At 64.9% G+C, this 87,269-nt stretch carries 70 protein-coding genes and 2 pseudogenes; 45 read left to right on the top strand and 27 right to left on the bottom strand.

Annotated elements, in window-relative coordinates; genetic code table 11:
- From OXK16_13525 to OXK16_13495, 7 genes and pseudogenes are all read left to right on the top strand, one after another.
- The coding region (locus OXK16_13525; protein ID MDE0376964.1) for an AAA family ATPase at positions 1-1,200 on the top strand (1,200 nt) is incomplete at its 5' end.
- A gap of 347 nt (positions 1,201-1,547) precedes the next feature.
- Positions 1,548-2,933 carry a sugar ABC transporter substrate-binding protein gene (locus OXK16_13520; protein ID MDE0376963.1) on the top strand — a complete coding sequence of 462 codons (1,386 nt, stop codon included), beginning with the start codon at positions 1,548-1,550 and terminating at the stop codon, positions 2,931-2,933.
- Positions 2,934-2,963: 30 nt separating this feature from the next.
- A complete protein-coding gene (locus OXK16_13515) occupies positions 2,964-3,914 on the top strand; it encodes a sugar ABC transporter permease (protein ID MDE0376962.1) in 951 nt (316 codons plus the stop codon).
- Positions 3,915-3,942: 28 nt separating this feature from the next.
- Positions 3,943-4,797 carry a carbohydrate ABC transporter permease gene (locus tag OXK16_13510; protein MDE0376961.1) on the top strand — a complete coding sequence of 285 codons (855 nt, stop codon included), beginning with the start codon at positions 3,943-3,945 and terminating at the stop codon, positions 4,795-4,797.
- Positions 4,798-4,829: 32 nt separating this feature from the next.
- Positions 4,830-5,534: pseudogene (locus OXK16_13505) on the top strand (ABC transporter ATP-binding protein).
- Positions 5,529-5,927 carry a TOBE domain-containing protein gene (locus tag OXK16_13500; protein MDE0376960.1) on the top strand — a complete coding sequence of 133 codons (399 nt, stop codon included), beginning with the start codon at positions 5,529-5,531 and terminating at the stop codon, positions 5,925-5,927. Before OXK16_13505 ends, OXK16_13500 begins: the two are co-directional and overlap by 6 nt.
- Before the next feature lie 123 nt (positions 5,928-6,050).
- A complete protein-coding gene (locus tag OXK16_13495; GenBank protein MDE0376959.1) occupies positions 6,051-7,721 on the top strand; it encodes a CocE/NonD family hydrolase in 1,671 nt (556 codons plus the stop codon).
- Positions 7,722-7,763: 42 nt separating this feature from the next.
- Here OXK16_13495 and OXK16_13490 read toward each other — a convergent pair whose 3' ends face one another.
- Together OXK16_13490 and OXK16_13485 are read right to left on the bottom strand one after the other, a co-directional pair.
- On the bottom strand, positions 7,764-10,019 hold the full coding sequence (locus OXK16_13490; GenBank protein ID MDE0376958.1) for a hypothetical protein: 2,256 nt from the start codon (positions 10,017-10,019) through the stop codon (positions 7,764-7,766).
- A gap of 2 nt (positions 10,020-10,021) precedes the next feature.
- Entirely contained in the window at positions 10,022-11,080 is a 1,059-nt protein-coding gene (locus OXK16_13485; protein MDE0376957.1) for an alanine racemase, read from the bottom strand.
- Between the two features lie 190 nt (positions 11,081-11,270).
- Between OXK16_13485 and OXK16_13480 the strand changes: the two genes are divergently transcribed.
- The 8 genes from OXK16_13480 to OXK16_13445 all read left to right on the top strand — a co-directional run bounded on the left by OXK16_13480 (position 11,271) and on the right by OXK16_13445 (position 21,612).
- The gene (locus OXK16_13480) at positions 11,271-11,666 is read left to right on the top strand and encodes a RidA family protein (protein MDE0376956.1); all 396 of its coding nucleotides are present in this window, start codon (positions 11,271-11,273) and stop codon (positions 11,664-11,666) included.
- Positions 11,644-13,707: a hydantoinase/oxoprolinase family protein gene (locus OXK16_13475; GenBank protein MDE0376955.1), complete on the top strand. Its 2,064-nt coding sequence runs from the start codon at positions 11,644-11,646 to the stop codon at positions 13,705-13,707. The genes OXK16_13480 and OXK16_13475 overlap by 23 nt, the downstream gene beginning before the upstream one ends.
- 2 nt (positions 13,708-13,709) lie before the next feature.
- The gene (locus OXK16_13470; protein ID MDE0376954.1) at positions 13,710-15,446 is read left to right on the top strand and encodes a hydantoinase B/oxoprolinase family protein; all 1,737 of its coding nucleotides are present in this window, start codon (positions 13,710-13,712) and stop codon (positions 15,444-15,446) included.
- Positions 15,447-15,672: 226 nt separating this feature from the next.
- Positions 15,673-16,566, top strand: coding sequence for an acetamidase/formamidase family protein (locus OXK16_13465; protein MDE0376953.1), 894 nt, complete (start codon positions 15,673-15,675; stop codon positions 16,564-16,566).
- A 136-nt stretch (positions 16,567-16,702) separates the two neighbouring features.
- Positions 16,703-17,506, top strand: coding sequence for a hypothetical protein (locus OXK16_13460; protein MDE0376952.1), 804 nt, complete (start codon positions 16,703-16,705; stop codon positions 17,504-17,506).
- Between the two features lie 339 nt (positions 17,507-17,845).
- Positions 17,846-18,898: an Ldh family oxidoreductase gene (locus OXK16_13455; protein ID MDE0376951.1), complete on the top strand. Its 1,053-nt coding sequence runs from the start codon at positions 17,846-17,848 to the stop codon at positions 18,896-18,898.
- A gap of 2 nt (positions 18,899-18,900) precedes the next feature.
- Positions 18,901-19,704, top strand: coding sequence for an aldo/keto reductase (locus tag OXK16_13450; GenBank protein MDE0376950.1), 804 nt, complete (start codon positions 18,901-18,903; stop codon positions 19,702-19,704).
- Between the two features lie 282 nt (positions 19,705-19,986).
- Positions 19,987-21,612 carry an acyltransferase family protein gene (locus tag OXK16_13445; GenBank protein ID MDE0376949.1) on the top strand — a complete coding sequence of 542 codons (1,626 nt, stop codon included), beginning with the start codon at positions 19,987-19,989 and terminating at the stop codon, positions 21,610-21,612.
- A gap of 46 nt (positions 21,613-21,658) precedes the next feature.
- Here OXK16_13445 and OXK16_13440 read toward each other — a convergent pair whose 3' ends face one another.
- The 8 genes from OXK16_13440 to hutU form a co-directional block, all read right to left on the bottom strand.
- A complete protein-coding gene (locus tag OXK16_13440; protein ID MDE0376948.1) occupies positions 21,659-22,474 on the bottom strand; it encodes a PhnD/SsuA/transferrin family substrate-binding protein in 816 nt (271 codons plus the stop codon).
- Between the two features lie 85 nt (positions 22,475-22,559).
- On the bottom strand, positions 22,560-24,017 hold the full coding sequence (locus OXK16_13435) for an FAD-binding oxidoreductase (GenBank protein MDE0376947.1): 1,458 nt from the start codon (positions 24,015-24,017) through the stop codon (positions 22,560-22,562).
- Positions 24,014-25,213 (bottom strand): imidazolonepropionase, encoded by a 1,200-nt coding sequence (gene hutI / locus OXK16_13430; GenBank protein MDE0376946.1) that lies wholly within the window; start codon positions 25,211-25,213, stop codon positions 24,014-24,016. Before hutI ends, OXK16_13435 begins: the two co-directional genes overlap by 4 nt.
- Positions 25,210-26,577, bottom strand: coding sequence for a formimidoylglutamate deiminase (locus OXK16_13425; GenBank protein MDE0376945.1), 1,368 nt, complete (start codon positions 26,575-26,577; stop codon positions 25,210-25,212). The genes hutI and OXK16_13425 overlap by 4 nt, the downstream gene beginning before the upstream one ends.
- A complete protein-coding gene (locus tag OXK16_13420) occupies positions 26,574-27,143 on the bottom strand; it encodes a peptide deformylase (protein MDE0376944.1) in 570 nt (189 codons plus the stop codon). The genes OXK16_13425 and OXK16_13420 overlap by 4 nt, the downstream gene beginning before the upstream one ends.
- Positions 27,140-27,817 (bottom strand): hypothetical protein, encoded by a 678-nt coding sequence (locus tag OXK16_13415; GenBank protein ID MDE0376943.1) that lies wholly within the window; start codon positions 27,815-27,817, stop codon positions 27,140-27,142. Before OXK16_13415 ends, OXK16_13420 begins: the two co-directional genes overlap by 4 nt.
- Before the next feature lie 10 nt (positions 27,818-27,827).
- On the bottom strand, positions 27,828-29,369 hold the full coding sequence (locus OXK16_13410; protein ID MDE0376942.1) for a trimethylamine methyltransferase family protein: 1,542 nt from the start codon (positions 29,367-29,369) through the stop codon (positions 27,828-27,830).
- A complete protein-coding gene (gene hutU, locus OXK16_13405; protein ID MDE0376941.1) occupies positions 29,369-31,060 on the bottom strand; it encodes a urocanate hydratase in 1,692 nt (563 codons plus the stop codon). The genes OXK16_13410 and hutU overlap by 1 nt, the downstream gene beginning before the upstream one ends.
- A gap of 152 nt (positions 31,061-31,212) precedes the next feature.
- Between hutU and OXK16_13400 the strand changes: the two genes are divergently transcribed.
- Both OXK16_13400 and hutH read left to right on the top strand, forming a co-directional pair.
- Positions 31,213-31,920, top strand: coding sequence for a helix-turn-helix domain-containing protein (locus OXK16_13400; protein ID MDE0376940.1), 708 nt, complete (start codon positions 31,213-31,215; stop codon positions 31,918-31,920).
- A gap of 10 nt (positions 31,921-31,930) precedes the next feature.
- A complete protein-coding gene (hutH, locus tag OXK16_13395; GenBank protein MDE0376939.1) occupies positions 31,931-33,457 on the top strand; it encodes a histidine ammonia-lyase in 1,527 nt (508 codons plus the stop codon).
- Positions 33,458-33,533: 76 nt separating this feature from the next.
- Here the strand turns inward: hutH and OXK16_13390 are convergent, their stop codons facing one another.
- Positions 33,534-33,893: a PaREP1 family protein gene (locus OXK16_13390; protein ID MDE0376938.1), complete on the bottom strand. Its 360-nt coding sequence runs from the start codon at positions 33,891-33,893 to the stop codon at positions 33,534-33,536.
- A 292-nt stretch (positions 33,894-34,185) separates the two neighbouring features.
- Here OXK16_13390 and OXK16_13385 point away from each other — a divergent pair, with 292 nt between their 5' ends.
- The 5 genes from OXK16_13385 to OXK16_13365 all read left to right on the top strand — a co-directional run bounded on the left by OXK16_13385 (position 34,186) and on the right by OXK16_13365 (position 40,206).
- Entirely contained in the window at positions 34,186-34,560 is a 375-nt protein-coding gene (locus tag OXK16_13385) for a Rid family detoxifying hydrolase (protein MDE0376937.1), read from the top strand.
- A gap of 128 nt (positions 34,561-34,688) precedes the next feature.
- On the top strand, positions 34,689-35,972 hold the full coding sequence (locus tag OXK16_13380; protein ID MDE0376936.1) for a DUF4143 domain-containing protein: 1,284 nt from the start codon (positions 34,689-34,691) through the stop codon (positions 35,970-35,972).
- 113 nt (positions 35,973-36,085) lie between these two features.
- On the top strand, positions 36,086-37,774 hold the full coding sequence (locus OXK16_13375) for an AAA family ATPase (GenBank protein MDE0376935.1): 1,689 nt from the start codon (positions 36,086-36,088) through the stop codon (positions 37,772-37,774).
- On the top strand, positions 37,767-38,978 hold the full coding sequence (locus tag OXK16_13370) for a hypothetical protein (GenBank protein ID MDE0376934.1): 1,212 nt from the start codon (positions 37,767-37,769) through the stop codon (positions 38,976-38,978). The genes OXK16_13375 and OXK16_13370 overlap by 8 nt, the downstream gene beginning before the upstream one ends.
- Before the next feature lie 22 nt (positions 38,979-39,000).
- The gene (locus tag OXK16_13365) at positions 39,001-40,206 is read left to right on the top strand and encodes an adenosylhomocysteinase (GenBank protein ID MDE0376933.1); all 1,206 of its coding nucleotides are present in this window, start codon (positions 39,001-39,003) and stop codon (positions 40,204-40,206) included.
- A gap of 26 nt (positions 40,207-40,232) precedes the next feature.
- Here OXK16_13365 and OXK16_13360 read toward each other — a convergent pair whose 3' ends face one another.
- Positions 40,233-41,288 carry an alcohol dehydrogenase catalytic domain-containing protein gene (locus OXK16_13360; protein MDE0376932.1) on the bottom strand — a complete coding sequence of 352 codons (1,056 nt, stop codon included), beginning with the start codon at positions 41,286-41,288 and terminating at the stop codon, positions 40,233-40,235.
- Between the two features lie 275 nt (positions 41,289-41,563).
- Between OXK16_13360 and OXK16_13355 the strand changes: the two genes are divergently transcribed.
- Genes OXK16_13355 through OXK16_13335 form a run of 5 tightly spaced genes read left to right on the top strand, consistent with a single transcriptional unit; the run spans position 41,564 to position 46,845 of the window.
- A complete protein-coding gene (locus OXK16_13355) occupies positions 41,564-42,259 on the top strand; it encodes an ABC transporter ATP-binding protein (protein MDE0376931.1) in 696 nt (231 codons plus the stop codon).
- Between the two features lie 18 nt (positions 42,260-42,277).
- Positions 42,278-43,123, top strand: coding sequence for an ABC transporter permease (locus OXK16_13350; GenBank protein ID MDE0376930.1), 846 nt, complete (start codon positions 42,278-42,280; stop codon positions 43,121-43,123).
- A 55-nt stretch (positions 43,124-43,178) separates the two neighbouring features.
- The gene (locus OXK16_13345; protein MDE0376929.1) at positions 43,179-44,252 is read left to right on the top strand and encodes an ABC transporter substrate-binding protein; all 1,074 of its coding nucleotides are present in this window, start codon (positions 43,179-43,181) and stop codon (positions 44,250-44,252) included.
- Complete coding sequence (locus OXK16_13340; GenBank protein ID MDE0376928.1) at positions 44,253-45,854, top strand: amidohydrolase; 1,602 nt, start codon at positions 44,253-44,255, stop codon at positions 45,852-45,854.
- Entirely contained in the window at positions 45,838-46,845 is a 1,008-nt protein-coding gene (locus OXK16_13335; protein MDE0376927.1) for an amidohydrolase family protein, read from the top strand. The genes OXK16_13340 and OXK16_13335 overlap by 17 nt, the downstream gene beginning before the upstream one ends.
- Before the next feature lie 186 nt (positions 46,846-47,031).
- Here the strand turns inward: OXK16_13335 and OXK16_13330 are convergent, their stop codons facing one another.
- The 3 genes from OXK16_13330 to OXK16_13320 all read right to left on the bottom strand — a co-directional run bounded on the left by OXK16_13330 (position 47,032) and on the right by OXK16_13320 (position 50,851).
- Positions 47,032-48,141: an ATP-binding protein gene (locus tag OXK16_13330; protein MDE0376926.1), complete on the bottom strand. Its 1,110-nt coding sequence runs from the start codon at positions 48,139-48,141 to the stop codon at positions 47,032-47,034.
- On the bottom strand, positions 48,096-48,287 hold the full coding sequence (locus OXK16_13325; GenBank protein MDE0376925.1) for a hypothetical protein: 192 nt from the start codon (positions 48,285-48,287) through the stop codon (positions 48,096-48,098). The genes OXK16_13330 and OXK16_13325 overlap by 46 nt, the downstream gene beginning before the upstream one ends.
- 152 nt (positions 48,288-48,439) lie before the next feature.
- Positions 48,440-50,851 carry a xanthine dehydrogenase family protein molybdopterin-binding subunit gene (locus tag OXK16_13320; protein MDE0376924.1) on the bottom strand — a complete coding sequence of 804 codons (2,412 nt, stop codon included), beginning with the start codon at positions 50,849-50,851 and terminating at the stop codon, positions 48,440-48,442.
- Positions 50,852-51,013: 162 nt separating this feature from the next.
- Here OXK16_13320 and OXK16_13315 point away from each other — a divergent pair, with 162 nt between their 5' ends.
- Genes OXK16_13315 through OXK16_13300 form a run of 4 tightly spaced genes read left to right on the top strand, consistent with a single transcriptional unit; the run spans position 51,014 to position 56,953 of the window.
- Positions 51,014-51,871, top strand: coding sequence for a xanthine dehydrogenase family protein subunit M (locus tag OXK16_13315; GenBank protein MDE0376923.1), 858 nt, complete (start codon positions 51,014-51,016; stop codon positions 51,869-51,871).
- Positions 51,868-54,192 carry a xanthine dehydrogenase family protein molybdopterin-binding subunit gene (locus OXK16_13310; protein ID MDE0376922.1) on the top strand — a complete coding sequence of 775 codons (2,325 nt, stop codon included), beginning with the start codon at positions 51,868-51,870 and terminating at the stop codon, positions 54,190-54,192. Before OXK16_13315 ends, OXK16_13310 begins: the two co-directional genes overlap by 4 nt.
- Positions 54,193-54,203: 11 nt before the next feature.
- Positions 54,204-54,671 carry a (2Fe-2S)-binding protein gene (locus OXK16_13305; protein ID MDE0376921.1) on the top strand — a complete coding sequence of 156 codons (468 nt, stop codon included), beginning with the start codon at positions 54,204-54,206 and terminating at the stop codon, positions 54,669-54,671.
- Entirely contained in the window at positions 54,668-56,953 is a 2,286-nt protein-coding gene (locus OXK16_13300; GenBank protein ID MDE0376920.1) for a xanthine dehydrogenase family protein molybdopterin-binding subunit, read from the top strand. The genes OXK16_13305 and OXK16_13300 overlap by 4 nt, the downstream gene beginning before the upstream one ends.
- A gap of 435 nt (positions 56,954-57,388) precedes the next feature.
- Here the strand turns inward: OXK16_13300 and ltrA are convergent.
- The 4 genes and pseudogenes from ltrA to OXK16_13280 form a co-directional block, all read right to left on the bottom strand.
- A pseudogene (gene ltrA / locus OXK16_13295) lies at positions 57,389-58,830 on the bottom strand (group II intron reverse transcriptase/maturase).
- Positions 58,831-59,543: 713 nt separating this feature from the next.
- Complete coding sequence (locus OXK16_13290) at positions 59,544-60,374, bottom strand: cyclase family protein (GenBank protein MDE0376919.1); 831 nt, start codon at positions 60,372-60,374, stop codon at positions 59,544-59,546.
- 67 nt (positions 60,375-60,441) lie between these two features.
- Positions 60,442-61,296: a hydratase gene (locus tag OXK16_13285; protein MDE0376918.1), complete on the bottom strand. Its 855-nt coding sequence runs from the start codon at positions 61,294-61,296 to the stop codon at positions 60,442-60,444.
- 5 nt (positions 61,297-61,301) lie between these two features.
- A complete protein-coding gene (locus OXK16_13280; protein ID MDE0376917.1) occupies positions 61,302-62,126 on the bottom strand; it encodes a cupin domain-containing protein in 825 nt (274 codons plus the stop codon).
- Positions 62,127-62,257: 131 nt separating this feature from the next.
- On the opposite strand from OXK16_13280, the gene OXK16_13275 reads away from it, so the two are divergent.
- Positions 62,258-62,782 (top strand): carboxymuconolactone decarboxylase family protein, encoded by a 525-nt coding sequence (locus OXK16_13275; GenBank protein MDE0376916.1) that lies wholly within the window; start codon positions 62,258-62,260, stop codon positions 62,780-62,782.
- Positions 62,783-62,816: 34 nt separating this feature from the next.
- On the opposite strand, the gene OXK16_13270 is transcribed toward OXK16_13275, so the two are convergent.
- The 3 genes from OXK16_13270 to OXK16_13260 form a co-directional block, all read right to left on the bottom strand.
- A complete protein-coding gene (locus tag OXK16_13270) occupies positions 62,817-62,981 on the bottom strand; it encodes a hypothetical protein (protein ID MDE0376915.1) in 165 nt (54 codons plus the stop codon).
- Between the two features lie 101 nt (positions 62,982-63,082).
- Complete coding sequence (locus tag OXK16_13265; GenBank protein ID MDE0376914.1) at positions 63,083-64,006, bottom strand: hypothetical protein; 924 nt, start codon at positions 64,004-64,006, stop codon at positions 63,083-63,085.
- An 89-nt stretch (positions 64,007-64,095) separates the two neighbouring features.
- The gene (locus OXK16_13260; GenBank protein MDE0376913.1) at positions 64,096-64,491 is read right to left on the bottom strand and encodes a hypothetical protein; all 396 of its coding nucleotides are present in this window, start codon (positions 64,489-64,491) and stop codon (positions 64,096-64,098) included.
- On the opposite strand from OXK16_13260, the gene OXK16_13255 reads away from it, so the two are divergent.
- Positions 64,457-65,545 carry a glucose 1-dehydrogenase gene (locus OXK16_13255; protein ID MDE0376912.1) on the top strand — a complete coding sequence of 363 codons (1,089 nt, stop codon included), beginning with the start codon at positions 64,457-64,459 and terminating at the stop codon, positions 65,543-65,545. The two genes, OXK16_13260 and OXK16_13255, sit on opposite strands and share 35 nt — an antisense overlap.
- 48 nt (positions 65,546-65,593) lie before the next feature.
- On the opposite strand, the gene OXK16_13250 is transcribed toward OXK16_13255, so the two are convergent.
- From OXK16_13250 to OXK16_13230, 5 genes are all read right to left on the bottom strand, one after another.
- Positions 65,594-66,952 carry an aspartate aminotransferase family protein gene (locus OXK16_13250; protein ID MDE0376911.1) on the bottom strand — a complete coding sequence of 453 codons (1,359 nt, stop codon included), beginning with the start codon at positions 66,950-66,952 and terminating at the stop codon, positions 65,594-65,596.
- A gap of 52 nt (positions 66,953-67,004) precedes the next feature.
- On the bottom strand, positions 67,005-68,606 hold the full coding sequence (locus OXK16_13245) for a thiamine pyrophosphate-binding protein (protein MDE0376910.1): 1,602 nt from the start codon (positions 68,604-68,606) through the stop codon (positions 67,005-67,007).
- Positions 68,606-69,520, bottom strand: coding sequence for a phosphotriesterase (locus OXK16_13240; GenBank protein ID MDE0376909.1), 915 nt, complete (start codon positions 69,518-69,520; stop codon positions 68,606-68,608). The genes OXK16_13245 and OXK16_13240 overlap by 1 nt, the downstream gene beginning before the upstream one ends.
- 496 nt (positions 69,521-70,016) lie before the next feature.
- Complete coding sequence (locus OXK16_13235) at positions 70,017-70,982, bottom strand: hypothetical protein (GenBank protein MDE0376908.1); 966 nt, start codon at positions 70,980-70,982, stop codon at positions 70,017-70,019.
- A 47-nt stretch (positions 70,983-71,029) separates the two neighbouring features.
- Positions 71,030-72,775, bottom strand: coding sequence for a thiamine pyrophosphate-binding protein (locus OXK16_13230; protein MDE0376907.1), 1,746 nt, complete (start codon positions 72,773-72,775; stop codon positions 71,030-71,032).
- Between the two features lie 71 nt (positions 72,776-72,846).
- Between OXK16_13230 and OXK16_13225 the strand changes: the two genes are divergently transcribed.
- The 12 genes from OXK16_13225 to OXK16_13170 all read left to right on the top strand — a co-directional run bounded on the left by OXK16_13225 (position 72,847) and on the right by OXK16_13170 (position 86,814).
- Positions 72,847-73,074 (top strand): hypothetical protein, encoded by a 228-nt coding sequence (locus OXK16_13225; protein MDE0376906.1) that lies wholly within the window; start codon positions 72,847-72,849, stop codon positions 73,072-73,074.
- A 359-nt stretch (positions 73,075-73,433) separates the two neighbouring features.
- Positions 73,434-75,146 (top strand): trypsin-like peptidase domain-containing protein, encoded by a 1,713-nt coding sequence (locus OXK16_13220; GenBank protein MDE0376905.1) that lies wholly within the window; start codon positions 73,434-73,436, stop codon positions 75,144-75,146.
- Between the two features lie 300 nt (positions 75,147-75,446).
- Positions 75,447-76,460: an ABC transporter ATP-binding protein gene (locus OXK16_13215; protein MDE0376904.1), complete on the top strand. Its 1,014-nt coding sequence runs from the start codon at positions 75,447-75,449 to the stop codon at positions 76,458-76,460.
- A complete protein-coding gene (locus OXK16_13210; GenBank protein MDE0376903.1) occupies positions 76,457-77,392 on the top strand; it encodes a hypothetical protein in 936 nt (311 codons plus the stop codon). Before OXK16_13215 ends, OXK16_13210 begins: the two co-directional genes overlap by 4 nt.
- An 8-nt stretch (positions 77,393-77,400) precedes the next feature.
- A complete protein-coding gene (locus OXK16_13205) occupies positions 77,401-78,225 on the top strand; it encodes an SMP-30/gluconolactonase/LRE family protein (GenBank protein MDE0376902.1) in 825 nt (274 codons plus the stop codon).
- A 101-nt stretch (positions 78,226-78,326) separates the two neighbouring features.
- Positions 78,327-79,484: a M24 family metallopeptidase gene (locus tag OXK16_13200; protein MDE0376901.1), complete on the top strand. Its 1,158-nt coding sequence runs from the start codon at positions 78,327-78,329 to the stop codon at positions 79,482-79,484.
- Between the two features lie 47 nt (positions 79,485-79,531).
- On the top strand, positions 79,532-80,464 hold the full coding sequence (locus OXK16_13195; protein ID MDE0376900.1) for an NAD(P)-dependent oxidoreductase: 933 nt from the start codon (positions 79,532-79,534) through the stop codon (positions 80,462-80,464).
- A gap of 66 nt (positions 80,465-80,530) precedes the next feature.
- Positions 80,531-81,727 carry a pyridoxal phosphate-dependent aminotransferase gene (locus OXK16_13190; protein ID MDE0376899.1) on the top strand — a complete coding sequence of 399 codons (1,197 nt, stop codon included), beginning with the start codon at positions 80,531-80,533 and terminating at the stop codon, positions 81,725-81,727.
- The gene (locus OXK16_13185) at positions 81,724-82,695 is read left to right on the top strand and encodes a hydroxyacid dehydrogenase (GenBank protein MDE0376898.1); all 972 of its coding nucleotides are present in this window, start codon (positions 81,724-81,726) and stop codon (positions 82,693-82,695) included. Before OXK16_13190 ends, OXK16_13185 begins: the two co-directional genes overlap by 4 nt.
- Position 82,696: 1 nt before the next feature.
- A complete protein-coding gene (locus OXK16_13180; GenBank protein ID MDE0376897.1) occupies positions 82,697-84,079 on the top strand; it encodes a hypothetical protein in 1,383 nt (460 codons plus the stop codon).
- Between the two features lie 25 nt (positions 84,080-84,104).
- Complete coding sequence (locus tag OXK16_13175; protein MDE0376896.1) at positions 84,105-85,349, top strand: amidohydrolase family protein; 1,245 nt, start codon at positions 84,105-84,107, stop codon at positions 85,347-85,349.
- A 58-nt stretch (positions 85,350-85,407) separates the two neighbouring features.
- A complete protein-coding gene (locus OXK16_13170) occupies positions 85,408-86,814 on the top strand; it encodes a dihydroorotase family protein (GenBank protein MDE0376895.1) in 1,407 nt (468 codons plus the stop codon).
- Positions 86,815-87,269: the final 455 nt, after the last annotated feature.

Genomic DNA, 87,269 nt, shown 5'->3' with positions numbered 1-87,269 from the left:
CCCCCCCCCCCCCGGCCCCCCCCCCCCCCCCCCCCCCCCCCCCCCCCCCCGGCCCGGCTCAAGGAGGTGGTCGAGGAGCACGCCGACCGGACGGACAGCAGGATCGTGCGGGAACGGCTCGATTCGGTGGAGAACAGTACGATTCACCGCCTGCTCGGCTTCTCGCGGGAGAGGGGCCGGTTCGCCCATCACGAGCGGAACCCGCTTCCACACGATCTGGTCGTAGTGGACGAGATGTCGATGGTCTCCCTACCCCTGGCCGCCAAGTTGATGTCGGCCGTCCGGGCAGACGCCTCCCTGGTGCTGGCCGGCGACCCGTACCAGCTGGAATCGATCGAGGCCGGCACGGTCCTCTCGGACATCGTCGGTCCCGCCGGCGACCCATCCGCGGCCGAGGAGAGCGTCGCTCCGGCGTCCATCGCCGGCCGGGTCGTGGTTCTGGAACGGGTCCACCGGTTCGAAGAGCAAGGCTCTATAGCCGACTTCGCCGGGGCGGTGCGGGACGGTGTTCCCGACCGGGCCGTCGTCCTTCTCGACCGGGATCCGGATGCTCTGCATTGGGTAAGGAACCGGTCGGGCGGCTCTTTCCGGGGGTTGGCTGAGCGAGTGTTCGACCATCGAGTCCGGTTGGTGGAGAAGGCTTCGCAACCCGGAAACGAGGAGGCTGCGCTCGCCGAACTCGGTTCCCTAGCGGTGCTCTGTGCCCATCGAGAGGGCCCGGGCAGCGTCGAGCAGTGGCGCCGGGACATCGAGGGGGCCCTGGACGGGCGCTTTCCCGGCCTCAGGTACGGGGGGGAGTGGTACCCGGGACGTCCGCTGATGATCACGGCCAATGACTACAACCTGGGGCTGTACAACGGAGACATAGGCGTCGTGGCCCAGACCGACGACGGCCTGCGGGTGGTCTTCGAACGGGGTGGCCTGCGAATGTTCCCGCCTGGCTACCTGGGTGATCACGCCACGGTCCATGCCCTGACCATCCACAAGAGCCAGGGCTCCCAGTTCGGCGAGGTGGTGGTCTCGTTGCCCTCCGAGAGTTCCCGGCTGCTGACCCGGGAACTTCTATACACCGCCGTCACCAGGGCTTCCCGCCGGGTGACGGTCGTCGGCGAGGAGCCGGTGATCCGCATGGCGGTGGAGCGGTCGGTCCAGCGTGCCTCCGGGCTGAGCTCGAGACTGTGGACTCGAGTAACGAGTTGAGAGCAACCATCGGTCAGCGTCAGCGATGGGGATGAAGTCACCGGCTGCCGCTGAAGAGGGAAGCAAGGCGGTCGTGGCCCCGATCCATCCGGGCGCGACCTCGCAGGGATCGAGAGCGAATCGGGAGTAACCCGGTACCGTCCGGCAACCACCGCCGACGGTTGCGGTCGCCGGACCGGTCCCGGCCGCGACTCGGCGCCCTGTGTTCCGAGGCGCCATCTCGGGTTCCCCCGGCGCTGCGAGCCCGCGGGTACCGCCTTGGTGGATGGTGCGTCAAAACGATTGACAGATCTTCAAGACCGTGGGTAGCCTTCGATATGGGGTCGTTCGGCACAAGGGAGGGCAGCATGGCCAATCCACGTATTCCTGGCAAGGTCGCGAAACGGGTGGGATGGCGTTTCGTCCGACATCCATTGCGACGATCAAGGCTGGTAGCGCTTCTTGCAATCGCCGGCCTCATTGTGTCAATTGCGGCATGTGGTGAGGAAGAACCGGAACCTGCACCTACGACGGCCGCGCCGGCCGAGACGACCGCCGCGCCTGCTGCGGCACCGAGCGCGGGCCTCTCGGGAACTGTCACGATGATGCGCGGACCGTTCAGTGCGGACGATTCGCCTTGGGAGGATCCGCTCGTCGCTAGATTCAACGCGAAGTTCCCAGACGTAGAGGTAATCAATACCACCTATGACTGGGCTGCTGCCGACGCGGAGATCGCAGCTGCATTTGCCGGCGGCTCACCTCCGGACGTGATCTACCTACCTGACCAATGGTACGGGCAATACGCGGTGGCCGGTCAGCTGGAACCGATCACGGACCTCGTCAACGACCCCGCATTCGCGGACGACTTCGCTGCCATCCCACAGGCTTTCTGGGACGTCGCGACTATCGACGGCGAGATTTACGGTGTTCCAGCGCTGGGAGTGGTCTTCCCGATCTTCCTCAACCTTGACCTCTTGGAGGCAGCTGGCGTGGAGGACACCTGGGATGACTCCTATGAAGCACTTGCTGATGCTGCACGCAAACTGACTACGGATGATGTATGGGGCTTCTCGTTCAGGTCTGAGTTCATTGACGCCGGATACTGGGATTGGTTTCCGTACATCCAGAATGCAGGCGGCAACGTACTCAACGACGACTGGACCGCTTGTGGCTTCGACTCCCCCGAAGTAGTCGAAAGCGTACAATTCCTGCTTGACACCCTTGAGGAGGGGATAGCGCTCCCGCCTGGCGAATACGACTGGGCTGGTCAAAAGGCACTGTTTGCGGCAGGTAAGATTGCCATCAACCACAACGAGGGTTCGTTCATCAACGAGCTCCAAACGAACGATCCGGGCTTCCGATGGGATGTAGTTCCGGCACCGCCCGGACCAGTGACACAAACAATGATGGGTAATTTCGGCTTCCTCTTCATCTCTTCGGCGAGTGAAAACAAGGAAGCTGCCTGGGAATTCATAAAACACTGGACATCAGCCAACGAGGCTGCGGCATACACTGAGGCGAACAGTCTCTTCTCTATACGATCTGATCTCGTCAATCCCTATGCCGACAACCCGCTGATGGCACGAGTACTGACTGAGTACGTCCCGATGGTGAAAGGGATTCAGGCCCACCCGAGGATGCGTGAGATCCTGAATACCCTCTGGCCCACCTTCAGCGCTGCATATCGTGGCCAATACACTGCTCAGGAGGCGGTGGACAAGGCGTGCGCGGACATAGCTACGCTACTGGGTTAGATGAGTTCAACACCCGACCGGAGCGTACAGTTGAGTAGAACAGAGACCCCGCCGGTTCACCCCGGTGGGGTCTCTCTTCAATTGACGCCCCAACAACATGGGCGCCTCGCATGGAAGTACCGGGCGCGACGCTGGATGGTGGGCTATGCCTTCATCGCGCCGATCCTGTTCTTCTTCGCGGTCTTCATGATCATTCCGATCCTATGGGTCGTGTTCGGGAGTTTCCAACAGGGTGGGATCATCACCCCAAGTGAGTACGTCGGTATGGACAACTGGCGATCGGTATTCGGTGATGAACTGGTCAGGACGACCGTGCGGAACACAGGACTCTTCGCGTTGCTGGCTATTCCCGGGGTTATCGTCGCCGGCCTGGTCCTGGCGCTTGCCCTCTTGCGGGTTCAGAAGGGAGAAGCCGTCTTCCGAGCCGGCATCTTCTTTCCCGTGTTGGCTCCCCCGGTGATCGGCGCCCTGATGTTCCTGTTCGTGCTGCATCCGGACTTCGGTGCGGTCACGCTGGCGATGCGAACGGTCGGTCTTTCGTCGCCGTCATGGCTGGGGGATCCGACATACGCTCTGCCGACCGTCGCCGCTTTCGAGATCTGGCGTGGCGCCGGGTTCTATGCGCTGGTGTTCCTGGCGGGTCTGCTGGTGCTACCCAAGGAACTCTACCAAGCAGCCGCTCTCGACGGCGCCAATACCCTACGCCGGTTCTGGCACGTGACACTACCTCTACTGAAGCCCACTGCTCAATTCGTTCTGGTTATGGCGACCATCTGGAACCTGCAGCTTTTCGACTCCGTCTTCGTCCTGACAGATGGTGGGCCGGTGAACAGGACTGTCACGGTCGTCATGTACGTATACCGGAGCCTCTTCGCCTTTGGCAATGTCGGATTCGGCTACGCGCTGTCGATGGTGCTGCTCGTGGTGATCCTCGCAGTGTCGCTCGTCCAGTTCCGTCTCCTACGGTCACGGCGTCAATGATCCGGGTCGACGCCCTCGAGATGCTGCGATGACAGCCCGACGGCTTTCGTTCAAGAAGGGACGCCTGGCGTCGGGTACGACGGCCTACGTGATACTGATAGTTGCGTCGATATTAATGGTGGGTCCGCTCTTCTACATAGTGTCGACTTCGATCAAAGAGACAACGCAGTTGTTTGCATATCCGCCGGACTGGATCCCCAGGATTCCATTCTGGGGCAATTTCTCCTTTCTTCTCGGCTCGGAGAGCCTCTTCTTAAGGTGGACCCTCAACACGATGATCGTGGCTGGAGTCGTTACAGTCCTCAAAGTGATCATCGATTCAATGGCCGGTTATGCGTTCGCCAAGATAGACTTTCCAGGAAGAAGAGTCCTGTTTATCCTCATTCTGGCAGTCGTGATGGTGCCGACATCGGCTGTCATAATACCGCTGTTCCTGCTGGTTCGGGGAATGGGACTTCTCGACACGTACTGGGCTTTGATCCTGCCACCATTGGCTAACCCCGTAGGCGTCTTCTTGATGAGAAACTATATCCAATCGTTACCACGTGATCTTGAAAACTCAGCCCGTCTGGATGGTTGCTCAGAATTCAGTGTCTACTTCCGGATTATTCTACCCTTGGTGAAGCCGGGCCTAGTAGTACTGGGGATTCTCACCTTCCTTGCACAGTACACGGCATTCCTGTGGCCTCTGCTGGCGGTACAGGATGAGAAACTTCAAGTGTTGACCACAGGAGTAGCGGAGATGAAGGCAAGTATCTTTACCATCGATTGGGGGCTCGTGTCTGCGGCAAGCGTACTCTCGATGGTTCCGATCACGATCATGTTCTTCATGTTCCAGAGATACTTCAGTGGCGGATCTATTGCAGGAGCGTTGAAGCAATGAAAGAACGCACGGTTGCCGACAGCGCGATCAGTATGGTGCATGTCTCCAAGATGTATGGTGACAATCTCGCGGTTGACGACTTCACCGCTGCTATGGCTCCGGGCGACTTTGTCGTCCTTTTGGGACCATCTGGATGTGGGAAGTCAACCGTGCTCAAGATGATTGCCGGTCTTGAGGATGTGACGGAGGGCGAAGTCTACATCGCTGGGGAATTGGCAAACTACATCCTGCCCAAGAACCGAGATGTCGCGATGGTGTTCCAGAACTACGCTCTATATCCACATATGCCAGTTTCCCGGAATCTGGCCTTCCCGCTCAAGATGCGCGGCGTGGACCGGGACAGTGTCCGAAGTAGGGTGGAAGAGGTTGCGTCGCTCCTAGAGTTGTCCTCTCTGCTTGAGCGCTTTCCCGATGAACTCTCCGGCGGCGAGAGGCAGAGAGTCGCCCTGGGCCGTGCGATCATCCGGGATCCGGTGGCGTTTCTGATGGATGAACCGCTCTCGAACCTGGATGCGCTACTGCGCTTCCAGATGCGGGATGAGCTACTGAAACTTCACAAACGGGTGGGGAAGACGACGATCTACGTCACCCATGACCAGATCGAGGCCATGGCCATGGCGGATTCGGTGATCGTTCTGAAGGACGGTCGAATCCAGCAGGTCGGTAGTCCCCAGGATGTGTACGACAGGCCGGCCAACACGTTCGTCGCGACGTTCATAGGTAGCCCACCGATGAACCTGCTGCACGGCCGCACGGAGACTGGCGGAGACGGGTTGATGTTCACCTGGAAGGATCATCGCATCCCGCTGGACCACGAGGGGGCGGCCGTTGCAACCGAGTCTATCCTCGGAGTGCGGGCGGAGGACGCAGAGCTCACGCAGGATTCGGGCGACGGAGTGTTGAGAGGCGTCGTCGGCTTGGTGGAGCCTGTGGGGGCCGATAAGTTCGTGCGGGTCGAGATAGACGACGATGTGTACTGGTACGTCCGAGTGTCGTCGGTGACCCGAGTCAGGGAGGGTGAGGCGATAGGGGTGCGTATTCCGGCGGACCGGCACCACCTCTACGACCGCGAGGGCAGTCTTTACAGACCCGAGCAGGGCGCCGACCGAACGACACCGGGCGATGGTTGATGGTTGATGGGTGAGAAGCCACCTGGGGGAACCGGTCTGCTCGGTGCGCCGGGTGGGCGACCGCGAAGCCGTGCCGGCGGTTGGACCGCATCCGCGGGTCTCGACGTGGAGTATGACGTCGAGATGGCGACCCGAGACGGAACGGTCCTGCGGGCGGATGTCTACCGGTCCACGGCGAGCGATCAGCCCCGACCGGTCCTGCTGGTGCGGACGCCCTACGACAAGACGCACACCCACATGGCGACCTACCTGCACCCCGCCTGGTACGCGAGACAGGGATTCATCGTCGTCGTTCAGGATGTCCGAGGCCGCTTCGCATCACAAGGAAGCTTCGATCCGTTCTTGAACGAGGGGACGGACGGATTCGATGCGGTCGAATGGGCAGCGGCACTCGATGGATCGAATGGGCGCGTGGGGATGTACGGCGCCTCCTACAACGGGGCTGTGCAATTGCTTGCCGCGGCCGAGAACCCCCCTCACCTCCGCGCCATAGCTCCCGCGGTCACGAACGCTGATTTCCGCAGCTGGATGTACGAAGCCGGTGCCCTCAACCTGGGGTTTGCAGCCACTTGGAGCCTGTTCCTGTCCCACAACGGCGCCAACCGCCAACGTGACTCGGCTGAGGCCAGGCGACTCGTCCGGCTCGCGGGTAGCTCTCCGGACTGGCTGATGCATGGTCCGCCCTCGGAACTGGCCGAGATTCTCGGACCGTACACCTCATTCTTCAAAGAGTGGATCAACGAGTCGGAACAGGATCCGATCTGGGACCGGCTGGACGGTGAATCCGACCTCACCACGACGCGCATCCCGACACTCCACATTGCGGGGTGGTACGACATCTTCCTGTCAGGCGCGCTACACACCTACCGGCGCAGTACCCGTGAGGACGATGCATCTTCCCAACACCTGGTGATCGGGCCTTGGGCACACTACCCGTGGGGCGATCAGTTCGGACCGGATGCGAACGGAACGGGGCGAATCGATGTGATGCAGGTTGACTTCTTCCGTCGGTACCTGTCGGACGGCGTAACGGACCAGCCCTCGTCCGTTGATTACTACGTCCTGTTCGAGGGGTGGCGTGAAAGCGATGGTTGGCCACCAGAAGGGTCAAGAACCGCTCGTCTATTCCTGCGAAGTGAGGGTTCCGCAAATACCCGCTGGGGAGACGGCCGGCTCGACCCGGCCCCACCGATCGGCGCTGAACCGTGTGACGTCTATCAGTATTACCCTGCGGCGCCCGTTCCGTCCGTTGGAGGGAACTCATGTTGTGACCCGGGGATCGTACCCATGGGCTGCCTGAACCAGTCTTCCGTGGAGCAACTTCCGGACGTACTGGTCTATACGACGGAGCCCGTCTCATATGACATGACTGTGGCGGGACCGATCGATCTTCAGCTTCACGTTGCAACCGACGCGGAGTCAGCCGACTACTTCGCCAGGCTATGCCTGGTCAACAAAGAGGGGTCCTGGAACATCACGGAAGGAATACGGCGGTTCGACACCAAGGAACTCCAAGAAGCGCGAGCCGCCGATGGCGTCGTAGCAGTACAGATCACCCTTCGGGACACCGCCGTACGGGTTAGGAAAGGCGAGCGGCTCCGGCTCCAGATCACGAGTGGGTCGTTCCCGATCTATGACGTCAATCCACAGACTGGTGAGTCTTCTCTCACAACTCCGCGATGGGAAGGCCGCGGTGCTCTGCACGCGGTCCTGCACGAACCGAACCATCCGTCGGTGCTGCGCTTCCGTGAGACGTGCGAAACCGGTACGGAGTCCGATCGGGGAGAACCTTGAGCCCGACGATCGCCGGGACGAGCAACTGCGGTCACGAGTGAGTCAGGAGTCAGACTCGGATCTACTGGAGAATCGTCGCAGTACGTTGTCGGTGATACGCGATACGTCTCCCATGTAGTTCCCGACCTCCAAGGCCCCCAGCCAACACATCGAACTCACGCTGAAGACAGCACCACCCTTCGGATACTCCAGGTAGACGACGTCCGCATGGATCGATAGGCCCGTATCGTCTGATTGGGCCCAGTCAGAAGACTGTACGTCCTCGAGGCTCGTGTAGTAGAAATCACCGAAGCCGTCTGCTCTGGCGAGCACTATCGCGTTTGGGGGAGTTCCGATACCACAACCGGCGCGATCGATCTCCCAACCTGCCGCACCTCCCAGGAACCGGCCCGAGTCACCGAACGTCGCCGACTCGACTCCATCGAAGATCCAAGCCACGGTCGGTTGGTAGCTTGCGGCCGTACGACGATAGGGTCTGGCGGGACCGGCGCCGAAGGCGGTAAAACCACTACCGACGATGCTGGAGGGGTTGTTTCCGTGGTACCTCCAGATGCCGCCGGGCTCTCCGGTTGTACTGTGTCCCGACTCACCCGGATCCGCCGCCCAGGGACTCGATCCGAACTGGCCTCGCCGTACTTCCGTCAGGGTCGGATCGAACTCAGGGATGGATGTGATCCAATAGAATCCATTCCCTCCGAGGTACATGAGCCGCCCCCCGTCAAATAGGTAGTCCTGGAGGCCGATCATCATCCGCCTGGTCCAGTACTCCGGATGGCTCCCGGTCAGCACGGCACGGTAGGGAGCCAGCGCGTCGGCGCCTCGACGGTGGAGGTCCTCGTCGGTGACGATCTCGTAGGAGTACTGCTTCTCTTCGAGCCATCGCAGCGCGCAGAGGTCTGAGCTGAAGCCGTGGTAGGACTGTGTCAGAGGGAACTCGTAACCGGGGCGCATGCTGAGAAGCGGGCGTCGCCGAGACGCGTAGCAGACGCCGCTCCCATCGCTGTGCAGGTCGTACTGGCTGAGCAACCCGAGTTGCAGCATCGCATAGTCGCCAGGTGAAAAAAACTGTCGAATATCATCGATACCGGCGAAGGTCTTCGCCAGTGATGGATTCTTGACGGCCTCGTGCGAGTTGCCATACGCGATGTCGGTGAGAGTGCTTGCCAGGAAGGCCACGTCGGCGCGTTCGCTGCCCGGTGTGGGCGAAACCCAGAAGGGAACGAAGTCCTCCTCCGACTCGCTACGGAGATGCGCTGCGTAAGCACCACTTTCGAGGTTGTTCGGAACCCTGTACGTAAACGTCGGCGACCACTTCGCATCAGCAAGATCGTCGTCGTGGAAGTGGATCGCACCGTATTCCTCAGGTCTGGTAGGCCAATGGGTAACCTCACCCGACCAATTCCGGCCCGTCATGGCTCGAGTCGGCATGTTTACGACCACCCCTGTATTCTCATCGCCAGAGCGATCAACGACGTGGCGAGAGGATATGGCCTTGGAGAAGTCCCACGCCCCTACAGTGCCGGTTTTCCAGCGACGCCAGCCCTCTCGTTGCCGCAATTCCAGAAGATCGGATCTGTCCAACGCATGATCGAGGAGTCGGGGCTCTTCGAGCTTCCCGTTGAACGACCACCGGGCCTGCCCTTTTCCGTCGTCGGTACCGGCGATACTGAAGAGACCGGAGCCGACCGAATGGTCACCGATTCCGATGCTGTAGCTGCCACGCTGACCGGGCTCGCCCAAGGGAACTGCCAGCATAGGGTGGCTCACCACGTTGGCATTGCCGGTGACGTGGTCGTAGGAGCCGGCGACGAAACACCAGTCTCGCTCGCGTGGTGCGGCAAGTGGACGTGTCTCGGCTAATTCTCCTGTGCGGCCAACGCGCAGCGAGATACCGGAGGAACTCACGAACAGACCGAACCCGCGCTCGTTTCCCCAGCAGCCGAGAATCAACTGCGGTTCCGTACCGAGCTTTGTCGGATAGATCCATGCGGAGACAGAGAACGATCGAGGACATAGCGATCCGTTCCGGTCAGGTATCTGGATCCTTGAGCCAAGGTTGAGCGTTTGCTCGTTCGCCTCGCAGGAACCCAGGCTCGCGATCACGGCCGTGGAGAACCCTCGGGGTTCATGGCCAGTAGGTTCGTGTCTAAGACGTACGATCGAAGCATCGAACGGATCTCGAGAACTCACCATGAAGTCAACCGCGGCCCCTGGCACGACGGCGAGTTCGCCGGCATAGCCTATGAGGCCCTTAGCGGGTACCGGCATCCCGTGATCTGTTCCGCTTGTCGGTGTCATCTCTACTCGAGTGCTCCTCGTGCCGCTATTGGCGAGATTGCCTGAATCAACTTCGAACGATGGAGTACAACGGTGTTGAACATGTTCACCGCCGCGTTCGCGTTGTTCGGAATAACAGTGATCGCCTCACCAAGTGAGGGCTTCGAGGCGCACTTCGATACATCGATGTGTCCGTGCTCCTCCTCTAGGAGGAAGATGTCCGCATCCGGATACTCAACGACATATCCGAAGCGGTCGTCGGAGCTTCCCTCCGGTGGTTCCGTTGTCAGTGCCTTCGTACCGGCATCCACGATCACACGGTCCTCGGTCGGTGCGCTGACAACCGTCGTTCTCATCCGGAGCGCGCAGGACTCGAGGGAACCGGTGCCGTTATTGATCGTCGAGCGATCTCCGTATACGTAGGTCCCGGCTCGAAACTCATCGATCTCAGCGACACTGTGAGTTTCGAAGACACCGGGTGTCCCTCCGCCGCATGCGATACCCCTGGGAAGACCCAAGCGCTCCAGCCCGTTGAACACCTCCCTGAACCACGGTCCGGCCGCCGGACTCGTGGGGTATGTCATGAGCCCGGCGAACGAGAGCGCGGGTAGGCGGTGAACAGCGTCTGCCAGCGCGATCGCAGCTGCCGGCGTTTGGACTCCTGTCCGCTTCCAACCCGTGTCGCAATCGACATAGAAGTCGATGTGAGTACCGTGACTTCCTGCAGCCTCAGAAAGGCCCTTGGCGACTTCCGGGGAATCGGCTGCAATGGAAAGCCTCACCAGCCCTGCCAGTGAGGCGGCTCGCCGGGCTTTTTGACGGCCGATCACGGGATACACGATCTGGATGTCTCTGATCCCGCCCGCCGCCATGATCTCAGCCTCGGAGAGCTTCTGGCATGCGATACCAACCGCACCAGCTCGCATCTGCATGTGTGCGATGAGCGGAAGTTTGTGCGTCTTGACATGAGGGCGATTCCTGAGCCCATGCCGGTCGGCGTATGACTGCATACGGCCGATGTTCGCTTCGACGACATCCAGGTCAACGGTCAACAGCGGTGTCTCGAGGTCATCGATCGTCAACTGGATGTCCTTTCTGAACCGTCACCGGGTAGGTGGAACCAGGTGTGCTGTGGATTCAGCGAGGGGACCAAGTCTTGCTGACTGTAGCAGTCGGGGTGGATGTCTCGGGTGGTACCGGACCCTGTTGAAGCGTCATGCTGCGCCACATTTGAGTATCATCTGCTGCACGCTGTTCGAGAACGGTGTGGGAATGAAGCCCGAGTACCTGAATCCCGATACTCTGGCGCCCCCGGCGGCGCCCTTCACCTATGTGGTCAAGTGTGGGAGCACAGCTTATCTGGCCGGCCATGTGGCCTTCGACGAGGACAACAAGGTGGTCGGAGCCGGAGATGCACGACTTCAAGCAGAACAGTGCTGGGACAACATCGAACTAGCAGTGGAAGGCGCCGGCGGCACGCTCGCTAACGTCGTGAAGATCCAGGTGTTCCTCAAAGACATTCGATTTGCGGAAGCCGAACAAGCCGTGCGGGTCGAGAGGTTCCAGAGAATCCGGACCCCCCTCCCTGCATGCACCCTCGTGGAAGTGTCGAATCTCGGGACGCCTGAGCTACTCATGGAGATCGATGCTGTCGCCGTCATCGACTGAGTCCGCCACAAGCCGCCGGTTCACCGGTGTCGACTCCGGCGGTACGTTCACCGATATGGTCGCAATCGACATCGGGTCCGGGACGATTCAGGTTGCAAAGGTCCCCTCGACTCCGTCGAGGCCGGTCGTCGCCGTGGCCGAGTCCCTCGAACGTCTCGAGTCACGTCGAATCGCCCGCCTTGTCCACGGCACCACCGTCGCCACCAACGCAGTTCTGCAGCGCAGCGGCGCACGGCTATGTCTCCTGACGACCGAAGGCTTCGAAGACATCGCCTACATACAACGTATCAACAGACCTCGCGCATACGACTTGCTGTGGCAGAAGCCCGATCCGCTCGTCGCGAAGCGTCGATGTTACGGAGTTCGCGAGCGTATCGGATCCGAGGGCGAAGTCGTGCTACCGCTCGCAGAGGAGACCGTGTCGTCGGTGGTCGCACGCATGGAAGACCTGGTGTCGGCCGGCGAGATCGACGCGATAGCCATCTGCCTTCTCTTCAGCTACGCGAACGATGCACACGAGCAACTTCTGGGCCGTCGCCTTCGTCGAGCCCTTCCCGACACACCGGTCTCCATCTCGAGCGAGGTGAGCCCCGTGTGGAGAGAGTACGAGCGGACGAGCACGGTTCTCACCGACGCATACATCAAGCCGCTGATGTCTCGCTACTTCGACGATCTGGCCACCGAGACGAGCCGGTTTCTGGATGGCTCGCCGCTCACCATCCTCAAGTCGAACGGTGGCACCGGCGACGTCTCCACCGTTGCGCCGAAGCCGGTAACAACGATCCTCTCGGGTCTCGCCGGTGGAGTGGTCGGGGGAGCGTATTTTGCCGCGGCCGAGAGTGAGCCACTCGCGATCACGTTCGACATGGGTGGCACGAGTACGGATATCGGGCTCGTAAGCGATGGTCAAGTGGGGCACATAAACGAATACGAAGTCGAGTGGGGTCTGCCGGTGGTCACTCCCGTCGTCGATGTGCACACGATCGGTGCAGGTGGCGGATCGATAGCGGCGGTAGACACCGGCGGCCTTCTCCAGGTCGGCCCTCGCAGCGCGGGAGCAAGGCCGGGTCCGGCATGCTATGGGCTTGGCGGATCGAAGCCCACCGTAACCGATGCAAACCTGGTCCTGGGCCGGCTGAATCCGAACTACTTCCTCGGCGGTAAGGTCGAGCTCGAACCGCAAGCGGCTTTCGATACGGTCGCAGAACTTGCTGGGCGGCTGCAAGTCTCGACCGTCGAGGCTGCCACCGCCGTGGTGGCCGTTGCCGACGAGAATATGGCGAACGCCATTCGCCTCGTCACGATCGAGCGCGGCGTCGACCCTCGGGACTTCGCGCTCATAGCGTTCGGGGGCGCCGGGCCCCTTCATGCGTGTGGAGTAGCCGATGCGGTCGGAATCCGGCGGATAGTGGTTCCGCCCAATCCAGGTCTCTGCTCCGCGTTCGGCGCCGCGATCGCACGCTTGCGCACCGATCGGGTCTGGAGCATCGGCAAGCGACTCGACGACATCAGCGAAACGGTTCTGCGGGCTGACTTGGAGGAGTCTGTGGTCGATGTCACCAACCAGTTGTACAGGGATGGCGCAACGGGCTCGGAGCGGGTGTCACTGTTCGGATCGTGCCGCTACTACCTTCAGAACCACGAGCATGAGATACATCTCGGCGCCGACTTGGCACCCGGGTTTCTGGCGCGGCTGCGGGTTGAGTTCGACCGGGCACATGAAGCAGCCTACGGCTATTCGTTTCCATCCGATCCGGTCGAGTTGGTTCATTGCCGGGTTACCGCTCTGGAACCCTACGATGCAGCGCTGGGTATCGACTTCGCCTATCAAGATGGCTCCGGCTCGCACGGTTCGAGGTCCGAGCGAGCCATCACTTTCGGAGGGAGTACGGAGTTGGGGGTTCCGGTCTATGGGCGCGCGAGTGTCACCGAAGTCGTGGGGCCGGCTGTCATCGACGAGCCGGACTCGACAATCCTTGTGAGTCCAGGCTGGGCGGCGCGTCTGACGGGGCGCGGCAGCATCCTCATGGAAAGGGGGTAACCATGACCGAACGAGTGGACACGGTGACCATGACGGTCGTGAGCAACTATCTCCGCAACGTCTGTCAAGAGATGGGCGTAGCCATGATGAGAACCTCTTTCTCCACGATCTTCAATGAAGGACTCGACTTTTCCTGCGTCGTCTTCGATGCCGAGGGGCGAGCAATAGGAACCGGGGAGTTCTGCCCGGCACAGATCGGCGCCATCAACTTCGTCGTGTCCAGTTGCATCGAAGAATTGGGCATCGTGGCCTTCAGCGAGGGAGACGTGGTGATCCACAACGATCCCTATCGTGGGGGCTGCCACATACCTGAGCACATGGTGATGAAGCCTGTCTTCTTCAAAGGCGAACTCGTCGCATTTGCAGCGACCATCGCGCACATGGCCGAAGTCGGCGGGAAAGCACCTGGAGGGTTCGCAGCCGATGCAATGGACGTGTACCAGGAAGGCCTACGGCTGCCGCCCGTCAAGTTGATGGAGCGCGGCGAGCGGAATGAGGACGTGTGGAAGCTGATCCTCATGAACCACCGGACGCCGCGGAGCACGTGGGGCGATCTGCATGCGATGGTCGGTGCTCTGAATGTCGGTGAGCAACGACTCCAGTCCCTATTCGAGCGCTACGGAACCGAGCGTATCGCCTCGATCAATGATGCTCTGTTCGATTATTCGGAAAGGCGGATGCGAGAGGAGATCGGGGCGATTCCCGACGGCGAGTATCTGTGGGAAGACGTGGTTGAGGACGACGGCGTGGTGCCGGACAAGCCCTATTGGATCCGTGTCAGGGCCTTCGTCGACGGAAGCGACATCATCTTCGACTTTCGAGAGAGCGACGATCAGGCTCAGGGACCGTGCAACATGACCTTCGGTTCCACGATGTCAGCAGCCTACAACGCGATGCTCCAAGTGACCGATCCCACGATTCCCAAGAACGCCGGCTGCTACCGGCCGATCCACGTCCTCACCCGTCCCGGCAGCATCGTCAACGTCCAGCCTCCGGGGCCGTCGGTCGGTGGCAACTCCGAGATACATCCCCGCGTGGTCGATCTGATCCTCGCGGCTCTGGCGCCCGCTATACCTGACCGCGTGGCGGCGAGTTCCGGCGGCAACAGCTGTAGCTTCCTCTTCGGCGGCTGGCATCCCAAGACGGGCGAGTACTTCACCAACTACCACATCGAAGGGATCGGCTGGGGTGGGACCGCAGTGGGAAACGGCAACAACTCGCAGAACGTGATCAACGGCAATTGCCGCAACACACCGATCGAGATCTTCGAGACACGGTTTCCAATTCGAATTGGATGGCTCCGGCTCATCCCTGACTCCGGAGGCGCCGGCCAGACGCGGGGCGGCCTCGCGTGTGAGCGCATGTTCGAGGTTCTATCCCCCGAACTGACCGTAGCCGAATTCACCGATCGGATGACGACGCAGGCATGGGGTCTCTTTGGAGGATCACCCGGCTCGAGCACCGCCACCTTCATGCGACTGCGCGGAACTGATGAGTGGGCAACGGTGCAAGACCTGTTCGGTACGGTCTCGAACAGCAAGTACTCCGGAATCAAGCTCAAGGAAGGTGATTGCGTCTTGCTGCGGACTGCGGGTGGGGGAGGATACGGTCCGCCGATGAGTCGAAGTCCCGCGCTTGTCGAAGCGGACGTTGCCGACGGATTCGTAACTCCTGAGGCGGCCCTCCGTTACTACGGCGTCCGGATTGCCCCCGATCACCAGTCGGTACCAGCACCGTGAGTGGAAACTGGGTCACCCTCGGTCGGCCTCTTTACGAGACAGAGATACTGGCTTGCTCGGCGTGCGGTGCGATGGTGGCCGGGCGCGGTTGGAGGACTGGCGCACCGGAGGAGCGCCTCTTGTGCGGACCGGAGTGCGAGCAACTCGAGGCTCGTGTGGCTGAGTTACGGGATAGCTATCGAAGTGACGAAAGGCAGTTTGCCTCCCTGAGTCCGGAGCCCTGAGCGTGGCCGAGCACGTCATACGCCTGGGCCCGCTGATCTATGAGATAAGCCGACTCCGGGAGCCTGTCGTGACTATCGATCCGGGGGACAGCGTGGTGGTGGAGACCGAAGACGCGTTCTCCGGGCAGGTTCGGGTACCCGGCGACGTCCGGGACCGTGTGGCGTTGCCGCTCAGTGATCCCGTGGCCGGGCCGATCGCTGTGAACGGGGCTGAACCGGGGGACTCGCTACGCGTGCGGATCGTCGATATCGAGCCGCTTATCGGCCAGTGCGCTACTTATGTACTTCCCGCTCCGCCTGTTGTGACCTCACTCCCGTCGCCAATCCCGGATATGACGCGAATCTGCCAGATCGTGGATGGCGTGATCCGCTGGAGCAAGGACTTGACCATCCCGTACCGCCCGATGATCGGACTGATCGCCTGTGCTCCGGCGATGGGGGCCCCGACGACAGTTCAAGCAGGCGACTACGGGGGCAACATGGACATCCGCGAGGTAGCACCGGGGGCGACCGTCATGCTGCCTGTGTTCGTTCCCGGTGGATTCCTATACCTGGGGGATTGTCACGCCGCACAGGGTGCCGGCGAGGTGAGCGGTATCGCACTGGAGATGCCCGCACGAAGCCGGATCGTCATCGATCTGGAGAAGGCCATCGAACTGCGGTGGCCGCGGATCGAGACGGATCGCGAGTTGATGGCTATAGCATGTGGGAGACCGCTCGATGAAGCGGTGGGCCTAGCGTTCAGCCGGCTCGCCGTGTGGCTGGAGAAAAGCTACGGCTGGGTGAGCTGGGAGGCATTGAGCCTGCTCTCCCAGGTGGGCGAGGTCAGCGTCGGCTACTACTGGGGAGGAGGTGTCGCCGCGAAGGTTTCCAAGTCGTTTGTTCAAGGAACCTAGCTAGTGGCTTGTGGCTGGTGGCTGGTGGCTTGTATCCGTCAACGGTCAACGAGTCCTATGAGGAGTAGCATGTCGACAACGCCCGCCCTGGATGGTCGGTCCACGAACGGCCCCTATCCCCGCACAGATTGATGACATGAGGGATTTACGCGAAGTTTCATTCGAGTTCCCGTCGATTGAACATCCCGCGTTGCTTCAAGAACTTCTCGAAGAGGCGAAACGACGGACTGTTCCTATCCACCGCGTATCGATGGGTGGTGGAACCCGTATGCTGACGGATAGTGAACGCAATGAGATGCTAGGCCAAGCGCATGGGCACGGCATTGACGTCTACTCGTTCATATCGTCGCGCAATTCGTTCGAGACTCTTGTTGACCAGGGTGCCGGTGAGCAGTTGCGAGGTGAAGTAGCGTTCCACGATGCTATAGAAGAACTCCATCGATGCTCTGAATGGGGAGTTGATGGAGTTCTCCTAGCTGATCTAGGTCTTCTCGATGCTGCGAACACATTGCGTACGAGCGGCGATCTGTGCGGACTCGCCTTCAAGACATCCGTAGCCATAGCTCCAATGAATGCTGCCGCGGCCGCGCTATATGAGAGACTTGGGGCTACAAGTATCAATGTGTCCGGTTCGTCGACCATCGATGATCTGGCGGCGATGCGCTCCCTGCTCTCAAGCTCAACTACTCTCGACATTTACATGGAGATCTCTTCTGACTTATCGGGAGGACTCCGCTATCGAGATGCTGCTGCTCTCGTGGAGGCGGCTGCTCCTGTGCATCTCAAGTTCGGACTACTAAACGCTCCGAACTTGTATCCATACGGAGCCCATCTCGAGCCTATCGCCCGGAGGGTAACCCGCGAGAAAGTCCGGCGTGCAGCGTTGGTATGTGAAGCTCTCTTGAGAGCAGGATTGTACGTGAATGAGTACGGAGGATGAGCCCGACAAGAGTTGGTTATCTTGACATACTAGCTGACCATGTCCCTCGGCGCGGCCCGGGTGAACGTCTCCTAGCTCCAACCACCACAGATGAGGATAGTGTCAAGTATAGGCCATCCGGCAGGGGCGATAAACGTTCTTCAATCGCTCGGATACAGATTTCGATCAACGCAGTTGGAATCCCCTGCCTGAAGCTGTGTATCCCGTCACGTCATCGCGTGAGTCACAGACAGGGGCTCGGCGGGAATCCTACGAGAAGGTGGGTATCCCCGGAGTTCGTTCCGCGGACTGCCTGTGGCCGTCGGCGGAACAATTCAGAGGCGACAGAAGCTGTTCTCGATGACTGAGGTTCGACGGCTTCCACCGTCGGTGTTGCACAGATGGGCGAATGAGGTCTTACGCTCTGCGGGAGCCTCCCTTCCGGCAGCAGAGGCAACGGCAACCGCGCTGGTTGACGCCAACCTACGCGGCCTGGATACGCACGGTCTAGTCCTGCTCAGGTTGTATCTGCCCCGGCTGAGAAGCGGGGCAATCGATGGGCAGGCGAAACCCGAGATCATCGAGAACCTTCCGGGTGCGTTGGTAGTCAACGCTCGAAACGCACTCGGACCATACGCGGCCACGATCGCAACCGACCTTTGCTGTGAGAAGGCAGAGAGCAGCGGTGCCGCCGTCGTCCTGGTTCGACGATCGAACCACTTCGGCGCCGCGTCCGTGTATTCGGAGCAGGCCGTTCGTCGAGGCTGCGCGGCCATCGTGTTCTCGAACAGCGACCCCGGTCTGGCGCCACGGGGAGCTCTAGGCCCGATTCTCGGTACCAATCCATTGGCGATCGCCGTCCCGGCGGGCCCTGAAGATGTCGCCCCCTCACTCGATATCGCCACGAGTGTGGTCGCGCTCGGTCGGGTTCGAGCCGCTGGCAGAGCAGGAAACCGCCTCCCGCTGGGATGGGCGATAGGACCCGATGGAGAGCCGACCGATGATCCCGAACGCGCTCTTGCCGGCAGTCTGCTGCCCTTCGCAGAACACAAGGGATTCGGGCTTGCCTTCATGATCGACACGTTGGCCGGATGTTTAGCAGGGGCACGAACAAGCCCATCGATAAGTGCCGATCCATCCGGCCGGGAGCCCCAGCATCTTGGTCAGTTCATCCTGGCGATCAGCGTCGGGGCAGTGGCAAGCACGGCGGGTTTCGTTTCTCGTGTCGAGGAACTGACGGATACGGTGCATACAGCGGCGAGAGCGGAGAACGTGTCGCCGTTTCTGGTCCCCGGAGAACGTGAGGCACGGGTGGCCTCCCGGCGTCGCATGGAAATCCCGATCGCATCTGGCGACCTCGCCCTGCTCGAGGCCCTCGGGCGTGAGTTCAACGTGGCCTTCCCCGGTTGCTAGCCATGGAGATACGAGCCTTCGGTTCCACCGGCCTGGAGGTCCCCGTCGTAGGTCTGGGTACATGGTCAACCTTCGATCTTCCGGCCTCTCGCCAGGCCACTGCCTCCGACGTCGTGGCGGAGACCTTCGGCGGAGGAACCCGCCTCTTCGACACCTCTCCGATGTACGGGCGCTCGGAAGCGGTCCTGTCGAGAGCGCTGGCCGACTACCGGAGCGAGAGCATCGTCGCCACCAAGATATGGACACCATCCCAGACCGAGGGACGCCGGCAGTTCGCTCGCCAGGTCGAACTGTTCGGGCGGATCGACTTGGAGCAGGTGCACAACCTCGTCGCGTGGAGAGCCCACCTCTCGTTTCTCGAGGAGGAACGAGACCGGGGTCGGATCGGGCTGATAGGAGCGACCCATCTGGATCAGGGAGCATTCGATGAACTCGAGGTGGTCATGAATACCGGCCGCATCGACGCTATCCAGATCCCATACAATCCATGGGAGCGGGTTGTTGAACAGAGAGTCCTCCCGCTCGCAGAAGAACTCGGCCTCGGCGTCATCGTCATGCGGCCCTTCGCGGAAGGGGCGCTTCTCCACCCACCCGATCCATCCGAGATCGAACGGCTGGGAGTCCGTTCCTGGTCGGAGGCGCTACTCAAATGGGTGCTGTCCGACAGCCGCGTCCATGTAGTCATACCCGCCACAACCAAGCGAGACCACGCCCGCCTCAACACAATTGCGGGGAGCCCTCCGTACCTGGATGGCGACCAGCGAGCCGTTGTCGAGCGCCTGGCGGGCGATGAGGGGATCGTCTGAGGAAGAGGTTCGCGCGACTCTTCGACTCTTCCGGTGATCGTGGCTCTCGGATGCTGCAGCCGTTACATGCCTTTTGTCCAGACACACAGGGCGTCGGCCGGACAGACCGATTACGTTCCGTTCCCCAGTGCCGACGAGCAGGATCCACCGACGAGAACCATCGGGACCCGATGGGGCGATTGGTAGCGGCGTTTACCATGATCCGGGGGAGGAACTCACGGGGAGTTCCACTACCGCCTATCCTCGGGCGCCCCGACCCTTCGGGTTGACTCTTTGACCCCAGTGGAACGTCCTTCGTCGCCATTGCCTTCCGGGGAGCGTCGCCGGTACGACCTCGACGCGCTGCGGGGTTTCGCCATGCTGCTGGGCATCTGCCTCCACGCTTCGCTGGCCTTCTTCCCCGCGCCGTGGTGGGTCCAGGACCGCAGGTCGGCGTTCGACGGGCTGTTCGACGAGTTCCTGTGGGCCGTCCATGGGTTCCGGATGCCCGTGTTCTTCCTGATGAGCGGGTTCTTCACCGCCCTGCTGTGGCAGCGCCGGGGGCTCGGCGCCCTCCTGAACCACCGGCTTCGTCGGGTGGCGCTCCCGCTCTTGCTCGGCCTGTTGACGATCGTCCCGCTGACCACGTTCGTCGGTGACTGGGCGGCCGGGTCCGCACCCGCGGCGCTGGTGGAGGACGATGACATCTGGGGCAAGGTCTTCGCCGGTGATGTTTCCGGGGTGGAGCAACTGCTGGACAGAGGCTTCGATGTCGACCTCCGGGGGGAGCCGGGTGGGTGGACACTTCTCCACGCCGCTGCCTTCGGTGGCGATACCGAGATGCTGGACCTGCTCCTGTCTCGCGGAGCGGAGCCAGCGCCCGTCGCCACCGCCTCGGAGGGGGAGACACCCCTCGGGGTTGCCTTCCACTTCGGCCACGCGGAGGCGGCCGACCTGCTGGTTTCCTACGGAGGCGGGGATCCGCTGCCCGATGGGATGGAGTGGTCGGAGATCCCGGGTTGGGAAGCAGGCGCTGCCGAGCAGGACGACGGCAACGGCTCGGCCGACGGGCTGGACCTATCCTCCATCCAACGTTTCTATCACCTGTGGTTCCTCTGGTTCCTCCTCTGGCTGGTGGCAGGGTTTGCGATCATCGCCTGGGCGCTGGACCGCCGGGACCGCCAAAGCGCTCGGCAAGAAAACTGGCCCCGGTGGGTCATGTGGTCGATGATCCCCCTCACTATTGTGCCGCAGCTGTCCATGGGCGGGGGTGGCGCCTATCCCGTCTTCGGGCCCGACACCTCGGACGGCTTCGTTCCGCTTCCCCACGTCCTGGCCTACTACGCCACCTTCTTCACCTTCGGGGCGCTGATGTACCGGCGCCGGGGACGTAGGGGCAGGTTGCTGGTCGACACGATCGGGGGACGATGGTGGCTTTATCTGCCGATCTCGTTCCTGGTCGCGTTCCCTGCCGGACTGGTTTTCACCTTCGGCGAGGTGGCACTCCACTTCGCGTGGGAAGGCCAGGCAGCGGGCGTGAACGCCGGACTGTTTGTCACCTTCGGCGAGGTGGCGTTCTCCTGGCTGGTGGCGTCGGTGCTGCAGGTTGCCTACGCGTGGGGGGTGTGCTTCGGCCTGATCGGGCTATTTCGAGCGTTGCTGCCAAGGGAACGCCGGGGAGTCCGTTACCTCTCCGACTCCTCGTACTGGCTGTACCTCGCCCACCTTCCGGTGGTGGTGGTCGCCCAAGCGGTCGTACGCGACTGGGACCTTCCGGCAGAGGTCAAGTTCCTGATGATCTCGGCGCTGGTTACAGCGGTCCTTCTGTTGAGCTATCAGTTCCTGGTCAGATACACCCCGATCGGAACGATGTTGAACGGCAAGAAGGTCCGCCCTTCCGCCCGCATCGAGCCGGCGGTGGACCCGTAGCGAACCTGGGCCGTCGGCGCCGGTACCGACCCGCCCCGGAGTTGCTTCAGTTGCGATCACTTCCGTTATGGGTCTCGCGCTTCGAGGATCGACGAACCGGAATCCCAGGTGGCCGGACAGGCATCACGTCCCGGTAGAGACAGGAGTTGGCCGGGGCGACGCCGTCCAAGGAGGCAATGTCCGAGGGTCTGATCGCGAGTAGAGCCGCAGTCACGATGTCGCGCTGTTCGAGTTCCAGGTTGGCCGTCAAGCTGAACGGTGGGGCCGGCCAGTCCACAGTGCGGTCGATGGTGCGGAGGTCGGCGGCCGCTTCGGGTTCGGTGGCGACGACGTGGTCCCAGATCGTGACGTCGATGCTTGCCACGTCACATTCCCGTTCAGCCACCGCCCGGATCGAGGCCCGATGCGACCCGGTGACCGTCTGATCGGTGAACCAGGAACCGGGACGGCAGTGCTCGACATGGGCCTTGAGTCCTAGGAAGCCGGACCACGACTCGATCTCGTTCACGGCCAGCCTGGTGTCCAGTGCAGCAAGCAGCGTCCGGGGGCCGTCTGGCCGGGTGACGATCACCGAGTGGTAGACCGGTCCTCCGTGTCCGGCGAAGACCGGCACGGCCACGATGGTATGGGACATCCGACCCGCCGAGATGAGCGACTCGGTCATGTACCCGCACATCCACACTAGGTCCAGATTGGGAGCTTCTTGACGCGCCGCCGCGGTACTTCGCCCAACCGTGCGATCGATCACTACCTCGATGCCTGTCGCCTCCGACAGGTACCGGACCAGATCGGCCATGATCGCGACCGTGTTGTCGCCCAGGTAGGTTGCGGCTCGGAGAGGCGCCTCTACGGGTGTGTTCAACGAATACCGTCCTCGTGCCGCGGCCCGGCGAGCCCTGGCCTACCTCATCGAGGGACCTGCTGCTACCGGTGATCTGGTCAGCACCCTAGACCCACGGGCTGTTCGAGTTCCTGTCTCCGAAGGTCCCGCCGGTCCGGTACCGGTCCAGGGTGAACGGTTTCAGTTCGTCGGGCTTGTCGCCGTAGACCAGCATCTGAGCCGTGAGCTTGCCCACCCCGATCATCTTGAACCCATGGTTGGAGTCGGCGATCACCCACGCGTTGTCGGCGACATGATCGAACACCGGCACGTTGTCCGGTGTGAAGGCTCCGATTCCTCCGTTCCGCCGCTCCTTGAAGTAGGGCCTCAGGTTCTCGAGCCGCTTGAAGAGCATGCCGAGGGCGGAGCAGTAGTAGTCGGCGAACCAGTCTTCCGCCTGGTAGAGGTCGTTGAGGTGCCCGTAGGGCTCGACCTCCGCCCGAGGACCGATCTTGATGGGGATCGTCCCTCCCTGGAGGCCCGGAGCACCGACTCGCTCGGCCGCGTAGCGGGTGTACACGTAGGTGTGGTCCTTGATCATCGTCCCGTCCTCGCCGTAGACGGGCGTGTCCAGCAGTTCCACGTGCAGGACCGGTGAGTCCCGGTACTGGGCGGTACGGAAGTCCACGCCCTCGGGGAGGAGTACTTCACCTTCCAGGAGGCGCCAGTAGGTCCACATGTCCATCTGTTCCTCGGTGTGACCGTCGGGATACACGACGTCGAGGTGTGACGGGCCGCCGAGCCACTCCCAGTGCGTGGGTGTCCACGCGCCCGCACCGACCACGACCTGCTCGCACGAGATCGATCCCTGGTCCGTCTCGACCGCCGTCACGGACCCGGATGCGTCCCGGCGGTAGCCGGTGACCGTGGTCCCGTAGACACGCTGCACGCCCCACTGGCGGCACTTCTGGTCGAGGCCCCACACCGCGATGTGCGTCCCGGCGTATCCAGAGCGGTGCTCGTGGAGCACGACGTCACAGTTCTCGGTCTTGAAGTCAGGCCACAGCTTGGTCAGGAAGGCATGGGCGTCCGATCCCGTGTAGAGGTCCGATGGGTAGCCGCTGGCCGCCTGTGAGGCGTGGAGCTCGATGTAGTCCTCATACTGGTTCGCTTCGCCGACCGACACGTAACCGACCTGCTGGAAGCCGAAGTTCACTGGGTCGGACTCCCAGACCTCCACGCTGGCCCGCAGGATGGCGTGCAGCTGGTTGGTCATGTAGAGGTTGCGGACGCATCCGCAGGCCAGGCCCGTGGCTCCGGCTCCGGGACCTTGCTTGTCGATCAGGACGACGTCGCTGCCCTTGCCCTTGCCGGATCGCTCAAGATACATGGCCAGGTGGTAAGCGCTCGACAGCCCGTGGACACCGGCGCCGACCACCACGAACCGGGCGCTCCCCGGCAGGGGCATAGGGTCGAAGACCGGTATCGCCGGCGGGTTGACCAGGCAACCGTCGACCTCGGGAGGTAGGGGACGGTTGGCGAACGGGTACCACTGATTGTGTCCGGTGGGGTTGGGGAGGTTCATGGGCTTGCCTTTCTGCTTCGGGATTCGTGTTCGGTGGACGGTTGGACGTAGTCGGAGCCGAGGGTCCGCCAGATCAGCGGCACGCCAGGGCGGTAGGCGAGGTGGTGGCGGCTCGGTGCGTCGAGGATGGTGAGGTGGGCCGGGCCACCGGGAGCGAGCCTCCCGATGTCGCGCCGTTGCAGGGCTGCTGCCCCGCCGGTGGTGGCGGCGGCGATCGCTTCGTCGATTGTCATGTTCATGTCGCGTACCGCCAGAGCGATGCAGAAGGACATGGAGGTCGTGTAGCTCGATCCGGGATTGCAGTTGGAGGCGATCGCCACGGTCGCTCCGGCGTCGATGACCCGACGTGCGTCGGGGTACGGCTGGCGGGTGGAGAAGTCCGCGGCAGGAAGGAAGGTGGCCACGGTGTCGCCCGCGGCGAGGACCTCGATGTCTCCATTCGAGAGGTAGGTGCAGTGATCGACGGACGCGCAGCCCATCTCAACGCCGAGTTGCACGCCGGGGCCGTAATCCAGTTGGTTGGCATGAAGGCGCAGACCGAGGCCGGCAGCCCGGCCCGCTTCTAGAACCGCCCTGGATTGGTCCACGTCGAAGGCGCCTTCCTCGCAGAAGGCGTCGATCCAGCGGACATGGGGTCGAACAGCTTGCAGCATCGGTCCGCACACCAGGTCGACGTAGTCGTCGGTCCGCCCCAGGTACTCGGTCGGGACGACATGAGCGCCCATGAAGGTGGTCTCGGAGGTCACTTCTCCCGCCAACGACGTGGTCGTGACCTCTGACTCGACCGACAATCCGTAGCCGGACTTGATCTCCACGGTGGTGGTACCGGCCCGCCTGAGTTCCTCCAGGTGCTGGGCCAAACCCGCCCGGAGCGCCGGCCGGCCTGCTGTCCTGGTGGCCTCGGTAGTGACCCGGATCCCACCCCCGTCGTAGTCCTCACCCGCCATCCGCCGCGTGAACTCCTCCGCCCGGTCTCCTGCGAAGACCAGGTGGGTGTGGGAGTCGACGAAGCCGGGCAGAACGCACCTACCCCCTACGTCGAGGCGCTCGTCCGCTACCGCGCCCGCAGGCCCGACCGCCAAGACGTAATCACCGTCGGTCACCACCGACGCGTTCTCGATGATCCCGAGAGGTCCCGTCCCGGCTGCAGGATCATTGGTGACCAACTCCCCGATGTTGTCGATCACCACAGTCACGTCGCCACCACCTTGGCGATCGAAGATTCCAGTTCGGCCGGAACGTCGATCGATACATGGGCGCCTCCGGTTACGACCCGCCGACCGCCGATGACGAGGTGGTTCACGTCGGCGCTGGAGGCGGCGAACATCACCGCGTCCAGGGCGTTGCAGGCGTCGATACCTGCGAGGCGGACCGAGTCCAGCCCCACGGTGGTGAAATCGGCGAGGCGGCCCGGTCCGATGACTCCTCCGTCCCGCCATCCGAGCGCCCTGTATCCGTTGGCGGTGGCGATCGAGGCGAGGGCCGGGCTCGAGTGGAGCCCGCGGCGGTTGGTCAGGACTCGCTGGCCCAGCTCCACCGCGCGAGCCTCCTCCAGGATGTCTATCACCGCGTGGGAGTCGGATCCGACGCACAGCGTGGCCCCGGCATCGAGGAGACTCCGGCTGGGACCGATCCCATCTGCCAGGTCGCGCTCGGTCGTGGGGCAGATGCAGCAGGTTGCCCTGGCCTCGCCGATCAGGGCGATGTCGTGGTCGGAAAGGTGGGTGGCATGGACAAGGGTGGTGTCGGGCCCTAGCGCGCCCGCATCGGACAGCACCGCGGTGGGGGTCCGATCGTGCACATCCAGGCACGCCCGGTTCTCGTCCGGCTGTTCGGACACGTGAACGTGGAGTGGCAGGCCGTTCTCGCCCGCCCATTGGGCCGCTGTTTCGATCGAGGATGGGTCGACGGCGCGCACCGAGTGGACCGCCGCCCCTACCTTCGCGAGCGACCCGGAGACACCGGCCGTCAACCGCGCCACCCGCTCCGTCCAGGCACGCACGGATCCGTCGCTGAACCTGGCCTGTTCCGGACCGGGAGGCGCATACCCCGACCCCGACTTGGAGGAGAAGCCTCCGTGAAGGTAGAGCGTGTCGAGCAGGGTCAGGCGGATCCCGGCGTCCCGCGCCGCGGCTACCAGGCTGAGCCCCATCGCGTTGGGGTCGTCGTAGCGGCCCCCGCCGGGCCTGTGGTGGATGTAGTGGAATTCGCCGACCACCCCGATGCCTGCCAGGGCCATCTCGGCGAAGGTGGCCCGGGCGAGGTGGTAGTAGTTGTCGGGATCCAGGTTGGCCGCCACCCCGTACATCAGGTCGCGCCAGGTCCAGAAGGTTCCGCTCCCGCCATGCGTCCGGCCCCGCAGCGCCCGGTGGAACGCGTGGCTATGGACGTTGGCCAGGGCCGGGATGGTCAGTCCGGGCAGCTCGACGGCGCTGCGGGGCGCAGTGGCCCGGCCGGACGCGACCGAGACTATCCGACCCCCTGCCACTTCGATCACGACCCCCGGGGTGGCTTGGGCACCTCCGAGCCAGGCCAGTTCGCACCAGTAGCGGCTGGTCATGACCCGACCTCGGCCACGAACCGGTTGATACGTTCTACGAAAGCGTCGCGGTGATGCCGGTCGAACTCCTCCCAGGTGCTGAGGGTCTTCGGATCGATCCGGTCGACTACCAGCACCCCGTCCAAGTGGTCGCACTCGTGCTGCCAGGTCCCGGCTGTCAGGCCCCGGAGTACCTGTCGGTGGTGGAGCCCATCGCGGTCGGCATAACGAACCCGCAGGTTCACCGACCGTTTCAGTTCGCCCCGTAATGGCACGGACAGGCACCCCTCGTTGATCACGACCGTCTCGTCGTCGAGTGGCTCGAACCGTGGATTGATGGCCACCGTAAGGGGGATGGGTGGCTTGTAGGGGTAGCGTGGGTTCTCGTCGACCTCCATCACCATGATCCGGACCGTCTCTCCAATCTGGTTGGCGGCGATCCCCGAGCCGTTGGCGTGGCGCATCGTGTCGATGAGATCGTCGATCAGTTCCTGGATGGCCGGGGTCGGGATGTCCTCGTTCGCTACCTCCGCCGCCCGTACTCGCAACGTCGGGTGGCCCACCGAGAGGATCCGGCGAACTGTCATCGCGGGTTCCACCGAGGGTGGTCCGCAGTCGTGACTCCCCCCGGGATCGTCCGGACGGCATGCCACATCGGGTCCGAGTCGTAGTCCCAATACTTGGAGACCTCAACGATCACGCTGCCGTCTCCGACCGGGCCTCCGCGTACCCGCCCGTTGTGGATGCGGACGCTGTGGAACACCCGGGGAGACAGATCCTCGGCTGCTTCTATGTGAATGGCGCTGTGTCGCCAGGCTTCCCGGTCCCCGACCTCCTGGTGAACCACCAGGTTCGCCCACTGGTTCGGGATCAGCTCCATGGAGCTGTAGCTGAGTATCCCGGGGTACTGGCGGAACTCGGAGATCACGTCGAAGTCGAACTCGTCGATCTGGTTGGCCTCTTCGGTCGAACGCCGGTTCCCGATGAAGCCGACGATCAGCACATCCGCACCCGTCAAGAGGGTTGCCGGATCGCACATCACGACCCTGCGTCTCAGTCCGTCCTCGTGCCAGTTGATGAGCTGGTAGGGACGGAGAGTCGCTTCGCCGGTCTTGGTCTGCAGAAGTAGGACGCGCAGGTCTGCCAGCAGGCGATTGAGGACGGCAAGATCCGCCTCGTAATGCCGGACCTCGGCGCAGGGATGGCCGGCGGGGTTCAGGTCGGTACGCAGACGCACAGGGCTGTAACGGACAGGTTGCACTCGACTCCTTTCAATAGTCGGTCGCTACGCCGCCCTCGGCGACGCGGCGGCCCACGAACTCCTCCAGTTCCTCACGGACGGCCGGCTCCATAGGTGGTTGCTCGTAATCGTCGAGGAACTTGCGAGCTAGCGAAACCGTTCGCTGGGCGGGGTCGGGCCGGCCGGCCTCCTCCCAGGACTCGAAGTTGCTCCAATCCGACAGCAGCGGAGCATGGAAGGCCTCCCGGTAACGGGCTTGGGTGTGGGCGGTCCCGAAGAAGTGACCTCCCGGGCCCACATCTGCGATCGCCTCGAGCGCCAGCGCGCCCTCGTCGGTAACTGGCGGCTCCAATGCCGCGCAGATCATCTGCAGCAGATCGGCGTCCAGCACCATCTTCTCGAACGACGCTCTGAGCCCGCCTTCGAGCCATCCGGCCGCGTGCAGTATCAGGTTGGCTCCCCCCATGACCGCGCCCCAGAGCGAGAACATGCTCTCGTAGGTGGCTTGGAGGTCGACCGCGTTGGAGGCGTTGGCATTCGAGGATCGGTAGGGGAGGCGGTAGCGTCGCGCCAGTTGGCCGCCTATGAGAGCGGCCTGAAGGTACTCGGGGGTGCCGAAGGCGGGCGCCCCGGATTGCATATCGACGTTGGATGTGAACCCCCCGTATGCCACCGGTGCTCCCCTGCGAACGGCCTGGGTGAGCGCGATTCCTGCCAGGGCCTCCGCGTTCTGCTGTACGAGAGCCCCGGCGATGGTCACCGGCGCCATCGCCCCGGCCAGCGTGAACGGGGTGATCACCACCGGCTGGTTCCGGATCGACAACTCGAGGATCCCCTCGATCATGGGGGTGTCCAGGCGGAGTGGGGACGACGTGTTGACGATCGTGTAGATCGACGGCTGGGTGTCGAGGTCGTCCTCGTGTATCCCGCGGGCGATGCGGGCCATCTCGATGGTGTCCAGGGTCCGCTGCCGTCCGAGGCTGTAGGTGTGGATGGCCTTGTCGCTGAGGGTAAGCAGGTCGAAGGTGGCGTGCAGGTGTCGGACGGATGGATGGACGTCGGTGGGCTCGACCGGGTAGCCACCGTGGAGGTGGACGACGTTCAGATGCTGGCTAAGGCGGATGAGTTGTCTGAAGTCCTCCCGGTTGCCGGCGCGCCGGTCACGGCCGAGGCCGGAGACGTTGGGTGGGCTGGCCACAGCTGTGAACGCCACCGAGCGTCCTCCGAGGTGGACGTGGTGGGAAGGGTTGCGGGCGTGCAGCGTGAACCCGCCCGGCGCGCAGCCGACCAGTTCGGTGATCATGCCGGGATCGAACCGCACCCGAGCGGAGTCGGGATCGACTTCGGCGCCCTCCCGACGGAGCATCGCCCTGGCGTCGTGGTGCAGGATGTCCATCCCGACATCGCGGAGCACCTTCAGGGACGCCTCGTGGATGGCTTCGAGTTCGTCGGCGGAAACCGCCCTTACCGGCTCCCAGGGGAGGCGGGGCTGGCGGAAGGCCCGCTGCGGGTTCGAGGGTCCGCGCTTCGCTACCCGGGCTCGCCGTCCTCCGCGTCGACGCCGTGCGGCCACTATCGAGGTCTCGTCTCCGCCATCGGTACGCGTACTCCCCGGTCGGAGGCCACCCGCGCGGCCAACTCGTAACCGGCGTCCACGTGGCGCATGACTCCGGTCGCTGGATCGTTGAGAAGCACCCGCTCCAGTTTCTCGGCTCCCAGGTCGGTGCCGTCGGCGAGGCACACCTGTCCGGCATGTATCGACCGGCCGATCCCGACCCCTCCACCGTGGTGGATGCTGACCCATGCTGCGCCCGAGGCCGTGTTGACCAGCGCGTTGAGAAGCGGCCAGTCTGCGATGGCATCGCTGCCGTCCGCCATGTCCTCGGTTTCGCGGTAGGGCGAGGCGACCGATCCGGAGTCGAGGTGATCGCGCCCGATCACAATCGGGGCCTTCAACTCGCCGGAGCGGACCATGTCGTTGAACCGCAACCCCAGCCGGTGGCGCTCGCCGTAGCCCAGCCAGCAGATCCGGGCGGGAAGCCCCTGGAAAGCAACCCTTTCCCCGGCCAGCCTGATCCAACGTGCGAGGCCCTCGTCGTCGGGGAACTCCTCGAGTACAGCCCGGTCGGTTGCCTCGATGTCTGCCGGGTCACCCGAGAGCGCCACCCAGCGGAATGGTCCCTTGCCCTCGCAGAAGAGGGGCCGTATGTAGGCGGGCAGGAAACCCGGATAGGCGAACGCCCGGTCGTATCCGCCGAGTTCGGCCTCGGCCCGCAGGCTGTTTCCGTAGTCGAACACCTCCGCCCCCGCGTCGAGGAAGCCGACCATGGCCTCGACGTGGGCAGCCATGGCGGCGCGGGAGCGCCCGACGTACTCGTCGGGTTTGGCGTCCCGGAGTTCGGTGGCCTCGTCGAGAGACAGGCCATTGGGGACGTAGGTCAGCGGATCGTGAGCGGAGGTCTGATCGGTCACTATGTCGGCGGCGACTCCGTCGGCCAGGAGTTGTGGCACCAGATCCGCCGCGTTCCCGACCAACCCCACCGAAAGGGGCCGGCGGGCTGCAACTGCCTCCGTACAGAGGCGCAGGGCGTCCGCGTAGCTGTGGGCCACGACGTCGAGGTACCGGGTCTCGACGCGGCGTTCCGCCCGGTCGGGGTCGACCTCGATGCACAGGGCCACCCCGTCGTTCATCGTGATGGCCAGGGGTTGGGCGCCACCCATCCCTCCCAGCCCGGCGGTGACGGTGAGGGTTCCGGCCAGGGAACCGCCGAATCGCTTCCGCGCGATGGCGGCGAAGCACTCGTAGGTGCCCTGCAGGATCCCCTGGGTGCCGATGTATATCCACGACCCGGCCGTCATCTGCCCGTACATCGTCAGTCCGAGGTGTTCTAGGCGCCGGAACTCGTCCCAGTGGGCCCAGTCGGGGACGAGGTTGGAGTTTGCGATCAACACTCGCGGTGCCCATTCGTGGGTGCGGAGGACTCCCACGGGTTTCCCGGACTGGACGAGCATCGTCTCGTCGCCGGCGAGGGAAGTGAGGGTCCGGATCATGGCGCGGTACGCGTCCCACGATCTGGCCGCGCGGCCGGTACCGCCGTAGACCACGAGGTCGTCAGGACGTTCGGCGACCTCGGGATCGAGGTTGTTCTGCAGCATGCGGAAGGCGGCTTCCTGCGGCCAGCCGCGACAGGTCAGACCGGTGCCGGTGGGAGCGCGGACACCTCCGGTCGGCGCGCCTGTGCTGGGTTTCCTGTTTGCCGTCATTGCAGGCCTCGGATCTGCACGGATGGGTTCTCGAAAGGTGAAAGTACTTCTTGAATATTAGAGAGCCCGGGTCTATTCTGTCAATAACTAGAAGTCTATTTCAGATACTGAAATCAAGCTGACCACACGGTCAGAGGAATGGTTGAGCAAGAGTGACCGTCACACGAACAGAATCCACAAGCCGAGGCGGGTCGACGCTGCATGCATCGCGGTCCGCGGGGAGGGTCCTTCGCCTGCTCGACACGGTGGTGACCGGGGGATCGGTCGCCTTGACCGACGCTGCCGCGGAGACCGGCATACCGATCAGCACCGCCCTTCGCCACCTTCGGGTCCTGACCGGCCATGGTTATCTGGTGCGAAATGACCTGGGTAGGTATTCGGTCGGGCCGAGTTTCGTGCGGATAGCGCTCGCCGCCTTCCAGTCGGGTCCGTACGCCCGACTGACCGCGGCGGCCCAGCCGGCCCTTCAGCACTTGGCGGAGGTGACCGAAGAGTCCGCCTACCTGGCGGTCAGGGACGGGACCGAGGCCGTCTACATCGCTACGGTCGAGAGCCGGCGAGCCATCCGCCATGTCGGATGGGTGGGCAAGTCGGTGCCCATCGAAGGTACGGCGGTGGGGGAGGCTCTGACGAGCAAGGACATCCGGTTCGGCAAGCGCCCTGCGCCCTTCTTCAATACCGGCGCTATCGAACCGGACGTGACCGCGGTGGTCGCACCCATCCAGTGGTCGATGGGGATCGCAGGCGCCTTCTCGGTGCTGGGCCCCGCCGAGCGGATGGTCGGAGATCGCCTCGATCTCATCACCGAGGCCGTAGTAGAAGCCGCTGTGGAGACCTCGCTCGCCCTCCTGCCACGGTAAGGGTGTTTGGATGACGTTGAGTCTTGATGGCCCTGGAGTGACCCTTTCGGATGTGGTCGATGTTGCCCGCCGAGGGGTGGAAGTACGCCTTACGAATGCAGCGTTGAAGCGCATGAGCAGCGCTCGCTCCATCGTCGAACACCTGGCGGAGGGTGACCCGGCATACGGAGTCACGACCGGGTTCGGTGCTCTGGCGACCACCACGATTCCCGCTGAACGAAGGGCCGACCTGCAGCGTTCGCTGATCCGTTCCCACGCAGCGGGGATGGGGCCTCCTGTGGAAACCGAAGTGGTCAGGGCCATGATGTTCCTGCGGGCTCGTACCTTGGCGCTCGGGTACTCGGGCGCACGGCCGGTAGTCGCCGAGGGTCTCGTCCGCCTGCTGAATGCCGGGATCGTCCCCAGGGTGCCGGAGTATGGCTCCCTCGGGGCGAGCGGGGACCTGGCCCCGCTGGCCCACGTCGGCTTGGTCCTCATGGGTGAGGGTGAGGTGGTTACCGGCGGCGGATCCACCCGCGCCGCCGATGTCCTGGCGCGAGAGGGGATCGCGCCGGTGGTGCTGGCCGAGAAAGAGGGCTTGGCGCTCACCAACGGCACCGACGGCATCCTGGGAATGCTCTGCCTTGCGATATACGATGCCGAGTTCCTGCTCGCCGACGCCGACATCGTGGCGGCGCTCACCGTCGAGGGTCTCCTGGCCACCGACCGGGCATTCGCAGCCGACCTTCAGGCACTGAGGCCACATCCGGGACAGGCGACGAGCGCTGCCAACCTGCGCAACATCCTGGCCGGATCCCCGATCGTCGCCAGTCACCGCAGTGGCGACCTCCGGGTTCAGGACGCGTACTCGGTGCGCTGCACGCCGCAGGTTCACGGCGCGGCTCGTGACACGCTCGGTTTCGTGACGGAGGTCGCCTGGAGGGAACTCGAGTCTGCCATCGACAATCCGATGGTCCTGCCGGACGGACGGGTCGAGTCGTGCGGCAACTTCCACGGGGCCCCGGTCGCTCTGGCCGCCGACTACCTGGCGATCGCCCTGGCCGAGGTGGGGGCGATCGCCGAGCGGCGCCTGGACCGCCTGCTCGATCACAACCGCTCGCATGGCCTGGCACCCTTCCTCGCGGACGATCCCGGCGTCGACAGCGGTCTCATGATCGGCCAGTACACCGCGGCCGCCATGTGCGCCGAGAACCGGCGCCTGGCCGCCCCCGCCTCGGTCGACTCCTACCCCACCTCCGCCATGCAGGAGGATCACGTCTCGATGGGCTGGTCCGCGGCCCGCAAGCTCCGCCTGGTGATCGAGAACGTACGCCGTATCCTGGCAATCGAGTGGGTCACCGCCGCAAGGGCCGTGGAACTCCGCGCACCCCTGGAGCCGGCGGCCGGCACCGCCGCGGCCGTCAGGCTGTTGCGAAGCTGCGTGCCAGGACCAGGCCCGGATCGCATCCTGTCACCGGAACTCGCCGCAGCTGAGGAACTTCTCAAGCGGGAGGCCCTGGTGGATGCGGTCGAGGCCGTGGTAGGCCCGGTCGCTTGACCGTGCTGCGTTCCGATTCCGGTCACACGGGTTGGCAGTGTCACGAGCGGGATCCTGGAGTGAACGGGCGCCGCCGCTAGGACGAAAGGCCCTCCAACTTCGACACCAGTTCGTCGACCTGGGCGAGGTAGTGCTCGACGGTCTCGCGCGGCAGCCAGCCTTCGTAGAAGTTGGTGTGCAGGGCTGCGGCCGCTGCGAAGGCGGTTCGTATGTCGCGATCCCCGGTCTGGTCGACAATTAGGTTGACAGCGCGCCAGAGCTCGTGATGGCCATTGTGGGGCCAACCCCCGGCCTCGGCGACGCTTTTGACCATCTGGGCAGCAGCACCCCAGCCCTTCTCCGAAGCCTGTAACAGGTCGTCTTCGGCCAGGTAGGTGTGTACTTTGGTGAGGTATTCCCGTCCGGTGACGTTGTAATACCGTATCTTAGTTGTCATAGGGACATCATATCGTGATTGTGAGATAAAGGGAAGAGGCGTGCTGCACCCCAGCAGGTTGGCCTTCCGGCGGGCGAAGGTGCATCCGTAGAGCTTCCAACTCGGCACAGCCGAAACCTCTCAGGGAGGAGGCCCTGGTAGATGCGTGAGAGCGAGCGGTACTGACCTCACTGTCTCGCCGACGTAGGGATTAGGCTCGACGCCGACTGAAGCTGGTGCCTTCATACGGGGGTAAGTACCTGTGCAGGGCCGGCGGATATAGGTAACAGCCTCCTGGAGTGACGGAACTGAAATGAAACAAGAAATCCGCAGCGATGGCGCGGCGGCGCCGGCCGGCCCCTACTCGCAGGGTATGCGGGTTGGCAACCTCGTATTCACGGCAGGGATGGGCCCTCTCGACCCGGAGACCGGCAAGGTGGTCGGCGACACCATCGAAGAGCAGACCGAACTAACCATCGACAACCTGAGCGCGGTTCTCGAAGCGGCCGGCACCAGCCTCGACCACGCCGTCAAGGCAACGGTGCACCTGCAGGATCTCGGCGACTTCGCGGCCTTCAACCGCGTCTACGAGCGACGGTTCGGAGACCCCAAGCCGGTCCGCACCACCGTCGGCAGCGACCTGCTCGGCATCATGGTCGAGATCGACCTGGTAGCCGTCGTCCCCTAGGCTGCACAGTCGGGCAGACTTGTGTGGATTGAAGTCCCTTACGTGTGTGGCATAGATATCCGAATAATTGTGGGATAGAACCACTGATTAATGTAGGATACGGGGAGAACCCTCGTGTGAGGTGACGAGTGCTCGCAGATCCAGGCTACGCCACTCCAGAGCGGGTGTATCTGGATCGAATCGTAGACGCCGAGGTTCCGGTGGCGTTGGGCTCCGCGGGGGCAGTGCTGATCGAAGGTCCGAAGGGGTGCGGCAAGACTTGGACCGGTCAGCGCTTCGCCCGGAGCGAGATCATGCTGGAGGAACGCCCCGATCTCTGGGACATCGCTTCCCAGGTGCCGGACCTCCTGCTCGATGGCGCAACGCCCCGCCTGCTCGACGAGTGGCAGCGTGTCCCGGAGCTGTGGCACCTGATGCGCGCTTCGTGTGACCGGCGCGGTCGGCCTGGCCAATTCATTCTCACCGGGTCCGCAGTTCCGGCTGACGAACTCACCCGCCACTCGGGCGCCGGACGGGTGAGTCGTGTCCGCATGCGCCCTATGTCGCTCACCGAAAGCGGACTATCCGAACCGGTCGTGTCCCTGGGTGGGTTGCTGGAGGGTCGGACACCTCCCGCCGCGGAGTCGCCCGTCAGCGTCACCACCCTCGTGGAGGTCGCATGCAGGGGTGGCTGGCCTCGACTGGTCGGCGCGCCGATCACCGAAGCCCGCCGCTTCACTCGCGATTACCTGGGTGATATCTGCCGCGTCGACATCTCCGCGGTGGACGGAATCCGCCGCAGTCCCACGCGAGTCATGCGCCTGTTGCGGTCACTCGCTCGGAACGTGGCCACTACCGCGGGGTGCCGGAAGCTGGCTTCGGAGACAGGCGGCGACACTCCGGTGGACCGCACCACCGTCAAGACCTATCTGGATGCGTTGAGCCGCTTGTTCGTCGTCGAGGACCTACCGGCCTGGAACACGCATCTCAGGTCTAGGACGATCCTGATCCGCTCCCCGAAACGCCACTTCGTCGATCCGTCCCTGGCGGCGGCGGCGCTCGGAGTCGGCCCGGAACGGTACTTAAGTGACCTGGGCGCCTTCGGTTTCCTCTTCGAGTCCATGGTCGTCCGTGACCTACGCATCTACGCCCAGGCTCACGATGCCGACGTCTACCACTACCGGGACACCTACGGATTGGAGGCCGACGCCATCATCGAGACCGGAGACGGCCGGTGGATCGCCGTCGAGGTCAAGCTCGGGGGTATCTCCTCCATCGATAGCGCGTCCGCGGCGTTGCTGAAGCTAAGAGACCGCGTATCTAAGGAACGAGCGGCGACGCTAGCCCGGTTGATGGTCGTCACCGGCGGCCGGTACTGCTATCAACGTCCTGACGGGGTGGCGGTCGTGCCTTTGGCATGCCTAGGCCCCTGAGTACCCGCCGCTCGACATAGAAGTCACTGTCACAGGCGCTCCGTACAATCGATGCAGACGGTGTTCCACCGAGCCCGTCGACGACTGACCTGGGTTCAATAAAGGGAGAGCGGATGCCCAAACTCAAAGGTAGCCGGTACGAACCGTTGTATGCCGCAGCGCAAGCTTGGGTCGAGGCCGCTCTTGAGGGCGACGGTTCGCTGTTCACGTCAGGGACCGAGATCTGGTCACGACGTCGGATCGACGAGATCCGTCGTCGATTCGTTGAGGGAGCGGATGAGGGTAGCGACTCCTTCCAGACCAAGCTGCAAAGACAACTCGAGGGCGCTGACGACGCGGTGGTCGAACTAATGGCCGAGATGCTTTATGTCCACTTTCTGGCAGTCGGCGAGCGGGGGATGCGGAGCACCACCAAGAGAAGTCGAATCGAGCAGGTATTGACCTGGTCGTCGCGACCGGTGCAACTGCCCCATCAACTGGAGGCGGCGCTGCATGGCTTCGACTGGTACCTCAGCACTCGCCAACAGTTTCGGGCCATCCGGTTTCTAATCCGGTTCGCTGAACGTTGGAAGACACAGAACTCCGGGCAGCGTCAGAACCTGCTCCGAGACCCCTGGCAGTTCAAGGAGATGCTGTGGGGGGTCCCGGTGGATTCCGCCTACATGCAGCGCAACGCGCTTCTCCACTTGGTCCATCCCGACACCTTCGAGCCGATCTCGATGGACCAGGCGAAAAGAAGAGTCGCCAAATCCTTCAGCAAATATGTCTCGGCACCCAACGACGATGTCGACCGGCAACTCGTGCAGATACGGGCCGCTCTCTCCCCGGAGTACGGACCGGAATTCGACATCTGGAGAATCCTAGAGCAGTCAGAATCGCCTCCAGAGCCTCCCGAGCCCCGGGCGCCTACGACCCTGCCTGACTTGGCAGAGAGTCTGTTCATAGGAGTGGAGTATCTGAACCGTATCGTGCTTCTTCTGGAACATCGCCGCCAGGTCATCTTCTACGGACCCCCGGGGACAGGAAAGACGTATGTGGCCCGCAAGCTGGCTGTCCACCTCGCCGGTGACAAGGAGCGAGTTGATTTGGTGCAGTTCCACCCCTCCTACGCATACGAGGACTTCGTAGAGGGATACCGTCCCGCTCCGGTCGAAGGCGGGATGGGCGGGTTCGAACTTCGAGAGGGCCCGCTCAAGCGGATCGCCCGTGCGGCCAAGAATGCACCGGACCGGACGTTCGTGTTGATTATCGACGAGATCAACCGGGGGAACCTGAGCAAGGTGCTCGGTGAGCTCTACTTCCTGTTGGAGTACCGGGATGAGAAGATCAGCTTGCAGTATTCGAATGATCCGTTCTCGTTACCGGACAACCTGCGGATCATCGGCACGATGAACACTGCCGACCGTTCGATCGCGCTGGTCGACTCGGCTCTCCGTAGGCGCTTCCACTTCTCTCCGTTCTTTCCTGATGAACCACCCATCGAAGGTCTGGTGGAGCGGTGGCTGAAGGCGAAGAAGCCCGAGATGACCTGGGTGGCCGAGGTGGTGGATCTGGCTAACCAGAAGCTGGGCCGGCGTCACACCGCTATCGGTCCGAGCCACTTCATGGATGAGGACCTCGACAAAGAGTGGGTCGAGTTGATCTGGGAGCACTCGGTTCTTCCGTACATCGCTGAGCAGTTCTTCGGCGAAGAGGACCGGCTACCGGACTTCCACTTGGACAAGCTGCGGCGCGAAGCTACCCCCACCGCCGACGGAGGAGATGCCGCAGACGTGGGGGAGCAGGATTCGCTAGATGCTTGAACTCACCCTCTCGGAGTACAGGAAGCGGGAAGCTGTCGAACTATCCGCTTCGGACCGTGACGTGCTCGCTGATCGTGCGTCCGTCACCGTCGTACCTTCCTTGGGTAGGGAGGGTGCCTACGACCTCACTCCGGGCTCCACGGTGGGCGTACTCCAGACAGGCACGCTGTCGTTGGAGATACGTCCCAAGCTGCCCATCGACCGCGTGCTCTTCCTTATCTCCTATGCACTCGACATCAAGAAGTTTGGACCGGAGGACTTCCGGTTCGGTGACGCACCAGATCTGTTCGAGGCGATGATTCCGGGCTTCGTGGCGCAGGTCCGCCGCGCCTTCCGCAGAGGCCTGCTCCGCGGCTACCGGGTCGAGGAGGAGGCGTTGCACGGCGTGCGCGGCCGCATTCGTTTCAACGACCAGATCCGGGATCGCTTCGGCATCTTTCCGCCGGTCGAGGTCAGCTACGACGACTTCACCGAGGACACCGAGATGAACCGGCTCATCAAGGCCGCCATCGTGCGTCTCGGACGGATGCGGATCAGGTCGCGGGATGCTCGGACGAGGTTGCGGGCATTCGACCGGGTCCTGGGGCAGGTCACAGACATCGAATACCAGAGAGGCGCGATCCCCGACTTCTCGTTCAACCGCCTGAATCGCCACTACGAACCGGCGATCCGGCTCGCGCAACTGATACTCCGTTCAACCTCCATCGAGTTCAGCCGCGGCGGCGTGCGGTCCTCGTCCTTCCTGGTGGACATGAACAAGGTGTTCGAGGACTTCATGGTCACGGCTCTTCACGAAGCCCTGCGAGTTACCGGGCGAGACTTCCCGCAGGGCGCATCGGGTCGTCGGATGTGGCTGGCCGGCGACCGGATACGGCTCAAGCCGGACATCTCGTGGTGGGAGGGAAGCCGCTGCGTATTCGTCGGTGACATCAAGTACAAGAAGACGGACTACGGCATCCCGAACGCCGACCTGTACCAGTTGCTCGCCTACACGATCGCGGCCGACCTTCCCAGCGGGCTCCTGATCTACGCCCAGGGCGAAGAGAACCCGATCAGCCACACGATCAAGCACGTCGGCAAGCGGTTGGAGGTCGTGGCCGTGGAACTCTCCGGCCCTCCCGACGAGATCCTCGCCGAGGTCTCCAAGGTCGCGGACACGGTCCGCTCTATGCGTCTCCGCGCCTCGCGTCACCACGCTGCTTGATGAACTAGGAGGAGTGGTGTGAGTGGTGAGTGAGCGGGCGGCCGCCGAAGGGCGGATCGCCTGGGCCAGGAGGCGGATGCCGGTGCTGGGGAAGGCTCTGGCCGAGCTGGCGCAGGATCAGGTGTTCGACGGGCTGACGATCGGGTTCCGGCTTCATCTGGAGCCCAAGACGGCGGTGCTGGTCGAGGGGTTGCTGGCCGCCGGTGCCAGGGTGGTGGCCATGGGCAACGAGGGCACCACCCAGTTCGGCACTGCCGAGGCTCTTGCCGATCGGGGTTGTACGGTGCTTGACCGGCCTGGCGATGGTGAGGACGCGGTCCGAGGTCATCTCGGCCGGATTGCCGCAGCAGGCCCCGATCTGGTGTTGGACAACGGCACCGAGTTGATCGAGGCATGCATTCGCTCCGGCCGGTTACCGGAGGGGGCCACCGAAGAGACCACTTCGGGGGCTTTCCGGCTGCGCGAGAGGTTGTCCGGGGCTGTGACGTTCCCTGTCATCGTGATCAACGACAGCCCGTTGAAGGCGATCGTGGAGAACAAGCACGGGGTGGGTGAGTCGGTGGTGGACGCCATCGTGCGGGCCACGAACATGTCGCTGCACAAGAAGCGGGTGGTGGTGTTCGGCTACGGATGGTGTGGCCGGGGAATCGCCCTCTATGCCCGCCGCCGGGGCGCCGATGTAACCGCGGTGGAGACCGACCCGGTCAAGGCGCTGGAGGCTGCCATGGACGGCTTCGACGTGGCCGGTGCGGACGAAGCGGTCAGAACCGCCGACGTGGTCATCACTGCTACTGGGCGCGAGCGGGTGGTGAGCTACGAACTGATGGAGACGATGCGCGATGGTGCCCTTCTGGCCAACGCCGGCCACACCGATGCCGAGATCGACGTGCTCCGCCTGGAGCGAGAGGCTCCTAGCCAGGTGGTGGCCCCGTCGCTGGACGCTCACGAGTTGCCCGGCGGTCGAACCGTGTTCCTGCTGGCCCAGGGCCGCATCGTCAATCTTGCGGCCGCCGGGGGAATTGGCAACCCCATCGAGGCCATGGATCTCGGGCTCACCCTGCAGGCCCGGTCGCTTGCCGCCCTGGCCACTTCCGGTAGCGAGTTCCGACCGGGTCCCCAGCCGGTGCCCCGGTTGATCAACGAGCAGACAGCCACCTCCATGCTCGAGTCCATGCGCCAGGCACCGGCCCGGCTCTCGCCTCCGTTACCTGGGGATTCCGATGGTTGAGGGACGATGGCGGATGCGGGAACCGATCACGCCAGCGTCACCACGTTCCTGCCCAGGACGCGGCGGTCTTTCAGGCTGAGGATGGCGGCCTCGAGCCCGTCGAGGCCGGTTCGGTTGGCGATTACGGTCTTCAGTTGGCCTTGTGCGGCCAGCGCGATGGCAGTCTCTAGGTCGTTCTTGGAGCCGGCGGCCGAGGTCAGGATACGGAGTTCGTTCCTGATCAGGGCTCCCGGGTGGATATCCAGGGGCTGGCTCGTGTATCCGATCTGGATGAAGGCGCCGGCGGGGGCCAGGCAGCTGAACCCGGCGTGCATCGTTTCTCTCGTCCCGACTGTCTCGAAGAACGCGTCCGGTGCACGGCCCAGTAGCCGGCGGGCTTGCCGGTCCAGATCCTCGTAACCTTGCGGATGGTCGATCAGGATCCCTGCCCGCGCACCGAGGCTCCGTGCCAGATCCAGCTTGGCGGGGTCGTCCGCCACCGCAAGGACGGCGGCGCCGGCTAGCGCCGCCACCTGGATGAGCATCAGACCGACCCCTCCGACGCCGTTCACCACCACGGGATCTCCGATCCCGATTCCGGCCAGGCGGACGGCGTGAACCGCGGTCATCCCACTGCAGGCGAGCACCGCCCCCGCCTCGAAGGTGACAGTCTCGGGCAGAGGAACGAGGTTAGCCTCCGGGACGGCCACGTATTCGGCAAAGCCTCCATCGACGGTGAAGCCGATCATGCCGTTCGAGCGTTCGCACAGGCGATCCCGGTTCGAACGGCAGTAGCGGCAGGCTCGGCAGTTGACCACGTTGTATATGGCCGCCCGCTGGCCCCGAACCCCGGCATCGGTCGCCGGATCGCACACGGTTCCCGCTACTTCGTGTCCGAGTACTCGCGGTTGGCCTCCCGGGTCGAGGAGGCCTTCGAGGAAGTGGAGTTCCGTCCCGCAGACACCGGCGGCGGCGACCCGGACGACAACCCAACCGCTCGGCGGCTCGGGCAGTGACCGGCGCGCCAGCCGCAGGGTTCGATCGCGGCTAAGTTCCGCAGCCGTCATCGTCCTGGGAGGCTGCCGCAGAGAGGTGTCCGCCATCCACGGGAGAGTAGTGCCCGCTCGATGCCCCGCCGATGACGGTCACGACATCCCGAACCCGACCATCCTCCCTCACATGGCAGCAAACCTCCAGGAACGAGAGCGTTTTTTCGGCTGCCAGAGTTGCGTCTACGATCAGCCCGCAACGCCAGCGGAGCGACAGGGAGGTTCGGGAGACAGTGTCTGCAGGTTCCGCCTCCCGGACTCCAGGTAGTGGATCGTCGCTTACGATCGACCGCATAACCCAGGTATTCGAGAAGAACGGGCAGCCCTTGGTGGCGTTGCAGAACGTTTCGCTGAAGGTGAGGAAGGGTGAGTTCCTCACCCTGGTCGGGCCCTCGGGGTGCGGCAAGTCGACACTTCTCAAGATCATCGCCGGTCTCCTGAGCCCCACGTCGGGAAGCGTGTATCTCGGGAGAAACGCCATTGTCGAGCCTCGGGAGGAGATCGGTCTGATGTTCCAGACCTCGACACTCTTCCCATGGCGCAACGTGATCCGTAACATCTCCCTGCCGCTCGAGATCACCGGCACGATGGGGCTGGACGGAGAACAACGGATCGCGGACGTGATCGAGTTGGTCCGCCTCGAAGGCTTCGAACAGCACTACCCCCGCGAGTTGTCCGGCGGAATGCAGCAACGCGTGGCCCTGTGCAGGCTGCTGGTCTCGGAACCGGACCTTATGTTGTTAGACGAGCCGTTCGGCGCCTTGGACGAGTTCACCAGGGAACACCTGAACAGCGAGTTGGCAAGGATCGCGGAGCATGAGCACAAGACCATGGTGTTCGTGACCCACAACATCAGGGAGGCCGTGTTCCTGTCGGACCGGGTGGCGGTCATGGGAACGAAACCGGGCCGCATCCTGGATGTGGTCGAAGTCGAGCTTCCCAGGCCGCGAGTCCCGGGGTCCCGGCGGCTGCCGGAGTTCACCGAGACCGTCAACTACATCCGCGAAGTGCTGGGTCTCTTCTAGGGAGGGAAGGAGTTCCGAATGGACACCGACACCATGTCCGACGCCGGTGCTATCGGAGTGGACTCTCTGCCCGAGTCCAGTCCCGATTCCCGATTCCGCAGGATGAGTACCCAGATCCTGCTCACGGGCGCGGTTGTGGTCGGTTTCTGCCTTATCTGGGAGTTTCTCAGCTGGCTCGATCCATCCTTCTGGCCGGAGATCGTCCTGTCCAAGCCATCCGAGATTATCCCGGCGTTCTTCGAGGCCATCACTACCCCCTTCGTCCTATGGCACTTCTGGGTGACCTTCCAGGAGACAGCGATCGGCTTCGTCCTGGGAGCCGGCGGAGGGTTCCTCCTGGGAACCTACGTAGCCCTGGTGCCGACGTTCAGAAAAGCCTTCTACCCGGTGATCATCCTGTTCCAGTCGACCCCCCGGGTGGCCCTGGCACCCGTATTCATCGCCTGGTTCGCGTTCGGGATCGCCTCGAAGATCGCGCTGGCGGCGACCATCTGCTTCTTCCCGGTCCTGATCAACACCATCACCGGGTTGACCGTCATCGACGAGAACGCTGGACTGCTCATGAGGTCGCTGAGGGCCACCCGGTGGCAGACCTTCCGCCATCTGCGGCTTCCTAGTTCCGTCCCTACCGTCTTCGCCGGGCTCAAGGCGGCTCTAACCTTCGCACTGATTGGCGCCATTGTGGGCGAGTTGACCGCCACCAACGAGGGGGCCGGCCACTTGATCGAGACGGCGGCTTTCCAGTTTCGCAGCGACGATGTGTTCGCATACCTTTTGATGCTGGCTCTCATAGGTCTGGCGCTGTTCCTGCTGGCTGCCCGGTTGGAGCGGAACCTGCTCTTCTGGCACGTGGATGTCGACTAGACCACCTAGATAGAATCGTTGTGAGCACGGCGCTCACCGAGACAAGGAGGAACGTATGAAACCAACTACCCGCTGGGCACGACCCTGGTCGGTCATGCTGGCGCTTGCCGTCGTACTGGCGATGATCGGAGCCGCGTGCGCGGAGGACGAGGAACTCCGGGACGTGAACCTTGCCCTGTCGACGACGAGTGGGTTCGGTTACGGCTACTGGATCGCCGTAGGCCTCGGATACTACGAGGACGAGGGTCTCAACGTGAGCCTCCAGGGTACGGGCGGATCATCCGATGTCGCGCAGATCCTGGCCGCCAACAACGCCGAGGCGGGAATGGGTGTTCCGGGAGCGATGCTGCCCGCGATCGAGGCCGGTGCGGGCCTCTACCCGTTCTTCACCTACGCCTACGGTGAGGTATTCGACGTGGTCGTCCCAGCCGGATCGTCGATCACGAACATCGGTGGTCTGGCCGGACTGAAGATCGGTATCTCGGAGTTGGCCGGTGGAGAGGTTCCACTGGTGCGGGCATTGCTGGTTGAAGCAGGACTGGACCCCGACTCCGATGTCGAGATCATCGAGGTGGGCACCAATGCTCCGAGCGTCAAGGCGTCTCTGGACGACGGCCGGATCGACGCCTACTCGTCCGCCAAGTCGGACATAGCTTCGATGAACGCGGCGGGCCTCGACACGGTGTCGATCGCGCCTGCCTCGCTCAATACCCTCCCGGCTGAGGGCCTGCTGGCGGCCGAGGACTTCAAGGACGACGACGAACTGCTGATAGGTCTTGGCCGTGCCACGGCTAAGGGCCAGTTGGTGGCCTACGCCAACATCGACGGCGCGGTGTGCGTTCTCAAGGAACTCATTCCCGAGGAGTTCACCGACGATGCCGAAGGGCGGGCCGGTTTGGCTGCCGTCATCGAGATCACCACTGCCCCTCAAGAGGGTGGGGACTACGTGTTCGGTTTCCTCGACGCGGCCGGGTGGAATACGTATGTGAACATCTTCATCCAGGGTGGCCTGATCTCCCAGCAGATCGACATGGGCCAGTACGTCATCGACGACCTGCTCGACGAGATCAATGACTTCGACCAGCAAGCGATCATCGACGAGGCCAACGACCTGGAAACCGACTGCTGATTGGCTCCTGATCGGATACTGACAAACGCATCTTTCTTCGCTGACGGCGACCGTCCTATCGGGGCGGTCGCCGTCAGCGGTCAGAGGATCCGTTGGCTGGGCGATCTCGACGAAGTAAGGGACGCGGTGGCCGGCAGTGCCGAGGTCGTCGACCTCGGTGGCGGAGTTGCCTTCCCCGGATTCGCCGACAGCCACGTCCATGCGGTCAACTACGGCCGATCCCGGATGGGGGTCCCGTGCTGGCCTTCCGACGTGGCGTCGGTGACCGAGATCGTCGGGCGAGTGCGGGAGGCCCACCGGAGCCTGGCGCCGGGCCGCTGGATAAAGGGCCGCGGATACGACCCGGCCCGGCTGGCCGAGCGGAGGGCGCCCACCGCCACCGAACTCGATGTCGAAGCCGGGCGCTGCGTCGTTCTGGACAGCTTCGACTTCCACCGCCGGGTCGTCAACCACGCCGTTCTGGAAGCGGCGGGGATCTGTGCCGACACACCGGACCCGCCCGACGGCGAGATCGTCCGCGACGAACACGGCGAGCCGACGGGCGAGTTCCTCGACGGTGCCCGGAGCCTGCTCGATCCCGTGATACCTCCGTGGTCGGACACCGAGGACGAGCAGGCGATCGACCTGGCCACAGACTACTTCCTGTCGCTGGGCTTCACCTACGTGACCAACGCCGCCCCCTTGACCATGTCCCGGCTCGGTGAAGAAGTGGCGGCATTCCTACGGATGAGTGAACGTGATGCTCTACGGCTCCGGTTCACGTCGATGATCAGGGCTGAACTTCTCGATGCCGCAGGTGATCTGGGGCTGCGTCCTGGAGTAGGTGAGACCGGCTTCCGGATCGGAGGGGCCAAGGTATTCGTGGATGGTGCCTTCGGACCGCGTACGGCTCTCCTGTCGGCGCCTTATGAGGACTCGTCGTCATGCGGTTCGATGCACCTCGATGAGCGCCATCTCGAGTCCACAGTCCGCAAGGGGTCACGTGTCGGATGGCAGATGTGCGTCCACGCCATTGGCGATGCCGCCGCCGAAACCGTGGCGGACGTGCTCGCCGCGTATCCACCGGTGGGCGGGACCCGGTCGCACCGGATAGAGCACTGCTGCCTCACGTCGCCAGGCACGATTCACACCATGCGCCGGGCCGGGATCATTCCGGTACCGCAGTTGGCCTTCCTCAGGTTGCGCTCGGCCGACTTTCTGGCCGCGCTGGGGGAGCGGAGGGTCGGGCAGCTGTACCCGCTGCGGAGCTGGCTGGACGCCGGTCTCAAGCCGGTCCACAGTTCCGACACCCCCGTGATACCCGACGCCTCCCCCATGGCCGCGGTGGCGACCGCGACCGCCCGTGTGGACGCGGAAGGAAACGTGTGGGGACCGGAGGAAGGGATCGACTTCGACGAGGCGATAACGATGATGACCCGCTGGGCGGCCGAAGCCGACGGACTCGGTCACGAACGGGGCCGGATCGCTCCCGGCTACCTGGCGGACTTCACGGTCCTGCCCCGCGATCCCCGCCCGCTACCTCCCGACGAGTTGGCGGCGACGTTTCCATCGATGACCATCGTGGGCGGCGATGTCGCCTGGCGGGATGGGTCGGTCGACTAACCGTTGGCATGACTCCGTGATCGACCTTCACGCTCACTACCTGCCGCCGACGCTGCTCACTTGGGCGGAAGAGGGTCATCTGCCGGCCCGCCTCCGCCGCGATGGCCGTATTCTCGAGTTCCCATCAGGTCCCTCGCGGCCGGTTCCGCCACCTCTCATGGACCTGCCCGACCGGACCCGGTGGATGGCGGAACGCGAAATCGACCTCCAAGTGCTGTCGCCCTGGATGGACGTCGCCGGTGACGATCTCCCCGGTAGCGACGCTCGGAGATGGTGTACAGCCATGAACGACGCCACCGCCCTCGACCTCGATGGTCGATCCCGCTTCCGGGCGCTGGCGGCCCTACCGGTGACCGACGGCGACCTGGCAGCCGCGGAACTGCGCCGGTGCGTCGAGCGACTCGGATTCGTCGGGGGCGCCATCCCGACCCAGATCGACGGTAGGGACCTAGATGAGGTCGGCCTGGAACCCCTGTGGGAGGCAGCAGAATCCCTGGGGGTGCTGATCTTCATCCATCCCCATCGGGTGATGGGCGGCGACCGCATGAAGGTCCACTTCCTGGGAAACGTCTGCGGCAACCCGTTCGAGACCACCCTGGCGGCCATGCGCCTCTACTTCAGCGGGGTCGTCACCAGGTGGCCCGGGCTGAGGATCCTGCTGGCCCACGGAGGCGGGACGTTGCCCTACCTGGCGGGCCGGGCCGTGCACGCGTCCCGTCACGCACCCGGTTTCGACTGGGCGGTCGAACATCCGGATTCGATCCTGCAGTGTTTCTATTACGACACCCTGCTCCACGATCCGCGGGCTCTGGCCTTCATGATCGAGTCGGTCGGTCCGGACCGGATCGCGGCCGGGACCGACGCGCCGTTCCCGATGAGCCTCGACTCACCCCTCCCGTTCATAGAGCGGGCCTGCCGCCAGGCCGGTTTAGGGTCGGATAGCCGTCTGAGGATCCTGCGCGGGACCGCCGAAGAACTCCTCTCCGGTTGAGGACGCCGGGTAGGCCACCTTCTCCGGCACCTTGATTCCCGGCGGTCGGTCCGGGTCGGCGCTGCTCGACCGGGACGGCTCGATCACGGATGTCTCGGACGGAGTCGGTGGGGGATACGCCGTCTGGCCAACCGTGGTTCCCCACTTGTGGACGCGGTGGGTTCCCCAGCGGTGGCCCGCGGCGCCTTAGGAGCGGGACCACAAGCAGTCGATCGGGCGCATATGGATTCGGTCACCCATGGAGAGGGCGTAGGGGCCGGTGTGCAAGAGGATGCCGGTTTGGAAGGCGCCCGGGGAAACCGCGTCGAGCCTGTCGCGAAGCCAGCGAAGATGATCCAAGTGCTTCGAGCGGGGGGAGGTGGTGGCCTTGATTTCCACGGCTACGACATCGGCGTTGCTTGCGCCGAGGATGAGGTCGATCTCGCGGCCCTTGTAGTCGCGGTAGTGGGAGAGCGTGGCAGCCCGCGGTAACGCGGAGAGCTGCCGGGCGATCTCGCCTACGACGAAGGTTTCCAGAAGCGGCCCTGTCGCGGGAGCAGTGGGCGAGATCAAGGAATCGGCGTCAGCATCGAGCAGGGCGGCGGCCAGGCCGGAGTCGGAGAGATAGAACTTGGGTCGCCGTCCGGCCCCCGGCGCCAGGCCGCGGGACCACGCCGGGAGCTCGTGAACGAGGAAGACGGTCTGGAGCCACTCGATGTACCCGGCGACTGTCGGCCGGCTTATCCCCAATCGTCGAGAAGCGTCGGAAAGGTTGACCTGCCTGCCGGTTAGTGCGGCGGTCCATCTGAGCAACGGTGGCAGGGCGGAGGCCCTGCGGATGTCGGCAAGAGCGGCGATGTCACGCTGGACGACGGTCTCGACATATCCCTCGAACCAGCGGCGCCGCCGGCCGGGGTCGAGGCTGACGGCTTCCGGGTAGCCTCCCCGACACACCCGCGCCAGGTAGTCGGCGCGGTCAAGCTCTGATGCCGGGATCGGATCGGGGCCGCCTTCGAACCAGAGGTCGATCTCTGTCGGATGAGTTCCGACGAGTTCCGCCTCCGACAGCGGCCACAGGCGGAAGATCTGGACCCGTCCGGCCAGGGACTCGCTGATGTTCGGCACGGTCAGGAAATTGGTCGAGCCGGTGAGTATGAACCTACCGGGCGTCCTCTCTTCGTCGACGAGCCGTTTCACGGCGAACACGAGCCTGTCGCCGCCACGCTGAACCTCGTCGATTACCAGGGGATAGCGTTGATGTGCGAGGAAAGTCACCGGATCGTCGAGAACGCTCTCTCGTAGGCCGTCGTCCTCCATCGACGCGTACGTACCCCCGCGTCCTCTGCGATCATCTTGGCGAGGGTGGTCTTGCCGCTCTGGCGGGTGCCGTGGATCATGATTACCCGGGCCCAATCCATCGCTTCTTCTATCTGGGTTCGGATATGGCGAGCGAACAGGCCCATACCTTGATCCTAGTTCTAATTGACAGATCTCTCTGGCGAAACTTACCATTTGTAACCTTATATAATTGACAAACTCCACCGCTACCACCGGGTCAGGCAGATTCTGAAGTGCGTTACCGGCCGGGGTTGGCGATATGTAATCTGGCCGCGCCTCACTTGGGTATAAGGCCGTCCCCCACTACCGACTCCCAGATATCCGCCTCGCGACTATCGATCCGCTCCTGTAAAGCATCTACGTGGTCATCCTCGAGATCCCTGACAACCAGGTTCTCGGGAAGAATGGGCACCGCGGTCACCAGGCCGGGTTGTCCCAAGGCTTGTTCTATGGCGGTTGCGATCGCCGCGGCCACGCCGGGGACTCCGCCTTCTCCGGCTCCCTTGGTGCCGAGCGGGTTGGTAGCGGTTGGAGCCGTCTCCCCGATGATGGTCTCCATCACGGGGGTTTCTGACAGGGTTGGGAGGAGGTAATCCATGAAGGAAGCCGACTGCGGGTTGCCGTCGTCGTCGTAGGCGAACTGCTCGTAGAGGGTCCCGCCGATCGCCTGAATCGCCCCGCCCTCCATCTGGCCGGCCACCAGCATCGGATTGATCGCCCGCCCTATGTCGTACAGGAGCAGCAGGTACTCGACCGTGACCTCACCGGTGTCGGGGCTCACCCGGACCACCGCCAGGTTGGCGCCGCACGGGTAGACGACCCGTTCGACATCGAACACCGACTCGGCCACAAGGCCCGGGCGCTCGCGCCCGTAGCGAGGGGCTGTGATCGGGTGGAGACGGGTAGCGGCCTCGAAGATCGACATCCCGAAGCCGGGCGAGCCCTGCACTCGGACCCCACCGTCGATGTACTCCAGATCCTCCTTGGCCACTTCGAACTCGACGGATGCCACCTGCTTGGTCAGGTCGATGATCTCGTCTGCAGCCTGTACCAGGGCGCTTCCCGCGGTGACCGTCGACCGGCTTGCGTAGCTACCGGTCCCGTAGGCGGTGCGATCGGTGTCCAGCAGCTCGACCCGGACCGCGCCGTAATCGACCTGCAGCCGGTCAGCCACGATCTGCGCAAGCACGGTCCGTATTCCCTGGCCGACCGAGGAGCACCCGGAGCGGACCCGCACCAGACCGTCCGGATCGACCTCCACCGCACCCGTCTCCCAGGGTCCAAGCCCGGACTTCTCCAGGAACATCGCCAGGCCCACCCCGACAAGCTCTCCGTCGGATCGCCGCCGTTCGACCCCCTTCCAGTCGAAGGACTCCACCAGCCGCGTCAGGATCGAAGGGAAGTCGCCGTCACTGAACAGCATCGGTTCCCCGGTGGAGGACAGCGGTCGAGGATACGGAATCTGGCTGGGCCGGATCAGGTTGCGTAGGCGTACCTCCACCGGATCCATGCCGATCTCGGCGGCGAACAGATCGATCAGGCGCTCGCGGACGAAGCTGGACTCGAAACGTCCGGGTGCCCGGTAGGTGCCGGTGGGCGTCTTGTTGGTGACCACGCACCGGGCCGAGCCCCGGTAGGCGTCCAGGTCGTAGGGACCCGGGATCATCGACAGTGTCAGGTCGGCCACTCGGATGCTGTGGGTACGGGTGTAGGCGCCAACGTCCATGTCGAAGTCCGAGGTGATGGCGGCGATCCGGCCGTCCGCGCCTCCCGCGATCCTGGCCCGGTGCCTCTGCTGGCGTGAGTGGTTGGCCGCTACCAGGTGCTCGCGGCGGTCTTCGATCCAGGAGACCGACCGCCGGAGCCGATTCGCCACCCACACTGCTAGCACATCCTCGGGGTACAGCTCTCCACGAACACCGAAGCCTCCCCCGACGGCGGTCTCGCGCATCCGGATACGGCTGGGCGGCATGCCGAGGAGCTCGGCCGTCGTGCTCAGATTCCAGTGCGGTACCTTGGTGGCTCCATAGACGGTCAGACGTCCCGTGCCCGGGTCGAACTCCACCGCCAGGCCTCTGGTTTCCATCGGGACGCCGCTGTGCCGGCCGATGCTTAACTCGAGTTCGATCACCCGCTCGGCATCGCGCAAGGCGGCCTCTATGTCGCCGAACTCGGCATGCAGGGTCGTCACCAGGTTCCCGGTCTCGAACAGCTGCTCTCCCTGCTCGGCTTGCGGACCCGCGTCGACGACTGCCGGATGCGGGTCGATGTCTGCGAAGACCAGTTCGGCCGCGTCCTCGGCCAGGTAGCGGTCCTCCGCCACCACGACTGCCAGGGGTTCGCCGGTGTAGCGGACCCGGTCGACGGCCAGGAGCGGCTGCAGGTAGGGGAGTACGGTCTCGTCGAACGACACCCTCGGCGGGATGCGGGGCACATGGCCCAGCGAGCCGACCAGATCCTGTGCCGTGAACGCAGCCTCGACCCCCGGGAGGGCGACCGCCTCGGAGGTATCCACCGCCTTCAGGGTTCCGTGGGCTACCGGAGACCGGACCACGACCATGGCGAGTTGGCCGGGCAGGCTTATGTCGGCGATGTAGCGGGCCCGGCCACGCAGCAAGGGGGGGTCCTCGTGCCTCAGCACGGAAGCCCCGATGCCGCCCCGGACGGGGGCGCGCCGATCTGTCGTCATGGATCGGTCCGGAGTAGCGGTCTGTCCGCGGGATGATACGGCCTGTCCGTCCGGTCCGAGTGCCGGTCGGTCGTATCCGTTACCTCGACCAACCGTGGCGGGTGAGATGTCACAGCCGGGTCCGTGGGCCGGCACGGGCGCCGGTAGTACACTGCGGTCCGCATGAAGCCGGCCCGATTCGACTACCTCCAGGCGCGTTCAGTCGACGAGGCTGTGGCGGCTCTGGGTCGGTACGGGTACGACGCCAAGATCCTGGCGGGTGGCCAGAGCCTGGTCCCGGCCATGAACTTCCGCCTGGCCAGGCCGGCGGTGCTGGTCGACATCAACCACGTGGCCGAACTGGATCACATCACCGACGGCGGGACGGCGGTCAGGATCGGATCGCTGGTCCGCCACGTAGCGTTCGAGAAGCCGGTCGTGGACGGTCCTCTCGGGCGGCTCCTGACCCTTGCCGCCCACCATGTCGGCCATCTCCCCATCCGCGTGAGGGGAACCTTCGGTGGCAGCCTGGCCCATGCGGATCCCGCAGCCGAGTGGTGTGTGATCGCCCTGCTGGCCGACGCGGAGATGGTGGCCCGTACCGCCGGCGGTGCGCGTAGCATCCCGGCCCGGCAGTTCTTCCAAACGGTGTTCACGACCGAACTCGAGCCGGACGAGCTGCTCGTCGAGACCCGTCTGGGCAAGCTGAGCGCGACCACCAAGGTCGGCTTCCAGCAGTTCAGCCGCAGGGCGGGCGACTTCGCCCTTGCGATGGTTGCGGTGGCGCTCGAGATCCGCGACGCCCAAGTAGTGGAGGCACGGATAGCAATGGGTGGTGTGAGCGACCGCCCGGTCAGGGCCGACGAGGCCGAGGAGTGCCTCCGGGGCCGCCCCCCCGGTCGGTCCGTCTTCTCGGAGGCTGCCGACCTGGCGGCCCGCGGGTTCGACGCGGTGGGCGACATTCACGGTTCCGCCGAGTACCGCAGAGACCTGGTGAGGGCACTGACCAGACGAGCCCTCGAGCAGGCGACCGCGTCGTGACCCGATGGGTCGGGCGGTCGCTGCTGCGTTTCGAGGATCCACCGCTCCTGACGGGGGAGGGAAGGTTCGTCGCGGACCTGGCTGATCGAGCGGCGTTTCTCCGGTTCGTAAGGAGTCCCGTAGCCCACGGGCGGATCACCTCGATCGAGGCACCCCGCGGCGTGACCCTGTTCACGGGAGAGGACCTGGCCGGGGTCCGTCCGGTCCGGCCGCTGCTGCATCGCGAGGACTACCGGCCGGTCGACCAGCCCGTGCTGGCCCGGGACACGGTCCGGTTCGTGGGGGAACCGGTGGCGGTGGCGGTTGCCGCCACGCCGGAGGAGGCGGAGGATCTCGCCGAGCAGGTGTTCGTGGACATCGACCCGATGGATCATGTGGTGGCTGCCACCGAGGCGGTTCGGCAAGGAGCACCCGCCGTCCACGACCATGTTCCCGGCAACGTGGTGGTGGACGCCCGTCTCGCCACCCCCGGGGTTGACGAGGCTTTCGGCATCGCCGAGGAGGTGATCGAGTTCGAGCTTCGTTCCCGACGGGAGAGCGCCATGCCCCTGGAGGCACGAGGGTCCGTGGCTTCGTTCGACGCCCGGTCCGGCCGGATCACCCTCACGTCGTCCGTCCAGTCACCCCACGTGGTGCGTACCGTCATCGCAGACCTGCTCCGCATGCCCGAGTCGGATCTGCGGGTGGTGGCGCCCGACGTCGGGGGAGGATTCGGCCAGAAGTTCTGCCTGGCGGTCGAGGACGTGGTCGCGGTCTGGGTCGCCCGGCGTCTCCGTACGACGGTCGCATGGATCGAGGACCGTCGGGAGAACCTGGTTTCCTCCTTCCACAGCCGGGACCATCGCTACCGCGTGAGGGGAGCCTTCGGCGAAGGTGGGCGGTTGCTGGCCGTGGACGCCGACCTGCTGTGCAACATAGGCGCTTACTCGTGCTACCCCGTGACCTGCGGGGTGGAGCCTCTCATGGCGATGGTGGAGTTCCCGGGTCCCTACGATTTCCGCGTGTACCGGGTCAGGTCGAGGGGCGTGGCCACCAACACCTGCCCGATGTCCCCCTACCGGGGCGTTTCCCGTCCGGTGATCACCCTGGCCATGGAGAGGCTGATGGACCTGGGAGCGGCCAGGTTCGGGATCGAGGCAGCCGAGATCCGCCGCAGGAACCTGATTAGCAGTTTCCCCTACTCGTCCGCGACAGGCCTGGTCTACGACGAGGGTTCCTACGTGGAGTCTCTGGAGCGGGCCGCCGACGCCATTGGCCTGACGGCGTTCCGAGAGCGCCAGGCGGCCGCGTTGCGGGACGGCCGCTACCTGGGGGTAGGGTTCTCGGTCTTCTCGGAACGGACCGGCTACGGGACGGCCGCCTTCGCAGCCAGGAGCATGGACGTAACCCCGGGATACGAGACGGTGGACCTGAGCATGGACCCGTCGGGATACGTCGAAGCACGGTTGGGCGCCTCACCGCACGGGCAGGGTCTCGGAACCAGCCTCGCGCAGCTCATCGGGGACGAACTGGGTGTTGACCCGGCCACGGTGCGGATCGTGCACGGCGACACCGACCGGACGCCGTACGGTTGGGGGACCTTCGCCAGCCGGTCGCTGGTCATTGCCGGGGGCGCGGCCAAGCTGGCCGCCGGGATGCTCCGGTCGAAGATCGCTGCCATCGCTGCCAACGAACTGGAGGCCGCGCCGGAGGACATCGTGCTCGAAGGGGGGGTGGCCCGGGTGTCGGGGACCGATGCCGGCGTCCCGATCCCGGACCTGGCTCGTCTGGCCTATCACTCCAGCCATCGCCTCGAGTCCGGCATGACCCCCGGGCTCGCCGCGGCGGCAACCTACGACCCCGCAGGAACGTTCTCCAACGCCTGCCACGCTGCCCAGGTGGAGGTGGATCCCGAGACCGGAGGGGTTGCGGTCGACCGGTTCGTCGTGGTGGAGGACGCCGGCATCCTGATCAATCCCATGATCGTGGACGGCCAGCTTCACGGGGGGGTCACACAGGGGATCGCAGGGGCCCTCTACGAGGAGATCGTCTACGACGGGGAGGGCAACATCCTGACGACCTCGCTGATGGACTACCTCCCGCCCACGGCGGCAGAAGTACCGGAGATCGAGATCCACCACCTGGTGACGGTGTCGGACGCCAGCCTCACCGGCGCCAAGGGTCTGGGCGAGGGTGGCACCATCGGAGCGCCGGCGGCGATCATCAACGCCATCTCCGACGCTCTCCGTCCTCTGGGGGTCGAAGTGAACGAGACCCCGGCTACGCCGGCCCGTCTGAGGCGGCTGATAAGTCAGAAGGAGCAGGAAAGGATCCCCGCATGACGGAGCGCACCATGGTCGACGTGACCCTCAATGTGAACGGACGCTCCTACCGGGTCCGGGTGGAGCCCCGACGTACGCTGGCCGACACCCTGCGTGACGACTGTGGCCTTACGGGAACGCACCTCGGCTGCGAGCACGGCGTGTGCGGCGCATGCACGATACTCGTGGACGGCCAACCGGTGCGGTCCTGCCTGATGTTCGCGGTGCAGTGCGAGGGTATGGAACTCCGGACGGTCGAGGGTCTGGCCGACGGTGAGCAACTGCATCCCATCCAGCAGGCCTTCTGGGAGAACCACGGGCTGCAGTGCGGATTCTGCACCCCCGGTTTCCTCATGCTTGCTGTCGGGTTCCTGGAGGAGAACCCGGATCCCAATGACGGCGAGTTGCGGGCGGTGCTCTCGTCGAACCTCTGCCGCTGCACCGGGTACCAGAACATCGTCAAGGCGGTCCGCCAGGCCGCCATCGCAATGAGGCGATGACCTACGTCGGGAGCCCGGTCAGGAGAGTAGAAGACCGACCACTCCTCACCGGATCGGCCCGGTTCGCTGCCGACCTCTCGCTACCCCATCAACTCCATCTGCGGGTGGTCCGCTCGCCCGTGGCCCACGGCAGGATCGTCGGCGTCGACGCTTCGGAGGCGCTGTCCCTCCCAGGCGTCGAGGCCGTGTGGACCGCGGCTGATACCCGGGACATCCCGGTCATCGATTTCAGGATGCCGATGATCTCCGGAGTGGAACGGTACCGCCAGCCGGTGCTCGCCGACGGCCGCGTCCGCTACGTCGGTGAGCCGGTGGCGGTGGTGCTGGCGGAGGATCCCTATCTGGCGGAGGACGCGGCTGAGCAGGTGTTCGTGGAGATCGACGAGCTGAGACCGGTGGTCGATCCGTACAGGGACGGTGCCCGGGCCACCGAGATCGGGGTGGTGGAGAAGGCCTATGGCGATCTGGTCGCGGCCTTTGCCGGTGCTCCGGGCGTGGTCGAGATGGAGTTCACGGTGGGTCGCCACTCCGCCATACCCATGGAAACCCGTGGCGCGCTGGCTCGCTACGACGCTACGAGTTCCACCCTGGAGATGTTCGGTGCGGCCAAGGTGCCCCACTACAACAGGGAGGCGATAGCCCGCATGCTCGGCCTCCCCACCGCGGCGGTGGTGCTGCGGGAGGTGCACGTCGGTGGTGGCTTCGGCGTACGCGGCGAACTCTATCCCGAAGACGTGCTGGTCTGCTGGGCGGCCCGCCGCACAGGCCGGCCGGTCCGGTGGGTGGAGGACCGGAGGGAACATATGCTGGCGGCCAACCACTCCCGCGATCAGGTCCACCGCATCCGCGCCGCCGTCGACGAGGACGGCTGGGTGAGGGGCGTCGAAGCCGAGTTCTGGGTCGACCAGGGCGCCTACCTGAGAACCCACGAGACCACGGTGAGCGAACTCACCTCCTCCATGCTGCCGGGGCCCTACGTCTGGCCGGCCTTTCGATGCACCGGGCATGTGAGGTTGAGCAACAAGACCCCGTGCGGTACGTACCGGGCTCCCGGACGCTACGAGAGCAGCTTCGTTCGCGAGCGCCTGATGGATGTGATCGCCCGCCGGCTCGAGCTCGACCCGGCGCAGGTACGGCGCCGCAACCTGATACCCCGTGATGCGATGCCGTTCCGCAGGGGCATCAGCGCTCTGGGAACCGATGTGGTATACGACTCGGGAGACTACGGATTGCTCCTGGATCGCCTTCTCGACCACCTCGACTACGAAATCCTGATCACCGAGATCGAGGCGCGGCGGGCTCGGGGAGAGACCGTGGGCATCGGGATGGGCTTCTTCATCGAGAAGAGCGGTCTGGGACCGTACGACGGCGTGAGGATCACCGTCGATGAGGCCGGATACGTGGTCGTGGTGACGGGAGCGGCCTCCATCGGTCAGGGGGTGGAGACCTGCCTCGCCCAGATCTGCGCTGACACTCTCGGAGTCGGGATCGATGCCGTGCAGGTCCGGCACGGCCAGACGGACGACCTCGTATGGGGGATGGGCGCCTTCGCCAGCCGGGTGACGGTGATGTCGGGTTCCGCGACGCTCATCGCTGCCGGTCGGGTACGGGACAAGGCACTCGATGTGGCCGCCCGGGTTCTCGAAGCCCGCCTCGAGGATCTCACCATCGAGGACGGCCGGGTATTCGTGCGCGGTTCCCCGGATGGCCCGGGGATAACGCTGGGTGAGGTGGCCCTCCGGCTCCGCCCCGGTCTGGCCGACGGTGAACCCGGTCTGGCGGCCGAGGGGTGGTTCGAGGTAGACCACATGGTGTACCCGTACGGGATCCACGTCGCGGTCGTGGGGGTTGACCGGGACACCGGCGAGGTCAAGCCCGAACGGCTGGTCGTAGCCTACGACGCCGGTCGGGTGGTGAACCCTGCACTGGTTGACGGGCAGATCCACGGTGGCGCCGCGCAGGGACTAGGCGGAGCGCTCCTCGAGGAGTTCAAGTACGACGAGGCTGCCCAGCCGCTGGCAGCCAGCTTCATGGACTACCTGATGCCGACGGCCGATGAGATGCCGGCGGTAGATGTGCTGATCACCGAAGATGCTCCCAGCCCGATCAACCCGCTGGGGGTGAAGGGGGCCGGTGAAGGCGGCATCACCGCGGTCGGAGCGGCGATCGGCAACGCCGTGGCCGACGCGCTGGGCTGCCAACTCGAAGTCCGCCGTCTGCCACTGAGCCCGGACCGGGTCCGCCAGATTGTTGCGCGTCTCGCCGGAGGAGACCGCGCCTAGGAGGGTGCAGAGCAATCGGGGTTTTGGGGGTGTGGCTTGTTGTGTGAACTGAACAGGCCCGGTCTTCGCATGAATCCCTTGTCTATTCCTGCACCCTCCTGGTGGCCTGACTCCTGGATCCGTCGAAGAGTCCATCGACAGTCGGCCGCACCGCCTCCTGGGGCAAGACCGCGAAAATCGCCGAACGGGTCGCCTCCGGTGGGTCCCACCCCCGGCCGCCGCCTCCTAGGCGCCTGAGCGCGTCCCGCCGTCCCCTGTCCGAGGGTCGAAGGACACGATGATCCCGGCCTTGGTCCGGCCGGTACCGGGCACACGGACTGTTGGTGTTGTAGGGGTCGGACCGGGGCGCCCTGTCAGCCTCTCGGTTGGTGGGTTTCCCCGGCCCGCCCTCCGAACCGGACGTGCAACTTCCACTGCATCCGGCTCTCCATGTGTTCATGCCGCTGTTGTGGTTGTGCTCTGCCATGGTGTGGGGATTCGGGTGCCCCGGTAGCGGTATCGCACTACGGCGAACCGGTTGGGTCGGAACATTTCGATCCTTCCTGCGCTGATCTCCCATCCGGGGAGGTAGCGGCGGACCAGGGTGTGCATGTTCAGTCCGAGGTGTCGTTTCTTCAACCAGTTGACCACCCGCCAGAAGGCGTAGTGGTCCAGATAGCCGAAGGTCCGTTTCGATACTCCGTGACGGAAATAGTTGCACCAGCCCCGCAGCACCGGGTTCAGGCGGCGTAGCAGGTCTGAGAGCGTTCGATGATGTCTGCGACGTGTGAGCCGTCGGACCTTGCCCATGATCGAAGCCAGAGACTTTTTCGACGGGTAGGTGTAGACGGCTTTCTTGTTGGTTCGGCTCCGCCGGGCCCGGCGTTGGATACGCCAACCCAGAAAGTCGAACCCTTCGTCTATGTGGCGGACCCTTGTCTTGGCTGCTGATAGGCGCAAGCCCATCGGCGCGAGCACCGCCGCTATCTCTTCCCGGAGCGCTTCAGCGTCGTTACGGTCACCGCGGACCATGACCACGAAGTCATCCGCATATCGGACAAGCCTCATGAGCGGCTCCCCGGCCCTGTGACGCTTAGCACGGGTCCATGACGGTCCGAGCGCTTCCCACTTCTGGGTGAAGTGCTCATCCAACACGGACAGGGCAATGTTGGCCAACAGCGGCGACAGGATCCCTCCCTGGGGGGTGCCGGTGATCGTCCGATGTCGGCTGCCGTCCTCGCAGAGGACACCAGCTCTGAGGAACGCTTTCACCAACCGCAGAACGCGTTTGTCCCCGATACGGGTCCCGCACCCGACCCATGAGAGCCGTATGGTCGATCTCGTCGAAGCAAGCCTCGATATCTCCCTCGAATACCCACTCGTAGTTACGGGTCGGTGACCCAAGGTAGTGAATCTCAGCAATGGCGTCCTGCGCTCGCCGTTTCGGACGGAAACCATAGGAGCATGGCTTGAAGTCCGCCTCGAAGATCGGCTCCAACACCAGCTTCAAAGAAGCCTGCACAACCCGGTCGGCAACAGTTGGGATACCCAACGAGCGGACCTTGCCCTCCCCTTTGGGGATCGTCTGTTGCCGCACCCGCTGGGGAACGAACTGTCGGGCCTTGAGATCATCCCGTAGCCCGGACAACAGTTTCTCAGCACTAGGAGGAAGCTGACGGGGTGCCACCCCGTCGACTCCTGCCGTTCGTGCCCCCTTGTTGGTTCGCACCCGACGCCACGCCAGAACGAGGAACGCCGGGTCATAGACAAGGTTGTATAGAACCTTCGAAGCGACGACCCGCACCGGCCGTCGCCCAACGGTGCAGCTTCGACTACTGGATCACACGTACCCGCCGCCCAGCCTCTACCAGGTCGGGCCACGGTGCGCCGGTATTCACCAGCGACCTCCGTGATCAACACGTCTGCTGCGAACACACTAGATGCCCTTCGCCATGTGACCGGCTTTCCCGGCCTCGGACTACTACGGGTCCTCCGCCCCATCCCACCGGGATCAGCCGGCAACGGACCTTCCCACCGACCAGCAAAACGCCAGCCGGTAAGGGAACCGGGGGGATGGTTCCCACGTTCACTCTCCAACCGTTCGACAGGGTCGGCGCCCAACTATGCCCCTGCAACCTCGCCACGGCTACGCCGCAGACCTTCACCGTGGCCTCCCGAGTCGACACTGCAAACCGACTAAAGAGTTACCACACACAACCATTCGATGTGCGGGTACGCGTTGCTGCGCGGCCCCGATCCGCCAGGTTCGAGCCGCTGGATAAGCTTGAGAAGCTTTCGGTCGCTGGTTCCTCACGTACGCCTTTCTGTCTCGCTAGCCGGGCCCGGACCATCTGGCAGTACTGATCCGTCCCGTCGTTGTCAGGGCTGCTTACCACCCTCGCCCCTCGTTCCCGAGGCTCGGGCTGCCCTCAGCTTCAACGTGTAACGCTGCGACGTACACGAAGCGGCGGCCTCTCACCACCGCACGGTTAGAAAACGCCTCGTGGCGCTCTGCAGCTACGTTCCAGTATGCGGCGGGCCTGTGACAGATCCAGCCCTCGTTGGGCGACCCACGACCGCGTTAGGTCAAGGAAAGCAAGGACTCAGGACACTACAGGGCTTCCGCGATCTCCTCGACGGACAGGTCGTCGCCAACGTCGAAGAAGGCGATGATCCGGCACGGGCACGCCTCGCCGCCCTCGAACTTCCACGGGAAGGCGCCGATGATGCAGCGCTGGTTGAGTACCTTCTCGATGTCTCCCCCGACGTTCTCGGCGTGGATGCACCCATCGGGAAACGCCAGGTAGTGCAGGGGGAACAGGTCTTCGGTGATCACCCGCCCGCTCTTATGGTGGGTGTAGGTGTACTCGCCGAAGTACTCCAGGGCGGACATGCCCACCTGCTCCTCGAAACGCTTGGTGAGATCGGGTCGCATGTGACGGATGCTGGTGTTCATGGGATGGTCGCCGGATCCCGCGTCGACGCCCCACCACCGGATCTCCATGTCGAGCATCCAGTAGGCCAGTTCCTGCGTGCCCCCCGGATGCATGCAGAAGTAGCGGGTCAGATCCTGCTCCGGCTGGCCTTCGTAGTAGCGGTGGTAACCGGTGTGGATGATGAGGATGTCACCCTTCTTGACCTCGACCTTGGAGGTGATGTGCTCGGGGGTGATGATGCTCCAGTCGCTGACCTCGTCGGACACGTCGACGATCACACCCTCGTGCACCAGCTTGTCCAACGGGAGGGAGGCCATGTCGCCGGCTCCGTCCGCCATGTGCATGGGGCCGTCGAGGTGGGTTCCGACATGCAGCGAGGTCTCGAAGCGCTGTGACACCACCCGGTTGGTCTGCAATGTCTGGGTGTAGTACATCTTGGATCCGGGATATCCGACCCAGCCGGGCGTGTGTAGGTTGATCGGGTGGGAAAGGTCGACGAGCTTCATCCGGGGTGCCTCCGATGCTGATGGACGAGGGGATGGTAGAGGGCTGGGTCCGGGCTGTCAGACCGGCTCAGTACCGCTGCCCGTTCTCCCAGATACCGTAGAGATCCGTGCGGCGGTCGGCCCGCGGGGCGATCAACTCGCCCCGGACCTGGGCTCGCTTGGCGGCACCGATGTCTACTTCCGTAACGGTGATCTTGTCGGTGGACCCGGGCAATGGTCCGGACAGCAGCTTGCCGTACGGATCCACCAGGATCGACGACCCGAGGAAGTCGAGTTCCCCGTGCCGGCCCGCCTGCGATGCGCAGGCGATGAACACCTGGTTGAGGTTGGCCTGCAGGACCGCTCCCCGTCCCTGGGGGCACATCCCGTCCTTGTCCCAGCGCTCCTGGTCGAACCCGGGCAGCCATGCGGTGGGCACGCAGATCAGGTCGGCGCCCTTCAGGGCCAGCAACCTGACCACCTCGATGAACCGCAGGTCGTAGCAGACACACAGTCCGATGGTCCCGAACCTGGTGTGCGCCACCGGGAACCCGAGGTCGCCGTCGCGGAACACCACCTTCTCCTCCGCGAAGAGATGCGTCTTGCGGTAGTGCAGGATGATCCCGTCCGGTCCGACCGCCACGGCCGTGTTGTAGAGCGCCTCGCCGTCCCGCTCGCAGAACCCGCCCACCACGTAGCCGTTGGCGTCGGCCGCCAGGGAAACCCACTGCTTGACGGTGGGGCCGTCCACGGGTTCCGCAACCTCCGAGAGCGCGCGCCAGTCCGCCGTGTAACCGTGGATGATCATCTCGGGCAGGATGACGATGTCGGCGCCCTGTTCGAAGGCGGTGTCGGCCGAGCGGTAACAGAGTTCGCGGTTCTCCTCCACCTGGAAGGGCTCGCCGCCGATCTGCACGAGACCTATGGAAACGGTGTTGGCCATGGTTACTACTCCTTGTTCGGTTCGTCGGCCATCAGGCCCGCGACGCGCAGCATGTTCCAATCAGCCGGGCACGGCCCTCCGACGCTCTCGATGTGGTCGTTCCTGTCCCCAGAAACCGCGTGCCACACACCGACCGGCACGTGCACCACGTCCCCTGCCTCGAACTCGAGACGTAGGTCGTTGGTGAGGTCGTCGATGCTTCCCTTGCCGTCGAGGATGTAGATGGTGTCCTCCGACTCGACATGGACGTGCTCGACGTTGCGTTCGCCCGGCTGCATGTCCACGTAGTTCATGTTGGCGGTGTACGCCTCGACGCCGGCCCACACGATGAGGCGTGCGTCCCTGGCGATCATCGGAACCATGGCGGTCGGCTGGTCGCGGTGGAACGAGCGGACTCCTGCTGCCGGTTTCCTGATGACGCTCGGCTCGGGGATAGGGAACTCCTCCACACCAAGGTGGGCGTACATGCGGAAGTCGGCGGGACAGGGGCCTCCCACAATCTCGGCTCCCTCGGGTCCCGCCTCCAGCACGTACGGCGTGCCCGGGCCTATGTGAGCCATCGCGCCGAGCGTCAGGTCGTTGCGGCTCCCGAGAGCGGTGTCGACCGCCGCCCCGCTCCCGTCCATCAGGTAGTAGACGGCCTCCATCGGATGCTCGAGCACGGTCGTCCGTCCGTGCGGTCGGAGCGAGATGTGGTGGATCGAACGAAGGTGCGCGCCCAGATCGGGCCAGACCACTGCCCAGGCTCTCCCGCCCCGCTCGACGATGGGGAGATCCGGGCAGTTCTCGTCGTCGTGGAGGATGCGGATCCGGTCGGGCTCAGCAGCCATGGACAAAGCCGGGTCTGGTCATCGGCGGCGATTCTACCGTGCCATCCTCCCGGGGGCCGAACGGCCATCCCGACGCGCTACGGTCGGGTGCCCCGGACCGGACAAGCCGTGGCGGGGGAGGCGAGGAGACTATGGCGCGGATAGACCTGATCGACGGCAAGGACGGGCTCGCCCCGGAACAGGCTGAACTCTACGACTGGATCATCGAAAGCCGGGGCACCCTCGTCAGACCCTTCCAAGTGCTCCTGCACGCTCCCCGCCCAGCCGAGCACCTCGCCCGGCTGGGCCACGTGGTCCGGTTCGAATCGGGACTTTCCGGCGCAGACCGGGAACTGGCAATCCTGGCGACCGGCAGTGCTCACGGTTGCCAGTACGTCTGGGACACGCATGTGGGCATAGCCAGTCGGGAAGGCGTACGTCCCGAGGCGCTCGCCCACCTGGACGGAACGCCGACAGACCTGTCCGAGCGTGAGGCAGCCATCTTTGGTGCTGTCCGTGAACTGTGCGAGTCCTCTTCCCTCTCGGATTTGACCTTCAGCCGGGTCGAATCCGAACTCGGCAGCGGCGGGGTAGCGGAACTCTGTGTCCTGGTGGGTTACTACACCCTCTTGGGTTACACGATGGGCGCGTTCGGCGTCTGTTCCGTACCCGACTAGCAGGATCCGCAGAGAACCGTGTACTTGGCACTCGTCATGCGTTTTCTTTGAGCAGGATCCCCTCGATTCGGGCGACCCGTTCAGAGAGTTCGTTCACTTTGTCCGCGAGCCTGTCTCGCCGGTTGAGAACCACGACTGCCAGGGCGACGACGGTCGGCCCAACCGTTCCGAAGACGTTGCTGAACTCGGTCCAGTCCATCGGTTCTGCTCCCTCTCCTCCCGAATTATACGGTGCTGTCCGACATCGACAACTCTAATACATCTTCGATACTAGTGTATCGACCGGAGTAGGTAGCCCTCTCAGTCCGTTTCCACCGCGAGGACGCGGGCCGGGTTGGTGTGGGTGATGTGGTGGATGGTGTTCTCGTCCATTGCCTCGTCGCGCAGCATCGGCAGGAAGCTGTCGATCAGGTGCCGGTAGCCGTGACCGCCGTTGGTGATGAGGCGCGGCCGGGCTGGCATGTCCTGGGCCACCAGCAGGCGGTCCCCGTGGCCGCGCCGGACCAGTTCGGCTAGGAACTTGGCCCTGCGGTGGTCGGCGTTGATCCACTCGATGCCGATCAAGTCGAACTGCAGGTAGGCGCCGGTCTGGGCGACGCGCTCCAACTCGTCCATCTCCAGCGTGTTGTCGAGGTGGCCGAAGATGACACGGTCGGGCGGAACCTCCTCTTCCTGGAGGATCTCGTGGAAGAGGAGCGCGGTGTGCGGGGGAGTGTGGGTGGTGATCGCCAGCCCGGTGGCGTGGTGAGCCCGCGCCGCGGCCCGGATCACCCGTTCCTCGACACCTTGCACCCAGCGCTTGTCGATGCCGATCTCGCCGATTATGCCCGGGCGTATACCCGTGTCGGCGCAACCGTTCTCGATCTCTTCGACGATGTACTCGGTGAGGCGGCGGGTCGTCCACTTGTTGACGAACTCGGGGTAGTAGGGCTCCCGGTAGAAGCCGGTGCCCATCACGATATGCACACCGGTGTTCTCCGAAACGCGACGCGTCGCCTCCGGTTTGCGGCCGATATGTTCCAGGATGGGGTCCACGAGGGTGCCCCCGCCCGCGTCCTTGTAGAAACCGACTTCTTCCGTCATCTGGAGCTCGTCGGTCATCGGCATCGCCACCCAGCGGTGGCGCGCCCACGAGAGGTCGGCGAAGAGGTGGTCGTGCATCTGGGTGTGGCCCAGGTCGTCGGGCGAGACCGGCCCTCGCACGGTCATTACCTGCAGCGCCATGTCGTCTCCCTGGTAGGTGGGTCCCGTCGCTGGTGCGACCCTACCCGAACCGGGCGCCGGATGGGCTGTGTTGCCCCCGGACTACCCGCTCAAGGGCACAGTTGCCATCCGAAGAATTCGGTCAGGACCGCCGACGCTTCGAGGACGCCGGCCTTCGCCTCCGCGATCAACTCCGAGTCGCCCGATGTCCACCCTCGAGCTCCCTCGTCGAAGCCGGTGGCGTAGCGCAGGATGCCGTCCCTGATGGAGAGCAGCAGATCCACGATCTCTCTTGGTGGAACCCCCATCAGATCGAGTTCGTCGACCAGTCGGAGGAGTTGGCGGCTCGCTTCGGTCAGACCGGTCGCCACCGCGGTGGGGTCCACGCCCTCCGGGGCCGAGTGGAGAAGGTCGGTGGCCTCCTCGACGACGGGCTGCAGCCGGACGAAGACAAGCCGGTCGAGTGCGGTGGTGAAGCTGTCGCACTCCTCCGAGGCTTCGTTCACCACCGGCGCGGCAGGGGTCCGGGTGCTGGTCGCCCTGGAGGTGGTGGCCGTGGTGGCTGACGGGATGGGGGCTGTGGTCGCTACGGTGGTCGTCGCGAACGTGTCCGTGGTCACGGCGGTGGTGGACGAAGACGAGGCGCGGCACCCCCCGACCAAGCAGGCAACCACGACGGCTAGAGCACAGAGGGCCTTGGTCTTCACACTGAGGTTTCTAGCCTCGAAGGGCCAGGGTGGCGAACCGGAGTGGGTAGCCGCGGTCCGGGACCGGAGGCGAGGAGAACAGGTGAGACTCGAAGGCAAGGTAGCGCTGGTGTCCGGCGCAGCCCGGGGCATGGGCGCCACCGAGGCCGCCCTGTTCGCCGAGGAAGGGGCCGCGGTTGTAGTCGGGGACATCGCGGCGGAGATGGGGGAGAAGGTGGCGACCGCCATCTCGCAGAATGGGGGTACCGCATCATTCATCGCACTCGACGTGACCCGGGAGGAGAGTTGGAGGGGGGCCGTGGAGGAGACGGTCGACCGCTACGGCCGTCTGGACGTGCTGGTCAACAACGCCGGGACGGGCTACAGGTCCTCGTTCGAGGACACACCCCTCGAGGAGTGGAACCGGGTCAACGATGTCAACCTGACCGGGACCTTCCTGGGTATCCGCGCCGTCCTTCCGGTTATGAAGGAGCAGCGCGGCGGGTCGATCGTCAACGTGTCGTCCGTCATGGGTCTGCTTGGCGCCATCTACCCCGACCTGTCGGAAGCCCAAGCCCCCGCGTACGCGGCTTCGAAGGCGGCCGTCCGCCTACTTACCAGGACCGCCGCCGCCCAGTACGCCAGGTACGGGATCCGGGTCAACACGGTGGTGCCAGGATTCACGATGACCGAGATGGGTCGCCCGTCGTGGGAGGATCCGGAACGCCGCTCCCTGTTCCTCCCCCACATACCCATGCAACGCTGGGCGGAACCGGACGAGATCGCCCAGGCTGTCCTGTTCCTGGCTTCGGACGACAGATCCTATGTCACCGGCTCCGACCTGGTGGTCGACGGCGGGTACTCGGCGGTCTGACCCTACGAGAGGCGGTCCAGGCCGGGCTGGGCGAATCGGTGGATCGGCTCAGTCCGGCTCGAGTTCGGCCAGTGTGCTCCCGACGGCATCTGAGATGTAGTCGGCCTGGGGGATCGTCAGGCATAGGGGAGGTGTGATCCTCATCACGTGGCCGGTGCTGGATATCGCCACCCCTCGGCGGAGGAGACCGCGTAACGCGCCACGGATGAGGTCTCCGGATACCGGGGTGCGAGTCGCCCGGTCGGTGACCATCTCGATGCCGATGGCAAGGCCAAGTCCGCGGACGTCCGCCACGTTGCGGCGGGGTTCCAAGCTCTCCTGCAGGGCGTTGATGAGGTGATCACCGACGTGGCCGGCGTTGTCGACCAGTGCCTCGTCGAGCAGAGCGCTCAGCGTGGCCAGACCGGCGGCACATGCCAGGGGGTTGCCTCCGAAGGTGCTGCTGTTGTGGGTGGGCTGCGCTCCGGGGCCGGCGTCCATCACGTGCCGGGCTCCTGCCACGATCCCCAGCGGGAAGCCTCCGCCGATGCCCTTGCCGAGCAGGAGGATGTCGGGCACCACGCCGGAGTGCTGGTAGGCCCATAGTCGACCGGTACGGCCGCCTCCGGTCAGGATCTCGTCGAACATGAGAAGAGCCCCGGTGCGGTCGCAGAACGCTCGGACCGACTCCAGGAACCCGGCCGGAACGGGGATCATGCCTCCGGCCCCCTGCATCGGCTCGATGATCACCGCGGCCGGAGGGCCGGCCAGTACCTGCGAAGCCACCCGGTCGAGGTGTCGGGCGCATGCCTCGACCCGCTCGGCTTCGGTCTGGTGAGGAGTATCCATCGGATCGGGGGCCACCGCATGCACGACACCCGGCAGGAACGGTCCCAGTCCCTCCCGTCCGGCTCCAGATGTCAGGGACAGCGCGCCCAGCGTCCGTCCGTGGTAGCCGTTGTGGAACGCGATGACCTCGTGGCGGCCGGTAGCCGAGCGGACCGTCCTCAGAGCCGCCTCCACGGCCTCGCTCCCCGAGTTGGCGAGGTGGAAAGCGTCGAAGCGCTCCGGCAGCGTGCTCTTGAGCAGTTCGACGAAACGGACCCGTACTTCGGTGGCGAAATCGTAGAAGTGGGTCAGCAGCCGCGCCTGTCCGGCCAGCGCCTCCGCCACGGCCGGGTGACCGTGGCCCAGGTTCATGACCACGGTGCCCGCGCACGCGTCTAGAAGCCAGTTGCCGTCGGCGTCGCGGATCATGGCGCCGCGCCCTTCCACGACGGCCAGTTGGGACCACAGCGAACCGGCGGAGTTGCCGGCCGCCAGCAGGCTCTGATCCCTCCCGAATATGGCCCTGGACCTGGGGCCGGGCACCTCCGTGATGAGCCTGGGAAGCTCGGGGGTGCTGGATGGGTTGCCTGTGTGGTTCATCGTGTCACTCCGGACTTGCCTGCTGCGATCATCGCTGTCGCAGTATCCTCACTCACCGCCCGCCTTCGACCGAATCGATGCCCAGGTCGGCAATGCCCAGCCGCGCTTCGATGAGGCTCGGCTCGCCGGTTCCGAGATGCTTCCTGAGAGCGGCCTCCAACTCGTCAGGGGTGTCGGCTCGCGATGAACTCATCCCGAATGCCCGCGCCACGGCCGCGAAGTCGGGCTGCTCCAGATCGATCCCGAACCGGCGTCCCTCGCAGAGTTGGTCCTGGACTTCGGCGATGATCCCGTAGGACCGGTTGTTGTATACGAGCAAGCAGACCGGCAGGTCGTGTTCGACGGCCGTGGCCAGTTCGCCGAGCGTGAACAGGGCCCCGCCGTCGCCCATCACCGCCAGCACGGTGTCATCGGGTGCGGCGGCCTGGACGCCCAATGCGGCTGCGTAGGCCCATCCGAGGGTCATGAAGTTCCAGGGGGTCATCAGCCGGCGCTCGGGTCCCAGCGACGGGTCGCCCGGGATCCAACGGAGAGCCATCGTGACATCTCCGCATATGGTGGCGCCCTGGGAGGGGAGAGCGCTGCCGATCGGATCGGTCCAGGGATGCGACGAGGTGGCCGCGTCCGCGCTCGGGACGCGGCCCGAGGCGGTCCCCTTGCGGTTCAACGAATCGGTGAGCGAGGCAAGGAAAGAGGCGGCATCGGCCACGATGGCCAGATCGGCTTGGTAATGCTGCCCGAGACTGGTCGGATCGATATCGACATGGACCAGCGAGCCGCCGATCCGCAGGGTCCAGTGTTTGGTGGATGCGATCCCGAAGCTGGTTCCGACGGCGATCACCAGGTCGGCGTGTTCCAGGAGCGCCCGGGTTGTGTCGTTGTTCATCACACCCGCCCAACCGCTCGCCGGATCCACCGTGTGGCGGGCCGGGACCGTGGTTACGACCGGCAGCCCCGTCGTGCGAGCCAGATCGGCCAGTTCGGCCTGGGCCCCTGCCCGGACCACACCGGCGCCCACCAGGAGAACCGGGTTGGTGGCGGCTGACAGGAGCCGGACGACCTGATCGAGTTGCTTGTCGGGGACCCCGGGCGTCGACGCCGGGGGTTTCGCCTCACGAGAAACCGGGTTGCTCGCCGGAGCCTCGAGAGCGGCGCGGCTTATGAGCACCACACCGGGCCCGGGTCGTCCCGACCGGCAGGCCTGCAGAGTCTCGTCGACGGCCGCGGCGATGGATCCGCCGTCGTCCGCCCGCACCACAACCGCTCCGGTCGCCTCGGCCAGAGCAGCCTGGTCGAACGCCTCGTGGGGCAGTCCCAGTGGCTGGGCCATCCGCTGGGACGGGTTGTGGTCGCTGGCGATCACGACCACCGGCGAGGAGTCCGCGTATGCGGTCTGAAGCCCCGTCACCGTGTTCCCGAGCCCGGGACCGCCGGTCACGACCACCACTCCGGGTCGGCCGGATCGCCGGGCGTACCCGTCGGCCATGAAAGCGGCCGCCTGCTCGTTGCGGGCCACGATGGACCTGATGCCGCCCTGCCGGAGGATGGCGTCGTAGATCTCGACCGTGTAGCTGGCGGGTATTCCGAAGACGGTCTCGACGCCGTTGTCGCGCAGCGCCCTGACCACCGCGTCCCCGCCGTTCGGTACCGCCATCAGACCATCGCCAGGATCTGGGCCGGGTTGGTGATCATGCACAGGTCGAGCACGCCGTCGGGAACACCCTCCTCGCGCGCCAGGGTCCGGAATCCGGTTACCAGATGGGCGAGCCCCGGACCTCCGTTAACCGTGAGGTGGCGTTTCCGGCAGAGGTCGCTAGCAACGATGATCCTGTGGGCGAGTCCTTCCTCCGCCAGTTCTCGCAGCGTTCTGGCACGCACCCGGTCGGTGGTCATCTGCACGCCCAGCGTCTCGGTGTAGTACTCGTAACCGATGGTGTCGAACTGAGCGTAGGCGCCGCGTTGGATGATCTCGCGGAACAGGGTCGGGTCCGGTTCCGTGTCGTCGAGATGGCCGATGACGATGCGCTCGGGATCCAACCCGACGGAGGTGAGCACGTCGATCTGGTCGAGGGCGTTGCGTCCGAGGTAGGTGTGCGTGGACACCGCCACACCGGTTTCGAGAGCCGCCATGGCGGATGCCCGGAAGACGGTCGCCTCGCGCTCGGTCATCGGTCCCTGGTAGGTTCCCTGCTCGCCGATGATCCCCGCCCTGATCCCAGTGCCGTCCACTCCTTCGCGGATCTCCCGGATCATGACTTCGGCGATCTGCGTGTCGGCCATGCCGGCGATCCGGTCAGGATGGAACGGCTCGTGGTAGACGCCGGTTCCCATCACGATGTGTACGCCGGTCTCCTCGGAGGCGTGGGCCAGGGCGGTGGGGTTGCGCCCCATACCCATGGGGGTCAACTCGACCAGGCAGGTACCTCCGGCCCGGGCGTAGGCCTCCAATTCCGGCAATGTGTCCTCGATGGACAGCGTGTGGTCCTCGTAACGATCGGCGGTCTCGCTCCAGGCCGGATGTCCCTGCTCCTCCATGCCCAGGGAGAGATGGGCGTGAGCGTTGGTCAAGCCCCATCCGGAGGCCGGGACGTCCCCCCGCACTGTTCGGACAAGACCCTTCGCGCTCACGGCCCCGGTCCTCCCCCGGGGACGGACGCCCCAGCCGAGCGCCGGACCCGGCTCCTGCCAGACCCGCCATACATGCCTGCTCGATCAGCCAAACCCGGGCTACCGACCAGGGGCGTCGAAAAGTCGCGAAAAATGTCGCTTCGGTGTCGCCCACAGGGCCCACCCCCGCCACCACCGTTCCTGGGTTCGGAGCGTGTCTCGCCGGTCCCTGAGCGGGCTGTGGCTCCGATGTCCTGTTCCCTCCGGCGGTCCGGGCGGTACCGTTGTCCCGACCGCTTGGGTGCTTGGTACCCGTCAAGTATGGGGTAGTGGTGTGACAGGTTCAACCCCCTTGTGCGACAAGCCCCGCAGGCGGCTCCCGGCGCCCGGCGTGTGATGCGATGGGCTGTGTGCGGTGCCAGGACTTGGCGCCGCGCCGGATCAGGGGCGGGACACCTCACTGCATGGTCAGGATGGTCGCCGGGTTGGTGATCATGCACTGGTCGAGCACTTCCTCAGGGACCCCCACTTCCAGCGCCGTCCTGCGGAACCCGTCGGCGAGTACCACGAGCCCGGGTCCGCCCCTCGTCTGGAGGTGGCGCTGCATCCCGAAGTCGCTGGCGAGGATCACCTGGCCTGCCAGACCTTCCTCCGCCAGTTGGAGCAGCTTGCGCGCCCGGACCACGTCGGTTGTCATCTGGATCTTGAGCCGTTCGGTGTAGTACTCGTAACCGATGTCGTCGAACTGCGCCCACGCACCGCGCTTGATGATCTCACGTATCAGGTCGAGGTCGGGCTCGCCGTCGTCCAGATGACCGATGACGATCCGGTCCGGGGAGAGTCCCTGGGACGTCAGGACATCGATCTGGTCCAACGCGTTGACTCCGAGATGGGTATGTGTGGTAACCGCTACACCGGTCTCGATCGCCGCCATCGCCGAGGCCCGGAACACCACCTTCTCACGGTCGGTCATCGGGCCGGTGAAGGTTCCCTGCTCTCCGATTATCCCTGCCCGCACCGTCGTGCCGTCCACGCCCTGGGTTATCTCCCGGACGAGGATCTCGGCTACACCGGTATCGCGCAGGGAGGCAATCGACTCGGGATGGTGGGCCTCGTGATAGATGCCGGTTCCCATCACGATGTGCATCCCGGCCTGCTCCGAGGCCCGAACGAGAGCCGCCGGGTCACGGCCCATACCCGCCGGGGTCAGATCGACAAGGCAGAAACCTCCCGCACGGGCGAAGTGCTCCAACTCGGGGAGGCTGTCGTCGAGGGTCATGATCAGTTCGGAGGCGTCCGTTGTGTCGAACGGCGGTTTGGAGGTGTCGGCACCGCCAACCAGGTGGGCGTGGGCGTTGGTGATCCCCCACGGTTCGCGTGGTACGTCGCCCCGAACGGTCCGTATCAGGCCCGATCCGCTCACTTACACACCCTCCTTGATAGGTCCGAACGCGCCGGCGGCGGAGGTTCTCAGGCTCTCCGACCCCTTTCGGTGCCGGCTGCAAGTATGTCGTTGACGTCCCAATGGCCCGATCCGATTATGCGCGGGTACGGCGTGACCGGGAGTTCCAGAACCCAAGTGCCGCGCTCCTCCAGGGCCGTGGCGAGCAGCCCCGGGAAGTCGGCGGGATCGGTTACCCGCTCCGCTCGTGCGCCGAACGAGCGGGCGAAGGCCACGTAGTCGAGGTCGTAGGTGACCCCTTCCGAGTCCTTGAAGTAGGTGCCGGCGTCCCGCCCGTAGTGCTTGGTCTGGTACAAGGCGATCGAGGCGTATCCGGTGTTGTTGGCGATCAACCAGACCACGTCGATGTTCGCTGCCACCGCGGTGGGCAGCGCCGCCAAGCAAGCCATCACCGCCCCATCACCTACGAGGCCGACCACCGGCACATCGCGCCGGGCGAGCCGTACGCCGATCGGAGCGGCGACCTCCTGTCCCATCGTGCCGAACCCGCTGGCGACGACCTGGGTGCCCTCATTCAGGAAGGGGTAATGCTGCCCGATCGCGTGGCGGATGCCCACGCCGGTGATCAGGATCGTCTCGGGCGGCAGCAGCCCCCGCAGCACGGTCCCGAGGTAGGCGGGTTCGTAGGGGAAGCTGGGTGTGGTTCGGACATCGTGGAGGTCGTCCGCCCAGGTCTGCTTCTCGTGTGCGAGTTCCGCGTGCCAGTCACCCCACCGGTCCCCGCCGTCGAGGCGGCTCTCCAGAGCGGCGGCCAGGTCTTCGAGAGACCGGCGGGCGTCGCCGACGAGAGCCACGTCGGTGGGGTAGATCTTTCCGATCTGGTTCGGGTCGATGTCGATGTGGATCAACCGGCTCGGTGGAATCGGGGTGAAGTAGTCCGGGCGCCAGTTGTTGCAGTCCATCTCCGGGAATCGGGTACCCACCGCCAGCAGGAGGTCGGCTCTCCTAGCGGCGTTGTTACCCGGCCTGGTTCCCACCACACCTGTGTACCCGATGGAAAGGGGATGATCCTCGCTGATGGCGCCCTGGCCGCTCATGGTGGTGGCCACCGGCATGCCGAACCCGTCGGCGAGCCGGGTCAGGGCGGTGGAGGCTCGCGAGATGATCGCACCGCCGCCCGCGAATACGAGGGGACGCTCGGCCCGGGCGATCAGGTCGGCGGCTCTCCCCACCTCGGCGGAGTCTGGCCCGCTCCGCCCGGGTCGGGTAGGCCGGAGCGTGGCCACCGACGGGTCCACCCAATCCGAGAAGAAGTCGAGCGGAACCTGCAGCACGACCGGACCCGGACACCCGGTGAGGGCGTAGCGGACGGCTCGGTGGAACTGGTTGGCCAACTCGGCTGCGCCTGTGGCGAGCATAATCCGCTTGGTGAGCGGTCGGGCGATGTCGAGTTGGGCGTTGTCGATGGAGTAGGAGAGTTCTTGGAGCGGTTCCTTGCCCACGTAGGCGCTCGGCATCCCACCGGCGATCACGACCAGGGCCGAGGAGTCGAGCATGGCGTCCCCGAGTCCGGTCATCAGGTTGGTGAACCCCGGTCCTACCGTGGTGGTCACCACCGCGATCCGTCCGCTCGCCCGGAAGTACGCATCGGCGGCGTGGGCGGCCACCTGCTCGTGGAACACGGTGACGTAGTCGATCGTGTCGCTGTCCTGCAGGGCGTCCACGAAGGCCAGATTCCCGTGCCCCACCAGCCCGAAGACCGTGTCGATCCGTACCCGCTCCAGGGCGCGGACGAGGGAGGCTGCGCCGGTTATCTCGCTCGGGTTGCCCGTGATCCCCTCCTGTCGGTGGGGCGATTGTACACCTGTGGACGTGGGGCGAGCTTGTGCGACGTGCGCCTGCCATCCGCGGACTGGGGGTCTCGGAGGCGGTGGCCTGCGACGGCGGCGTGAGCCTGCCCGAGGGTCGCTCGTTGATCTTCCTCGAGAGTGTCGAGCCCCTTGTCCACGGTGTCGAGCCGCTTGGCGACCGCGGCAGGACCGTCTTCGAGCAGCAACTCCAGGGGCTAGCCGGAGGGAGGGGCGAGGTCCGTGGCGAAGTGAGTTATGCGTAGAGCCAGGGACTATGACTGTATAGATCTGTACACTCATCACGTCCGGAATTCGAGCATGCATTAGTTACTTTCGAGGAGGCGGGCTCGTGGTGGAAAGTTCCGAGAGAGACCGCGTTTGCGTTCCCGTTCCGTCGGGGCTGGTCGGCTCGGTGTGGCTGGTCGCCGTTCTGGTGCTGGGCGGATGCGGCGGACAGTCCGATTCCCACGGCGTTCCTACAGAGCGGACATCCACGACTGTCTCCCAAACGGTTGCTTCCCCTGAGCCCGGGACTTCTCTATCGACAAGGATCGAGCCCGAGGCCGCCGCGCCGACGACGGTCGAGCCCGAGAGTCTCCCGTCGGCGACAGTCAGGGCGGCGTTGTCTTCCGAGGAGATCTATGGCCTGGTGGCGCCGTCCATACCGGTGGTGGAGACGCCGGTGGGTACCGGGAGCGGCATCCTGGTCGAGGGGGGCCTGGTGGTGACCAACTATCACGTGGTGTGGCCATATGAGAGGGTCCGGGTGGTCTTTCCCGACGGGACCGAGTTCGCGGATGTGCCTGTCCTGGCTTGGGACGCCTTCGCCGACCTGGCGTTGCTCGGTCCGGTGGACGTTTCTCTCCCTTATCTTGACCTGTCGGACGGTGAGGGAATGCCACCTGGCAGCGAGGTCCATCTGATCGGCTATCGCGCCGAGACCGACCTGTTCCCCGAGCCCACCATCACCCGGGGCGTCCTGTCCCGCGTTCGTGAATGGGAGCTGTATGGCCTGACGCTTCTGCAAACGGACGCGGACATGGCCGGCGGTCAGAGTGGTGGAGCGCTGGTGAACTCTTCAGGGGAGGTTGTCGGCGTCTCAACATGGCACTTCGGGGACGCCGGGTTCGCGCTGGCTACGTCGGCGGCCGACGACGTCGAGATCTTGCTGTGGCTGATCGAGGATCTCGAGGAGTTCGGGCCCTGGGGTGTCATCCCAGGCGGGACGGGAGCCACCGAGTTCGTGTTGGAGTTGGAGAACTCCCTGGATAGCGCGTTCCTTGTGTTTGAAGGAGAGGCCGGTTCGATCCTTGATATCCGGATCGACGGGCCGAGCGACGGCATTCTGCTGGTGGTGGGTCCCTCCGGTCTGGTCTTGGACGTCGACGACACTTACGGTGGCCTCGAGCACGGGACGGCGGAGTTGGAGGTGGACGGTCCTCACTTCGTAGTGGTCCAGAACTTGGGGGACACCCTGGACGAGGCGTCCAGTTTCACGCTGGAGAGCAACGTCCCGCTGGCGCCCTTCATGGATTACGACGACGGACAGGTCCTGAGCGTGGGCGGGTCGGTGGCGGGAGTCATCGACCACTATGCCGACACCGACTGGTACTCGATCGAACTCTTCGAGGGTGAGACCGTGGTGTTCTGGACCGAGGCGATAGCCACCGATACCGCCATCTATGTGGGCCAGGCCGGCGGGAGCTTTCAAGAAATGGTGGCGGACGATGACAGCGGGCCTCCCCTGTTCGGAAACCACACCAATGCCGAGTTGGTGTTCACGGCGCCGACCACCGGCCGGTACTTGGTAGCGGTGAATGATCCGGTGGCCGACGGCGGCGCCTACTTTCTAGGAGTTGACTACGCGGAACCGGCGGCGGAAGGCGAGGTCGGCGGGTCCCGTGTCGGTGGCGAGCCCACCCTCGGGCTGCAGTTCGATCTGGATGGCGAAACCACCTGGCGGGAGGTGTTCGAGGTCTTCACGACTCTCGAGCAGGACTGCACCAGGGAAGAACTGGGCGATGTCGCTCTCTTGGAGGGTTTTCTAGCGTCGACGGTGGTCGGCGGAGGCTTCGACGAAGAGATTCCCGGTGTTCTCCGGTGCCTCCACCATGACACTGCGATGGAACTCATGATTGCCGCGATCGTGGCCCGTTCGGCCCAGGAACAGGTGCTATTCGAAGCCGACCACGTCGCCTGTCTGCGGGAGGTGTTCGCGGGCGAGGGAGGCGCCGAATTCCTCGCCGCGATTGTCTCGGATTCGGTGACCGAACCGGAGGACTTCGGCGAGTTGTTGTTCGACTTCCTGCTCTGCCTACCCGAAGGATTTCTTTAGGCAGAGGATCAACGGAAGACGATTGGTTCCTAGTCGGTCGTTGGTAGTCAGTAGTTGGTGATCGATGGTTAGCGTTAGATCAAGGCAGTGTCCGGCCTCGGTAGTGCGGTTCGGATTTCGCGGTCGCGCCGACGGGGGACTCCCACGAAGTAGAAGCGAGGAGATCCGAGCCCAAGCACGGATGTTTGCAAGCTACAGATGTGTTCTACTGCGTTGCCTACTGATAGTACGGCACAGTCGCGTCTGGGATCGTACGCTCCACTCCACCAGCAAGGAGGCAGCCCACTACGCTCCGGCCGGATGAGTTCGAACGGAGTGCCTGATGCCCTGGTGCGGGTGGAGGATGTGGTCATGCACTATCCCGTCCGCATGGAGGGAGCGCTCGGCCGTCGGCGGTGGCTGCGGGCTGTGGACGGGGTGAGCTTCTCCATAGCGGAGGGGGAGGCCTTGGGCCTGGTGGGGGAGTCCGGCTGCGGGAAGTCGACCATCGCCAAGCTGATCCTGCGCCTGCTCGCGCCGACCAGTGGACGGATCGCCTTCATGGGCCGGGACATCACAGAACTGGGCCGCCGGGAGATGCGCCCGCTACGGCGCAACATGCAGATCGTGTTCCAAGACCCGTTCGCCTCCCTCAATCCGGGCATGAAGGTGGGAGACATAGTGGCGGAGCCGCTGCTGATCCACGAAGGGCGCCGACCGGACGCGGCGCGAGTCGTCGAACTGCTCGACTTGGTGGGGTTGGATCCCGGCGACGTCAGGAAGTTTCCGCACGAGTTCTCGGGGGGTCAGCGGCAGCGTATAAGCATCGCGCGGGCGCTGGCGCTGCGGCCCAAGCTGCTGGTCCTCGACGAGCCCGTCTCGGCGCTGGACATGTCCATCCAGGCCCAGATAATCAACCTGCTGATCGAACTGAAGAACGAACTCGGACTGGCTTACCTGTTCATCGCCCATGACCTGTCGGTGGTGAGACATGTCTGCGAGAGGGTGGCGGTCATGTACCTGGGGAGGATCGTCGAGCGGGGGCACCGTGACGAAGTATTCTCCCGGCCCTCCCATCCTTACACGCAGGCGCTCGTGTCGGCGGTTCCGGTGCCCGAACCGGTGTCCCGCGAAGAGCGCAGCCGCATCCTGCTGTCCGGAGAAGTGCCGAGCCCGATAGAACCACCCTCGGCCTGCCGCTTCCGCACCCGTTGCTGGAAGGCGCAGGACCTGTGTGCAACCGAGACACCCCGCCTCGAGCAGCGGCTGGCCGGCAGCGGCCACACCGCCTGCCACTTTCCCGAGCAGATCGTCGTTCCGGGCGCCGCGCAGTGATCCGCCTGGGAACCGAGCATCTCGAGGTCGGAGTGGACGAGAGCAGGGGGGCGGAGATCGTCCGGCTGGGTCGTCCCGGAGGCGTCAACCGCCTGGCATGGATCGACTCGGACTGGCCGCTGCGAGCCGGCGCCGGCGGCGCCTACCACTCAGCCGACCTCGACTGGCTGTCAGAGCACCGGGGTGGATGGCAGGAGATGTTCCCGAATGCCGGGGCCGGGTGCACCTTCGACGGGATTCCCCATCCGGTGCATGGTGAGGTCTCCGTGGCCCCGTGGCAGGTCGTCGATCGCGCCGGCGAACACGATCTGACGCTGCGTTGCCACACCCACACCCCTCTGGTGCTGACACGGAGGATGCGGCTGGACCCGGAGTGCCCACGCCTCGAAATCGAAGAGGTGATCCACAACCCGTCGGATCTCGCCTTCGCCTACGCCTGGGGACATCACCCGGCCTTCGCGGCGCCGCCCGGTACCCGCCTGGAGTTGGGAGCGGCCCGGTACCGGGGCGAGGCCGGTCTCGCCACTCCCGAGGCCGATCTGGGGCCCGACTGCGGAGGCGACTGGCCGTGGGCCGAGGGCCGGGACGGAACCCGCATCGACCTGAGCCTGATGCCCGATCATCCCGCGGAGCGGGTCCTGTACATCACCGAGCCGGAGGAGACCGAGGCTCACCTCCTGCGACCCGATACAGGGGACCGCCTCACGCTGAAGTGGTGCGCCGATGCATTCCCGTACGCGTGGGTCTGGATCAACCGGGGCGCCACCCGGTTTCCCTGGTTCGGAAGGCTGAACTCGATAGCGGTGGAGCCGGTCAACGTGTGGCCGGCCGACGGCCTCTCCGCCGCGGTGGACAGGGGTCAGGCGCCCGTACTCCCCGGCGGCGAGTCTCGCCGGGGATGGTTGGTAGTGTCGCTGTCGGACGACCGATAGGACGCTGTATGGGGTACCAGGTTGAGGTTTACAGCGCCGGGCTGGACCATCCGGAGTGTGTGGCCGTCGCTCCCGACGGCCGGATCTGGGCCGGTGGAGAGGCCGGCCAGATCTACGTCATCGACCCCGAATCCCGGCAACCGGACGTGATCTGCCAGATCGAGGCGATGGCGGCGGGCCTGGCCTTCGACCGCAACGGCTACTGCTACGTGTGCAGCCAGGACAACACCGTGGTCAGGGTCTCGCCCGGCGGCGAGTGGGAGGTCTTCTGCTCGTCGGTGGGGGGCCGGGCCCTGCGCGCACCCAACTTCCCGGCGTTCGGTCCGGACGGGAGCCTCTATGTATCCGGCTCCGGCGACTACCCGGGTCCGACCGGGGAGATCTACCGCATCGACCCCGACGGTACTGGCGAGGTGTTCCACTCGGGCCCGTTCCACTATGCCAACGGGCTGGCCATCGACAACTCCGCCGAGTACCTGTACGTCGCGCAGACCGCGACCGACGACGTGGTGAGGGTTCCCCTGGACGGGTCCGGCGGTCCACCCGAGCAGGTGTGCTCGCCGGGCGCTCTCCTCCCGATGCCCGACGGCCTCGCCTTCGACGCGGAGCAGAACCTGTACGTGTCGTCGTTCGGGGCGAGCGCGTTGGAGCGCATCCGGCCGGACGGAACCGTCGAGTTGGTGGTCAGGGACGAGCGGGGGCTGACCATCAACCGGGTCACCAATTGCGCTTTCGGCGGACCGCGGCTTGAGCACCTATACCTCGCCAACCTGGGAGGATGGCACATCTCGGTGATAACGCCCGACTTCCCAGGCCAGCCACTGTTCGCATAGGAGGCACGAACGGCTCCACTCCTGCAGCAGTCCGGCTAGGGGCTTTGCTTTCCCGTCTAGTATCGGCTCGCTAGTCCGCACCCGGAGAAGGAGCCCCGCCCGTGACACACGTTCCCGTAACCCACATCACCTCGGACGCCGAACGCGCCCGACGATACGCCGCCCTCAGAGAAGCGATGGCCGGGGCGGGCATGGATGCATTCGTCATCTGCAGCCGTGGTGACGAGTTCGTAAGGGGACGCGTCCAGTACGTGAGTGACATCTTCCAGTGGGCGGGCCGCGGTTTCGTGGTCCTGCCGATGGAGGGCGAGGCGACCTTCGTCACCGATCCATTGTGGGGCACGGGCTACGCCATGCAGGGCAGGTGGCTCAACGACTTCCGCCAGCCAGACGATGCCGGCACCGAGATCGGAGTGGTCCTCTCCGACCATGGGCTGTCCGGGGGCACGATCGGGATCGTGGGCCTGGCCGACATCACATCCGTGGCCGACTACAACAGCATGCGGGCTGCGCTTCCCGACGCCGACCTGGTGGATGCCACCGACCTCTTCGACGACGTACGGTCCATCAAGAGCCAGGAGGAGATCGACTCCACGATCGAAACCGGGAACATCATGCGCCGGGTCTTCCGGGCTCTGGAGGCGGAGTTGCGTCCCGGAGTCCAGGAAGTGGACGTTCTGTCCGAGGCCCACCGACTCGCCCGCCAACTGGGCTGCATGGAGGGAATCGCCCTGATGGGACGGGCCCCCTTCGCCTGTTTCGGCCCCGGGACCAGGGGGGTGATCGAGAAGGACGACATCATCGTGATCGACCTCGAGTGGGGCGGCCCGCTCGGCTACTGGGTGGAGGTCCGCCGGGTGTACAGCTTCAAGCCGCCGACCGCAGAGCAGCAGGCCTTCTGGGAGATGCGGGTCGAGAGCTTCGAGGCCTGCGTCCAGGCCATGAAGGCCGGGGAGTCCTCCGAGACGGTCCTCGACGCCCGCGACCGGGTGTACGACGCCTACGGGTACTCGGCGATGGGCGCCAACTCCTACACCGCCCATGGAATCGGGATCGACTCGCTGGAGCCGCCCTGGGTACCGGGCAAGGAACGGATCATGGAGGAGAACATGATGATCAACCTGCATCCGGCCATCGGTTTCGAGGATCCCGAAGTGGGAGCGGCACTGGGCGGCATCAGCATCGCCGACAACGTGCTGGTAGGACCCGATGGGGGAACCCGCATGGTCGACCAGAGCGACGAGTGGATCGTACTCTAGCCGGTCGCTAGCAACTACCAACTAGCAACTACCAACTAGGAGAGGTGATGAGAGTATTGGTGACAGGAGCAGCGGGGTTCTTCGGGAGGGCTTTGGTTCGTGCTTTTGCCCGGGGAGGCGACCACGTGATTGCGGCGGACATACTGCCGCCCGATCAGTTCGCCCCCCGTTCGGACACGCCCGGCGACCGCCTCGAGTACGTGGTGCTGGACGTCGGCGACCCGGACGCCTGGTCGAACGAGGTCACCGGACCGGTCGACGGGATCGTCCACGCCGCGGCGCTGACGCCCAGCATCCAGGAGGCCAAGGAGGATCCCTCCAGCCTGGTCCGGGTCAACCTCATCGGGACTCTCAACGCGCTGGAGTTCGCCCGCAAGGAGAACCTCGGCAAGTTCCTGTTCGTCTCCTCCGCCGGCGTGTACAACCAGTTCGAGGAGGAGGTACTCACCGAAGCCGACGCTGATGGCGGGTTCTCTCTCTACGGCTCGGCCAAGCTGGCGGCCGAGATCATGGTGTTCAGGTATGCCGACATGTTCGGGTTCGACGCCGGCGCGATCCGCCCCACCTCGATGTACGGCCCGGCCGAGGAGTTCCGCAACACCCGGCCGTTCGTCACCCAGGCCAAGCAGCTGGCCGACGCCGCCATGGACGGGGTGCCCGTCAAGGTGATCGGCATGGACGACCGCTGCGACTGGGTGTTCGTCGACGATGTGGCCGAAGGAGCCCACCGCTTCTATTCGGGAGATATGGACCGCCGCTCGTTCGCCTTCTCGTCGGGAAATCCGATCCCGTTCAGGGACGTGCTGGACGCGGCGGTGGCTTCCTTCGGGGTGGTGGTGGACGACGGCGCCGAGATGCTGATCGACGCCACCCCCGACCGCGCCACCACCATCTCCTGCGACAAGGCGCGCTCCGAACTCGGCTGGAACCCGATCGGGATCGCCGAGGGTATGCAACGCTATGCCGATCTGGGCGGCTGAGTTGCATCCGGACGTACCACCCGTGACGACATCTACCGATCAGAAATCCCCACACATGGAGTCCCTATGAGCCAAAGCAAGCTGAGAGCCGCGCTGGCCGAGCGCACCCTGCGCATCCGCGGCGGGCACGAGTCGCCCTACTTCCAGATCATGCGGAAGGTCCAGGGCCGCGACGACATCATCCGCCTGGTTAGGGGAGAGCCGGACATCCCGACGCCCTCCCACATCGTCGAGGCCGCCAAGCGTTGCCTCGACACCGGCCACATCGGCTACACGCCGCCCGGTGGGATGATCGAGCTGCGGGAGGCCATCTCCCGCAAGTTCAAGCAGGACAACAACCTCGAGTACGACGCCGAGTCGGAGATCCTGGTCACGGCCGGAGCCCAGGAGTCCATGGCGGTGAGCTTGCAGACTCTGCTGGATCCCGGCGACGAGGTTCTCCTGGCCACACCCCACTACATGGCGTATCCGGCCAACATCACCATGGCCGGAGGGCACATCGTCTACCTGCCCACCGTCGAGGAGGAGGACTTCGAGCTGAAGCCGGAAGCCATCGAGGCGGCCATAACCGACAAGACCAAACTGCTGGTCCTGGTCACGCCCAACAACCCCACTGCCGGAGTCATCGAGGCCGAGACCTTGTCCGCCATCGCCGACATCGTGCGGGCGCACCCGGGACTGGTCGTCATTTCCGACGAGCTGTACGAGAAGGTCGTGTACGACGGTTTCGAGCACATCAGTTTCGCCACGCTGCCGGACATGTGGGAGCGGACCATCACCATCAACGGGTTCTCGAAGGCCTACAGCATGACCGGGTTCCGGGTCGGCTACATGGCCGGGCCGGCCGACTACATCCTCGCCGCCACCGAGCCCCGCCACTCGCTCAGCATCTCGACCTCCCTTCCCTCCCAGCACGCCGCCCTAGCCGCCCTGGAAGGACCGCAGGAGTTCCTGGACGAGATGATGGTGGAGTACCACCATCGCCGGGCGGTGATGCGGGCCACCTTCGACCGCCTCGGCGTCACGTACGGCGAGCCCAAGGGCGGGTTCTACTTCTTCGCCAACGTGTCGGGGTCGGGAATGGACGCGGTCTCGTTCGCGGACAAGGCGGTCGACTACGGGCTGCTGTTCTCGCCCGGCAACATCTTCGCCGAGGGCGCGGTCAAGTACATCCGCATCTCCTACCTGGCCCCCCGGGACGAACTGCACGAGGCGATGGATCGCTTCTCCCGGCTCTGGAACGACTGCCGGAGCGCCAAGTGAGCGGCCCGTCGGTAGCCCTGGTAGAGGAGTTCTCGCCCGCCCAGGTGGCGGCCCTCCTGGACGCTCTCCCCGTCGGCTCCACGGTGCTGGAGAACGCGCTCTCGTCCGGCACGATCGAACAGGCGGACTACCTGGCACTGTGGCGGCAGGGCATCGACGACGAGCAACTGGCGGCTCTTCCGTCCCTCCAGGGCGTGGTGACGCTCGACTCGGGAGGCGCCACGCCCTCCGCAGAGGTCTGCGAGGCACAGGGAATCTGGGCCGGCAAGGTCCTGTCCCCGTCGCTGATCAGCGTGGCGGAGCACGCAGTGATGATGATCCTGGCGCTCTTCAAGCGACTGCCCACCGCCCACCGCCGTCTCATGGACGGGGTGATCGTGGACGGCATGGAGCCCTTCGTGACCGACCAGGAGAACTACTCCTACAACTGGGTCGGATTGGAGATCTTCGAGGCCCTGGTCGGCAAGCGCGTAGGGTTGGTCGGCGTGGGCAAGATCGGTCGCGAGGCGGCCACGCGGCTGGCGGCGTTCGGGATGGATGTTATCTACACGAAGCGCAACCGGTTCTCGCCGGAGGAAGAGACCGAGTTGGGCATCCGCTACCTGCCGTTCGACGAGTTGCTGGCGGCTTCTCACTGCGTCTCCCTCCACAACCGGTTCACGCCGGAGACGGAGAAGATGATGGGCGCCCGGGAGTTCGCCCTGATGCCGGAGGGATCGTTCTTCGTCAATACGGCCCGGGGGCGCCTGGTTGACGAGGACGCCCTGATGGCGGCGCTACATAGCGGGCACCTGGCCGGAGCCGCGCTGGATGTCTTCTGGTGGGAGCCGATACTGCAGGACAGCCCCTTGCGCAGCACCCCCAACCTGCTGATGACCCCGCACACCGGCGGCATTCCCAGCGCCATATCGGTCGCTCAGGAACTGGCCGCGGCCGGCAGCGTCATCGCCCGGAGAACGGAGGCATGAGATGAGCGACAGGACCTTTGTCGGGATGCAGGTCGGGGGCATCAGCTTCATCGACGAAGGGATCGAGGAGACGCTCGACATCTTCCAGGAGTTAGCAGGCGTGAACGCCATCTTCATCTCCGCCCTCTCGTGGGCACGGGGCAACGCGGGACGCTCCGGGAGCAACGACTTCCCCGACCACGGCGGGCAGGAGCCCGACAACCTGCAGGGGGGCGCCTTCTTCCCGCCCGACTCCCGGTACTTCCACGGAACCAGCATCAAGGACTTCACCGCTCCCGACCCGCTATACGAGGGTTGGGACATCCTCGGAGACGTGATCCCTGCCGCCCGCGAGCGGGGTATCGAGGTGTTCCCCTACTACTGCGAGACCTCCCACAAGAACCCCAAGCCCCTCTGGCAGCCGGGGTTCGCCCAGGTGTTGGAGGTTGACCCGTGGGGCCGCAAGGCCACCCGGCCCTGCCTCTACAACCCCGACTACCGGAACTGGTGGTTCGGGGTGATCGACAACTGGCTCAACGAGTACGACCTGGCAGGCGTGCTGTGGGGGATCGAGCGGGAGGACCCGCTGTCGTCGATGATCGTCAGCGACGAGGTGCCCACCTGCTTCTGCGTCCACTGCCGGTCCGAAGCCCATCGCCGCGGGATCGACGCCGGCCGGGCCGCCGAGGGCTACCGGAAGATCCACGGCTACCTCGCCTCGGTGCGGGCGGGTTACGAGCCCAGGGACGGCAAGCTGATCACCTTCCTGCGCCACCTGTTCGAGTATCCCGAGGTGTCCCAGTGGCAGAAGCTGTGGTGGGACGGTCACAAGGACCTGTACCGGGAGATCTCCGGGCTGGTCCGGTTCTTCGGCGACGGGTACCAGGTGGGGTTCGGGATCTGGCAGATGATCAACACGTTCAACCCGCTGCTGCGGGCCGCCCACGACCCGGCCGAGTACAAGCTCTACGCCGACTGGCTCAAGCCGGTGTTCTACAACGCGCCCGGCGGCGCCCGCTTCGCGAAGTTCGTGACCAACCTGTGCAAGACCATCCTCGGCGACGCCACCCCGTCGGAGTGGACGCCCATCCTCTACAAGGTCCTCGGCCTGGACGAGGCACCGTTCGAGGACCTACCACCTGCCGGTTTCAGCCCGCAGTACGTGGCCGACTTCACCCGCCGCTACGTCGAGGCGGTCGGGCCGGAGGTGGCCGTCTACCCGGGCATAGGCCTGGGAGTGGAGACGGTCGCCCGTGACATCACCCCCGCCGACTGCGAGGCCATGGTGGAGGCCTCGTTCGAAGGCGGGGCCGGAGGCGTGATGATCTCGCGCAACTACTCGGAGTTGACCCTCCCCAACCTGGCAGCGGTGGGGACCGCCCTACGCCGCCTGGGAAAGATCTGACCCGCAACTAGAAAGGAACCCGACAGTGCGCACAATCCTCAAAGGCGGAGTCGTCGTAAACCTCGACGGCGGAGCTTCGGAACAGCAGGACCTGGTCATCGACGGCGAGCAGATCGCCTCGGTGGGAGAATCCAACGGCCAGGCCGGCGACAACGTGGTGGACGTCTCCGGCATGTACCTGCTGCCCGGTCTGGTCAACTGTCACGTCCATCTGGGATGGGACGGCACCCACGACCTGGAGATGCAGGCCTACGAGTCGCCGGCCGTCAACGCCATGAAGGCGGTCATGAACATCCACCGCACCCTCTCGGCGGGCGTCACCACCATCCGGGACCTCGGCATGAACAATGCCAACATCGACGCCAAGACCGCCATCGATAACGGCTGGGCGCCCTGGATCCGCCTGTTCCCCAACGGTCGGGCCATCTGCACCACCGGCGGACACACCTGGTGGTGCTGCCGGGAAGCCGACGGCATCTACGGGGTGCGGCAGGCCATCCGGGAGCAGTTCAAGGCCGGCGCGCAGTGGATCAAGATCATGGGCTCCCACGAGGAGGTCCAGTTCACCATGGACGAGTTGCGGGCCATGGTGGAGGAGGCCCACCAGAACGGGATGAAGGTCACTGCCCACGCCACCTTCGACGAGGCGATCTCCCGGGTGGTGGACGCCGGGGTGGACTGCGTGGAGCACGGCGGGTCGCTGACCCCTCCCACCATCGAGAAGATGGTGGAGCGGGGCGTCCCGATCGTCACCACCTTCTCGCCGCTGGTGCAGCAGGTGAAGTTCGGGCTGGACTTCGGGATGACCGTCTCCGACGTCGAGCGTCGCAAGGACCAGATGAACGACACGTCCCGCTTCGCCGGCAACGTGGCCGCCGCCCGGGCCGGGATCCCGATCGTGTTCGGCACCGACGCCGGTAGCCCGGTGGTGCCCCATTACGCCATCGCCGAGGAACTCAAGTTCATGGTCGACATCGGGGTATGCCCCGACAACCTGGACGCGCTCAACTCCATCACACGCCGGGGCATCAAGCTTCTGGGTCTCGAGGACGAACTGGGCAGCCTGGAAGCGGGCAAGACCGCCGACGTGGTAGCGGTGGGAAGCGATCCGCTGGCGTCTTTGGACGCTATGAAGGACATCAAGCGTGTCTTCGTCAGAGGGCAGATGGCGTTCTCGTCCGAAGGCGGTTACCTGCAGGTCGGCAGGGACATCGAGGGCATGGGCACCCGCTGGGGTCCCGGCGCCCAGGACAGCTATCGGCGGGCCTAGAGGACTAGTCGCTGGTTGCTGGCTGGTAGTTGCCGGTTACTGATGAACTGAGCGACCGATGCTTGATCTGAGGATCGTCGGGGGAACGGTGGTGAGCGACGGCCGCTCCTATCCCGCCGATGTTGGCGTGGAGGGGGATTTCATAACCGAGGTCTCCCCGACGGGCGGCCTGGCAGCCGCACGTCGCGAGATCGACGCCTCGGGGTTGCTGGTGATTCCCGGTGCAGTGGACGCGCACTTCCACTGCCGGGCGCCCAGCCACCCCGAGCGGGCCACCTTCGCCTCCGAGTCCCGGGCGGCGGCCTCTTCGGGAATCACGACCCTTTTTGAGATGCCCATCTCCAACCCTCCGTGCAGCACCCCGGAGGCCTTCGAGACCCGCCGTCAGTTGGGCGAGGCCGAGAGCCTGGTGGACTTCGCTCTTTACTCCGGGGCGGGCATCACCGATCCGGCTCGTGCGGAGGCGATGGCCGCCTGCGGGGCGATCGGGTTCAAGCTGTTCACCCACAATCCGCCTCCGGAACGCGTCGACGAGTTCGAGGGTCTCTGTGCCTCCGGGCCCGAGCACATCTACGACTGCCTCAAGACGGTGGGCGGTACCGGCCTGCGCTGCGCGGTCCATTCCGAGAGCCAGCAGTTCATAGAGCGGTTCCGCGACGACCCGGACCGGTTGGGCAACCCGTCCCGGCCACCTCTGGTGGAGGCAGCCGCGGTAGGGCTGGTGGCCACCATCGCCCGGGACCTCGGGATTCCCGCGCACATCGTTCACGTCACGTCGCGGCTGGCTACCGAGGAGGTCAAAGGCGCGCAGGCGGTGGGAGCGGACCTCTCGGGCGAGTCCTGTCCCCACTACCTGCTGTTCGACGAGTCCTATATCGTACGCTTCGGCAACTTCGTGAAGGTGGCGCCGCCGCTGCGGCCCGCCGAGGACGTCGCCTACCTGTGGGAGGCCCTCGCCGACGGGTCCATCTCGGTGGTGGCGTCCGACCATGCTCCGTTCACGCCTGAGGAGAAGGCAGCCGCCGACTTCGCCACCTCCGGTCAGGGGATCCCATCACTGGAGATGCTGGTCCCGACCATGGTGGACGCCGGCCTCACGGGGCGGTTCCCGCTGGAGAGAGCGGTGGAGGTGATGACCGCCAACCCGGCCAAGCTGTTCGGTATCTACCCCCGTAAGGGCACGATCTCGGTGGGATCTGAGGCCGATCTGGTGCTGGTGGACCCCGGCGTCCGAAGGGTCGTCGACTCGAAGCGGTTCCTCGCCAGATCGGGCGGAAGCGCCAGGGCCTACGACGGGATGGAACTGGCCGGCCGGGTTCTTACCACGCTGTCGCGAGGCCGGGTCGTTTTCGCCGACGGCAGGGTTGTCGGGGAGTCGGGCGGAAGGTTCGTCTCTCCCGACGGTCCCCCCGTTCATGTCAACAGCATCCAGGCCCCAACCCCCAGCGGCGGCTCCTCCCGATAGAAACCGGGCGTTTGCGGACGCTCAGGTGAGTTGACAGTCGCGGGATCGGTGACTGTCCGAGCAGCGGTAGGAGTTGCCATCTCTCGGGCGCGTCCCTACGACCGGGTGACCTTCGGTTTCGGCAAGTCACTGCCAACATCGCGGTGGCGGACCGCAACCCGGCGGGGCGGACGACCCCTGGGGTTTCCCCAAGGTCTCGGATGTTGTGGACGGAAGGGCGCTGACGCGGTCGAACGTGCGACTGGCCGTGGATCGCCCTGCGGGGGTCTAGCCGTTGAATCTGGTCGCGGTACACCGACGGAGCCGGCAAGCGCCACTCTTCGGTGAACGTGAGGGGACTCGCCGACCCTCACTATGTGGTGGGGGGGGGGGGGGTGGGGGGGGTTTTGGGTTGCGGCGTGCCGCATAACGCGGGGCCCCCCCCGAAAAAAAACACCATGGCGTCGGCCATGACC

Source organism: bacterium, assembly GCA_028821235.1.
Classification (GTDB): Bacteria; Actinomycetota; Acidimicrobiia; order Spongiisociales; family Spongiisociaceae; genus Spongiisocius.
This window is presented reverse-complemented; position numbering and strand designations above follow the sequence as displayed.

Coding starts and splice junctions, on each gene's coding strand:
- OXK16_13520 (MDE0376963.1), top strand. CDS start 1,548: ATGGCCAATCCACGTATTCCTGGCAAGGTCGCGAAACGGGTGGGATGG.
- OXK16_13510 (MDE0376961.1), top strand. CDS start 3,943: ATGACAGCCCGACGGCTTTCGTTCAAGAAGGGACGCCTGGCGTCGGGT.
- OXK16_13500 (MDE0376960.1), top strand. CDS start 5,529: ATGAACCTGCTGCACGGCCGCACGGAGACTGGCGGAGACGGGTTGATG.
- OXK16_13495 (MDE0376959.1), top strand. CDS start 6,051: ATGGCGACCCGAGACGGAACGGTCCTGCGGGCGGATGTCTACCGGTCC.
- OXK16_13490 (MDE0376958.1), bottom strand. CDS start 10,019: ATGACACCGACAAGCGGAACAGATCACGGGATGCCGGTACCCGCTAAG.
- OXK16_13480 (MDE0376956.1), top strand. CDS start 11,271: ATGAAGCCCGAGTACCTGAATCCCGATACTCTGGCGCCCCCGGCGGCG.
- OXK16_13475 (MDE0376955.1), top strand. CDS start 11,644: ATGCTGTCGCCGTCATCGACTGAGTCCGCCACAAGCCGCCGGTTCACC.
- OXK16_13470 (MDE0376954.1), top strand. CDS start 13,710: ATGACCGAACGAGTGGACACGGTGACCATGACGGTCGTGAGCAACTAT.
- OXK16_13460 (MDE0376952.1), top strand. CDS start 16,703: ATGAGGGATTTACGCGAAGTTTCATTCGAGTTCCCGTCGATTGAACAT.
- OXK16_13455 (MDE0376951.1), top strand. CDS start 17,846: ATGACTGAGGTTCGACGGCTTCCACCGTCGGTGTTGCACAGATGGGCG.
- OXK16_13450 (MDE0376950.1), top strand. CDS start 18,901: ATGGAGATACGAGCCTTCGGTTCCACCGGCCTGGAGGTCCCCGTCGTA.
- OXK16_13435 (MDE0376947.1), bottom strand. CDS start 24,017: ATGAACCTCCCCAACCCCACCGGACACAATCAGTGGTACCCGTTCGCC.
- OXK16_13425 (MDE0376945.1), bottom strand. CDS start 26,577: ATGACCAGCCGCTACTGGTGCGAACTGGCCTGGCTCGGAGGTGCCCAA.
- OXK16_13420 (MDE0376944.1), bottom strand. CDS start 27,143: ATGACAGTTCGCCGGATCCTCTCGGTGGGCCACCCGACGTTGCGAGTA.
- hutU (MDE0376941.1), bottom strand. CDS start 31,060: ATGACGGCAAACAGGAAACCCAGCACAGGCGCGCCGACCGGAGGTGTC.
- hutH (MDE0376939.1), top strand. CDS start 31,931: ATGACGTTGAGTCTTGATGGCCCTGGAGTGACCCTTTCGGATGTGGTC.
- OXK16_13390 (MDE0376938.1), bottom strand. CDS start 33,893: ATGACAACTAAGATACGGTATTACAACGTCACCGGACGGGAATACCTC.
- OXK16_13385 (MDE0376937.1), top strand. CDS start 34,186: ATGAAACAAGAAATCCGCAGCGATGGCGCGGCGGCGCCGGCCGGCCCC.
- OXK16_13375 (MDE0376935.1), top strand. CDS start 36,086: ATGCCCAAACTCAAAGGTAGCCGGTACGAACCGTTGTATGCCGCAGCG.
- OXK16_13370 (MDE0376934.1), top strand. CDS start 37,767: ATGCTTGAACTCACCCTCTCGGAGTACAGGAAGCGGGAAGCTGTCGAA.
- OXK16_13360 (MDE0376932.1), bottom strand. CDS start 41,288: ATGGCGGACACCTCTCTGCGGCAGCCTCCCAGGACGATGACGGCTGCG.
- OXK16_13350 (MDE0376930.1), top strand. CDS start 42,278: ATGGACACCGACACCATGTCCGACGCCGGTGCTATCGGAGTGGACTCT.
- OXK16_13345 (MDE0376929.1), top strand. CDS start 43,179: ATGAAACCAACTACCCGCTGGGCACGACCCTGGTCGGTCATGCTGGCG.
- OXK16_13335 (MDE0376927.1), top strand. CDS start 45,838: ATGGGTCGGTCGACTAACCGTTGGCATGACTCCGTGATCGACCTTCAC.
- OXK16_13330 (MDE0376926.1), bottom strand. CDS start 48,141: ATGGAGGACGACGGCCTACGAGAGAGCGTTCTCGACGATCCGGTGACT.
- OXK16_13325 (MDE0376925.1), bottom strand. CDS start 48,287: ATGGGCCTGTTCGCTCGCCATATCCGAACCCAGATAGAAGAAGCGATG.
- OXK16_13320 (MDE0376924.1), bottom strand. CDS start 50,851: ATGACGACAGATCGGCGCGCCCCCGTCCGGGGCGGCATCGGGGCTTCC.
- OXK16_13315 (MDE0376923.1), top strand. CDS start 51,014: ATGAAGCCGGCCCGATTCGACTACCTCCAGGCGCGTTCAGTCGACGAG.
- OXK16_13305 (MDE0376921.1), top strand. CDS start 54,204: ATGGTCGACGTGACCCTCAATGTGAACGGACGCTCCTACCGGGTCCGG.
- OXK16_13300 (MDE0376920.1), top strand. CDS start 54,668: ATGACCTACGTCGGGAGCCCGGTCAGGAGAGTAGAAGACCGACCACTC.
- OXK16_13290 (MDE0376919.1), bottom strand. CDS start 60,374: ATGAAGCTCGTCGACCTTTCCCACCCGATCAACCTACACACGCCCGGC.
- OXK16_13285 (MDE0376918.1), bottom strand. CDS start 61,296: ATGGCCAACACCGTTTCCATAGGTCTCGTGCAGATCGGCGGCGAGCCC.
- OXK16_13280 (MDE0376917.1), bottom strand. CDS start 62,126: ATGGCTGCTGAGCCCGACCGGATCCGCATCCTCCACGACGACGAGAAC.
- OXK16_13275 (MDE0376916.1), top strand. CDS start 62,258: ATGGCGCGGATAGACCTGATCGACGGCAAGGACGGGCTCGCCCCGGAA.
- OXK16_13270 (MDE0376915.1), bottom strand. CDS start 62,981: ATGGACTGGACCGAGTTCAGCAACGTCTTCGGAACGGTTGGGCCGACC.
- OXK16_13265 (MDE0376914.1), bottom strand. CDS start 64,006: ATGGCGCTGCAGGTAATGACCGTGCGAGGGCCGGTCTCGCCCGACGAC.
- OXK16_13250 (MDE0376911.1), bottom strand. CDS start 66,952: ATGAACCACACAGGCAACCCATCCAGCACCCCCGAGCTTCCCAGGCTC.
- OXK16_13245 (MDE0376910.1), bottom strand. CDS start 68,606: ATGGCGGTACCGAACGGCGGGGACGCGGTGGTCAGGGCGCTGCGCGAC.
- OXK16_13215 (MDE0376904.1), top strand. CDS start 75,447: ATGAGTTCGAACGGAGTGCCTGATGCCCTGGTGCGGGTGGAGGATGTG.
- OXK16_13205 (MDE0376902.1), top strand. CDS start 77,401: ATGGGGTACCAGGTTGAGGTTTACAGCGCCGGGCTGGACCATCCGGAG.
- OXK16_13195 (MDE0376900.1), top strand. CDS start 79,532: ATGAGAGTATTGGTGACAGGAGCAGCGGGGTTCTTCGGGAGGGCTTTG.
- OXK16_13190 (MDE0376899.1), top strand. CDS start 80,531: ATGAGCCAAAGCAAGCTGAGAGCCGCGCTGGCCGAGCGCACCCTGCGC.
- OXK16_13180 (MDE0376897.1), top strand. CDS start 82,697: ATGAGCGACAGGACCTTTGTCGGGATGCAGGTCGGGGGCATCAGCTTC.
- OXK16_13170 (MDE0376895.1), top strand. CDS start 85,408: ATGCTTGATCTGAGGATCGTCGGGGGAACGGTGGTGAGCGACGGCCGC.